This is a genomic window from Sphingobium nicotianae (genome assembly GCF_018603885.1).
Classification (GTDB): domain Bacteria; phylum Pseudomonadota; class Alphaproteobacteria; order Sphingomonadales; family Sphingomonadaceae; genus Sphingobium; species Sphingobium nicotianae.
The window spans coordinates 167,250-280,138 of the sequence record NZ_JAHGAW010000003.1 but is presented as its reverse complement, the minus strand read 5'-3'; the positions used below and the strand labels follow the sequence as shown (position 1 = coordinate 280,138).

The window sequence follows — 112,889 nt, the reverse complement described above, 5'->3', positions numbered from 1 at the left end:
GGCCCAGCCGAGTCGCAATCTTGCCGTCCCCTTTCATTGCCGGGCGTGATAGGGCCAGACCCCATGAAGCGCAAAACGAAGATCGTCACGCTGTGCGCCGCGCTTGCGTTGCTCGGCGCCGGTGCCCTGCTTGCGGTCCCCGGCGCCTCGCAGGACATTCCGGCGAGCCGCTATGCAGTGCTCAAGGATAGCGACGGCGTCTCCGCCCTCGCCCTGCGCGAGGCGATCGATCCCTTTTTCGACGAGGCGGATGGCCCCGGGTCCGGCGAGACGCGCGCGCTCGTCGTGATGCGCGGCGGCCGGATCATCGCCGAGCGTTATGCGCCGGGCTACGGGCCGCAGAGCCGCTTCCTCTCCTGGTCGATCGCCAAGACGGTGACCGGACTGCTGGTCGGCATCATGGTTTCCGATGGCCGGCTCGGGCTGGACGATCCCGCGCCCATTCCGGCCTGGCATCAGCCGGGCGATCCGCGCTCGGCGATCACCCTGCGCGAGTTGCTCCAGATGCGCTCGGGTCTGCAAAACAGCGAGCTATGGCAACCCGGCGGCCATAGCGACGCGCTGGACATGGTCGTGGGCGAGGGCGCGCGCGATCAGGCCGCATTCGCCGCCGCCAAGCCGTTGGTCGATCCGCCCGGCACGCGCTTCGTCTATAGCAGCGCGACCAGCATGATCCTCGCCGGCATCGTCACCGATCAGCTGGCGCCCGGCGCCGGCCCGCAGCAGCGGCGCGATGCCATGGCGCGCTTCCTCGCCGCCCGCTTCTCCGGCCCGCTCGGCCTCACCGGCCTCGCTCCCGAATATGACGAGGCCGGCACGCTGCAGGGCGCGGCCTTCCTCCACATGACCGCACGCGATTATGCCCGGCTTGGCGAGCTGATCCGCCATCGCGGCCGCGCCAACGGGCGCCAGCTGGTCTCGGACAAATGGTTCGACGTGATGTTCGCGCCCTCGCCGGCCAATCCCGCCTATGGCGCGCAACTCTGGCTCAACCGGCCGAGCGAAGAGAGCGAGCTTTTCCCCGGCCATGCCAGCCCGCAGGTCATGGCGGCGATCGGCCATCGCGGCCAGTTCGTGCTCATCTCACCGGCGCAGCAGCTGGTGATCGTCCGCCTCGGCAACAGCCGCGACGAGGAGATCGCGCCGCTGCGCGATGCTCTGGCGAGTCTGGTGCGGCGGTTTCCGGAGTAGGCACAGAGCGGCCAAACGCTCCCACCTCCGTTCGTCCTGAGTAGCCATTGAGCTTGTCGAAATGGCGTATCGAAGGACCGAGGACTGACCCTTCGATACGGAGCCTTCGACAAGCTCAGTCTCCTACTCAGGACGAACGTGAAAATTATAGGAGGTACCCCCCCTCGATCACCGTCCTGCATTGCCCGGTCAGCACCGCCCGATCGCCCGCCAGCTGGCACCCGACATAGCCGCCCCGCCTGCTCGCCTGATAGGCGGTGAAGCGCTCGCGCCCGAGCCGCGCTGCCCAATAGGGCGTCAGCAGGCAGTGGGCGGATCCCGTCACCGGATCCTCGTCGATGCCCGCCCCCGGCGCGAACGCGCGGCTGACCACATCGGTCTCGCTGCCCGGCGCGGTCGCGATGATGAGCAGGTCACCGAGCTTCGCGAGCGCCGGGAAATCAGGCGACAAGGCCCGCACCGCCGCCTCGTCGGCATAGACCAGCAGTGCATAGCCGCCCTCTCGCCAGTGCATTGCCTCCGGCGCCGGCCCGCCCATCAGCGCAGCGATGTCGGCGCGGGCGGCCGGCGCCATCTCCCAGGCCGGCAGATCGAGCGCATAGCCGCTGCCCGATCGCGAGACGATGAGGTCGCCGGCCTTGCGGGTGCGGAAGCGGATGTCCGGCGCATGCCCCATCAGCACATGCCCGCTCGCCAGCGTGGCATGGCCGCAGAGCGCCACCTCGACCGCCGGCGTGAACCAGCGCAGCTCATAATCCGCGCCGGCTCCCTCAGGCAGCTTCACCGTGAAGGCCGTCTCGGCGAGATTATTCTCCTGCGCGATTCCCTGCAGCACGGCGTCGTCCAGCCAGCGCTCGAGCGGCATGACCGCCGCCGGGTTGCCGGTGAAGGGCGCATGGGCAAAGGCATCCACCTGCGTGAACGGGATGCGTGTCATTTCCGGCTGTCCTCCGCTGCCTTGAGATCCGCGATCAGATCGTGCGCGTCGCGCCCGGCGATCGGGTCCTTGATGTCGACATGGCCTTCCGGGTCCGGGTGGATCAGCACTTCGATACCGGGAAATTCGGCGAGCAGCGCCGCTTCCACCTCGTCCATCACTTCGTGGACCTTCGCCATGGTCATGGCCGGGTCGACCCACATGTGGAACTGCACGAGATCTTGCGAGCCGCTGGTCCGGGTGCGCAGGTCGTGAATGCCGGCAAGCGCGGGATGGCGTGAGGCGACCGCGAGGAACTGCTCGCGCTTGGCGACCGGCCATTCCTTGTCCATGAGCTGGTCGATCGCATGGACGGCGGTCTTCCAGGCGCCCCAGGCGAGCCAGAGGCCGATCGCCAGGCCGAACAGGGCGTCGGCGCCATGCACGTGGAGCATCGCTTCAAGTACAAGCGCGGCGATCACCGAGGCGTTGAGCGCGAGATCGCTGCGATAATGGAGATTATCCGCGCTGATCGCCACCGATCCGGTCGCGCGGATGATACGTCCCTGATACCAGACCAGGAGCACGGTCAGCGCCATCGCGAAGAGCGAGACGCCGATGCCATAGCCGATCGCGGTCGGCTCGCCCGCCCCGCCAATCCGCTCGATCGAGCGGATCATGATGCCCACCGCGGCGATGCTGATCATCGATACCTGGAAGAGCGCGGCAAGTGCTTCGGCCTTGCCGTGGCCGAAGCGATGCTCATGATCCGCCGGCTGGGCGGAGACATGCACGGCAATGAGCGTGACGATGCTGGCGATCAGGTCAAGCCCGGTGTCGGCCAGCGAGCCCAGCATCGCGATCGAGCCGGTCCGCCAGACGGCATAGATTTTGAGGGCGCTCAGGATCAGGGCAACGCTGACGCTCGCCAGCGCGGCTCCGCGATTGAGCGCGCCGCCTTCGGTCGGGGTCATGACCGCAGTCTCATCACCGGGCCATTCATGGGAACAGCAGGCCGGACCTCCAGCCACCCTTGCCATCCGGCTCATAGCGCGTGCGCTCGTGCAGGCGGTGCGGCCGGTCGAGCCAGAACTCGATGGCGAGCGGCGTCACGCGGAAGCCGGACCAGTTGGCCGGGCGCGGCACCGCGCTACCGGCAAAGCGCGCCTCGACGTCGCGGAAGCGCTGCTCGAACGTCTCGCGCCGGTCGAGCGGCCGGGACTGGTCGGACGCCCACGCGCCGAGCTGGGAATCGCGGGCGCGGCTGGCGAAATAGGCGTCGGCCGTCGCAGCATCGACCGGGCCGATCGGGCCTTCGATGCGCACCTGCCGGCGCAGCGACTTCCAGTGGAAGAGCAGGGCGACATGGGGATTGGCCGCGAGCTCGGCTGCCTTCCGACTGTTCAGATTGGTGTAGAAGAGGAAGCCGTCCGGTCCATGGCCCTTGAGCAGCACCATGCGAACGGAGGGGTGCCCGGCGGCATCGGCGGTGGCGAGCGCCATGGCGTTGGAATCCGGCTCCCCGGCGCGGGCCTCCGCATACCAGGTATTGAACAGCGCGAAGGGATCGTCGCTGGTGGTGGTCGGGGAGGTTGGGGAGGAAGGCTCGGTCATGCCGCTTTCCTAACCCTCGCGCCCGGCAGTGTCGAGCATGGCGCAGGCCCCGCAGTGGCGACAAAACGATGTCCTACGGCCTCCAAAATCAGTACGTGAGAGATGCAACGATTTGAAAAGACGGAACTTTCATTTAATTCCCATTGCGCACACGTGTGAAGTTGATGAAGTTTCCCGGCAGCTCTCTGAAAAATCCAAGGAATAGAAGGCCCTATCGGTCGATCGCATTGAGCGCCCATGTTCACCGGAGCGCAATCTTCGCATATGTAGGATGCTCCGTGGGTGGCACGATCGGGGAAGAACTATGAGTGCCATTCGATTTTCATCATCGCTGCTGCTGATCGGCGCGCTTTCCGCCGCCATGCCCGCCACCGCCCAGCCCGGCTGGGGCCGGGGCGGCTTCGGTCCCTATGGCGGCCTCGGGCGCGGTGACTGGGGCGGTTCGCGCCTCTCCCGTGCCGCGAGCAGCGCGGCCGATCCGCGCGAGGGCAAGGTCGACGCGGCGCAGTTCACCGCCGACGATGCCGGCAATGCGCTCGGCCACGGCCCGGTCGCTGTCACGATCGCCCAAGGCAGCACGACCGGCGCGGGCGATCAGCCCACTTATGAAGCGGCCGTCATCGATCAGCTCGTGAAGGCCGGCTACGACACGATCAAGCCGGATCCGAACGGCGGCCAGATCGCCGAGATCAAGATCGTGCGCGACGTGCTCGTCCCGCAGGAGCAGAAGCGCAAGCCGGTCAGCGGCGAGGTGACGGTTGGCGCCTCCAATTACGGCACCTTCACCGGCATGGCGGTCGCCGTCGATCTTTCCAAGCCGCGCAAGGCGCTGGTCTCCACGCGCCTTGAAGCGCGACTGCTGGATCGCGCGACCGGCAAGCCGCTCTGGGAAGGCCGCGCCGAGATCGCGACGCGCGAGGGCGATTCGCACTGGTCCGAGCAGGCCATCGCCACGCGTCTCGCCGCCGCCCTGTTCGACCGCTTTCCGAGCGGCCCGGGCGAGAAGGTCGCGAGCCGTTAGACCTCGCCTCTTGCGGCCACGCGCCATAATCGCCAGATGAATAGCCATGGCGCAGCGCGAACAGGTGGTTTCGAGACAAGATGGCTGATCCCTATACCCTGCTGGGTGTCTCCCGCGGCGCGGACGAGGCGGCGATCAAGTCTGCCTACCGCAAACTCGCCAAGGAGCTGCATCCGGACCGGAACAAGGACAATCCCAAGGCGGCGGAGAAATTCTCCGACGTGACGCGCGCCTACGACCTGCTCTCGGACAAGGACAAGCGCGCCAAGTTCGATCGCGGCGAGATCGATGCCGATGGCAATCCGGCGCATCCGTTTGGCTTTGGCGGCGGTGGCGGCGGCCAGACCTATACGCGCAGCGGCGGCCCGGGCGATTTCGAGTTCAACACCGGCGGCGGGGATTTCGGCGATATTTTCGAGGGCCTCTTCGGGGGGCGCGGGCGTGGCGCCGGCGGTCCCTTCGGCGGCGGCGGTTTCGGCGGGCGCGCCGCGCCGCCCCAGCGCGGCGGCAATGTCACCTACCGGCTTTCGGTGCCCTTCGTCGATGCGGCGACGCTCGCCCCGCAGCGCATCACGCTCGCGGATGGCAAGACGATCGACCTCAAGCTCTCTCCCGGCGTCGAAACGGGTACGCAGATGAAGCTTGCCGGCAAGGGCCAGCCGGGCCCGGGGGGCGCGGGCGACGCGATCGTCACGGTCGAGATCGGCACGCATCCCTTTTATACGCGCGATGGCGATCATGTCCGGCTGGACCTGCCGGTCTCGCTGGGCGAGGCGGTTCTCGGTGCGCGCGTGAAGGTGCCCACGGTCGACGGCCCGGTCATGCTCGCGGTTCCCGCCGGCGCGCGCTCGGGCCAGACCCTGCGCCTCAAGGGCAAGGGCTTCACCCGCAAGGAAGGCGGGCGCGGCGACCAGCTCGTCACGCTGATGATCGACGTGCCCGGCGATGACGCGGCGCTCAGGAGCTTCGTCGAAGGCTGGAGCGACGGGCGCGACCTCCGGGGGAACCTGGGCGTCTGAGGGCGCGCTTCCGCTCACGAGTCCTGCTTGTGCCTCGTCAGGACAGACGCGGCTTCCTCATTCATGCACCTGCATGGCTGACGGGCCTTGTGCGGCGCCCGGCGCCGACGCATGTCCCGTGTACTGAGTCCATAGTCCAGAGCCGCTGAAGCGCGGCCATTCGGGGAGAGCATCTGCATGAAGGGACAATATCTTTCGCCGCCGGTCGACGACCGGCTGATCTGGGATGCCTGGCTGGCCATGCACAATCTGCCGGCCATGCTCGCGGCGGACGAGATTTCCCTGTTCGATGCGCTGGTCGACGGTCCGCTCCCGCTCGACGCGCTGGCGGCCCGGTGCAACGTCAATCCCCGCGCGCTCGGCATCATGAACAGCCTGCTGTGCGGTCTCGGCTTCCTGGTCCGCCGCGAGGGCCGCTACGGGCTGACGCCGACCAGCCGCAATTATCTGGTCAAGAGCAGCAATTTCTATTGGGGCGTGCTGCTGAGCGGGTTCCGTCAGAGCGCCCCCAATACCGAGCTGCTGCTCGCCGCGCTGGCGCCGGACGCCGCACACGAGGGCGGTGAGAATGCCAAGGGCTGGGAAGCGGGCGAGATCCCGCTCGATCGCGCGATCGGCATCGCCGCGTTCATGCATGCGCATAGCTGCGCGCCGGCGATCGGCGTGGCCCAGCATCCCGTGTTCGCGGACGTTAAGCGCTTCCTCGATGTCGGCGCCGGCTCCGGCGTCTTCACGATCGCGGTCGCCCAGCGCTGGAAGCATCTGCGCGGCTCGGTGCTCGATCTCGGCACCATGTGCACGGCGGCGCAGAAATATATCGACGAGGGCGAGGTCGCCGACCGCGTCGACACCGTCGCGCTCGATTTCTTCCGCCAGCCCTGGCCGAGCGGCTACGACGCGCTGTTCTTCTCGAACGTGTTCCACGACTGGAGCGACGAGACCTGCCTGGACCTGGCCAGGAAGGCGTTCGATGTCTTGCCCTCCGGCGGCCGCATCATGCTGCACGAGGCCCTGATCAACGACAATTTCGATGGCCCGGCGACACCGGCGTCCTTCTCCGTGCTGATGCTCTACGGCACGCAGGGCCGCCAGTTCACCCTGCCCGAATTCGCCGCGCTGCTCGGCAAGGCGGGCTTCGTCGATTGCGAGGCGAGCGCGACCTGCGGCTATTATTCGCTGGTCATCGCCCGCAAGCCATAAGCGCCTGCCCCGGTTTCGCTTGCGCCGGGCCTGTCGAAGGGCCGCTCTTCTGCTGGACAAAGCGGGAGGAGAGTGCTTCGACAGGCTCAGCACGAACGGAACAAGGCGGTGCGCTGTGGGTTTGTTGCCATATGAAGCGCGCGCGCAACGCGGTCTGAGCTAGATGCTCGGCCTCTCCCCCCAATCCCCCGAGGAACGGCGCAAGCGGCATGTCCGTCTGCGGGATGAGATCGAGAAGAGCCGGCTCGGCTCGCGCTCCCTCATCGTCCTGCGGCGCGTGGCGGTCGGCGTCTATTCGGATGGCTTCATCCACGCCGGCAATCTCGCCTATCTGACCCTGGTCGCGCTCTTCCCCTTCTTCATCCTCGCGGCGGCGACGGCGCAACTGCTGGGTCGCACCCAGGCGGGCCTCGAGACGGTCAACGGCTTTCTCCTCACCGTGCCGAGCGGCGTCGCCAATGTGTTGCGCCCGGCGATCGTCGACGTGTTGACGGCGCGCACCGGCAATCTGCTCTGGATCGGCGCGCTCGTCGGCCTGTGGACGGTCGGCAGCCTCATCGAGACGATCCGCGACATCCTGCGCCGCGCGTATGGCACGCGCTCGACGGCGCCCTTCTGGCATTATCGGCTGCGTGCCATGGGGCTCATCATCGCGAGCGTGCTGGGCGCCCTCATCGCTTTGTCGCTGCAGGTGCTGCTGTCGGCGGCGGAGGCCGTGCTCGAGGGGCTGTTTCCGTTCGCCGACTATGCCGTCAACATCATCACCGCGACCCGGCTGGTGCCGACCGCCGTTCTGTTCCTTGCGCTCTATGGCCTGTTTTACGCGCTGACGCCCAGCCGATATCGCGAAGGCCCCTTCCCCAAATGGCCCGGCGCGCTGCTCACCACCTTGTGGTGGTATGTGACGACATGGCTGCTGCCGGTGTTCCTCGCGAATCTCTCCAACTACAACCTCACTTATGGCGGTCTGGCCGGCGCGATGATCGCGCTCATTTTTTTCTTCATCATCGGGCTTGGCGTGGTAATTGGCGCCGAACTCAATGCGGCGCTGGCGGATTTTCCCGAAGAGGATGAACCAGCGGAAGAGACGGAGACACAGCCAGCATGACCGGCCTCATGGCAGGAAAACGGGGACTCATCATGGGCCTCGCCAACGATAAATCGCTCGCCTGGGGTATTGCCAAGGCGCTGCACGCGCAGGGTGCGCAGATGGCCTTCTCCTACCAGGGCGAGGCACTGGAGAAGCGCGTGCGCCCGCTTGCCGAACAGCTCGGTTCGGACTTCCTGATCGATTGCGACGTGTCGGACATGGCGGCGCTGGACGACGCGTTCGAGACGCTGACGAGCCGCTGGCCCACGATCGATTTCGTCGTTCACGCCATCGGCTTTTCCGACAAGAGCCAGCTGCGGGGAAAGTTCTACGACACCACGCTCGACAATTTTCTGATGACCATGAACATCTCGGCCTACAGTCTGGTCGCGGTGGCGCAGCGCGCGCGCGCGATGATGCCGAATGGCGGCTCGATCATCACCCTGACCTATTATGGCGCCGAGAAGGTGATCCCGCACTATAACGTCATGGGTGTCGCCAAGGCGGCGCTGGAGACCTCGGTCAAATATCTCGCGGTCGACATGGGCCCCGAGAATATCCGGGTGAACGGCGTCTCGGCGGGGCCGATCCAGACGCTGGCGGCACGCGGCATCGGCGATTTCAACTATATCCTCAAGTGGAACGAGCTGAACTCGCCGCTGCGCCGCAATGTCACCATCGAGGACGTCGGTGGTGCCGGCCTCTATCTGCTGTCGGACCTGTCCGCCGGCGTGACCGGCGAAATCCATCATGTCGATGGCGGCTACAACGTCATCGGCATGAAGGCCGAGGACGCGCCGGACATCGCGCTCGAAAAATGACGCGGGGATGAGCTTCAACACCTTCGGTCGGGTTTTCCGGTTCACCACCTGGGGCGAGAGCCATGGCCCGGCCATCGGCGCGGTGGTCGACGGCTGCCCGCCGGGCATCGTAATCAGCGAGGCGGATATCCAGCCTTGGCTCGACAAGCGCAGGCCGGGCACCTCGCGCTTCACGACGCAGCGCCAGGAGCCCGACCAGGTCCGCATTCTCTCGGGCGTATTCGAGGGCAAGACGACCGGGACGCCGATCAGCCTGATGATCGAGAATGTCGACCAGCGCTCGAAGGATTATTCCGAGGTCGCGCAAGCTTATCGCCCCGGCCATGCCGATTACGCCTATGACGCCAAATATGGCTTTCGCGATTATCGCGGCGGCGGGCGCAGCTCGGCCCGCGAGACGGCCTCACGCGTGGCGGCGGGCGCGGTGGCGCGGCTGGTCATCCCGCGTGTCGAGATCACCGGCTATGTGAGCGAAATTGGCGGCGATGCGATCGATCCGGCCAATTTCGACAGGGCGCAGATCGGCGAAAATCCCTTCTTCTGCCCGGACGCCAAGGCAGCGGCCCGCTGGGAAGCGCTGGTCGATGCCGCGCGCAAGGACGGCTCCTCGCTCGGCGCGATCGTCGAGTGCGTCGCGACCGGCGTTCCGGCCGGCTGGGGCGCGCCGCTCTATGCCAAGCTCGACAGCGAGCTTGCCGCCGCAGCCATGAGCATCAACGCGGTCAAAGGCGTCGAGATTGGCGACGGCTTCGCGGCGGCGCGGCTGCGCGGCGAGCAGAATGCCGATCCGATGCGGCCGGGCAATGAGGGCCTGCCGATCTTCCTCGCCAATCATGCCGGCGGGATTGCTGGCGGCATCGCGACCGGCCAGCCGATCAAACTGCGCGTCGCGTTCAAGCCGACCAGCTCGATCCTGATCCCGGTCGAGACGATCACCCGGCCGGATGACGCTGGTGTCTCCGAGGCAAGCGAGATCCGCACCAGGGGCCGCCACGATCCCTGCGTCGGCATTCGTGGCGTGCCGGTGGTCGAGGCGATGGTCGCGCTCGTGCTGGCCGACGCGATGATGATGCATCGCGCCCAGTGCGGCTGACGGCGCGGCGTGGCTGAATTTCGCCAGGCGACGGGGCTGCTTTCCGTTCCCACGCCGGGCCGGGCTCTTGTCGAGATCACCCGCGAGGTGATGAGCTGGGTCGGCGATCAGGTGATGGACGAAGGCCTGCTCACCCTGTTCTGCCGCCACACATCCGCCTCGCTTGCCATCCAGGAGAATGCCGCGCCGGCGGTGAAGCATGATCTCGTCGACTGGCTCGACCGGATCGCGCCGGAGGACCATCGCTACGCCCATGATGATGAAGGGCCGGACGACATGCCGGCGCACATCAAGGCGATGCTGACCGGCGTCTCGCTCGCCATTCCCCTGATGGGCGGCCGGCTCGCGCTCGGCACATGGCAGGGCATCTATCTGATCGAGCATCGCCGCGCGCCGCATGAGCGGCAGGTCGCGCTTCACCTCCTGGGAGCCTGACCGGGCAAGAGGCGGCCCTCTTTCCCATTGCACATCGGCCTGTTAGGCAGGGCGACTGAAGAAACGGGGACGACATGGGCAACAGGCTGACCATCTATATCGCGATCGGCATGATTGTCGGCCTGATCGTCGGCGTCACCCTTAACCTCAGCCTGGCTGGCAGCCCGGATACCGCCAAGCAGGTTGCGGGTTATTTCCATCTGCTCGCCGATGTCTTCCTCCATCTCATCAAGATGATCATTGCCCCCCTGGTGTTCGGCACCCTGGTCGCGGGCATCGCGCATATGCATGACAGCGCGACCCTGGGGCGGATCGGCGGGCGGGCGCTCGCCTGGTTCATTCTCGCCGCGCTCATCTCACTGACCATCGGCATGGTCTTCGCCAATGTGCTGCACCCGGGCGAGGGCGTCGGCCTTGTCGCGAGCGGCGCGGATTCCGGCGTGGATACGACGGCGCTCAATCTGCGCGATTTCGTGCTCCACGTCTTCCCGACCTCGATGGTCGACGCGATGGCGCAGAACAGCGTGCTGCAGATCGTGGTCTTCTCGCTGTTCATCGGCGTCGGCCTCACCGCGATCGGCGAGAAAGGCCAACCGATCGTCACTCTCGTCGAATCCCTTGTCGAGCTGATGCTGCAGGTGACGGCCTATGTGATGCGGTTCGCGCCGTTCGCGGTGTTCGGCGCCATCGCCTCGGTGATCACCGAGCGTGGCCTTGGCGTGCTGCTCGATTTCGGCAAGCTGCTCGGTTCTTTCTATCTGGCGCTGTTCACCCTCTGGGTGATGCTGGCGCTGGCTGGCTTCACCTTCCTCGGCAAGCGCATGTGGTCGCTGATGAAGCATATTCGCAGCCCCATGCTGATCGCTTTCTCCACCGCTTCGTCCGAGGCCTGCTATCCCAAGCTGCTGGAGCAACTCGACCGGTTCGGCGTGCCGCGCCGCATCTCCGGCTTCGTGCTTCCGCTCGGCTACAGTTTCAATCTCGACGGCTCGATGATGTATTCGGCCTTCGCGACGCTCTTCATCGCGCAGGCCTACGGCATCCCGCTGTCGATCGGCACGCAGATCACCATCCTCCTCGTGTTGATGGTCACCAGCAAGGGCATCGCCGCCGTGCCGCGCGCCAGCCTGGTCGTCGTCGCCGCCACGCTCTCGCAATTCAAGCTGCCGGTCGAAGGCGTCGCCTTCATCCTCGCGGTCGATCACTTCATGGACATGGGCCGCACCATGACCAATGTGATCGGCAATGCCATCGCCACCAGCGTCGTCACCAAATGGGAAGGCATGCTGGAGGTCGAGGAGCCGGAAGACGTGCCCTATCCTCATGCGCCGTCGCACACGGCCGGTGGTGGCAAGGCTGGCCTCCATCTCGCGCCGGATATGCTGAACGACGGGGGCAGGGGATGACGATGCGGGACCGCTCTTTCATGTCGTTCGTATCGAGCGAAGTCACGACCCGCTAGAACTGCGCTCGGCGTATCTCCCCTGCGCTCGACATGAACGGGGATGCTGTGCTGATGCCGCCTGACCTTCAATCCATCGTCGATGAGATCGTCGCCGCCATGGCGACCGAGGAGGCGCGCGGCAAAGTCGCGACCTACATTCCCGGCCTCGCCACTGTCTCGCCCGCCCATTTCGGCATGGCGGTGGTGAGCGCGGACGGGTCCGTCGCACTCGGGGGCGATGCCGAGTTGCCTTTCTCGACCCAATCCGTCTCGAAGGTCTTCGCGCTTACCATGGCGCTCGGCAAGGTCGGCGATCAGCTTTGGGCGCGTGTCGGGCGCGAGCCGTCGGGCAATGCCTTCAACTCGATCGTCCAGCTCGAGGCCGAGCAGGGCATCCCGCGCAATCCCTTCATCAATGCGGGCGCGATCGTCGTCGCCGACGTCAATCTGGCCGGCCACCAGCCGCGCGAGGCGATCGGCGAGCTGCTGCGCTTCATCCGCTTCCTTGCCGACGACGAGGACATCCATGTCGACGAGGTGATCGCGCGGAGCGAGACAGAGACCGGCTTCCGCAACATCGCGCTCGCCAACTATATGCGCGCCTTCGGCAATATCCATCATCCGGTCGAGCGCGTGACGGGTGTTTATTTCCATCAATGCGCCATTGCGATGAGTTGCCTGCAGCTCGCGCGGGCGGGGCGCTACCTGATGCTGGATGGCCTCCTGCCGGATGCCGGCCGGGTCATCTCCGCCCGTCGCGCCCGCCGCATCAACGCGCTGATGCTCACCTGCGGCCATTATGACGCGAGCGGCGACTTCGCCTTCCGCATCGGCATGCCGGGCAAGTCGGGTGTTGGCGGCGGCATCCTCGCGGTGGTGCCCGGCAAGGCGAGCATCGCGGTTTGGTCGCCGGGCCTCAACGCCAGCGGCAATTCCCAGCTCGGCACCAAGGCGCTGGAGCATTTCGCCCGGCTGACCGGCTGGAGCGTCTTCAGCTCGCGGGACTGAGCGGCCGATCGGAACGGTTTGCGACGAACGGAGTTCCCGTGAAGGAGACAAGACGGGAGATCGCGATGACCGGACCTCACCCCCCACAGTCCATGGATCTGCAGGAGGTGACCGACGAGATCGTCCGCCTCCGTTCGCCGATGGCGCGCCGTCATGCCCTTGGCTGGCTCGCCGGCGCGGGCACCATGGCGCTGTTGACCGGCTGCGGTTCGGATTCGGGCGGGTCCCCGACAACGATTCCGGTGACGCCGACGCCCACGCCGGTCCCGGCGCCTTCGCCATCCCCCACGCCGCTGCCGACCCCGACGCCCTCGCCCAAGACCTGCACCCAGACGCCCAGCGAGACCACCGCGCCCTACCCGGCGGACGGCACCGGCGCGACCAGTGGCAGCGTCAACAATGTGCTCAACCAGAGCGGCATCGTACGCAACGACATCCGCGCGAGCTTCGTCGGCTCGAGCGCGATCGCGCCGGGCGTGCGCCTCACCCTCAACATCACGCTGCAGAATTCGGGATCGAACTGCGCCGCGGTCACCGGTTACGCCATCTATGTCTGGCATGCCGACGCGCAAGGCCGCTTCTCGCTCTACACCATTCCCGCCGAGACCTATCTGCGCGGCGTCCAGGTGACCGACGGCACCGGCAAGGTCAGCTTCACGACGATCATCCCCGGTGTCCTCTCGGGCCGCTATCCGCACATCCATGTCGCGATCTTCCCGACGCTCGCCAGCGCGACGGTCGGCGCCAACGCCGTGTTCGCGACGCAGCTCATCCTGCCAGTCGATCTGTGCACCGCCGTTTATGCCGACACGACCACCTATGCCGGCGCGCAGACGCGGTTCGGCGCGATCACCCTCGCCAGCGATCCGGTGTTCGGCGACAATTCGACCGAGCAGAACGCCAGCCGTACCCTGACCGCGACCGGCACCGTCGCGGCGGGCTACACGGCAGACGTGACGCTCTCGCCGAACCTCGGCGTCGCGATTTAGGTTGATTGAGTCAACAGCCGCTCTTGGCAAGCGGCCCCCGCGCGCCTAGTTGGTTGCAAATGGCAATCGAGCAGCAAGACGCGGAGACCAAGAGCCCATCCGGCTGGGCGACGCTGTCGCGTTTCCTGCCCTATCTCTGGCCGGCGGGTGAACCAAAGCTCAAGGTCCGGGTGGTCATCGCCATGCTGCTGGTGCTGGCGGGCAAGGCGGTCACGCTGGTCATGCCCTTCGCTTACAAGGGCATCATCGATGCGATGGGCCCCGGCATGCAGCCCGGCGTCGCGGTGGCGCTCGCGCTGGTGCTCGCTTACACCGCCTCGCGCTTCGGCGGCGTCGTGTCGGACAATCTGCGCGGCGTCGCCTTCGAGCGGGTCAGCCGCAACGCCCAGCGCATGATGTCCGAGGCGGTGCTGCGGCACCTCCACAATCTCTCGCTGCGCTTCCATCTCAATCGTAAGACCGGCGGCGTCACCCGCATCGTCGAGCGCGGCACGCAGAGCATCGAGATGATGCTGAACTTCCTCCTGTTCAACATCGCGCCGACCGTGATCGAGCTGGCCGCCGTCTGCATCATCTTCCAGGCGAAGTTCGGCTTCGGCCTGGTCGCTGCGACCATCGTCATGGTCGTCGCCTATATCTGGTTCACGCAGAAGATCACCGAGTGGCGCAATGCCCTGCGCCGCGAGATGGTCGATCTCGATACCGGTGCTGTCGCCCATGCCGTCGACAGCCTGCTCAACTTCGAGACGGTCAAATATTTCAGCGCCGAGGAGCGCGAGGCGGCCCGCTACAGCCGGGCGCAGATCAAATATATGAACGCGGCGACCAAGAGCAACAACAGCCTCGCCATGCTCAATATCGGCCAGGGCTTCATCACCAATCTGATGATGGGCTGCGCGATGGGCTACACTGTCTGGGGCTGGAGCAAGGGGCTGTTCACGCCCGGCGATGTCGTGCTGGTCAACGCGCTGCTCATGCAGATGTTCCGCCCGCTCGACATGCTCGGCACGGTCTATCGCACCATCCGCCAGGGCCTCATCGACATGGAGGCGATGTTCAAGCTGATCGACACCGAGACCGAGGTGAAGGACAAGGCCGGCGCCCGGCCGCTCTCGGTCGTCGCGGGCGAGGTGCGCTTCGAGAATGTCGTGTTCGGCTATGATCCGGAGCGCACGATCCTCAAGGGTGTGAGCTTCACCGTGCCGGCCGGCCACACGCTCGCCATCGTCGGCCATTCCGGCGCCGGCAAGTCGACCATCGCCCGCCTGCTCTATCGCTTCTACGATATTCAGGGCGGCCGCATCCTGATCGACGGGCAGGACATATCCGACGTGCAGCAGGCCTCGCTGCGCGCCAATATTGGCATCGTCCCGCAGGACATGGTCCTCTTCAACGACACGATCGGCTATAATATCGGCTATGGCCGCGAGGGCGCCAGCCAGGCCGAGATCGAGGCGGCGGCCAAGGGCGCGGCGATCGACAGCTTCATCGCGGCGCAGCATCTGGGTTACGAGACGCGCGTCGGCGAGCGCGGGCTCAAGCTCTCCGGCGGCGAGAAGCAGCGCGTCGCCATCGCGCGCACCTTGGTCAAGGATCCGCCAATCCTGATCCTCGACGAGGCGACCAGCGCGCTCGACAGCCGCACCGAGGCGGCGATCCAGGGCGTGCTCAACAACATCGCCGCGCGCCGCACCACACTCATCGTCGCGCACCGCCTCTCGACCATCGTCCATGCCGAGAAGATCATCGTGATGGAGGATGGCCGCGTCGTCGAGCAGGGCACCCATGCCGAGCTGCTTGCCTTGGGCGAGCACTATGCCCAGATGTGGGCGCGCCAGCAGGCCGAGCGGATGAACCCGGAAGCGAGCGAGCCGGGCGACGAACCGCCGCTGGAGGATGCGGCGGAGTAGGGTAAACCCATCCCCGTTCGTTTCGAGCGGCCGTCGAGCCCTTCGACCGCCTGCCTGCAGCAGGCGCTCAGGATAAACTTCAGTCCCTTTGGGACTGAAGTCGAGACGGTTGTCGAGAACGCCAGCGCAGCGCTGCATTTCTCGACTCCGGTTCTCGACTTCGCTCGAACCTCAGCTCGAAACGAACGGAGGGAAATTACTGAATCCGCATCATCATGCCCGGCCGCAACATCCCCAGCACCGCCCGCATGCTCTCCGGCGCTACTGCGACGCAGCCTTCGGTCGGCCTGGGCGCGCCATCCTCCCCGATCACCCATTGATGAAAGAAGATCGCGCTGCCCATCCCCGGCACCGGTGGCGCATCATTATGCCCCAGCACGACAATGACGTCATAAGCCTGATCCTCGTGCGCCAATCGCTCGTGGCTGGTCGGGCGGGGGAGCTGGACCGGGCGATTATAGGCCGGATCGGCGGGGTCGTCGCACCAGCCGTCATTCTCCCGGATCCAGCGCCACGGCAAGTCCGGCGCATGCCCGCGCCCAATCCGCCCCGGCCGCAGCAGCACGCCCTTGATGGCCCAGTCGCCGATCGGCGTCGCGCCGTCGCCCTCGCGCTTGTCGGCGGGGGCGATGAGGCCGCCCTTGCCGATTACGCAGGGGCAGAACCAGTCGCCCAGCGTCAGCGTCCCCGCCGCGCCGTCGACCACAATCGGTCCTGGGGTCACAGATCGTGCCCGGTGCGGTCCCGCTTGGTGGCGAGGTAGCGCTCGTTGAAGGGATTGCTCGGCAGTGCCAGCGGCAGCCGCTCGGCCACCGTGACGCCCGCCGCTTCCAGCCCGGCAACCTTGGCGGGATTGTTGGTGAGCAGCCGCACCTGGCCGATGCCGAGCAGGTCCAGCATCCGCGCCGCCACGCCGAAATCGCGCGCATCGATCGCGAAGCCCAGCCGCGTGTTGGCGTCTACCGTGTCGAAGCCCTGATCCTGCAGCTGATAGGCGCGCAGCTTGTTGATGAGGCCGATGCCGCGCCCTTCCTGACGCAGATAGAGCAGCACGCCCCAGCGCGCCTCGGCGATCTCGTGCAGCGCCGCATGGAGCTGCGGCCCGCAATCGCATTTGAGGCTGCCGAGCACGTCACCGGTCAGGCACTCGCTGTGCAGCCGCACGACCGGCGGCGTCCCGTCGCGCTCGCCCAGGATCAGGGCGACATGCTCCTGCGGGTCCTGTGTCGAGCGGAAGGCGATGATCTCGGAGTCGACCTTGGCGTCGATCGGCAGGCGGGCGCGAGCGGCGATCATGAGGCTCGACGCATCGCTGAACGCGGCAATGTCGCCCACCGTGCAGCGCGCCTCCACCGGCGCATCGGCTTCGCCGACGAAATAGGCCGGGAGCAATCCTGCCAGCCGCGCCAGCTCCAGGGCCGCGATCGCCGCGTCGCCATGGACAAGCGGCAGCGCCCGGAACGGCCCCTTGAACGGCGTCGCGAGGTCGCTCACCGGGTCGGCGATCGCCATGGCGGCGGCCGGCCCGTCGATCCAGCGATCGCGTGCGATCAGCACCGGCGCGGCCGTATCCGCCGCGGCCAGCTGGTTGACGAGCTTGAGCGTCACGGCGCGCGATGCGGAGATCAGCAATGGCGCGCGCGCGTCGGGGTCGAAGGCCGCGAGGCTCGCCGGCGTCGCTCCTTCGATCGGCAGCAGGGTCAGCGCACCCTCCGCACCGGCGAGGCCGATCGGCCAGCCGCGGCGCAGCGCGTCGATCGCCCGAGCGGCCTGTCTGCTGTCGGCCGCGCGGGCGTCCATCAGAACGCGAACTCGGTGATCAGCGGCGCATGGTCGGAAGGGCGCGTCCAGCTGCGGGCGCTCTCGACCACTTCGTGCGACACGGCCTTCTCGGCGATGGCGGGGCTCGCCCACATATGGTCGAGCCGCCTTCCGCGATCCGCCTTCTGCCAGTCGATCGCGCGATAGCTCCACCAGGTGAAGAGCCGCTCGGGCGCAGGATAGAATTTGCGGCCGATGTCGACCCAGTCATGCGCCTTTTGCAGCCGGTCCATGAGTTCGCATTCCACGGCGGTATGGCTGACGACATTGATCAACTGCTTGTGGCTCCACACATCGCATTCGAGCGGTGCGACGTTGAAGTCGCCCACCAGCAAGGTCGGCACGTCGAGCTTGGCGGACCAGTCGATCATCCGCTCGAAGAAATCGAGCTTCTGACCGAACTTGGGGTTGATCGTGCGGTCCGGCTCCTCGCCGCCGGCGGGAATATAGACATTCTCGATGCGCAGCCCATTCTCGAGGCGCACGCCGACATGGCGCGCCTCGCCGTTCGCCTGCCAGTCGAGGCGGTCGTCGTCGCGTATCGGCACCTTGCTGACGATCGCCACGCCGTGGTGCATTTTCTGGCCGTGCAGCACCTGATGATTATAACCGAGGCGCCGGAACATCCCTTCCGGGAAAGTCCCGTCGATCACCTTGGTTTCCTGCAGGCAGAGAATGTCCGGCTGGTGCTCGGTCAGGAAGCGCTCGACGATCTCGAGCCGGGCGCGGACGCTGTTGATATTCCAGGAAGCGACCTTGAGCGTCTCTGTTTTGGTTCTTGTCGACATGGAGCGAGTCACTAGCGGCCCTTTTGCGCGAACCCAAGCCCGGCGCGACATTTTTTGCTGGCAGCAAAAACCCCCGCTCCGGGGGGCATGGAGCGGGGGTCTCTAGAGCGCTTGTTCGACGCTGCATGTGGACCGGAACGAGCCGAGCAACAGGGGGGAATCCCGGCTGCGTTCCAGCGCCACGAGGATTGGATAACGCGGCTCAGATGAGCGCCGGATGAATGAAAAATGTCAGAAACAAGTTCATCGGCCATGCCTCTCGGTTCATCGCGCAATCAGCGCGGGCCGACGCCGCGATTGGGTCGCGGATCGCGCCACTTGAACGCCGAATCGGCGATCGCGCTGCCATAGCTCAGGTTGGTCAGGCGGATGCTGGTGCGGTTGCCCTGCGCGTCCTTGGCGACCCAGCCGTACAGCTCCAGGCCGGCTGGAGCACCGGGCTTGCGCATGAAGATCAGGCTGATCACGCCATATTCGGGATGGCCCGGATCGCGCACCTCCACCGAGACGACGCGCGGATCGCCGGTTGGCGCGAGCTTGCCATATTTGGCGAGATCGCGCGTCGGATCGAGCAGGGCACCGAGCGGCGAATTACGGATCGGCCAGCGCTGCACCTGGCCCACCTGATAGTCGACCATGTAGAGCGATTTGCCATCCGCCACGATCAGCAGGTCGCCCGCGCCATAATCGAAGCGGATCTGCCCTGGCTGCTTGAGCAGCAGCTTGCCCGACTGGACCTGGCCCCTGGCATCCGTCTGGGTGAAATTGCCCGAGAGCGTGGAGAGCGCCCGGATGGCGCGATTGACTGCGGAAAGGTCGTCCGTCGTCTGCGCCTGGGCAGACGCGACGGGGGCGATGCCGGCGATCGGAAGAGCAAGGGTCGCGCCGAGGATGAGCGCGCGAGTGAAGCGTTGATGTCGTCTCGTCATGGCGCCGAGATAAGGCAGCGGCGTTGAATGTCCACTGAATGCGGCAAGGGCTCAGCCGCGCGGGGGCAATGTCTCGATCGCGTCGCCGCGCCGCACGATGACCTGGCCATCGCGCAGCGGCACGTGCGCGATGCCGTTCGCCCGCGCGAAGGCGACGCCGTTCTCGGCGCCTTCCGCCTCGGCATGGTCCGATCGATAATGCGGGATGATCGTGAACGGCACGAGGCCGAGGCCCCTGTCGATCGGGTCGTCCGTCGCATAGCCCGGCGCGCGCTCCTCCGGCGCGTCCATTAGCGCGATCGCGCGCATATCCTCGCTCATCACGCAGGCGCCCGCGCTGACGCCGCCACAGACGATGCCATCCGCCAGCATGTCGGGCAGAAGCGCGTCGAAACCGCTGTCGCGCATCGCCCGGCGCAGCAGGAAGCTGTTGCCGCCGACGGCCCAGACGAGCCGCATCGGCGCCATCACCCGGGCGAGATCGGCAGGCCGGCCGAAGAAACGGCGCAGATCGACGAGCGACGGATCGAAGCCGAGGTCGATCATCTCCATCAGGAAATCGGGCTTGATCTTCCAATAGGCCTGCTGCGCCTCGATCGGGAAGGCGTCGAGCGCATTGGTGATGATCGCCATCCGCGCGCCCGGCTTGTCCACCATGTCGACGAGCAACTGATCATGGCCGCCCAGGCCATAAGAGGTCAGGAAGAGCTTCATGTCGGGGCCGGCGACATCCGCCTATTTCGGATTGCCCATTTCGTCGCGCAGCACGTCGCGACGGCCGACATGGTTGGGCGGGCCCACGAGTCCCTCCTCCTCCATCTTCTCGATGAGGCGCGCGGCGCTGTTGTAGCCGATGCGCATCTGGCGCTGCAGCCAGCTGGTCGAGGCTTTCTGATTCTCGAAGACGAGCTGGCAGGCCTTGCGGAACAGCTTGGCGTCGGCGCTGTCGTCGCCCAGGTCGACGCCATCGAGCGCGAAGCTGCCTTCCTCCGGCTCCTCGGTGACCGAGGAGATATAGTCGGGCTGGCCCTTGCTGCGCCAATGGTCGGCGACCAGCCGCACCTCGTCGTCGCTGACGAAGGGACCGTGGACGCGCACGAGGCCCTTGCCGCTCGCCATGAACAGCATGTCGCCCTTGCCGAGCAGCTGCTCGGCGCCCTGCTCGCCCAGGATGGTGCGGCTGTCGATCTTGGAGGTGACGAAGAAGCTGATGCGGGTCGGCAGGTTGGCCTTGATGACGCCGGTGATGACGTCGACCGAGGGGCGCTGCGTGGCGAGGATGAGGTGGATGCCCGCCGCGCGCGCCTTCTGCGCCAGCCGCTGGATCAGGAATTCGACTTCCTTGCCCGCCGTCATCATCAGGTCGGCCAGCTCGTCGACCACCACCACGATCTGCGGCAGCGGCTGGTAATCCAGCTCCTCATCCTCGTAGATGGGCTGGCGCGTCGTCTCGTCGAAGCCGATCTGGACGCGGCGGCCGAGGCCCTTGCCCTTGGCGAGCGCGGCGCGCACCTTCTCGTTATAGTTGGCGAGGTTGCGCACGCCGATCGCCGCCATCATGCGGTAGCGATCCTCCATCTGCTCCACGGCCCATTTGAGCGCGCGGATCGCCTTGGCCGGCTCGGTGACGACCGGCGAGAGCAGGTGCGGGATATTGTCGTAGATGCTGAGCTCCAGCATCTTCGGGTCGATCATGATCAGGCGCAGCTCGTCGGGGGTGAGCCGGTAGAGCAGCGACAGGATCATGGCATTGAGGCCGACCGACTTGCCCGATCCGGTGGTGCCGGCGACGAGCAGATGCGGCATGCCGGCGAGATCGGCGATGATCGGCTCGCCAAAGATGTTCTTGCCCAGGATGATCGGCAGCGCGGCCTTGGCCTCGGCGAACGCCGTGCTGGTGATGAGCTGGTGCAGTACGACCGATTCGCGGTCGGCGTTGGGCAGCTCGATGCCGATGACGGTGCGGCCCGGAATAGTCGCGACGCGCGCCGAGAGTGCCGACATGTTGCGGGCGATGTCGTCGGCAAGCTGGATCACGCGGCTCGCCTTGATGCCGGGCGCTGGCTCCAGCTCGTACATGGTGACGACTGGCCCCGGGCGCACCTCGGTGATCGCGCCCTTCACATGGAAGTCGTCGAGCACACTCTCGAGCAGGCGGGCGTTGCGCTCCAGTCCTTGCCGGTCGATCTTGGCCCCGGCCTTGTCGGGTGCCGGCGTCAGTAGTTCGGGCGAGGGCAGGGCATTGTTGCCGAACAGGTCGGTCTGGCCGGAGACCGGGCCGAACGCCTTGGTGACGGCATTGGTGTTGGGCGACTGGATGCTGATCGGCGGGCGGGGCGCCGCGTCGACCGCCTTGCGCGGCTCGGCCTCCCGGGAGGGCGCGCGTTCGCGCTGGTCGAGCAGTGCGTCGGCCCGCTCGGAACGACGCAGGAAGGGCAGGCGCAGCACGGCGAAGTTCGGCATGGCCGGACGCGCGAGATGCCAGAGCGGCTTTTCGAGCGCGAGGCTGCGCACCCAGAGCCACATGCCCCCGGCGAAGCTTGCCAGCAGGATTGCCCATTGCAGGATCGAATTGGCCGGCTGGCCGAGCTTGGCGGTCAGGATCGAAAGGCCGTGGGCGGGCAAATAGCCGAGCACGCCGCCCCAGCGCGCGGGCAGGCCGACCAGCGGCTCGGGCTGGAGCAGCCAGAGCGCCATGTCGACGAGCGCGATGCCGGCGAGGCATTTGCCGATCTGCCCCTGCCAGCCGGCCATGTCCTGATCGGCCCACAGGCGGCGGGCGCAGACGAGGATGAGCGGCAGCACCAGCAGCGAGGGCACGCCCGCGATCGTATAGAAGATGTCCGCCGCCCAGGCGCCGGCCGCGCCCATGAGGTTGCCGACCGCAGGGCCGGCCGCGGTGTTCAGCGATCCGTCGCTCACCTTGTAGCTCAGCAGCGCGAGCAGCAGGAACAGCGCCAGCGCATAGAGGCCGATCGAGCCCGAGAAGGTGCCGATGCGGATCAGGCTGCGGCGCAGCATCGCCTGCCATTCGGGAGTCCGGTTGACCGTTGCCCGGCTTGCCATTGCCTCTTGTCTCCGTGTCGTCGGGCGGCCGCCGCAGCCATGCTGTGCCCGAAATGTTCCAGTATCGGACAATCCTCTTTCGCGGAGTCGCCGTCAAGAGTCCTGTTTTTCTGCCGGAATCGTCCGTTGCGTGATGTGACGTCCCTATCTAGTTTGCCGCCGAAAATGCCGTGCCTGCGCGGCGTCAGGAAGAGGAGCGCCTGCCCAATGAGCCGTCATCTTGTCGACCCCGAGCTTACAGCGATGCTCGATGTCTTCCCCGGCATCACGCTCAGCACCGAAACGATCGTGGCGATGCGCGCGCAGATGGGCACGATGGCGATGCCGCGCGACACTTATGCCCGGCCCCATGTGACGATCGAGGATCGCACGGTGCCGGGGCCGGACGGCGCCCCCGACGTCCCGGTGACGCTTTATCGGCCGACCGACGCCACGGGCAAAGTGCCGGTGCTGCTCTATCTCCATGGTGGCGGCTATGTGATGGGAACGGCCGAGAGCAGCGGCGCCGGCGCGGTGCGCACCGCCGATGAGGTCAAATGCCTCGTCGTGTCGGTCGATTATCGCCTCGCTCCGGAAACGAAGGCGCCCGGCGCGGCCGAGGATGCCCATGCCGTGCTCGCCTGGCTGAACAAGGAAGCGGCCGCCCTCGGCATCGATACCGACCGGATCGCTATCGGCGGCGATAGCGCTGGCGGCGGTCTCGCCGCTGCGACCGCGCTCCTCGCGCGCGACAAGGGGCTCTACAAGCTCTGCTTCCAGCTCCTCGTCTATCCGATGCTGGATGACCGCACCGCTGCCAACGGCGCGCAGAACCCGCATGTCGGCGATTTCATCTGGCAGCATGATCATAATGTCTTCGCCTGGACCGCCTATCTCGGCGCCGCGCCGGGCGGCGACGATGTCTCGCCTTATGCGGCGGCCGCCCGCGCGAAGGATCTCGCCGGCCTGCCGCCCGCCTATATCTCGGTCGGCGCACTCGATCTCTTCCTGGAGGAAGACATGGCCTATGCGGCCCGGCTCGCGGCGGCGGGGGTACCCACCGAGCTGCATGTCTATCCGGGCGCCTATCACGCCTTCGAGTTCAATGCCGAGTCGGACGTCTCGATCCGCGCCGAGGCCGACAAGCGGCGTGCGCTCAAACGAGCGTTCGCCGCCTAGACTGCCCGGTTTGGATCGGACACGCATGCGTTCTGCGAAAGCAAGAACCAAAGGTCCAATCGGCGGATCGGGGACGTCGTGACATTTTAGCGGTTTCTGCGGAGATTTCCGGTTCAGCGCCGGGCTTTTGAAGACCCGTGTGGAAGGCGACGGTCTTCGGGATGATCAACGGGAGCGGTTGCGCGAGTCTGTTACGGGCGAACGCGCGGCGACCAATCGCTGTTTGGCGAGCGCGATTTAGGCGTTGACGACCCCCGAGCCGAAACATACTTATCATGTTATCTATTAATGGGGATTCCAGGCATCCGCCCTGGGACGAGGAGAGAGAATGAAGGGCCTGGGAGAGCGTATCCTGACGACGCATGTCGGGAGCCTGTGTCGACCGGCGCCATTGCTGGAAATGGTGATCGATCAAGTCGCCGGCAATCCCGTCGACGAGGCCGCCTTCGAGGCGGAAGTCGCCAGGAGCGTCAAATATGTCGTGGATAAGCAGGCCGAGGTCGGGGTCGACATTCCGAGCGACGGCGAGTTCTCCAAGCCCGATTTCGGCAGCTACATCACCAGGCGGCTCGGCGGTATCGAACAGGTGAAGACCGCACCATCGGACGGCATCTATTATCCCCAGCTCTCCGAGCAATTCCCCAATTTCATGAAGCAATATGCGGCCATGTATCGCGAGATGTGGATCCCGCCCGAAATCCCACGCGAGAAGGTCCATGCCGCGATGAACGCGCCGCGATCGCGCAACGTCCTCAAGGCGCCGCTGTATTATGCCGGCTATGAGGAACTCAATCGCGATCTCACCAATTTCGGCACCGCGCTGGCGGGGCACGACTTCGCCGACGCTTTCGTGCCGGCCGCAACGCCCTCCCGCTCGGACGCGATGGCGGGCGAGATCTATGCGACGGGCAAGGATTATCTCTACGCGCTCGCCGACGCGATGCATGAGGAATACAAGGCGATCGTCGATGCGGGCTACATGGTCCAGCTCGATCTCGGCCTGCCCTCGCGCAATCAGGTGCTTTACGGCAAAACCAATCCGACGGATAAAGAACTACGCGACGCCTCGCTGGAGCAGGTCGAGGCCTATAACCACGCGCTGCGCGGCATCCCGCCCGAGCGTGTGCGCTACCATATGTGCTGGGGAAGCATGAACACGCCGCACACGACCGACGTGCCGCTCAAGGAAATCTACGACATCATCCTCAAGATCAACGCCGGCTTCTACTCGATCGAGGGCGCCAATCCGCGCCACGAGCATGAGTGGATGGTCTGGAAGGACGTCAAGTTGCCTGACGACAAGGTGCTGATCCCCGGCATCGTCAGCCACCAGACCAATGTCGTGGAGCATCCCGAACTCGTTTCCTGGCGCATCCAGAATTACGCCAGCGTCGTCGGGCGCGAGCGGGTCATCGCCGGCACCGACTGCGGCTTCTCGCAAGGCTGGAGCATGCAGCGCGTCCATGAGGAAGTGCAGTGGGCCAAGCTCAAGGTGCTGGCCGAGGGTGCGGCGCTCGCCACCAAGGCACTGTGGAACTGATCGGGAAGGGCCGGACCAATGCCAGTCGAAATCCTGCATGAGAGCATGCTGCGCATCGCGCCCGCCGATCGCGACGAGGAGCATCTGGGCGACGGCTATGGCGGCATGCATGGCCCGGCCGAGGGGCCGGTGTGGATCAGGGAAAAGGGCTATCTGCTCTTCAGCGACATCCATGCCAGCAAGCGCTACCGCTACACGCCCGGCCAGGGCATCACGCTCGACAAGGACGGGACCGCCAATGGCAACGGCATGACGCGCGACCTTCAGGGCCGCCTCATCACGTGCCATCACTTCTCGCGCTGCGTCGACGCCGAGGATCTGGAGACCGGCGAGATCACCGTCATCGCGGACAGCTACAAGGGCTACAAGCTCAACCGGCCGAACGATGTCGTCGTCAAGTCGGACGGCGCCGTCTATTTCACCGATCCGCCGCCCAAGATCCCGCTCACCCCGGCGGATCATTATCCCGAACAGGACTGCGCGGGCGTCTATCGCGTCTCCCCGGACGGCAAGCGGATCAATCGCATCGTCCACGATTTCATAAATCCGAACGGGCTCTGCTTCTCGCCGGACGAGAAGACGCTGTATATCAACGACAGCAGCGCCGGGCGGAAACTGATCCGCGCCTTCGCCGTCGAGACCAACGGCATGATTGATCTCGGCAGCGACCGGCTGTTCTGCGACATGAAGACGGACAACCGGCGCGGCTTCCCGGACGGGATGAAGTGCGACATCGAAGGGAATCTCTATTGCACCGGCCCGGCGGGCATCTGGGTGATCAATCCCGATGGCGGGCACATCGGCACGATCCTGAGCGATCACATCCCGATCAACCTCAACTGGGGCGATGAGGACTGGTCGACGCTCTATTTCGCGGGATGGGGCAGCCTCAATCGGATCAGGCTCGGCATTCCCGGCGTGCCCGTCCCACGCGGCGCGCTCGCCTAGCCGGCAGCCGCGTCGAGCCGGGCGCGGTAGAGCCGCGCATAGGGCTTCATCGCCTTCCAGAGCAGATACAGCGCCGGCGGCACGACCAGCAGGTTGAGCGCGACGAGCACGTAGCGCAGGTCGCCTTCGGACGGCGCGACATAGTCGGTGAGCAGGCCGACCAGCATCGGCCCCGCCGTCCCGCCGATCGTGTTCATGCCCGCCGCGTAGAGCATGGCGATTTGCCCACGCATCTCGTTGGGCGTGGTGAGCTGGATCGCCGCATAATAAGCCGGTCCGCCCATCACGCCGACGATGCCGGCGACCGCATTGATGCTGATCGCGGCCCAGGGATTCGGCATCAGCGGCGCGATGACGTGCAACGGCAATGCGAGCCCCTGGGCGATGAGCAGCACGCGCAGATTGGCATCGTCATTGCGCTTGCCGAACAGCTCGGCGAGCCGCGCCCCGGCGAACAGGCCGATCAGCGAACAGACCAGCGAGACGATGCCCATGATCGGGCCCGCGACCTCCGGCCCCCAGCCATAAGTGCGCTGATAGAAAGCCGGCGTCCAGGCGCCAAGGCCGACCGTCATGATCGAGAAGAGGATCATGGCCGTCGCCAGACGCAGGTGCATCCCGCGCTCCGCGACGAGAAAGCCGAAAACCTCTCGAATGGGATAGCCGCCGGGCCTTGTGCCGCCCTTGCGCCTCGGCTCCGGCACCGTGATCATCATCAGCGCGGCGACCAGCAGGCCCGGCAGGCCGAGGATCAGGAAGACGAGCTGCCAGTTGTGAATCCTGCCGATGCCGGCCAGGTCGATCGGCTTGAAATGGGCGAAAAGGCCGAACAGCAGTCCGCCCAGCAGCAAGGAGAGCGAGCTGCCGACCATCACGCCGACCGACTGGATCGCGAAGGCGCGCGGCAGGCGACTGCGCTTGACCGCATCGGTGATGACCGAGAGCGAAGCGGACGTGTTCACGGACTCGCTCGCCCCGGTGAGCGCGCGGCAGGCGAACAATGTCCAGAAATTCTGGGCGACGCCGCAGATCGCCGTCGCAAAGCTCCAGACCGCGAGGCACGCCGCGATCAGCGAGCGGCGGACGCCCGTATCGATAAGCCGCGACATGGGAATACCGACCACGATCGCCGGGACGCTGAAGGCGAGGCCGAGCAACATGCTCACCTGCGTATCCGACAGGCCGAAATCCTGTTTCAGTGGCTGAACGAACAGCGAGAGCACGCCGCGATCGAGATAGGAGAGCATCGCGACGACCGAGAGGATGCCGACCGTGTACCAGCCGCGCGGCCCCGTCTCGTCCGGCGCGGCGGCAGGGGGCGTGGGGGCGATGCCCATGGTGCTTGACGTCATTCTACTCCCTCGCCCTCGGTCCAATGGGTGTGGACCCTAGCGGGGATCGCCGCCGGACTCGTCACTGAAGCGGTAAAAAAAGGAACCCCACAACGCAGTCAAACCGGGTTTGACTGCGTTGTGGGCTTCAGGAGAGAGACTTTGAATCAGAAGGTCTTCTTGACCGAGAGCGACCAGGTCCGTGGTTCGCCGACACGGGTCTGCGCATTGATCGTGCCGCGCAGCACCTGATAATGATAATAGTGGTTCGCCAGGTTCGTGACCGTGAACCGTGCGCTCCACGAGCGGTCAGGCGCCTCATAGGCGAGCTGGCCGTTGAACAGCGAGTAAGGGTGGATCACGAAGATCTCTTCCGGCTGGTGGCCAAGCGGGAAGGCGGCCGTCGGCGAATTGACCGACGGATCATATTGCTGCCAGCCCTGCCAGGCCCAGTCGACGCTCGGCGTGAACGTGCCGGCGCTTGTCTCGAGGTCATATGAGACGTTGCCGTGCTGGTTCCACACCCAGTGGTTGGTGCCCGGATAAAGATAGCCGGTCTGGCCCGGCGTCTTGATGCCCGAGATATATTTGTTGGTGCCGATCGAATATTCGAGTTTCAGACCATGGAAGGGAAGCGCCGTGACTTCCCATTCCGCACCGCGGACCGTCGCCGGAACCGACCCGCCGATAATATAGGTGATCGGGCTGGGCGCGCCGGGGAACTGGCTGCAGATCGTGATCGCTTCCGGCGTACCCTGCTGCACATCGAAGAAGGTCGCGGTCGTACCCGGCTGGTTGCGGCACTCCGTACCGGTTCGGCCGGCCGAGACCTTCTTATAGTCGGTGTAGAAGACCGCCATGTTCGAGCGCAGCTTCTTGTCGAACCAGTCCGACTTGAGGCCCGCTTCATAGGCGATCAGTTCTTCCGACCCGGTCGGGCCATATTGGCGCGGCGTGTTGACGATCGTGAAGACGCCCGGCGGACGCGAGCCGGTGGCGGCCGACGCATAGACCATGATGTCGTCGGTAATCTTGTAGTCGGTCGAGATCAGCCAGTCGATCCGCTTCTCCTTGGCGAAGCCGAGGTCCGTAACGGTCGGAATCGCCGTCTGCGGGTTGACGGTCTGGAAATGATTGTCGGTATGGCTCCAGCGCCCGCCACCGGAAACGCGCCACCTGTCGGTGATGCTATAGTCCAGATGGAAGAAGGCCGACTGCGACTTCATCGTGCCATAAACGTCCGCAAGCTGGAACACGTTCGAGTATGACAGCGAGTTGCGCTGGGCGCCGGTGATGTCGACAGCAAACAGACCGGCAACCCACTGCAGCTTGTCGTCGAACAGCTTGCCGTCGAAACGTAGCTCGCCCGACCACTGGTGATCATAATTGCGGAAGTGCGAGATCACCAGGCCGAGCGGCGACTGGTCGCCATTCTGCGTGAACTCGTTGGAATAGTTCGTATAGCCGCCGATCGCCGTCATGTGGACCTTGTCGGAGATGTCGACCTTGAGACGAGCGGATACGAGCGTGTTGTGCGCATCCTTGCCCTGCTTGTAGCAATAGCCGAGCGGATAAGAGGCGGGGAGACCGGCAGAGCCACCCTGCGGGACGCCCGTCAGATTGTAATTGGGCCGGCAGTTGGTGGCATAAGTGTCGTAGATGCCGCCATTGCGCGCCGGCGGAACGAACCGGCTGTCCGTGATCACGCCGAAATTGGCCATCGTCATGATATAGAGGGTCTGGAGCGGGCTGCTGACGCCCTTGGCCAGACAGGTCGCGGCGGTCTGGCCGTTGAAGCCGGGCGCGCAGGATGGCTGGAAGCCGTAAGTGACTTCGGGCGTTTCCTCCATATTCTCTTCGCGATGGCGCGCCGTGATCATGAAGTCGACGCCGTCGGTCGGCTGCCAGCGCAGCTTGATCTGGCCGACCGCCATCGTGCCACCGCCGGTATGGCCGATGATGCAATCCCGGTTCTTCGAATCCGGCTGAGCATAGGGAAAGGTTCCCCGCAAAGCCGGTGTCCCGAGCTTGTCCATCTCACAGGCGAAGTCGAGGCGATTGCCGAAGCCGTCCTGCCGCTTGAAGTGGCCGGAGGCGCGGACCGACAGCGTGGGCGACAGGCCCAGGTCGAGGGCGCCGGCGAACTCCATATGCTTGCGAGAGCCGCCGGTGATTTCCAGATAGCCCGAGCCGTCGCCCTTGGGATCGACGGTGTAGAGCTTGATCGAGCCGCCGATGGAGGCGTTGCCGGACAATGTGCTCTGCGGGCCGCGATTGACTTCGAGCCGCTCGACGTCGGTGAAGTCGAGTTCCGAGCCGGCGGTCGTGCCGTGATAGATGTCGTCGGTATAGATGCCGAGCGCCGGCGGTGTCGCGAGGCTGGACGAGGCGCCCTGCACAACGCCGCGCAGGCGGATCACCGGCGTACCGGCGGACTGCGAGTCACCCGGGATCGTGCGCAGGTTTGGAATCACGCGGCCGAGTTCGCCGACATTGCTGACATTCGCCGATTCGAGCTTCGCCTGCGTCGCGGCCGTGATCGCGATCGGCGTGTCCTGGACATTTTCCGCCACGAAGCGCGCGGTGACGACGATGTCCTGAATGCCCTCATTGTCCGATGCGGCATCTCGTTGCGGCGCCGTCGTCTGTTGGGCGAGCGCCGGCTGCGACAAGGCCGCGAACGCCAGGAGGCAGCTGCCCGCAAGCAAGCGCCGCCCAACGAATGAGCTCCTTTGGATCATTACCCCTACTCCTCTCCTGTTTCCCCCTGCCTCCGGTTGTCATCTCTCGTGACACTCGGGGCGCGGCATGTGTTGCAGCCTCGCCACAAAACATAACATGATAACTATATGCGCGTTGAAACCATGTCAATGAGCAATCATTTCAAGGGAAGTGATCAAGACCGGCAACCATTTGCGGGGATTTGATTTTCTCCCTGCAAAAGGGCGTCTCGACCGCCAGCAGAATGGATGACTGCGCATCATGCAAGCCGTTGGAAACCCGCAGTTTTGCTGAGATTCTCGCGCTTTGCCTCGCGACGGGCGAGCTTTGATGATGACCGCCGCGTCACCGGGACCAATAGCCCGCACGCGGCTTCCGGCGGAAAAGATCAAGCCTTAGTGCCGTTTTGATACGCAGCCGTCCGGTATCGAAAAACTACTTAACACAGGAACGACATGGGCGTCACTCGGACGCGAAGGCACCGATTTTGCTGCGGAAATTTGTTGCGGGCCCAGCGCAGCATGTTGAAATGCACGCCGACCTGCCCAAGGCGAAAAGGGGGCGCGACCGCAAGGCCGCGCCCCCTTTTCGAGCATTGTCGTGCCGGACGTCAGAGCTTGACGCGCGCGCCAATCTTGAAGGCGCGGCCGACCGGATCGAACAGCACCTGATTGGTGCCGAGATTGCCCGACGGAATGACCGGCGGATCGCGATCGAACACATTGTTGATGGCGCCGAACAGCTCGATCTCCCGGCCCGAGGCCAGCGCGAACTTGTACGAGCCGGACAGGTCCAGATAGTAACGGCCCTGGACGCGGTTGTCGTTGACGCTGGTCGGCAGCGTGACCGAATAGCGTGGATCGTCCGGCCCGATGAAGGCGACGTTGTAGCTGCCACCGGGAATGTAGCGGCTGTGCCCGGTCAGCGTCACCGGCCCGCGCGTCCAGCTCAGCGTGCCGTCCAGCGAATAATCGGGAACGCCGAGCAACGTGCCCGAGCGCGAGCCGGTCTGGCCCGCGCGCTCGGTGGCGCCCGCGCTGTCGGTCGTGATCAGGTCCATGTAGAAGGTCGCGAGACCACGCAGCGTGACCGTGCCCAGATCGCCGAGCGGCTGGCGATAATCGAACTCGACGTCGACGCCGCGCGTCTTGAGCTGGTTGGCGTTCACCAGAATGTCATTCACCTGAATGACATTGTTGTTCACGTCGCGCGTGATCAGCGGGCAGAACTCGGTCGCGCCGTCCTTGCAGCGCTGGACCAGGGTCTGCGCGCCGAGCTGGCCGATCGCCTGCTTCACCTGGATGCTGTAATAATCGACCGACAGGCGCGTGCGCGACAGGAAGCCGCCACCGCGCGGCGCGATGACGATGCCGGCGGTGAAGCTGTCCGCCTTCTCGGGCTTCAGGTTCGGGTTGGAGCCGCGGATGACGACCGGATTGGCCTGCAGGCCGGTGACCGGATCGGTGAGGCCGATCGTCGTCTTCTGCTGCGGGCCGCGCAGCTCCGTGAGGTTCGGCGCACGAATGTCGCGCGACTGGGTGACGCGGAAGCGGATGCCCTGCACCGGCTCATAGACGCCGCCGACCTTCCAGGTCTCGACCTCGCCGCTGTCGCTATAGTCGGTGACGCGGAAGGCGCCGTTGAGCTCGAGATTCTCGACAGCCGTCATGTCGGCGAGCAGCGGCACGACGACTTCGCCATAGGCTTCCTTGACCGATTGCTTGCCCGACACGGCCTGCCCGTTGAGCACCCAGAAGCCGAGCGCGGCGGAGATGGGATCCGTCGTGCCCGAGATGGTGTTGCGACGCCACTCGGCGCCCACCGCGACCGAGACCGGCCGGCTGGTGATGCTGAACAGGTCGCCGCTGACGTTCGCCGCAACGACATGCTGGGTGTTGATCGTGCGCTGGAAGCCCGAGCCGGTCACATAGTTGCGGGCGGCCGCGCTGAACTGGCCCTGGCCGAACAGGTTGAGCGGCGCGCAGGCCGGATCGTCATTGGTGGTGATCGCGTCGGCATTGATGCGGCACACGATGTTGCCGTTGCCGTCGCGGACCGCGTCGACCGCATTCTTCATGCGGGCGTTGATCGGGTCGTTATACGTGTCCTGGCGGAAGCTGGTCTTGCCATACTGATAGTAGACGTCCCACTTCCAGCTGCCGCCCAGGTTGCCCTTGAAGCCGCCGACGAAGCGCATCGTCTCCGTCCGCGCCAGGCCGACCGGACTGCCGAGGTCGAAGCCCGAGCGGCCGAGCTGCAGCTGGGCGATGCCATTTTGCTGCATCGTCGCCAGCACCGAGGCCGGGATATAGGGATTGTCGACCTTGATGTTGCCGATGATCGAGCCGTTGAAATCCCGGAAGGTCGACGACAGGGTCTTGCCCGCCACGCGACCGTAGGAAAGGTCGGCATAAGCTTCGATCGTGTCGGTCAGCTCATAGGAAAGCGCGCCGTAGAGGCTCTGGCGCTCGACCGGCACCTTGAGCAGCAGGCTGGAGAGGAATGGATTGACGCCCTTCCCCTCGCCGCCGATCATGAAGAGCGGGCCGGCGAACTGGCCGTACTGGAACTGGCGCGGCGTGCCATTGTCCGTGAAGGTGGTGCCGCGCAGCGGGTCATTGGCCGCATTGGCATAGACCGGCTTGCCGGCCGCGTCGAGCGAGCGGTTGATGAGGCCGGTCGGCGACATGGTCGAGACATGGACGTTCGAGGTGATGATGCTGGACGGCTGACCGCCGGTGCCGGCCGGCGTATTGCCGACGATCGAGCGCTCCTGCGCACACCAGGCGCGGGCCGAGTAGCAATCGCCCAGGCCGCTATTGTCCTCATATTCGCCCGAGATGACGAAGTGACCGCGATCGCCGATCTTGAAGCCGCCGGTGAAGCTGGCGAACCAGTTGGTGTCGTCGGCGCGCTGCGAGAAGCCGGACTGGATCTCGGCCTTCAGCCCCTCGAACTTGCGATCGAGGATGAAGTTGACCACGCCCGCGACCGCGTCCGAACCGTAGACGGCCGAGGCGCCGCCGGTGACGACCTCGGTGCGCTGCACCAGGCCCGAAGGAATGAGGTTGACGTCGACCGTGCCCTCGCCCGTGCTCGGCACGAAGCGGCGGCCATCGACCAGCACCAGGGTGCGCGGCGCACCGAGCGCGCGCAGATCGAGAATGCGCGCGCCGATATTGCCACCGGCGGACTGGACGTTGCTCGGCGAGCCGGACGCGCGGAAGCTGGGGAGTTGGTTCAGGCCGTCGGCGATGTTGGTGATGCCCAGCGTCTGGGCGCGCTCGGCGCCGAACACGGTGACCGGCGTGGGCTGATCGAAGCCTGAGCGGGCGATGCGCGAGCCGGTGACCACGATGGCCTCTTCTTCGCCCTGGGCGGGCGCGGCGGCGGGCTCATCCGCGGCGGCCGGTGCGGCAGTCTCGTCTTGCGCGAGCGCCGGATGCGCGGCACCGAGCATCAGCGCGGCGGCGAGCGCCGCATGGCTCAGGCCCTGCATACGAAAACGAGATGTTGCGAAGCGAAGCATGTCTCTCTCCCAGTTGTCGGTCGACGCGGACGGGTGATTGCGGACCAAGGATGCAATAGGTAGGTACCTACCTTCTGGCCGGCGCACAGCATAGCTAGATAGCAATTTCAAGCTGAATGATGAGGGTTTGATAGCAAGCAGCCCGCGAAATGGCGGATGCCCGTTACAGATCGTGCCGAAAGGGCTCCAACTGTGGCACCTGGAGCACATCGGGCAATGGCGCGCCGTCGGACACGCGGCGGAACATGCCATATGCGGTCCAGAGCGCTCGCCCGTCGACATTGCGCGCGCCGCGCCCGGCGCGCTGATCGGACAGGCGCAGTGTCCGCGTGTCCAGCGAGATCCGGGTCAGCCCGGTGCGATTGGGCACGCCGACATGGGCATGCTGGGCGGAGAAGGCGATGACCTCGCCCGGATCGATCACGACCGGCTGACCGAGCGCCGGATCGACGGGGTCGAGCGGGCGCGGCGTCATCGGCTTGCGCGGCGCCTGCGCTGGCGCAGCGCGGTTGTGCGCCATCAGCTCGGCAAGGTCGAACTGCGCGCTGTCGTTGGGGATGACCTTCGCGAAATGGTCCGGCAGGAAAGCGAATGTGCGCCCGGCCGTGATCGGATAGATGGGCGCCCACCAGTTCACCTGCGCGTAGAGGTTGGACCCCCAGCTGTCGCGATGGAAACCGACGGTCGCGGTCGACCGGGCGTGATGCGGATCGCCGTCCGGCGGGATCGGGGGCTGAAAGCGCAGGATCAGCCGGTCTCGCGCCATGTCCCGCGGATCGAAGCCGAGTTCCTCCAGAAGGGCGCGCCACAGTCGCTTGGCTTCGGGCGCATTGGCGAAGGCGCGCTGCACATCGGACAGAGTCTGTGCGAGGGCCTGCCGGTCGAACGCCTCGTGGATGCGCACCGGATCCTGCGACCCGAGCTGATCGGCGAGGAAGGCGCGCGCATAAGCGACGATGTCGCGCATCGCCGGGAGATCGCCGAACCGCACGATCGCGCCTTCATAAAGCGCCTCATGAAGGGCGTCGGGATCAGGCGGCGGGACGCTGTACATGACGGGAAGATCGGCGGGCGGGACGGGAAATCAAGGTCCGGATTTCTCGCACACTCCCGACGGCAGGTCGATGCGTTATCCCCGCAGCTGCCGTCCCTCGATCGGGTAGGCAGGATCGACATAGCCATAGGTCGAGGCATAGCCGGGCGTCACCAGGCTGTCGGCGAAGGCCTCGTCCTCCGGGCCAAGCTGGACGGTGAGCGCTTCCAGATAGGCGTCCCACTGCGCTTCCGTGCGCGGCCCGACGATGGCCGCGCTGACGAAGCGGTTGCGCAGCACCCAGGCGATCGCGAAGGCGACCGTGCTGACGCCTTTCGCCGCGGCATGCTTGTTGACGGCCTGCGCGATGTCGACCGATTCCGGCCGCCACTCGGTCTGCTTGATGCGCACGTCGCCCCGCGCGAGACGCGAGTCAGCGGGCGGCTCGGCGCCCGGCGTATATTTCCCGCTCAGCACACCGCGCGCCAGCGGGCTGTAGGGCACGACGCCCAGGCCATAATGGCCGGCGGCGGGGAGCTGCTCCACTTCCGACAGGCGATCGACCATATTGTAGAGCGGCTGGCTGGCGACGGGGCGATCCATGTTGAGCGCATCGGCGGCGCGGCAGACGTCCGCGATCCGCCAGCCCTTGAAGTTGGATACGCCATAATAGCGCAGCTTGCCCTGCTCGATCAGGTCGTCGATCGCGCGCAGGCCTTCCTCGAAGGGCGCATTGATATCCGCCTTATGGAAATAGAGCAGGTCGATATAGTCGGCGCCGAGCTTCTTCAGGCTCGCCTCGACATCCTGCACGATCCACTTGCGCGACTGGCCGCCCTGATTGGCCCCCGGCCCCATGCGGTGGCCGAACTTGGTGGCGACGACCCAGTGATCGCGGTCATGCTTGATCGAGCGGCCGACATATTCCTCGGAGCGGCCGTCATTATAGCCATCGGCGGTGTCGATGAAGTTGAAGCCCTGCTCGCGCGCCTTGTCGATGATGCGCTTGGCGGTCGGCTCGTCGGTGGCGTCCCCGAACATCATGGCGCCCAGGCACAGCGGCGAGATGCGAAGGGCGCTGCCGCCCAGATAGCGATAGTCCATGTCGGCGGTTCCTCTCCAATCAAGCAGGCAGGTCGTGCGCTTGCTATTGATCGCGCGATCGATCGTGACAAGCCCAGACTTGATGCGCTAGAGAAATACTGAACAAGTTAAGGAGAGGAGTCGAGATGATCCGTTGGATCCTGACCGCCGCGCTCGTCGCGATGCCGGTCGCCGCAGGCGCGCAACCCAGGGCAAAGGCCCTCTCCGCCGAGCAAAGGCTCGAGCGCGCGGAAAGCGAGTTGGCGATCGATCGCGTGCTCGTCGACTATGCCTATTATCTCGATACCCGCGATTACGACCATTATGTCGGCCTGTTCACGCCCGACGCCGAATGGGTCAATCCGGCCGGCACCCACAAGGGCCAGAAGGCGATCCACGACATGCTCTCCGGCATGCTCGGCCCGGCCATGGCGGAGAATCATTCCAACTATCACATCATCACCAATCCGCGCGTCGACGTGACCGGCAACACGGCGACGGCCTGGTCTCGCTTCCTCTTCGTGATGCGCGGCGAGGGCGGCCATCCGCAGCCGGCGCTGGCCGGCATTTATCGCGACGAGTTCGTCAAGCTGAACGGCGTCTGGAAGATCAAGCGCCGCGTCGCCGAGAATGTCATGCCGACGCCCGACGAATGGAAGAAGGCGACGGCGCCGCAGGCCAAACCCTGATGCGCGCGATCGCCGCGGGCCTGGCGCTGCTGCTGATCGCGCCGGCACCGGCCCTTGCCAAGGCGTCCGTATCCAAGCCCAGCTTCGCGCAGCGTGTCCAGCGCGTCGAGGATGAGCTCGCCATCCGCCGCATCCTGATCGACTATCATCATTATCTCGATGCGCATGATGCCGAGGGCTACGCCAATCTCTTCGCCAGGGACGGCGCCTGGGTGAATGGCGGCGTGCCGCACAAGGGGCATGACGAGATCGTCAAGCTGCTCCGCGGCATCTGGGGCACGCCCAGGCCCGGCGATCCGGACCCCGGCACGATCCTCTACACGCACACGACCAACATGCGGATCGATCTGCATGGCGACCATGCCACGGCCTGGTCGCGTCATCTGATGGTGAAGCGCGGGCCGGACGGGAAGCCCTTCCCCAACCTTGCCGGCCGCTACGAGGACGCGCTGATCCGCGAGAATGGCGTTTGGAAGATCCAGCGCCGCACCGATTTCCCCGTCATGCCCACGCAGGAGGAATGGCAGAAGATCATGTCCTCCCGCATGCCGGCGCAGACCCGGCCATGATGCGGGCGCTCATCGCCGGGGTCGCCCTGCTGGCCGTCACCACCCCCGTCGTCGCCAAGGCGCCGCCGAAGCCGGACTTCGCGCAGCGCGTGCAACGCGTCGAGGACGAGCTGGCCATTCGCCGGATCCTGCTGGACTATAGCTTCACCCAGGATGCGCACGACTATGAGGGCTACACCGCCCTGTTCGCCAAAGAGGGCGAATGGGCGAACGGGCCGACGGTCAAGAAGGGCCGCGACGCCATCCACAAGATGCTGATCGACCTCTATGGCGCGACGCCGGCCGGCTACGTCAACAATGAGAGCTATCACATCACGACCAACCTGCAGGTCGACATCGACGGCGACCGGGCGACGGCGCGTTCGCGGCACCTGCTGATCATGCGCGGACCCAGCGGCCAGCCCGAGCCTGTGCTGGCCGGGCGCTACGAGGACCAGCTCATCCGCGAGGACGGCGCCTGGAAGATCCTGAAGCGCATCGACTATCCGATCATGCCGACGCCCGAGGAATGGGGCAAATATATCAGGGAACGGAGGGCGCAGCAGAAATGAGAGCCTTGACCAGTCTTGCCGCGGCCGCGGCGCTCCTCGCCGGCGCGGTGCCAGCGTCAGCGCAGCGCAACGAGGCGGCCGATCGCGCCGCCATCCATGCGCTGCTGATGGCCTATGGCGCGACGCTCGATGCGCGCGATTTCGACGGCTTCAGCAAGCTGTTCGGCGCGGACGGTGTCTATGTCGCGGGCGGCGGCCGCGAGGCCAAGGGCGCCGCCACCGGCGAGATGATGCGCGGCGTGTTCGCCAACAATCCGAGCGGCGTCGGCGAGCCGAATTTCCATCTCTTCTACAATGAGGTCGTGACCTTCGACGGGCCGGACAAGGCCCACGCAACCTCCATGTCGCTGTGGGTGGTGCCGGACAAGGAGACCAAGCGCCCGACGCCCCTGCTCTCGGCCCGCTATGAGGATGCGCTGGTGCGCAAGGGCGGCAAGTGGCTGTTCGCTCGCCGCACCGTCAAGCCGATCACCAACGGCCCGGCCGCGGCGAAATAATCCAACGGGAAGGAAGACATCATGACCCACGCAACCGAGATGGCGGATCGCGTCGCCATCCATGAGCTGCTCATCGAATATGGCGCGGCGCTCGACCGGCGCGACTTCGACGGGTTCGGCAAGCTGTTCGGCAAGGACGGCATTTACGAGGCCGGCCCGTCGACGACCAGGGGCGCGGAAGCCGGCCCGCTGATGCGCAACATTTTCGCCACTGGCCCCAACGCGACCAACACGCCCAATTTCCACCTCTTCTTCAACGAGGTGGTGACCTTCGACGGGCCGGACCGCGCCCGCGCCAGATCGACCTGCGTGTTCATGACGCCCGACAAGGAGACCAAGCGCCCGACCGTGGCCGTCTCCGCCCATTATGACGACGAGCTGGTGCGCGAGGATGGCCGCTGGGTCTTCGCGCGGCGGACGCTCAAGCCGATCACAAACGGGCCGCCTGCTCCGCTTTCGTAACGCGCTCCGGTCGCTGGCATCTGTCCCTGAGTGAGTGATCCCATCTCATCGAAACCGACTCTGGGCCGCGTGGACACATTTGATTACAGCAGCGTCGGCCATAGCTGCATGTCTGGACTCGACGGCTTTGCGGACATCATAGCCCCTCCTCTTTAGAGGAGGGGTAGGAGGTGGTGGCGATGCGCAGCATCGCTCGCGAAGCGAATGACCGCGACGTCGCAAGCACCACCCCAACCCCTCCTCTGAAGAGGAGGGGCTTATGACGGCTCCCCACGCACCCTAGGTCGTGAACCCATAAACGGCGTTCACGAAAACGTGCTTAGCCACCGGAGGAGCGAGCCAATGACTCGAGCATCTGCTCGTAATCGTTGAGGGCCTTCCGCTTCCTCGACCATCGCCAGCGGAACGTCGCTCCGATTGCCGAGCTGATCAGCCCGCCAACTATGAAGTTGATTTCGATGGTCCACAGTTCGCTCCAGCCAAGAAGGCCGCGCGAATGTGCCCATAGTAGATACGCGAACATACCAAAGACAAGGATCGCTGCGAGCCCAAACCAGAGCCAATAGGTCGCGCGTGACGGAACAAGGGGACGGAAGCCCCCAGCACCTTTGATCCGCCAATCCGATACATTGCCATCCACAAGCCAACCCTACATCGCTGGCGCATGATCGCAACAGGGCGGCGATGTTGGCTTTCACATTGCGGCGGTATCTGATTCAGGGTCGGTATGAGCCGATATGACCTGACCGACTTCGAGTGGCGTGTGGTCGAGCCGCTGCTGCCCAACAAGCCGCGAGGCGTGCCGCGCGTCGATGACCGGCGCGTGCTGAACGGCATTTTCTGGGTGCTGCGCTCCGGCGCGCCGTGGCGCGACCTGCCCGAGCGCTATGGCCCGCGCACCACCTGCTACAACCGCTTCGTGCGATGGCGAAAGGCAGGTGTGTGGGACCGGCTGATGGACGCTATCACCGCCGCCCATGACGGCGACATCCAGATGATCGACAGCACTTCCGTTCGCGCGCATCAGCAGGCCGCGACGGCAAAAAGGGGTCCAGATCATTGTCTCGGTCGCAGCCGAGGCGGGCTCACGACCAAGATCCACGTCGTCGTCGACGCGCAGGGCCTCCCGATCCGGCTCGGCCTGACCGCCGGCAGGCGCACGATGGGCAGATCGCCGACACGCTGCTCGACCATCTCGGCCCGCGCACCATCGTGCTGGCCGACGAGGCCTATGATGCCGACCGCATCCGCGGGCTGATCCAGGATCAGGGCGCCACACCCAACATCCCGCCCAAGATCAACCGACGTTGGAAGCCGTGCTTCAGCAAGCGGCTCTACCGCGAGCGCAACCTGATCGAGCGGTTCTTCTCCAAGTTGAGCACTTCCGCCGCGTCGCCACCCGCTACGACAAACTTGCCGCAAACTTCCTCGCCATGGTCCAGCTGGCCTCAATGCGGCTGTGGCTTCGCGCTTATGAGTCCCCAACCTAGTACCTCCACTCACCGCAAGCTGCAGTTCCTCGCAGAAAAGCAAATCTTCGCCGCAGGCAGATTGTCAATTCTATCGATTGAGTTAAGTTTGCGCTCGCACATCCGTGCGACTCCATTCAGGCCGCGTACGAGGAGAAACCATGTCGCAGTCATCGCCCCAACCCGCCGGGCCATCCGCCGCACCGGAGCGGATCGACCATGAAGCGGGCGCACTCGCGCTCGTTCGGCAAGCGCTGGAAAAACTCAAGTTCGGCGCTGTCCATCTGACCGTCCATGAAGGGCGGCTCGTGCAGATCGAAGTCACCGAGAAGACTCGCCTGACCGCCTGACGCACGCGCCGGGACGATTCCGGCCGACGCCTTTCAGCTGCGTTCCCGTAGCTTGATGCTGACCGGACCACCGGAGGCATCCCTTTTTCTTCCAAAAACAAGGGGTTCCTATCATGGTCCGCAGGTCCATTCTTTCGTCGAGCGCGCTGGCCGCGTCTCTGCTGTTTCCGTTTCCCGCGCTTGCCCAGGACGCGCCGCAGGACGATCCGGCCATCCCGCAGGCGCAGGCCAATACGGGTGAGATCGTCGTGACCGCCCGTCGCCGCGAGGAGCGCGCGCAGGATGTGCCGATCGCCATGTCGATCGTCACCGGGCAGGAGCTTGCCAGGACCGGCGCGTTCAATCTCAATCGCCTGCAGCAGCAGCAGCCGGCGCTGCAATTCTACTCGTCCAATCCGCGCAACAGCGCGATCAACATTCGCGGCCTCGGCGCGCCGTTCGGCCTCACCAATGACGGCCTGGAGCAGGGCGTCGGCTTCTATCTGGACGGGGTCTATGTCGGTCGCGTCGGCGCCTCGACCTTCGATTTCGTCGATGTCGAGCGCGTCGAGGTGCTGCGCGGGCCGCAGGGCACGCTCTACGGCAAGAACACGACCGCCGGCGCGGTCAACATCACCACCAAGGCGCCGAGCTTCGACTGGGGCGGCCAGGCCGAGGCGAGCTACGGCAACTACGACTTCATGCAGTTCAAGGGATCGATCTCCGGCCCGCTGGTCGCGGACAAGCTGGCCGTCCGCCTTTCGACCTCGCTCACCAGGCGCGACGGCACCATCTATGACGTCACGACCAGGACGGACGTGCACCGGCTCGACAACGTCACCTTCCGCGGCCAGCTGCTGTGGCGCGCCAGCCCGAACCTCGATCTGACCCTGGCCGGCGACTATAACGTCCAGAACCCGCTCTGCTGCGTCCAGATCTACGCGCGCACCGGCGCCACGCAGCGTCCGCTCAGCCGGCAATATGCCGCGCTTGCCGCCGCGTTCGGCTATACGCCGCCGAGCCTCAATCCGTTCGATCGCGTGACCGATCTCGATGCGGCGAGCAACAGCCGGCAGGAAATGGGCGGCGCCTCGCTGACCGCCAACTGGGATCTCGGCTTCGTGACGCTGACTTCGGTTTCGGCGTGGCGCTACTGGGACTGGAAGCCGGCCAACGACCGCGACTTCGTCGGCCTGCCGATCACGACCGTGTCGCAGAATCCCTCGCAGCAGAAGCAGTTCAGCCAGGAAGTGCGGCTCGCCTCGAACAGCGGCGGCAAGCTCGATTACACGATCGGCGCCTTCTACTTCTGGCAGAAGATCGACACGCAGGGCTCGCAGGTGCAGGGCCCGGCGGCAAGCCGCTGGTTGCTCAATCCGGGCAACCCGCCCTTCCTGGCCAACGGCTGCGCGACGCTGACGGCCAATGCCTGCAATCCCTCGGTGCTGAACGGCCTGACCTCGACCAACACCATCGGCTTCAGCAACAAGAGCTTCGCCGTGTTCGGCAAGCTCAACTGGCAGCCGATCGAGGGGCTGCACATCCAGCCGGGCCTGCGCCTCAACTATGACAGGAAGGACGGATCCTATGTCTCGGTGGTCACCACCGGGGCGGGCAGCACGACGCTGAACGCCGACCAGCGCGGCGTCCTCGCGCCGCAGAGCTACAAGCCCAGCTTCAGCGACTGGAACCTCTCGGGCGACTTCACTGTCTCCTATAATGTCACGCGCGACATCAATGCCTATGCGACCTACGCGAAGAGCTTCAAGTCGGGCGGTATCAACCTCTCCGGCCTGCCGCTCGACGCGACCAACAACCCGATCCTGAGCACCCAGACGGTGAAGCCCGAATCGGTCAATCATTATGAGATCGGCCTCAAGACCCAGTTCCTCGATCGCCGGGTGACGCTCAACATAGCGGGCTTCTGGACCGAGGTCGGCGACTATCAGGCGACCGTCACCAACGGCCAGCTCGGCGTCATCCGCGGCTATCTCGCCAATGCCGAGAAGGTGCGGGTGCGCGGCTTCGAGTTCGATGCGAGCTTCCGACCGAGCGACCGCTTCCGCAGCTACCTCAACGGCGCCTTCACCGACGCCAAATATGTGAGCTTCAAGGATGCACCCTGTCCGCCCGAGCTCTCCGGCGGCACGACCGTGACGGGCACCCAGGTGCCGAGCGCCCCGGGCACGCCGGGCGGCCTCAGCCCGGCCTTCTGCGACATTTCCGGGCAGCGCCTGCCCGGCATCTCGCGCTTTTCCTTCGCCTGGGGCGGCGAATATAATGTGCCGGTCGGCAATGGTGAGGCCTATCTGGGCTATGATGCGAGCTATCGCACCCGCTTCTCGTCCAATCCCTCGCCCTCGGCCTACACCTGGATCGGCGGCGGCTCGGTCCATAATTTCCGGCTGGGCTATCGCGTCGAGGATAATTTCAACGTCTTCGGCTGGGTCCGCAACGCCTTCGATCGCGACTATTTCGAGCTGCTCTCGGCGCAGTCCGGCAGCACCGGCCTGATCGTCGGCCAGCCCGCCGATCCGCGCACCTACGGCATCACGCTCAGCAAGACGTTCTGAGGGCGGCTCGGCGATTATTCGCCCATCCGAGGAAGGGGCCGTCGCAATGCGATGGCCCTTTTCTGTGTTTGTGAGGAAGGAGGAACGTCGGTCAGGTTGTGGGCCGCGCCGGCAGCGACCGGCGCAGCCCGTGCGACCCGTCAGCGCCGGATTCTCATGTGCGTCTTGACGTGGATTCGATAAGCCATTGAAACTGAAACATCCGAGAAGCGAGCAGCACCCTCATCAGCCACCCTGCCGGCGACGGACCGGATCTGATTCTGCGCGACGGGCTGACTCTGGTCGACCACAAAACGCCCCTCCGGCGGGTCCCGCGCCCCCTTGCGCTTAAGCTGTGAGCATTAGGCGAATTTACCATTGCCAAAGCAAGTGATTAAGAGCTTATTAGAGACATAAGCTTTGGCTTATTCAGATGGGTCGGGAGGGTTTGTGCGGCGACGGGAAGGCGATTTCACCTTGCGTCAGCTCGACACGTTCGTCTGCGCAGCGCGCAACGGCAGCTTTGCACTGGCGGCCGACCAGCTCGGCATCTCGCAACCCGCGGTCAGCGACCATATCACCACGCTCGAGCGCCATCTCGGCCATAAGCTGTTTGATCGCCGACGCGGCACGACGCCGACCCTGACACGCCAGGGGATCGACATGTTGCACCGCGCCGAGGCCCTGCTCTCGACCAGTCGTGCGATGCGCGGTCATGAAGATGTGCGACGAACGGAAGAGAAAGTGCGTATCCGCCTGTCGATCGGAAATCACTCCCGCGATACTTATCTGAAACCCCTGCTCGCCCGCATCTATACCGAACTTCCCCACGTCGAGCTGGAAATCGTCCCGACGCTGCCCGCTGCGCAGATCGCCACGGCATTCGCAAAGCGGGACATCGACCTGCTGCTCTATGCGGTTGGGGGTCCGTCACTGCGGCTGCCCAACAGCCATGGGCTGGGCGAGGTACCGATCCTGATGGTCGCAGCACCCGAGACGGCGACCCTGCTCTCGACGGGCACGCTGGCCATGGAGGATCTGCAATATATCCTGCCTGATCTCGGCGTCATTGCCGAGCAATGGCTCGAACGTCAGATGGCCCTGCACGGCATCCGGCCACGCCGCCCGGTCCGCTATCTGGAATTTGCCGACGTTATCCAGAGCATCGTCGAGGATGGGCTGGGCGTCAGCATCCTGATGGAAGAGCAGGTCGCGCCGGCGCTCGCGCAGGGGCGGCTCGCCCGCTTCGGGCCGGATCTGGAGCCGATGCGCCGCATCGTCGCGCGCTCGCCGCTCGCGCCGCGCGCAACCGAAGCGCTGGAGCGGCTGCTCATCACGGAAATCACCAAACGGCAGCGGCCAAGCCAGGCCGGCTGAACTGAGAACGAAGGAGAGACAATCATGGCCGGTTCGCTCGACGGCTGCGCGCACACCGCATGAAGGCGCTCGCCGATCCCGGCTCCGTCCTTAGCGACGGGCTCGCCCGCATCCGGGTGGAGATGCAGCTTCCCGCAAGCTTCCCGCCCGAGGTGATCGCGGCGGCCGAAGCGGCGGCCAAGCGCGCGCCGAGCGAGCATGTCGACCGCACCGACCAGCCGTTCGTCACGCTCGATCCGGCAAGCTCGACTGATCTCGATCAGGCCTTCGCCATCGAGGCGAGCGGCAACGATCTGCTGCTACATTATGCGATTGCCGATGTCGGCTGGTTCGTGCGCGATGGCGACCTGATCGATATGGAAGCCTGGGCACGGGGCACCAGCCAATATCTGCCCGATGGCAAAATCAGTCTCTATCCGGCCATCCTGAGCGAGCAGGCTGCGAGCCTGCTGCCCGATGGTCTGCGTCCGGCTGTGATCTTCACCGTCCGGCTCGATCCGCAGGGTAGTGCCCAGCTCGACGGTGCCGAGCGCGCGATTATCAAGAGCCGCGCCAAGCTCGCCTATGAGACAGCACGCGAGGCCGATCTGCCGCCGCTTCTGCCCGAATTCGCGCGACGGGCATGTATCGCGGAAGATAAGCGCGGCGCCGCGCGCGTCGACGTGCCGCAGCAGGAGGTCGTCCGGGGCGCCGACGGGTATTTCCATCTGCGCTTCCGGCCGCGCGCCATCGCCGAGGATCGCAACGCGATGCTGTCGCTTTCGACCAATATCGCCATCGGACAAGTGCTGCTCGCGCATCATACCGGCCTCTTCCGCACGATGGACGCGCCGGACGAGCGCGTCGTCAAGAGGCTGCGGAATACCGCCCGCGCCTATGGCCTGAGTTGGCCGGCGCAGGCGAGCCTCGCGCAGTTCCAGCGCACACTCGACCCGAACAAGCCGCGCGAGGCCGCTTTCGGCGCCGCGGTGCATCGCGCAGGCAATGGCGCGCGCTACGATTCCTATCAGGCGGGCGTCATCCCCTGGCATGTCGCAGTCGCCGCGACCTATGCCCATGCCACCGCGCCGCTGCGCCGCCTCGCCGACCGCTATGTCGTGGACGCGACACTGGCCATCGCCAATGGTCGACCGGTGCCTGACGAAACGGCGGCAGCCTTCGCCCGCCTGTCCAAGATCATGGCCCGCGCCGACGCGCTGGGCGGGCGGATCGACCGCGCCGCCATCGACCTGGCCGAAGTCGCCTTGCTGCAAGGCCGGGAAGGCGAGACCTTCCCGGCGATCATCACCGATATCGACGAGCGCGGCGCGCGCATCCAATTGCGCGCCATGCCGGTGGTCTCGCGCATCGACGCGCCGGGCAAGATGCCGGGCGATGCCGTCACGGTCCGGCTTGATGCGACCGATCTTGCGCATCGGACATCGCAGTTCTCGGTCGTGCATCAGGACCACTAGAAAGAAATGGGGTGCCAGACGACCAAGCCTGGCACCCCAATAGCGGCAAGGCGCGCGGTTGCATGCGCAGCAGCTTGCCTGCACCTCCGCGCTGTTGCCCGTTCCCACCACGGCAAGCACGAAGTTGCCGAGACCCCGCCGTGAATTAGTCCGGTCAATCAGGAAACGGACCTGACGGGCGGTTCGTCCAACCACCTCGCCGGCCCGTACGCGAATCCGCTGATTCGCTCCTGCGCCTTCCAACCCACCCGCGAGCTCTCTGCTCTAACCGGCGACAACACCTTGGCGGCTAATCGGTTCCCAAAAAAATGGCGCCTCTGCATTTTGGTCGCGAGGCTTGGAAATCCGCCCTATTCTGGAGCTCATGGTTGACGGAAGAACCTGTTCCGGAGGGGCGGGCGGCCGCCGACCTTATGGGACAGGGGAGGCCCAACCGCTACGGACCCAACACCGACGAGATAGATGCATCGGTCCTTAACCATCTTGCCTCTAGGACCGGCCCTATCATGATCCGGGACAAGAGGACTACACCAGGCATGACGTGCCGGACCGGCATTTGCGCACTGTCGGCGCTGACCCTGGCACTGTCCGCCTGCGGTGGCGACGGAGGTGTCAGCTCGACGCCGACCCCCACGCCAGCCCCTACGGCGACACCGACGCCACTGCCAACACCCACGCCGACACCACCGGCAAACTACGATACGGCCGAGTATCGCCGTTCGAACGGCCTGTCCTATCATCATGCGATCACAGCCTATCAGGCCGGCGCGAACGGGGAGGGCATCACCGTCGGCATCGTCGACAGCGGCCTCTCCGACCCCGCCGGCGAGCTGGCCGGGCGGATCAGCCCGCTCTCGCGCGATTTTGCCGGCAATGCCGACTATAGCGACGCCAACGGCCATGGCACGGCCGTCGCCAACGTCATCGCCGCCGCCCGCAATGACCAGCACATCATGGGCGTCGCCTGGGGATCGACCGTCCTGGCGCTCCGCACGGAGGATCGCAGCAACTGCGATCCGGACGGCTGCGTCCACCCCCTCGCTGCGATCGCCAGCGCCATCGACTATGCCTGGCAACACGGCGCGCGCGTCGTCAATGTCTCGCTGGGCGGCGGGGCTGCCTCTGCCCAGGTGCTGCAGGCTGTGAGCCGGGCGACCGCCGCCGGCACGATCATTGTCGTCGTCGCGGGCAATAATCCGGCCGGCGAGGCCCCGCTCGTCGTGCCCGACGGCTTCGCGCAATCCTTTGCCGATCCGACTTATAGCCACGGCCTCGTCATCATCGCCTCGTCGGTCAACAGCAACGACACCGTCAGCAGCTTCTCGGCCGGCGTGCAGGGCTTCGAGCATGTGAGCCTCGCGGCGCTCGGCAACGGCGTCCTGACCCTCAACCAGAATGGCGAGGAATTTCTCTACAGCGGCACCTCCTTCGCGGCGCCGCAGATTTCGGGCGCGATCGCGCTGCTGGCGCAGGCCTTCCCCAATCTCACCAGCAAGCAGATCGTCGACCTGCTGCTCTCCACCGCCCGCGACGTCGGCGCGCCGGGCGCCGATGCGCGCTATGGCATGGGCATTCTCGACATCGCCGCCGCCTTCGCGCCGAAGGGCACGCTGAGCCTTGCCGGTACCGGCGTCGCGCTCGCCCAGTCGACCACCAGCGCCCTGTCCGCGCCGATGGGCGATGCACGCGCCGCCGCACTCAGCGCCGTCGCGCTCGATCAAATGCAGCGCGCCTACCGCGTCGACCTGACGCCGGACTTTCGGCGACCCGGGCTCGTCCGATCATTGACCGGCGTGCTCGACGTCAGCCAGAGGCATGTCGATGTCGGCACGTCCACGCTCCGCCTCGCGCTCAGCATCGCGCCGGGCAATGGCGGCGTGCCCTTGGCCGGCCCGCTGGCGCTGACGACGCAGGACGCGACGCAGGCGCGTCTGCTTGGCGGCACGATCATGGCCCGGCTGTCGCCGGCCGCCAGCGTCATGCTCGGCCTGCGCACCGGTCTGGCCTCAATGGAGCATCGCTTTTCCGATCGCCCGGCACCCAGCTTCATCATGGCCCGGCACGGCTTCGATGCCGGCCAGAGCGACATGCGCGCCATCTCCGCGCTCGCTTTGTCGCAGAGCCTGGCACCGGGCCTCGATCTGACCACCGGCTTCGAGAGCGGCGACATGACCGGCTTCACGCGGCGGACAGCGACGCCCGATGGGTTGCCCAACAGGGCCGCGCCCTATCACGCCATTTCGATGACGCTGGGTCTGGAGCGTCGCGCTTTCGGCCTCACCGCCGGCCTTACCCTGCTCGATGAGCCTGCCAGCGCGCTCGGCGCCCGGTTCAGCCCGACGCTCGGCGCGCAGTCCGCGCGCAGTCTCTTCGCGCGGCTCGGTGCGACGATCGAGCCCGGCGCAGGCATCACGCTCACCGCAAACTGGCAGCGCGGCTGGACCCGCGCGGCGGCCGGCGGCGCGCTGCGCCACGGCGGATCGCTGGCCAGCCAGAGCTGGTCGGCGGACCTGGCGCGGCCCGGTGTCTTCGTGCCCGGTGATCTTGTCGGCCTGCGCATCTCGCAGCCGCTGCGCGTCACGGCCAGCCGCTTCGACCTGACGCTGCCCGATGCCTGGGACTGGGAGAGCGGGATCGCCACCGACCACATCGTCCCGCTCGACCTCACGCCCAGTGGCCGCCAGCGCGACTATGAGCTGAGCTATGGCCGCGGCATCGGCCCGGGCTGGCTCGGCGCCAACCTCTTCCTGCGCAAGCAGAGCGGCAACATCGCCGACATGCCCGACGATCTCGGCATGGCACTACGCTGGTCGATCGGCTTCTGACGTCCGCACCCTGGCCTTACGGCAAATGCCGGGCCATGCGCGCTTCGAGCAGATCGATCAGGGTCGGGTCCATGAAGCGATAGCGGTCAGGAATATCCAGGCAGATGATCCGCTTGCCGTCGATCGCTTCGCGGAAGCGTTGCCGCAGCTTGCCGCGATGCATGGCCTCCATGACGACGATCGTGTCGGCCCAGCGGACCAGCTCGTCCGTCAGCGGATTTTCGGCATCATTGTTCGTGCCGGCGGAGGCGACGTCAACGCCGGGCCGCCCGGCGAAAATCTGCTCGGCCGTGGGACTGCGCAGCCGGTTCTGGCTGCAGACGAAGAGAAATCGCTTCAGCCGGCCGCTCCGGTCAGACCGTGAAGCTCTCGCCGCAGCCGCAGCTGCCCTTGGCGTTAGGATTGGCGAAGGTGAAGCCGGCGGCGAAATCATCCTCGACCCAGTCCATCGTCGAGCCGATCAGATAGAGCACCGAGGCTGCATCGATGAAGAAGGTGCCGCCGGGCGTCTCGATCTTCTCGTCGAACTTCCCGGCCTCGGTCACATAATCGACCGAATAAGCGAGGCCCGAGCAGCCGCGGCGCGGGGTTGAGAGCTTGACGCCGATCGCGCCATCGGGCGCCACCGCCATCAGGTCGGCAACGCGCTTTTCCGCATTCGGCGTCAGGATGACGGCGGCGGGACGGGCGCGGGTCGTGGTCGTCGGTGCGTTCATCTCTCTTCCTCCTTCACCCCTCCTCTGAAGAGGAGGGGCTATGCTGTTACAGCATTCCCAATTCGAGCTTGGCCTCGTCGCTCATCTTCTGCGGATCCCAAGGCGGGTCCCACACCAGATTGACGTCGACGGTTCCGACGCCCGGCACCGCGCCGACCCGCATCTCGATCTCGCCCGGCATGGATTCGGCGACCGGGCAATGCGGCGTGGTCAACGTCATGGTGATGGCGACATGGCTGCCTTCGCTCACCTCGACCCCGTAGATAAGGCCGAGATCGTAAATATTCACCGGGATCTCGGGATCGTAAATGTCCTTGAGTGCGTCGATCACCGCGTCGTAGGTCGCGCCGCCCGGCTCGTCAGCCGGAGCGTCCGTAGGACGCTGCTTGAGAAAACCTTCGAGATAGTCGCGCTTGCGCTCGAACGTCTGGGCAGCCGTTTCCAGCGCACCGTCCGCATCGCTCACGCGGGCGCGCGGCGCCGGCGCGACGCTGTCGACCTGCTCGGTCTTGATCTTTGTTTCCTCGTTCATCCGAATAATGCCCTCACGCGATCGAGGCCCTTCAGAAGCGCCTCGATATCGCTCTCGTCATTGTACAATCCAAAACTCACCCGCGCGGTCGCATCGACGCCGAGCTGCGTCATCAGTGGCTGCGCACAATGATGCCCGGCGCGGATCGCCACATCGCTCTCGTCCAATATGGTGCCGATGTCGTGGGGATGCACCCCTGCCATCTCGAAGGAGACGATGCCAGCGCTGTCCTCGGGGCCGAGCAGGCGGATCGAATTGATCCCGCGCAGCGCATCGCGCGTCCGGCGCACCAGCGCATCCTCATGGGCGGCGATGCGATCCAGCCCGATCGCATCGACATAATCGAGCGCGGCGGCCAGCCCAATCGTTTCGACGATCGCCGGCGTCCCCGCTTCGAAACGGGCAGGCGGCGGCGCATAGGTTGTGCGCCTGAAAGTCACCTTGTCGATCATCGCGCCGCCGCCATGATAAGGCGGCATGTTGGCGAGGATCGCCGCGCGCGCCCAGAGCACGCCGATGCCGGTCGGCCCGTAGAGCTTGTGGCCGGAGAAGAGATAGAAATCGCAGCCGAGCGCGGCCACGTCGATCTTCATGCGCGGCGCGGCCTGGCAGCCGTCGACCAGCAGTAGCGCCCCGGCGTCGTGCGCAATATGGGCGGCGTGTTGCACGTCCAGAACGGAGCCCAGGACGTTGGAGACATGGGCGAGCGCGACAAGCTTGTGCGCGGGCGTGATCATCGCGGCCATGGCGTCGAGGTCGATGCGGCCGTCTTCGGTCAGCGGCACCACGTCGATGGCCGCGCCGGTCCGCTCGGCGATGAGCTGCCATGGCACGATATTGCTGTGATGCTCCAGCTGCGAGAGCAGGATGCGGTCGCCGGGCTTGAGGTTCGCCCCGCCCCAACTCTGCGCGATGAGATTGATCCCTTCGGTCGCGCCGCGCACGAAGACGATCTCGTCCGTCCCGCCAGCATTGATGAAGCGCGCGACCCGCACCCGCGCCGCCTCGTAAGCGAGCGTCATGTCGGCCGAGCGCGCGTAGACACCGCGATGCACGGTCGCATAATCGGCGCCCATAGCGCGGACGGTGGCGTCGATCACCGCTTGCGGCTTCTGCGCTGTGGCGGCGGTGTCGAGATAATGCCAGAGGCGACCGTCGGCGGTGACGAGGCCGGGGAAGTCGGCTCTGACATTTCGTCCCGGCAGCGGAATTCCGCCGTCCGCGTCGAACGACGTCGGCTCGGGCCGTGTCTCGACATCGCTCGACACGAACGGGACGCTTGCCTCTATCGTCATTCCAGCCGCTCCAGCTTGGCCAGCGCCGCCGCATCGAAGCGCGCGCGCTCGGCCTCATCCGCCATGTCGTCGAACAGCCCGGCGATGAAGGCCTGCAGCATCAGCGCCCGTGCGCTGGCGGGATCCAGCCCACGCGAGGCCATGTAGAAGAGCGCCGCCTTGTCCAGCTCGCCCACGCTGGCGCCGTGCGCGCATTTCACGTCGTCGGCGAAGATCTCCAGCTCAGGCTTGGCGTTGGCCGTGGCGGTGCGGCCCAGCAGCATCGCCTTGAAGCTCTGCGCCGCGTCTGTCTTCTGCGCTCCGCGCGCGACCTTGATCTGGCCGAGATAGCTGGTCGTCGCCTTGCCCGCCGCGATGGCGCGCACCGTCTGGGCGCTGGTCGCGCCCGGCTCGGCATGGCGCAGGGTCGTGACCAGCTCGATGGTCTGCTCGTCACCGCCGATCAGGGCAGCCTTGAGCTCGAAATGCGCGCCTTCGCCAAGCGTGACGTCGAACGTCACCCGCCCGAGCGCGCCGCCGATGTTGAGCAGATGAACGCTGAGCGACCCGCCCGCCTCGACCTCGATCCGATGATCGCGAATGACCGTCTCGCCCGCATCGGCGTCCTGGAGGATAGCGAGCGTCCTTGTCCCGCCCGCCGCGACTGACAACCGGACCGGTTCGTCGACCGGCCAGACACGTGCGGCGGCGGCAAGATCGCTGTAGCGCCACGCCTCGTCGCGGCGCGTCGGCAGAACGGCAAGCGCGCTCACACCCCGGTCCCCGCGCGCTGCGCCACCAGATAGTCGCGAATGCGCGCGATCAGGGTCGGCTTCGCTTTCTCGACACAGGCCTTGACATCTTTCTCGCTGTCCTTGCCCTTGCGCACGCAACGCGTCGTCGCCTTACACAGCTCTCCGTCGAGTTTGGTCAGGCCGGTCGACGCACTGAGGTCGCACTGATATTTGCCCTGCGCATTGCGCGTCACCGCGACCGAAATCTGCCGAAGCTTCGATGCGATCACGGTGATGTCCTGGACTTCATCGAAGTCGCTGTCGGGTGGCTCTGCCTCGGCCGGCGCCTGCAGCAGAAGCATGGCGGCGAGCAGCATCATGCCGCGATCACCTCCGCATAGCCCTCGCGCTCCAGTTCGAGCGCTAACTCCGGTCCGCCCGATTTCACGATGCGACCGTCAGCCAGGATATGCACGAAGTCGGGCCGTACATAATCGAGCAGGCGCTGATAATGGGTGATCAGCAGTACGGCCTTGTCAGGCGCGCGCATGATTGCGTTGATGCCCGCGCCGACGGTCTTGAGCGCATCGATATCGAGGCCGCTGTCGGTCTCGTCGAGAATCGCCAGCTTCGGATCGAGAATCCCCATCTGAACCATCTCGGCTCGCTTCTTCTCGCCGCCCGAGAAGCCGACATTCACCGGCCGCTTCATCATGTCCATGTCCATGCCGAGCAGGGCCGCTTTCTCGCGCGCCAGGCGCAGGAAATCGGCGGCCGAAAGCGGCGCTTCACCCCGCGCCTTGCGCTGGCTGTTAAGCGCCTCCCGCAGGAACTGCACGTTGGAGATGCCGGGGATCTCGACAGGATACTGGAAGCCGAGGAACAGCCCGGCCGCAGCCCGCTCGTGGGGCGCCATCTCCAGCAGGTCCGCGCCCTCGAACGTCACGCCGCCGCCCGTCGGCTCATAGCCCGGCCGGCCGCCCAGCGTGTACGCCAGTGTGGATTTGCCCGCGCCATTGGGGCCCATGATCGCGTGAATCTCTCCCGTCTTGATCGACAGGCTGAGACCCTTGAGAATGGTCTTGCCGTCGATCTGTGTCGTGAGATTGTCGATAGTCAGCACGTTGTCTTACCTGTTCTTGCTGGGGCAGCGCATGTAGCTGCGGGTCTTGCCGTGGCCGCTGAGGGTGAGCCTGTCGCCCTTGGCGGAGAGGGTGAGGATGTTGGTTTCGGGCCAGTGCTTGCCCTGCGCCTGATAATCGAGCGCCACCTCGATCGCGTTGGTGCCGCGCGGCTTGAGCGTCTGCAGATGCCCGACCGCGTCGGTGAAGCCCATGACGGTGATGTTGATCCGCATATAGCCGCGGCCTTCCCCGTTGCAGCTTTTCGGGCTCGTCGCCCATTCGCCGCGATAGAGCTCGGGAAAGCCGAAATCGGCGGCATAGGTCGTGGCGGGCGCCTGCGCACCGGCAAGGAGCAGGACGCTGCCGCAGAGCGCCTTCACCATGGGTGTCCCTCTGTCATTTCCCGGCACTGGCGAGGCTCCCATTGCAACCGATCAGATATTGCTGGCGCATCATGTCGAGGGCATTGTCGCGCATGCCGCCCAGCATTCGCGCATCGTCCAGTGCTTGCTGGCGATCGGCGAGCTGCTGGGCCTCCATGTCGAAATTCGGTGATGGTGCGGCAGCGGCGACCGCCGGAACGGGTGTCGCGCCGGGCTGAGCGGGAATGGACTGGCTGGGCTGTACGGGAGCCGGTGGCCTGTTCATCGCCTCGAACCGCCGCTGAGCCAGCGCCCGTCGCGCCTCGACCACCGCCTGCTGCTCGTTGAAGATGGCGATCATTGCCGCACGCCGTCGCTGCGGCTCGCCAGCGAAAATTTTGGTCATCGTGCCGCTGTCGCACTTGCCGACCGCGCGCTCGACCTCGGCAAGATCGGGGCCGGTGGGGATACCGATGGCCGCTTGCGTCAGGAGAAAGAAGGCGAGGCTCACCCGACGCTCCCCTCCAATGAAATCCCCAGCAGCTTCTGCGCTTCCACCGCGAACTCCATCGGCAGCTGCTGGAGCACTTCCTTGGCGAAGCCGTTAACGATGAGGCTCACCGCCCCTTCCTGATCGAGGCCGCGCTGCATCGCGTAGAAGAGCTGGTCGTCGCTGATCTTGCTGGTGGTCGCCTCATGCTCGACGATGGCGCTCGGATTCTTGACCTCGATGTAGGGCACCGTGTGGGCGCCGCACTGATCGCCGAGCAGCAGGCTGTCGCACTGGGTGAAGTTGCGCGCATTCTCGGCATTGGCGGCGATGCGCACCAATCCGCGATAGGTGCCGCTGGATCGGCCAGCGCTGATCCCCTTCGACAAGATCGTCGAGCGGGTATTTTTACCGTTATGGATCATCTTCGTGCCGGTATCCGCCTGCTGACGGTTATTGGTCACGGCCACCGAGTAGAATTCGCCGACGCTGTTCTCGCCGTTCAGCACGCAGCTAGGATATTTCCAGGTAATGGCCGAGCCGGTCTCGACCTGCGTCCAGCTCACCTTGCTGTTCCTGCCTTGGCAGAGCGCGCGCTTGGTCACGAAATTATAGATGCCGCCCAGCCCCTCGGCATTGCCGGGATACCAGTTCTGTACGGTCGAATATTTGATCTCCGCATCGTCGAGCGCGACCAGCTCGACCACGGCGGCGTGGAGCTGATTCTCGTCGCGCTGCGGCGCTGTGCAGCCCTCCAGATAGGAGACATAGGCGCCCTTGTCGGCGACGATGAGCGTACGCTCGAACTGCCCGGTATTCTCCGCGTTGATGCGGAAATAGGTGGAGAGCTCCATCGGGCAGCGTACCCCCTCGGGAATGTAAACGAAGGTCCCGTCAGAGAAGACCGCGCAATTCAAGGCCGCGAAATAATTGTCGTGCATCGGCACGACCTTGCCCAACCAGCGCTTCACCAGATCGGGAAACTCGCGGATCGCCTCGCTGATCGAGCGGAAGATGACACCGGCTTCCTCCAGCTCCTTGCGGAAGGTGGTAGCGACCGAGACGCTGTCGAACACCGCATCGACCGCGACCTTTCGGCTGCCGGCGACGTTGGCGAGTAGCTTCTGCTCCTCGATCGGGATGCCGAGTTTCTCATAAGTGCGGCGAATCTCGGGATCGACCTCGTCCAGGCTGCCGAGCTCGGCCTTCTTCTTGGGCGCTGCATAATAATAAGCGTCCTGATAGTCGATCGGCGGCACGTCGAGCTTGGCCCAGTCCGGCGCTTCCATCGTCAGCCAGTGGCGATAGGCTTTAAGGCGCCAGTCGAGCATCCAATCCGGCTCATTTTTTTTAGCCGAAATGAACCGCACCGTCTCTTCATTGAGGCCTTTGGGAGCGAATTCCTGCTCGATGTCGGAGACGAAGCCCCACTCATAGTCGCTGACCTTCTCGGCCGCGGCGAGCGCTTCGGCATTCTTGGCCGGCGCGCTCATGACAGCGCCTCCATCGCCAGCGGGCGCGGAGCGGGCGCATAAGCCGCGACGGGAATGCGATCGGGTGCCGCGATCATATGCGCTAGCGTCACCTGCGCCAACGCGCCGCGGACCAGTCCATTGACGCCGACCCAGTGCGGTCGGATCGCGCAGGGCCGCTCCAACGCGCAACAATCCGCGCCCTCCGCGTCCAGGCAGCCGGTGAGCGCGATCGGCCCGTCCACCGCCTCGATGATGTCAGCCAAAGTGATGGCAGCCGCCGGCCGGGCCAGCTTGATGCCGCCGCCGGTGCCGCGCGTCGCCTTGATCAGGCCGGCGCGGCCCAGCATGCTCGCCAACTTCTGTGCGGTCGGCACCGGAATGCCCGCCTCCATGCCGAGGCTCGCGGCATTGGCCCGCGCGCCGCCGCAATGTGTCGCGGCGGTGCGCATCATCAGCACGGCATAGTCGGCAAGACTCGAAAGGCGCATCTGCGAACGATTCTCAAATCAGAGTAAATCAGTCTGATTGGGCAGATGGGCTGCGCGGGGTGAGAAATCAAGCTGTTTCTGGCCGAGCTTACCCTGCGGCTCTTCGTCATCCCGCCAACGCGGGAATGACGGAGGACAAGGCGACAGCACCGCCTAGCTGATCCGGCTCAGCTTGGCGATCTCGTCCTTCAGGTCGGCGCGATCCATCGACAGGCGGATGACGATGCTCGCGCGCTCGCGCAGTTCGGTCGGGGTGAGGCCGGTGAAATGCTTGATCTCGCGGATGAAGTGCGACTGGTCATAGAAGGCGTCGCCGCTTACCTCCGACCAGTCAAGCTCCTCGCGCGCCAGCACCTGCGCGCAGCGCAGGGCGCGATATTTGCGGGCGAGATATTTGGGCGGGGCGCCATAGAGCCGGTTGCACCAGCGCGCCAGTTGCCGGGCCGAGAGGCCGGTCGCCTCCTGCAGTGCCTCCACGCGCGGCGACTGTTCGTCGGCAAGCCAGCGGTCGGTCTCGGCGACGAAACGGCGCTCGCTCTCCGAGACCGGATGGAGCTGGGTGCGCATGAAGGTCCAGAAGGCATCTGCGCCCTTGCCCGGATCCTCGATCGTGCGCAGCAGCAGCAGCAGGTCGCGCCAGGCTGGGCCGAACCGCACGCTGAGATCGAAGGCATCGTCTGCGGCGCTGTCTGCATCGCCGGCCCGCAAAGCCGCCCAGCCGAGTGGCAGGACAGTGACGCCGACCACCTGCATCGGGCCTGCAACGTCGAAATGCGTCGCCATGCTGGTCGGGCCGAGCAGGCAGGCCTCCGGCGTCGCCACCGTGCGGCCATCGCTGAAATGATAGGAGCCGACACCGGTGAGCATGAAGCGAATCTGTGCAAAGTCGGCGCGGGTATGATCGGAGACGTTCGGGCGGTCAGCCGTGAACAGATACATGGCGCCGAAATACTCGGCCAACTCGGCCGGCGGCACGAAATAGCTGAGCGCGACCATGTTGGCCGCATCGGCGACGGAGAATCTGTGACGCATTCAGCGACCCTGACCGCTCCACATGAGTGACGACCATCCGGATGCCCCAAACCCACAGGAAATCCGAACCTCAGGACAGACGGCAAGACCACAGATTTTGCGCTGTCCCCCCGTATATTGAACCCAGTTTTCGCACGAAATCGACCTGAATGGAACGAAAAAAGCGGTCCAGCCAGCAAAAGCCAGCCAGACCGCCTAAGTTCAAGGTCTCTAAGCCGGACGACTGAGAGCCCTTCGGGTCGCAGGGGTGAGATAGCTTGATTCGCAGCGGCTTGATTGGACGGAATCGTCATTGCCTCCGTTCACGTGATTTTTTGCGAGATGCTGTCGATTGCGCGGCGATGTCTCGTTTTTCCGCGCCTTTGACCGAGAGGATATGCGCTGGCATAGGCCGTTCCCATGTATCGGCTGCTGCGTCCCCTGCTCTTCGCGTTCGATGTCGAGCGCGCCCATGGTCTCGCGCTCTCGGCGTTGCGGCTGCCCTTGCCGCGCGCGGCGGCGCCGGACCCGATGCTGGCGCAGACGCTGTTCGGCCTCGATTTTGCCAGCCCGGTGGGACTCGCGGCGGGTTTTGACAAGGACGGCGTGGTGGCGCGCCGAGTCGGCGTATTGGGCTTCGGCTTTGCCGAGCTTGGCACGCTGACGCCGTTGCCCCAGACCGGTAATCCGCGCCCGCGCCTGTTCCGCCTGGTCGAGGACGAGGCCGTGATCAACCGGATGGGCTTCAACAATGGCGGGCAAGCCGCCGCGATCGAGCGGCTGGCACTTCGTGGCGTGAGCGGAGGTCTGGTTCTTGGAATCAACATCGGCGCGAACAAGGACGCGGCCGACCGGATCGCCGATTATGAGACGGGGGTGCGGGCGATGAGCCCGTTTGCGGACTATCTGACGATCAACATTTCCTCGCCCAACACGCCGGGCCTGCGGGCGCTCCAGGACCGCGGCGCGCTGAACGAGCTGCTCGCCCGCGTCATGGCTGCGCGCCCGGCGGGCGGACCGCCGATCCTGCTGAAGGTCGCGCCGGATCTCGAACCGATCGATATCGATGACATCGCCGAGTTGAGCCTCGCGCACGGCATCGACGCGCTGATTGTCAGCAACACGACCATCAGCCGGCCGCCGCTGCGGTCCCCGCAGGCCAAAGAGGCCGGCGGCCTCTCCGGCGCGCCCCTGCACGACCTCGCCCTGGAGAGGCTACGCGATTTCCGCCAGCGGCTGGGCACTCGATTGCCGCTGATCGGCGCCGGCGGTATCGCGAACGCGGCGCAGGCCTATGCGCGCATCCGCGCCGGTGCCAGCCTCGTCCAGCTCTACTCGGCGCTGGTCTATAAAGGCCCCTATCTGCCGGCTCGGATCAACACTGGACTGGCGTCCCTGCTGCGGCGGGACGGCTTCACGCGCATAAGCGACGCGGTGGGTGTCGATGTCGATTGACGAATCAGCACGCTATCAGCCGCTCACCGCGCTCGAAGCCGCCGTGCGCCACGCCATGGCCGGCCATGGTGACGAAACTGCCGTGCTGACCGAGCTCCTGGCTTCGGACATCTGTGTGCCATCGGCAAGCGAGGTCCAGGCGAGCGGTGCGGGATTGACGCCGCTGCTGGTGACCAGCACGCGCTTCAGCAGCCGGATGGTTCTCCTCTTCGACGATATAAGCCGGATCGGCCCGGAATTGAGCGCGAAGGCGCCCTATTGCCTGCAAGTCGCAGGCGACTGGCTGATCCGCAGCATCGCGCCCGATCTGGGCATTACCCTGTTCGTGGGGCCGGGGATCGGTTGTGAGCTCTCTCCCGCCCTGCTCACAGAGGCGCGCCTCCGCTAGGCGGCGTGGACAAGTTCGAACGACGGCGATCCGGCATTTTCCCCGGAATTGGGCAGTCAGGACACGACAAATCGGACATTGAGATTGCCGTCACCCCGGACTTGATCCGGGGTCTCGCTTCCGCTGAGCGACGTCGAAGGCATGCCCGCGAATGTGCGGAAAGAGCAGTTGGGCTCCGGGTTAAGCCCGGGGCGACGTCGGCGGCAGAGGCAGCGTCCCATCGACTTTCAGCCATCCGGCGGGGATTGTCAGCGCGTAAGACCGGACCATCATTGAAACGGGAATTTGTCCACCCGGCCTACGCGGATCGGCCCGGGCCGTCATATTCCACTGTGACATCCTGCTTGGTGCCGCACAGGCGCACGACCTTGCGGCCCTCCATCACCGGAATGGCGGAGAGGCGCATCCAGCGCAGATCGCCATCGGGGCGGCGGATCTGCGCATCGAGCGTGAAGCCACGCCGGTGGCGGATGGCGTAAGCGCGCAGCTCCTCCATGGCGCTGCGCGACTCCTGCACATAAAGCGAGACCGCAAGCGCGCGATGCACTTCCATGCCCACGGGAATGCCGAACAGATTATAGACGGCTGGGGTCCAGTTGAGGCGATTGGTTTGCAAATCGCATTGCCAGATGCCGATGCCCTGGGCAGCGAAGGGGTCTTCCGCGAGCGGCGGCGCATCGGGTTCATCGACTTCGGCCAGGAGGTGCCCGAGCGGCAGGCGCAGGGTGGCCTCATAGATTGGCCAGCTATGCGTGAGCGGCAGGGAAGCGATGGCAGTCACGGCGAACCTCTTTTTCCCCTTTCTATCTTCCGTGGGTTAACCGGGTGTTAGAGAGCGTCGACCATGGCGCAGGATCGCGTCAGGCGCTAGCGCGTTGCGACAAAATGCCTATGGTGCCGTCAACCCTCATCCGCCGCCGATCAGGCCAAGAAATACAGGAACGACCCGATGTCCACATATGAAGACCGTCTGAAAGCCCTGCGCGCGCAATTGAAGCGCCAGTCGCTGGACGGTTTCGTCGTGCCGCTCACCGATGAGCATCTTTCCGAATATGTCGGCGGCTATGCGCAGCGCCTCGCCTGGCTGACCGGCTTCCTCGGTTCGGCGGGCAGCGCAGTCGTCATGCCCGAGGAAGCCGCTATCTTCATCGACGGGCGCTACACGCTGCAGGTGCGCGATCAGGTCGACGGCACCCATTGGGACTATCAGAGCGTGCCGCAGACCAGCGTCGCCGCTTGGCTCGGCGAACACGCGCCGGACGGTGCGCGGATCGGCTATGATCCCTGGCTGCACACGCGCCGCTGGGTGGAGGACGCCACCAAGGCGCTCGGCAAGAAAGATGCGACCCTCGTTGCCGTCGAGACTAACCCGGTCGACGCGGTGTGGGACGACCGGCCGGAGCCGAGCAAGGCCAAGCTGGTGCCGCACCAGGAGCGCTATGCCGGCAAGACCAGCGCGACCAAGCGCAGTGAGATCGGCGACTGGATGAAGGCGGAAGGCATCGACGCGACGGTGCTGACCGCGCTGGATTCGATCGCCTGGACCTTCAACATTCGCGGCGCCGATGTCTCGCGTACGCCCGTCGCACTGGCCTACGCGCTGCTGCATGCCGACGGGAAAGCCGAGCTGTTCGTTGAGCCCGAGAAGATCGACGCAGATGTGCGCGCGCATCTCGGCAATGCGGTCACGATTCGCGATCGCGCCGAATTCACGAGCGCGCTGAGCGACCTTGGCGGCAAGGCCGTGGCGGTCGACCCGGAGCGGGCGGTGGCGGCGATCTTCGAAACGCTGGACAAGGCGAAAGCGACGATCCGCTCCGTGCGCGACCCGGCCGTGCTGCCCAAGGCGATCAAGAACGCCACGGAGATTGCCGGGCACAAGAGCGCGCAGGCGCGCGACGGCGCGGCGCTCTCGCGCTTTCTCCACTGGCTCTCGGTCGAAGGGCCGAAGGGCGGGCAGACCGAGCTCACCGTCGCCGACAAGCTGCAGGGCTTCCGCGAGGCGACTGGCGCACTGATGGACCTGAGCTTCGACACGATCGCCGGATCGGGGCCGAACGGCGCGATCGTCCACTACAAGGCCAGCGAAAGCACCAGCCGGCCAGTGGAGGCGGGCACGCTGCTGCTGGTCGACAGCGGCGGGCAATATCGCGACGGCACGACCGACATCACCCGCACCATGGCGATCGGCGCGCCGAGCGCGGAGATGAAGACCCATTTCACGCTGGTGCTCAAGGGCCATGTCGCGTTGGCGCAAGCGGTCTTCCCGACCGGCACGCGCGGCAGCCAGCTCGACGTGCTGGCGCGGCAATATCTCTGGGCGCAAGGCCTCGATTATGCGCACGGCACCGGCCATGGCGTCGGTAGCTTCCTCTCGGTGCATGAAGGACCGCAGCGCATCGCGACCTTCGGCGGCGGCGACGAGCCGCTGCAGTCGGGCATGATCCTCTCCAACGAGCCGGGCTACTACAAGACCGGCGCCTACGGCATCCGCATCGAGAATCTGGTGCTGGTGGTGGAGCGGGAGATTGCCGGGGCGGAAAAGCCCTTCTTGGCCTTCGAGACGCAGAGCCACGCGCCGATCGACCGCGCCCTCATCGACGTCTCGCTGCTGAGCGACAGCGAGCGGGCGTGGGTCGATGCCTATCACGCCAGGACGCTGGAGATTGTCGGCCCGCAGCTCGACGGCGCTGACGCATCAGAGACCCGGGCCTGGCTCGAGGCGGCCTGCGCGCCGCTCTGACGCGAGGATGACCGCGACGATCCTCCCGGCGCGCTCCGCGCAGGATCTGCGCGACGTCGCGGCGCTCTTCGTCGACTATGCGGCCTGGCTGCCGATCGACCTTGGCTACCAGGGGTTCGAGGCCGAGCTGGCGGGGCTGCCGGGCAACTATGCGCCGCCCGGTGGGGAACTGCTGCTGGCGCGCGGCGGGGACGGCGCGCCGCTCGGCTGCGTCGGCGTGCGACCGCTGGCGGACGAGGGCTGCTGCGAGATGAAGCGGCTGTTCCTGACGCCGGTGGCGCGGGGGCTGGGCCTCGGGCGGTCGCTGGCCGAGGCGATCGTCGCGGTGGCGCGCGGCGCGGGCTATCGCGAGATGCGGCTCGACACGCTGGCATCGATGACCGGGCCGATCGCTCTCTACGAGCGCATGGGCTTCGTGCGCATCCCGGCTTATTATGCGCCGACGCCGGAGGGCACCGTGTTCATGGGGTTACGCTTCTGACGCCATTGCGGCGGCTTCCACCGGGGCCTTCGCCTTCCTCGACCGTCCCAGCATCCGGTCCAGCCACACCATCGCCAGCCCTGTCAGCAGGAAGGCCATCGTGATGATCGCGGCGGTGGTCAGCACGTGCGCCCAGCCGAGCTGGGCGACATTGATGAACGGATAAGGATATTTGCCGTCCAGATGCGCACGCACCAGCGCATAAGGGAAATAAGCCAGCGGCAGCAGCGCCCAGTTGAGCGGATCGATCCGCGTCAGGCCGCCCTTCGGCACGAGGAGCAGCCAGAACGGGGCGATCGCCGCCGGCATGGCATAATGCATGAGGTAATTGGCGATCTGGGCATGGCCAACCAGATGCTCGGTGTTGCGTAGCAGCGTCGCATAGACGACGCCGATCAGCCCCATGATGAGCGTGACGCCGCCCAGCACGGCGGGCCGGCTCGGCCAGCGCAGCCCGAGCGCGGCGCCGAGCAGCACCAGCGCCGTCACGCCGTTGCCGATGATCGTGAAGAAGCGCAGCATCGACCAGAGCGCGGCGGGGACGGCGCCGGTCTTCTCCAGCGAGACGGTGACCTGAATGGCGAGTCCCGCGACGGCGATGAGAGCCACCAGAAAGGCCGCGATGCGCGCTACCGGTGACAGGGTCATCGCTTGGTCCTCCCTATTTCTGACAGCTCGGACAGTAGAATGTCGAGCGGCCGGAATCGATCCGCCGGCGCACCGTGCCGCCGCAGGGGCATGGCTCGCCCTCGCGGCCATAGACGCGCCAGTCCTTCGCGAAATAGCCGAGCTCGCCGTCCGGCCGGGCATAATCACGCAGGGTTGAGCCGCCAGCGAGGATCGCGGCGCGCAACACTGACCGGATGGCGTCGACCAGCTTGCGCAGGCCAGGCTTGCTGACCTTGCCCGCTTCGCGCGTCGGCGAAATGCCGGCGATGTTGAGCGCCTCGCAGACATAGATGTTGCCGAGGCCGGCGACGATGCGCTGATCGAGCAGCATCGCCTTGATCGGCGCGACGCGGCCTTTCAGCGCCTGCGCCAGATACTCGGCGGTGAGGCCGTCCCCCAGCGGTTCCGGCCCGAGTGCGGCGAAGGCGGGATAGGCGTCGATGGCCGCGCTCTCGACCAGATGGACGAAGCCGAAGCGGCGCGGATCGTGGAGAGCGAGGCGGTGGCGCGGCGTCTCCACGATCAGATGGTCATGCTTGCCGATCTCGGACGGATCGATCCGCCAGCGGCCGGACATGCCGAGGTGGAAGATCATCGTGTCGCCGCGATCGGTCTCGATCAGCCCATATTTGGCGCGGCGACCGAGGCCGGTGACGGTGGCGCCGGTGAGCCGCTGGCGCAGATCGGCCGGGAAGGGAAAGCGCATGTCGGCGCGGCGCGGCTCGACCAGCGTGAGCGGCGCATCCTCCAGCACGGCGCGCAGGCCGGCCACGGTGGTCTCGACTTCGGGAAGCTCGGGCATCGACCCTGTCTAGGCGGTGCGGGAGCGTCCGCCAACCGGCATCAGATCCACAATTGCCAGGGAAGCAGCAGCGGCGCCGCCGCGATCAGCGCGAGGCCGATCATCAGGCGGCGCTTGCCGCCGATCGCGATCTCGTCCGGCACCAGGCCGGTCGGCCGCGCCCAGAGGAAGGGGCAGGCCAGCATGGCGAGGAACCCGCAGCCCTTGGCGACCTCGCGCGCACCCACGAATCCGCCCCCGACCCACAGGCTGAGGCCGGTGAGCGCGAAGGCGATCGTCAGGAGCCACATGATGAGGCGCATTCCTTATAGGACGGATCACCGCGGCCGCTCTTTAGGCCGCAAGCCCCTATGCAGGCGCGCGGCTCTCCGGCATGAGGCGGCATGAGCCAAGCCGATGACATCGCCCTCGCCCACGCCCTGGCCGACGCTGCGGGCGCCGCGATCCGCCCCTTCTTCCGCGCCCGCTACGACATCGAGACCAAGACGGACGCCTCGCCCGTGACCGAGGCCGACCGCGCGGCGGAACTGGCGATCCGCAGGCTGATCGAGGCGGAGCGACCGCGCGACGGCATCATCGGCGAGGAATTTGGCGCGGTGCGCGAGGAGGCCGGACGGCAATGGGTGGTCGATCCGATCGACGGCACGCGCAGCTTCATCGCCGGGCGGCCGATCTTCGGCACCCTGATCGCGCTGATGCAGGACGGCTGGCCGGTGCTCGGTATCATCGACCAGCCGATCAGCGGCGAACGCTGGGTGGGCGCGATGGGGCTGCCGACCACGCTAAACGGCAAGTCGATGACGACGCGCGCCTGCCGCGATCTCGACCAGGCGATCCTCGCGACGACCGGGCCGCAATATTTCCCGGGCCACAGCGCCGAGCATTTCTCGATCCTCGCCGGCCAGTGCCGCGACACGGTGTGGGGCGGAGACTGCTATAATTACGCGCTGCTCGCGAGCGGACATGTCGACATCGTGGTCGAGGCCGGGCTTAAGCTCTACGACATCGCCGCGCTGGTGCCGGTCGTCGAGGGCGCGGGCGGGCGCATGTGCGACTGGGCGGGCGATCCGTTGACCGACGCCAGCGACGGCAATGTCATCGCGATCGGCGACCCCGCCCGGCTCGACGACGTCATCGAAGCGCTCGCGCATCATCATTGAGGTCCGGTCCGCGCGATTATGGGGCTGTCCACGCCGCCTAGTCTCCGACGACCGTGCCCACCACCGCGCCGGTCGCGCCGCCGACGGCCGCGCCCTTGCCGGCGTCATGACCGGTCACGGCGGCGACCCCTGCACCGGCGGCGGCGCCGATGCCCGCGCCCTTCAATGTTGCGCAGCCGGACACCGCCAGGGCACCGGCCATCGCCAGCGGGATCAGTATCGATTTCATCGCTCGGTCCTTCCTTGAAATTCCCGCGCTGAAACGCCCGAAACGGCATGGATGTTCCCTCGGGATCAACGGACAACCGCCTCTCCAGGCTGAAACGTGGTGTCGGATCGGCGGGTCATTCACCGACTTGCAAACGCCGCGGATTCGGGGTAGTTATGTTATACTATAACAATGCGGGAGAGCGACCAATGACGGACCGGTTCCTCGATGCACGCCCCATCTCCGATCTCAACACGACGCCGTTAATCGACGTGCTGCTCGTGCTCCTCGTCATGTTCATCCTCACCATCCCGCTGCAGACCCACAAGGTCGGCATCGACCTGCCGGCATCGGCGCCGACGCGCCTCCAGCCCGATACGGTGCGCAACCGGATCACGATCGACGGCGCCAGCGTCATCCGCTGGAACGGCGCGGCGGTCAGCGAAGCGCAGCTGCGCACCTTGCTGCGGCAGAGCATGACGCTCGCCGTCGAGCCGGCGCTCGACCTGCAGCCGGAAGCGAACGCGCGCTATGTGGTGGTCGATGCGGTGATGGCGGACATCAAGCGCGCCGGCGTCACCAAGCTCGGCCTGCCGGGCAACGAGGCTTATGGCGCGTTCTGACGCGCGTCAGCGCCGGGCGCTGTTGGCCGGCTCGGCGACGGCCGCTACATTGTCAGCCGCGTCGAGCTGGTCGGCATGTCTGGAGAGACGGACGGGCGCGCTCGGCACATCACCGGCCGACCGGCCCGACCAGGGATTCATCGCCGTGCAGAAGCCGCTGCGATTGCCGCACTGGCGGACCTCGCCGGTCTGGCGGTCGACCAGCACGATGATCTGGCCATCGTCGGCCAGCTTCGCGGCGGCGGCGTCCTTCTCCTCCGGCGCGCCCTGCACTTCGTTCCAGAGCCGATCGGCGGGATAGATGCCGACGCCGGCATAGCGGCCATTGCCATCGCCCATGCCGCCGGCCTCGTTCGACGCGGTCATCTGATTGCAGCCGGCGAGCGCCAGCAGGAAGAGTGCGAGAAGCTGCGCGTGGATCTTCATCATGCCCCTTTCAAACCGACGAAGTAGAAATAGAGGATGCGGGCCGGGCTGGCAAGCGATGCTCAGGCCGGGGCGCGCTCCAGATCGGCCTCTTCATTGCCGACTTCGTTGGGCTGCCCTAGCTGGGCAGCCCCCTTTTTCGACCATGTCACGTGCGAAGTTCGGCTGCCGAATGACCGCTGACGACGCCCTGTTGCCATCGCTCGCCCTGCGTCATTTCTGTGCGACAAGAGGCTGAAAGGCGACGAAAGAGGCACTGTGTCCCCGCCACTTTCCGTTTTCTGGAGGCGCCGGCAGACGGGCGCAAGGGCTATCCGCAGCGGCATGATCTGCACCCTGCAGGACAGCGAATAGATTAGACTGGCTTCCGGTGACATAGCGGACATTTTAGCGCCGCCCCTCAGGGGAGGGGCTAATGGCTGGTATCCACGGTGGCGGACATTCAACATGGTCGGGAAACGACCGCTTTTCGGTCAATTGCCCATCATCGCTTTCTGACGGCGGCGCTGCACGGACGAGCCGAGGCCGATCGCCTCGCGATATTTGGCGACGGTGCGCCGGGCAATGTCGAAGCCCTTTTTCCGCAGCAGGTCGACGAGCGTGTCGTCGCTGAGGATCGCGTCGGGCTTCTCCTCGGCGATCAGCGCGCGGATATGGCTCTTGACCGCTTCAGCCGATGCCGCCTCGCCGCCATCGGCCGACTGGATCGCCGAGGTGAAGAAATATTTGAGCTCGAAGGTGCCGCGCGGGCAGGCGAGATATTTGTTGCTGGTGACGCGGCTGATCGTCGACTCGTGCAGGTCCACCTCCTCCGCGATCGCCTTGAGCGTCAGCGGCCGCAAATGGGTGACGCCATGCTGGAAGAAGCCTTCCTGCCGGCGGACGATCTCCTCGGTCACGCGCAGGATGGTGCGCTGCCGCTGGTCGAGGGCCTTGATCAGCCAGTTGGCGCTGGCGAGGCTGTCCGACAGCCAGGTCTTGGCGGTCTTGTCGCGCGCGCCGGCCGCGAGCTGGGCATGATAGCGGCGGTTGATCAGCAGCCGCGGCAAGGTCGCACTATTGATCTCGATCGCCCAGCCCTTGCCTTGCGGCGTCACGAACACGTCCGGCTGGACAGCCGCCGGCCGATCGCCGCCATATTGCAGGCCGGGCTTGGGATCATAGCCGCGCAACTCGCGGATCATGTCCGCCATATCTTCCTCGTCGACTCCGCAGATGCGCCGCAGATGCGCGATCTGGCCCCGCGCGAGCAGATCGAGATTGTCGATCAGCGTCGCCATCGCCGGATCGTAGCGATCCGCCTCGCGCGCCTGGATGGCGATGCATTCCGAGAGGCTGCGCGCACCGACACCGGAGGGGTCGAAGGTCTGGACGATGGCCAGCACCTTTTCGACTTCGGCCAGCGGCACACCCAATCGATAGGCGGTTTCGAGCAGGTTGGCCTCAAGATAGCCGGCATCGTCGATCTGGCCGATGAGTTGGCCCGCAATCATGTGGTCGGTGCCGGAAAAAACGGCGCCGGCCTGTTGCAGCAGATGCTCGTAAAGCCCGATCTCGGGCGCGGCGAAGCTGTCGAAGTCGGGCCCGTCCTCCGAGCCGCCGCTCGACTGCACCCCCGCGTTCATCAGATCGCTGCCCGAACCGCGCTGGCCCTGGCCCGCATCGGCCGGGCTGTCGTCGATGAAGGTCTCGGCCGAATAATCGACATCGAGCGGCGCGTCCGCCGCCCCCGCGCCGCGCTCGATCAAGGTGTCCGCACCGGCATCCGGCCCCCGGCTCGGCTCGGCGCCTTCGATGGGTTCCGGCTGTTCCGGCGTCGCCCGCGCGACGAGATCGCCGGCTTCGAGCAACGGATTGCGCTCGAGCTCGCTGCCGATGAAGGCTTCAAGCTCCAGGTTCGAGAGCGCCAGCAGCTTGATCGCCTGCTGGAGCTGCGGCGTCATCACTAGCGACTGGCTCTGCCGCAGGTCGAGGCGAGGCGCGAGCGCCATGGCCGATGGCCTCCTTCAGCCCGCCGTCGTCACAGCGAGAAACTCTCGCCGAGATAGAGCCGCCGTACCTCGGCATTGGCGACCAGTTCGTCCGGATTGCCGGCGAACAGCACCTTGCCGTCATAGATGATGCACGCGCGATCGACGATCTCCAGCGTCTCGCGGACGTTATGGTCGGTGATGAGCACGCCGATGCCGCGATTCTTGAGATCCTTCACCAGATCGCGAATGTCGGCGATGGAGAGCGGATCGATGCCGGCAAAGGGCTCGTCGAGCAGCACGATGGAGGGATTGGCCGCCAGGGCGCGGGCGATCTCGGCGCGGCGGCGCTCGCCGCCCGAGAGCGCCATGGCCGAGCTGGCGCGCAGCCGGGCAAGGCCGAAATCGGCGAGCAGGGTCTCCAGCTTCTCGGCGCGCGCGGCCTTGTCCGGCTCGGCCAGCTCCAGCACGGAAAGGATGTTCTGCTCGACGGTCATGCCCCGGAAAATGGAGGTTTCCTGTGGCAGGTAGCCGAGGCCCAGGATCGCGCGGCGATACATGGGAAGACCGGTAATATCGAGGCCTTCGAGCAGGATGCGGCCGGAGTCGGGCTTTACCAACCCCATGATCGAATAGAAGCAGGTCGTTTTGCCCGCGCCGTTGGGGCCGAGCAGGCCGACAACCTCGCCATGACCGACCTCCAGGCTGACATCGGCCAGCACGGTGCGCTTGTCATAACTTTTGGCGATCGAGATGACCTGGAGCCGATGCTCACCCGCTTCCGGACCAGAGCCATTCGGGCGGGCTGCCACTGCAAGATCATTCATGTACGCGTCCTCATCGCCATGCTTGCGCCATATGCCCCAAAATGCGTTGCTGGCACGTTACGAAGCGCGCTGCAATCTCGGTCTGGCAGGAAATTTGCATGGCGAGCCGCATTGCACTGTCGGAAAAAAGTTTCGGGCGGGCGCCCCCGCCGTCGTCGTCAGTTGGGACGCTGGCGGACCTTGAACGTGCCCGAGACGCGGCCATTGGACGACGTGCTGGTGCCTGATGGTCCGCTGGCGGCAGACCCGTCTACGGTCGAGCGTCCAGTGGCAAGATCGATGACAAGGCGCGAGCCGGCAAGCCGGTTGGCGCCCTGGCTCAACTGCACGCCACCGAGCAGAGTGATAAGCCTGCGGTTGAGATCGTAAATCGCGACCGAGCCGCTCGCCCGCTCGTCGCCGCGCGTCACCACCACGCCGCCCGAAGCGTCGAGCCGGTCGATCTCGATGCCCTTGGCATCATGATAGGCGACGGTCAGTCGTTGCGCCGTCAGGGTGAGGCCAGCCTGGGTGACCTGTACATTGCCGGAGACGACGACGCGATCGGCGCGATCCTGCACTTCGATGCGGTCGGCCGAAAAATCGACCGGCGCGCTGGTATTGTGCCCCTTGAGCACCTGCGCGTTCGCGGTGCCCAGCAGGACGAGGCCGGCGCCGGCGGCGAGAAGGGGCAGCGATCTGCGCAGCATCACGGCCCTTTGCGTCCAAATTGTTCGATGCGCAAGCGGGCGTTGCCCTCCAGCGTGACCGTGCGCCCTTCCAGATCGGCATTCAGATGGTCGGCGCGGAACGTGCCGGTCGGCATGCGCCCTTCGACGCTGCCCCGGCTATGCAGCTTGCGCTGCTCGAGCTGAATGTCGACGTCGCGCGTGGTCAGTCGATAGCCGTCAGCGCTCTGAAACTGAATCGGGCCGACGATACCCACGGTTTCCTTATCGAGATTGTAGTTGCCCCGCTGGGCCGTGACGACGGCGCCGCCATTTTCCATCTGCAGACGCGCTTCGAGCTCGTTCAGTTCCACGATTGGATCGCGCGAGCTGCGCTGGAGCGCCGAGCCGGCGCGCAGCGAAAATGGGCGGCCGCGCGAATCCTCGCCGCGGTAGAGCGCTTCCACGACTTTCAGCCGCTCGCTCGCCATATCGACCTTGTTCTTGTCGAGTACGAAGCTGACTTCGGTCTCATGTGTGAAGGGCGCTGCCAACAGCAGCACGCCAAGGGCGAGCGCCACCACCGGCAGACTGCGTTTGAGCAGGGTGACGAGACGATCATGGCCGCCGCCCGGCGCGGCCCAGTGCTGCCGCTTGCTGCGCTGAGCCGTCGCTTGCGCGGAGAGCTGCAGCTCGTCACCGGTCAGGATATTTCCGCTAGGCATGGGCGAAGATGTCGATCTCCGGCCAGCCGGCAAGATCGAGCAGAGCACGATGCGGCAGAAAATCGAAACAGGCCTGAGCGAGCGCCATGCGCCCTTCGCGCTCCAGCCGCACGTCGAGTTCGGCCTTGAGCGCGTGCAGATAGCGTACGTCGGATGCGGCATAATCGCGCTGGGCATCGCTCAACACCGGGCCGCCCCAGTCCGAACTCTGCTGCTGCTTGCTGATGTCGAAGCCGAGCAGCTCGCGCACGATCTCCTTGAGGCCGTGCCGGTCCGTATAGGTGCGGACCAGGCGTGACGCGATCTTGGTGCAATAGACCGGCGCGGCCAGCACCCCCAGATAATGCTGGAGGGCGGCGATATCGAAGCGGCCGAAATGAAAGAGCTTGATCCGGTTCGGATCGGCGACGATCGCGCGCAGGTTGGGCGCGGCGTAGCTGCTGCCCGGCTGGAAGCGGACGAGATGCTCGTCGCCCTTGCCATCGCTGATCTGCACAAGGCAGAGACGATCGCGCGGTGTGATCAGACCCATGGTTTCGGTATCGATTGCGACCGGGCCATCGGCGAGCACGCCAGCGGGCAGGTCTTCTTCATGAAGATATACGCTCATGCCCGCTTCCTTAGACAGTTGTTGCCCACAGGGAAACCTTCCTGACAAAGACACCAAACGTCCGAATCGCGTGAAGAGATCTTCCCTGAATCGCGGAATTTCGAGACTTGCGACAATGAAACGCTGACGCACGGTGAGTCGCACCAAAATCATTCGCGCTTGTGGATAAATAGCGTTATAGCGAAACTTGGCTGAGTTTGGCTCCGGCCGAGTCCCTGTGCAGGTCGTCCAGCATAGGCGAGGATCATTGGTGGACGAGCGAAAGTGACTAACAGGGCATGAGTTTCGACAGAGGACGCCGCGGGCGCGGCAAGGACAAGCGGGACGGCTTCGGGGAACCGAGTTTTGACGGCGGATATGGTAGCGATCGTGGCGGCTTCGGCGGCGGTGATCGTTTCGGCGGTGGCGGTGGCTATGGTGGTGACCGCGGCGGCTTTGGCGGCGGCGGTTTTGGTGATCGCGGCGGCGGTGGCGGCGGCGGTTTCCGCAGCGGCGGTGGCGGCGGTGGTTTCCGCGGCGGCGGCGGCGGCGGCGGTGGTGGTGGCGGTGCCCGTGGCGGCATGCCGGCCCAGGTCGTCGGCGAAGGGTCTGGTGTCGTCAAATTCTTCAATGGCCAGAAGGGCTTCGGCTTCATCGTCCGTGACGATGGCGGCGAGGACGTGTTCGTGCACATCAGCGCTGTCGAGCAGGCGGGCCTGACCGGTCTGGCCGAGGGTCAGCAGCTCAAGTTCACGCTCGTCGATCGCGGCGGCAAGATCTCGGCGACCGAGCTGCAGATCGAGGGTGAGCCCCTGCCGGTTCCGGAGCGCGAAGATCGCGGTGATCGTGGCGGCCCGGGCGGCGGTGGTGATCGTGGCCCGCAACGTCAGCTCACCGGCGAGCGCGCAAGCGGCACGGTCAAGTTCTTCAACGCCATGAAGGGCTTCGGCTTCATCCAGCGCGACGATGGTCAGCCCGATGCCTTCGTGCACATCAGCGCCGTCGAGCGCGCGGGCATGAGCTCGCTGCAGGAAGGCGACCGGCTGGACTTCGAGCTCGAGGTCGATCGTCGCGGCAAATATGCCGCCGTCAATCTGAACAGCAAGGCCGACTGATTCGGTCGATTCGATTGGATCGTCCCAAGAAAAACGGGCCGGGAGCGATGCTTCCGGCCCGTTTTTCGTTTCCGTCTGATCGCCTTACGCCCCGCGGCCAGCCTCGAACAGGAACCAGGCGCGCCGCTCGGCAGCATCCGTCCAGTCGTCGATCAGGCTGTCAGTGGCATTGTCGCCCGCCGCGCCGGCCACTTCTTTGGCGGCGCGCAGCGCCTGGACAAAAGCGAGGTTGTCTGCGCGCAATTCCGCCAGCATGTCGGCCGGCGTCACGAAATCCTGGTCATTATCCTTGACGCTCTGCCGCTTGGCGATGTCGCCGATGGAACGCAGGGTGGTATTGCCCGTCTTGCGCACGCGCTCGGCGATGAGGTCGGTCGTCGCAAAGATCTCCGCCGCCTGCTCGTCGAACATCAGATGATAGTCGCGGAAATGTGGACCTGATACGTGCCAGTGGAAATTCTTGGTCTTGAGGTAGAGCGCGAAGCTGTCGGCAAGCAGGCCATTGAGCGCGTCCGCCACGGCCGCGACGGCATTCGCCTTGAGATCTGTCGGTGTCTTGAGCGCATTGTTGGTCATCATCGCCTCCGTCTGGATGCCGAGTTCGGCTGGTTTTACGCAATACGCGCAATATGCCATGCTGGATCCGGCCCGACGAACCAATCCCTTCGCATAGATTGATCGACTGCGCCGATCGTCCGGTCAGACCAGTCCCAGCGCACCCAGGGCGCAGCCGAGACCTGCCAGCAACAGCAGGCCGCCGAGCAACGGGCGGATGACACACAGCGGCAGCGCCTTCTCGTAAGCGTGCCCGGCGAGCAGGAGCGGCAGCAGTGCGGCGAGGCCGCCAAGCGATCCACCGAGCGCCGTCGCCCAGCCATTGCCGGTGAGCGCCACGATGCCGACGAGCAGGAAGGAGGAGCCATTGCCGAGCCGATGGGCCAGGAGCTGGATGATGAGGGACGTTCTGCCGGCCGGCGCCGATGCCTTGGCCGGGCTCGGAGGCAGCAGCAGGCCGGAGGCACCGAGCCCGAGCGCGATGGCGAAGAACAGGAGGCCTGCCGGTCCCTTCAGGAAGGATGCGATGCTAAGGCCGAGCAGGACCGCGATGACGGCGCTTGCAACGATCACCAGCGTGACTGGGACCAGTTGGCGGGGACCGAGTTCGCGTGCGAGGCGCTGCGAGCGATCACCCTGATCGAGCGCGAGCCCGAGCAGCAGGGCGAGCAGCAGGGCGTCCATGACGCGCCGCGTTCAGCGGCAGCCGCGCAGCGCCGCGGCAGCGAGGAACACGCGTGCCGAATCGGGCGTCGCGTCGCCCTGTGCGGCTTCGAGCATTAGCGAGAAATAGGTGAGCGCCACTTGGCGATGGCCGTTATAGGCGACGACGGACTCAAGGAGGCTCGCAAGCCCTTCCACTGCCTCGAAGCCGTTGTGCCGCGCGAAGCCGCGCAGATCGTCGAGCTGGTCACACAGGCTGGCGAGCGAGAGGGTGGCGCAACTGCCCTGCAGTGCCTCGATTCGGCTTAGTAGCTGGCTCTGGATTACCAATGCCGCATCATGTCGCATGCATCCCTCCCCCCAAAGCGATGGCCAACCCTCTGGCCTTGTTCCGTGGCAGCCGTATGTGGCTTCCCCATGACGCTTCGCATCCTGCACGATCAGGGTTAACACCCCGTTGCCCTTGGCGAGCGCATCCGACCCATCCCGTTGCAAGACGGAGCGGAACGGCCGCAAGCTTGACAAAGCCTTGCGATTCCCGCATTGGCCGCCGCCGAACCGGACGTTGCGCGCAAGGCGGCGTCCATATTTCGATGAGCTTCAGCGTCTTCCCCTGTCTCGCGCAGGCTGGCGCGCTTTTTGTTGAGGAACCGGGCCATGGCGAAGCCAGCCACAGTGAAGATCAAGCTGGTCAGCTCGGCTGACACGGGTTTTTTCTACGTGACGAAGAAGAATCCGCGCAACACGACCGAGAAGATGAGCTTCCGGAAGTATGATCCCGTCGCGCGCAAGCACGTCGAGTTCAAGGAAGCCAAGATCAAGTAAGCCGCTGTGCCGGGCGTCCGATCGGCCGCCCGAGCAATCTGCGACTCGACGGGAAGGGCCTGGGTCGAAAGATCCGGGCCTTGGTTCGTTTGCGCTCGGCCGTTTTCAAGCGGGCTGACTGATCAGCCCGTTCACGACATCCATGAAGCGCAGCACCGAGATCGGCTTGGAGACATAGGCGCTGGCGCCCGCCGCGCGGATGCGCTCCTCATCGCCCAGACCCGCATAGGCCGTCACCGCCATGATGGGGACAGTGGCGAGAACCGGGTCGGCGCGGAACGAGGCGATGAGATCGAGCCCGGTCACGTGCGGCAGCTGGATATCGGTGATGATGAGATCGGGAAGGAACTCGTTGGCGCGACCGAACGCATCGCGCCCGTCGCGTACCGCGGCCGTCTCATGGCCATGGGCACGGAGCAGGTCGCAAAAGAGCTTCAGGTTGAGCTCATTATCCTCGACAACCAGGACGCGTTTTGACACGAATTCTCCCACACCAACGGACGTGCCGTTCATTGGCAATGATGCCGAAAGCAAACCAGCCAGATGCGCCACCCCTATCCGAACAGCGATGCCGACGAAAGCATGGCACTGCTCCTTATCGGATGGATCGTGGCGGATCTCGCACGTGCGGAACGAATGCTGGCGCTCACCGGTCTCACGCCAGACGATCTGCGCGCGGGCCTGGGCAATCGCGTGACCCTGTGTGCGCTTATGGACTTCGTGATCAACCATGAGCCAGATCTGATCGCCTGCGCGGAGGCGCTGGAGGTGAGGCCCGCAGACATCATCGCGGTGCGCGGGCGGATAGGCCGGTGACCCGCCCGCTCATCATCAGCGATTGCGACGAAGTGCTGATGCACATGGTCGTGCCGTTTCGCGGCTGGCTCGAAGAGTTGCACGGCATCCATTTCGACTTCACGCAAGGCTTCGAGCGGGCGCTGCAACACAAGGACAGCGGTGATCCGGTCGAACGCGCGCAGATCTGGGCTCTGCTGTCGGCCTTCTTCGAAACCGAGATGCACCGCCAGACGCCGATCGCGGGGGCGGTCGAGGCGACGGCGCGGCTGGCGAAGCGCGCTGACATCGTGATCGTCACCAACATCGCCGAGACGCTCGGCCAGGCGCGGGCGGACCAGATCCACGCCCACGGCCTGCCCTACCAGGTGATCGGCAATGGCCGGGGTAGCGCGAAGGGGCCGACCGTCGCCCGACTGATCGCGGAAAGACGGCCATCGCTTGCCTTCTTCCTGGACGATCTCGCCAGCAACCACGTGTCCGTCGCCAGGGATGCGCCGCAGGTGTGGCGGCTGCATATGGTCGGCGAGCCGGAAATGGCGCCGCACGTCGAGACCGCGAGGGACGCCCATGCCCGGATCGACGACTGGGCGCGCACGGAGGCGTGGATCACCGCGCGGCTGGATGAGCATGACGAGGTGATTGCCGCAATTTAGCGCGAACCAGCGCGGGATTGAGGCAGGGTTGTCAGCATCGCGAGGGCATGAGCGGGTCGGCGAGACCGGCTCCCGACAGGAGGGGTGCGGTGGCAGGGCGCACGCCGGCCTGTTTGCCGGCTTGCGGATCGGCGCGCCTCGGCCTTGGCAAGATATCGGACCGGATGGCAGGCTCGGCACACGCCCCTGCGGCCCCGCGCCTTTGCCGTCCGGCCGCGACGCCGCTTGACCTTCCTTGCGGCTCATGCTGTGGCTCGCGGCATGAGCCGGATCGAACTTCATCTCGCCGCCGAGGGCATTGCCCTGCCCGCGCCCGCTGCCCCCGTGGCGGCCTATGTGCCGACCGTGCTGGCGGGCAATCTGCTCCATATCTCCGGGCAGTTGCCGTTCGGGCCTGACGGCGTCCTCATGACCGGCAAGATCGGCAGCGATCATGATCTCGCCTGGGGCCAGGCGGCGGCGGAGCGCTGCGCGCTGATGCTGGTCGCGCAGATGAAGGGCGCGCTGGGCGACCTCGACCGGGTCGAGCGAATCGTCAAGCTTGGTGCCTTCATTGCCAGCACCGCCGATTTCACGGACCAGCCCAAGGTCGCCAATGGTGCCTCCGAGATGATGGTGCGCATCTTCGGCGAGGCCGGGCGTCACGCCCGCAGTGCTGTGAGTGTGCCGGTGTTGCCGCTCGATGCGTCGGTCGAGATCGACGCGATCGTCCTCGTCCGCCCCTGATCATGCGGGCGTCCGCGCCGCGCGATTTCCTGACAGACCGGCCCTTCGCGCATCGCGGCCTGCACAAGGGGGGCGTGCCGGAGAACAGCCTCGCCGCCGTGCGCGATGCGATCGCGGCGGGCTATGGTGTCGAATGCGATGTGCGCCTGAGCCGCGATGGCATCGCCTATGTGTTTCACGACCGGCGGACCGACCGGCTGACTGGGCGTCGCGGGCGATTCGCCGGGCTGGCGGCTGACATGCGCCAGGCCCTGCGTCTGATGGGAAGCGAGGAAGCGGTGCCAAGCCTCTCAGCGTTGCTGGCGCTGACCGGCACGCAGACGCCCCTGCTTATCGAACTCAAGTCGGACGACGGCCCGCACGGTTGCGCGCGGCTCTGCGCCGCCGTGGCACGGGACTTGAGCGCTCATCGCGGCGCGCTGGCCGCCGTGATGAGCTTCGACCCTCTGATGTGCCACTGGTTCGCCCGGCACCGGCCCGATGTCGCGCGCGGCCTCGTCATCGGTCGGCGGCATCGCACCGGGATCACCGCGCGGCGTGATCTTGCTCTGGCAATCGCGCGCGCCATGCCCCATTTCATCGCCTGTGACGTGCGCGACCTTCCCAAAGCCCGTGCGATTCCCCGGCGGCGCCGCCTGCCGTTGCTGTGCTGGACCGTGCGTAGCGCGCGGGACCGGTTGCGGGCGCATGACGCCGACCAGATCATCTTCGAGATGGCTTCCTGAATGAGCGAGGCGATGACGGTCCGGTTGTGCGATTCGGTCGCCGCGCTCGACAGGGCAGAGTGGGACGCCTGCGCGGGGTCGGACAATCCCTTCGTCTGTCATGACTTTCTCGCCATCCTGGAAGAATCGGGCAGCGTTGGCCCCGGCACCGGCTGGTCGCCCGCGCCGATCACGGTCACGGACGCATCCGGCACGATGCTGGCGGCGGCGCCCGGCTATCTCAAGAGCCACAGCCAGGGCGAATATGTCTTCGATCATGGCTGGGCCGATGCCTGGGAACGAGCGGGCGGCGATTATTATCCGAAGCTGCAGATCGCTTCACCCTTCTCGCCGGTACCGGGGCCGCGACTGCTGCTGCGCGATCCTGCCGCCGGGCCGACGCTGATCGCGGGCATCGAGGCGGTGACGGATCAGAATAATCTGTCCTCTGCCCACGCGACCTTCATCACGCCCGAGCAGTGCGAGACTTTTCGCGCGGCCGACTGGCTGATTCGCCAGGGTAACCAGTTTCACTGGGCCAATGAGGGCTATGGCAGCTTCGACGATTTCCTCGGCGTCATGTCGAGCCGGCATCGCAAGGATGTCCGCAAGGAGCGCGCCAGGGCACAGGCGGGGCTGGAGATCGTCCATCTGACCGGCAGCGACCTCACCGATGCGCATTGGAATGCTTTCTGGCATTTCTATCAGGATACGGGCAGCCGCAAATGGGGCCGGCCTTATCTCACGCGGCGCTTCTTCTCCCTGCTGTCCGAGCACATGGCCGACAAGGTGCTGCTGATGCTGGCGCTGCGAGATGGGCGGCCGATCGCAGGCGCGCTCAATCTGATCGGCGGTGACGCGCTTTACGGGCGTTATTGGGGTTGCATCGAGGAGGTGCCGTTCCTCCATTTCGAGCTGTGCTATTATCAGGCGATCGATGCCGCTATCACGCGCGGGCTGGCGCGGGTCGAGGCCGGGGCGCAGGGAGAACACAAGCTCTCGCGGGGTTATCGTCCGGTGGCGACCTACTCGGCGCATTACATCCCCAACCCGAGCTTCCGCCGCGCGGTCGCCGACTATGTCGAGCGCGAGGCACTGGCGCTGGCCAGCGACCGCGAATGGCTCGACGAGCGCACACCATTCCGCAGGAGCGAATGAAGGCGGGATTTCTGCCCCAAAATGGAACAAATGTCCGGTTTCGCTCCGGTTCCGCTCGGTTCAGCCAGCGGTGCTCTTTCTGCCGCGCCGGAATGCGCTATGCTCCTCCACGGTCAAAAACGCCTTCATAATGGAGACGGTCATGAGCGTGGGGAAAATCACGGCGCTTGCCGTGTGCGTGAGCTTTTGTGCTATGTCGCAGGGGGCTCATGCCGCCGTCATCATCGAAACGCTGGCGGCGCCCTCGCCGACATTGAGCGCAGTTTATACAGGCATCACCGGCAATACGCATCGGGCCGGCGAAACCCGGCTGTTCATGACGCGCAAGAATGGGCTGATCACGGCCTATGACATCGACACCAGCACTTATTCGACTTTCCAGAATCTGAGTGCGCGGATCGTCGGCAACTCCTCCAACGAACTGGGGCTGCTCGGCCTCGCCTTCGATCCCGGCTATGCCAGCAACGGCCAATATTATGTTTATCTGACCGGCCGAACGAGCCCAAGCGACCCGGTTCAAGCACAGGTAATTCGCTTTACCGATCCGCTGATCGCCTCGGCGCCGGAGCAGACGGTCTGGACGATGGATCTGGACGGCGCGACCCATCATGTCGGTGGCTGGATCGACTTTGACGCGACGGGCAGGCTGCTGATCTCCATCGGCGACGGCGGCAATGGCGTGACGCCGGACAGCCGAGGCACCGGGCAGAATCCGGTGGACTGGTTCGGCTCGATCCTGCGCATCGATCCGCACGGCGATGACTTTGCCGATCCGACCGAGAATTACGCGATTCCGGCAGATAATCCCGCCATCGCCGGTGGGGCCGCCGAAGTTTTCGCTTATGGTCTGCGCAATCCCTTTCGCAATTCGGTCGCGCCCGACGGAAACCTCATCGTCGCCGATGTCGGTGAGAATATGCGCGAGGAACTGACGATTGTCGAAACGGGCAGCGCTGCCCGCAATCTCGGCTGGGCACTGCGCGAGGGGGATATTCCCGGTCCGGCCCCTGCGGGCGGCGTGGCGCCAGTGGATTATCAGGCGCCGGACCTCGTCTATGATCATAGCGAGGGCGCGGCGATCATCGGCGGATTCGTCTATCGTGGCAGCGCGGTGCCGGAACTGTTCGGCAAATATGTGTTCGGGGATCAGGTCTCGGGCAATATCTGGGCGATTGGCTATGCCAACGGCGCCTTCGTCGGCAGCAAGTCGCTGCTCGGCAACCTGCCTTCCCTGGTCGGCTTCGGAGAGACGGTGGACGGCGAGATCGTCGCGACGCGCTATAGCTTTGGAAGCACGGCGCTTTACCGGCTCGGTTCCGATGGGGTCCGCCCCGCCGTGCCGGAGCCGGCAAGCTGGGCGCTGCTGATCGCGGGATTTGCCATGGCCGGCGGCATGTTGCGCCGGCGGCCGGTGTATCAGGCGGCGCGACGGCTCGTCTGAACGATCCAGGCGCGGGCCTGGCGCTGGGCCTCGGCGATTTCGCGGGCGGTCATCTCTTCGGCGATTTCCGCGCGGCAGTGCTGGCCTTCCTCGCTGCCGGCCTGCGCCGCCAGATTGAACCACATATGCGCCTCGATGAGGTCGACTTCGACGCCACCCGTGCCGCAACTGAACGCCACACCCAGATCGAAACGCGCCTGCGCGTCGCCCAGAGCCGCGTCATGCTTGCGGCTCTCGATCAGAAAACGGGCACTTGCCATGCTATTCGCCACTACCAACCCCCAGCGGTTAAGTTCGTGAATGGGGGGAAATTTCCATGGCCGCCTTGAGAAATGGTTAACGCCCTTAAGAGTTTACATGGCGTGATGATCGCGCGACCCCGCGCAGGCGGCAATATTCAAGGGTTAACGGCGATATTGTCGATGAGCCGGGTGCTGCCGAGGCGGGCGGCGACAAGCAGCCGGGCGGGCCGATCGAGGCTGGCGAGCGGCGCCAGCGTGCCCACGTCGCACAGGGCGAGATAGTCGACCGAATCGAATCCGCACTCGATGAGATGTTCGGTGGCCTCGGCGATGATGTCCGCGACCGGGTTGCCGGCCATGATTGCCTCGCCGGCCATCACCAGCGTCTCGGGCAGCGCTGCCGCGATCGCGCGGGCATTGTCGCTGAGATAGGCATTGCGCGAGGAGAGGGCGAGGCCGTCATCGTCGCGCTGCGTCTCGACGCCGACGATCTCGACGTCGAGATCGAGATCACGCACCATCTGGCGGATCACGGCGAGCTGCTGGAAGTCCTTTTCGCCGAAGCAGGCGATATCGGGCCGCACCTGCCCGAACAGCTTGGCGACGACGGTCGCGACGCCGTCGAAATGGCCGGGGCGCCAGTCGCCGTCGAGCCCTTCAGAGACGCCGGCGACATGGATGCTGCTGGAGAAGCCCTGCGGATACATGACCTCGACGCTCGGCGCCCAGAGCGCGGCGACGCGGCCCGCTTCCAGCATCTGCGCATCCTGCGCCTCGCGGCGGGGATAGGCAGCGAGATCCTCCCTGGGGCCGAACTGGGTCGGATTGACGAAGATCGAAACGACCACATGCTCCGCGAGCGCCCGTGCGCGCGCGACCAGCGCCATGTGTCCGGCATGCAATGCGCCCATGGTCGGTACCATGGCGATACGGCCACCATCGGCGCGCAAGGCCGCGATGCCGGCCCGCAGCGAACGAACGTCACGGAAGATTTGCACGCCGATCACGCCTCCGATAAGGGCCGTCGCAAGGGTTCGGGCGCTGGCTTCGCCTGTCCGGGCCGAGCGGTCAAGGGGCCGCATCCAGCACAACGAGTTTCGATCGATCCATGTCCAGCGCCGCTCCGCACCTTATTGTTTTCGCCAATGAAAAGGGCGGCACTGGCAAGTCTACGACGTGCGTCCATACCGCCGTGGCCCTCGCCGCGCAGGATATCTCCGTCGCGCTGATCGATCTCGACCATCGCCAGCGGACCAGCGCGCGCTATCTCGAGAATCGCGCGGAAACGGCGCGGCGCCGCGAGATCGACCTGCCGACTCCGGCGCACCATGTCTATGCGGGCGACAGCACGCAGGGCCTCAACGAGATGATCGCGCAGGCGGCGATGAGCGCGCAGGTCGTGATCCTCGACACGCCCGGCCGCGACGATCCGATCGCCCGCTATGCCGCCGCCGCCGCCAACACGCTGGTCACGCCGATGAACGACAGCTTCGTCGACTTCGACCTGATCGGCCAGGTCGATCCGGAGAATTTCAAGGTGAAGCGCCTGAGCTTCTATTCCGAGCTGATGTGGGAGACGCGCAAGACCCGCGCCAAGGCGGACGGCACCGCGATCGACTGGGTCGTGCTACGCAACCGCCTGCATCACATGGAAGCGCGCAACCAGCGCCGGGTCGGCGAGGCGTTGACCGAACTCTCCAAGCGAGTCGGCTTCCGGGTCATTCCGGGTCTGTCGGAGCGCGTCATCTTCCGCGAGCTCTTCCCGTCGGGCCTCACCTTGCTCGACCGCGGCCAGCTCGGCGAGCTCGGCGTCAGCCACCTCGCCGCGCGACAGGAACTGCGCGAGATGATCGCGGGCCTGGCCCTGCCGATGCTGGCTGGACAGCGCGCCGCGCAGCAGAGCGCCGCCTGATCCGATGCTGCTGATCGCCGTCCTGGCCGCGATCGGCCTGTGGCTCTGGCTCGGCAAGGATCTCAAGCGTCTGCGGAAGCTTCCCGCCGCCTGGATCGGCATCGGCGGCACGCTGATCGGCACGGTGATGATGGCCAAGGGCATGCCGGTGGTGGGCGCGCTGATCGCGGCAGGATCGGGCCTGTGGCTGCGCTATGGCAGTCAGCTCATACCCGGCGCAGGAAAGCCAGCGACGCCGCGGCCCCCCATCGCGCTCAGCCGCGCGGAGGCGGCCGATGTGCTCGGCGTGGCGCCCGACGCGGATCGCGAGACCGTCCTTGCCGCCTATCGCCGCCTGATGGCGCGCAATCATCCCGATGCCGGGGGATCGGTTGGGCTCGCCGCGCGTATCAACGCCGCGCGTGATCTGCTGCTGAAATCACAAGAGTGAAGCGCCGGGAATCGCATCCAGTTTCGCACGACTTGCACGATCTTGTCCGAGGGAGCCGACATGACTCATCAATTCCACCCGACCAGCCTGCGCGAATATGACATCAGAGGGATCATCGGCGAGACGCTGGGCGAGGCGGATGCCTATGCGATCGGGCGGGGCTTCGGCACGCGGGTCGCGCGGCTGGGCGGCAGCAGGGTCGTGGTCGGCTATGACGGGCGGCTCTCCTCGCCCATTCTCGAGGCGGCGCTGGTCAAGGGGCTGAACGACAGTGGCATCCATGCCGTGCGGGTCGGCGAGGGGCCGACGCCGATGCTATATTATGCCGAGGCCGTGCTGGATGTGGATGGCGGCATCCAGATAACCGGCAGCCATAATCCCGCCAATTATAATGGCTTCAAGCTGGTCCTGCAGCATGGACCGTTTTTTGGCGCGGACATCGCCTCGCTCGGCGCCATGGCGGAGAGCGGAGACTGGGTCGAGGGATCGGCCGGCAGCGAACAAGTCGACATCATGGACCGCTACACGCGGCGGCTGGTCGAGGGGTTCGACGGCAAGGCCTTCCGCGTCGGCTGGGATGCCGGCAATGGCGCGGCCGGCCCGGCGGTCGAGAAGCTGGTCAAGCTGCTCCCCGGTGAGCATTACACGCTCTTCACCGATGTCGACGGCAATTTCCCAAATCATCATCCCGACCCTACCGAAGAGAAGAATCTGGCCGATCTGCGCAGGCTCGTCGCGGAGAAGAAGCTCGATTTCGGCGTGGCGTTCGATGGCGATGGCGACCGGATCGGCGCGATCGATGGCGAGGGGCGGATCATCTGGGGCGATCAGCTGCTCGCCATCTTTGCCGAGCCGGTGCTGAAGGACGTGCCCGGCGCCACGATTATCGCCGATGTGAAGGCCAGCCAGGCTTTGTTCGACCGCGTCGCGGCGCTCGGCGGGAAGCCGTTGATGTGGAAGACCGGCCACAGCCTCATCAAGTCCAAAATGAAGGAAACTGGCAGCCCGCTCGCTGGCGAGATGAGCGGCCATATCTTTTTCAAGCACCAATATTATGGGTATGACGATGCGCTTTATGCTGCAGTGCGGCTCATTCGTGCCGCCAGCGACCTCGGCAAGAGCGTGACGCAGCTGCGCAGCGAGATGCCGGCGATGGTCAATACGCCCGAACTGCGCTTCCAGGTCGACGAGAGTCGCAAGTTCGCCGTGATCGAGGAAGTGCTGGCGCGTCTGGCCGATTCGGGCGCGACGGTCGACGCGACCGACGGCGCGCGCGTCAACACGCCCGATGGCTGGTGGCTGCTGCGTGCCTCGAACACGCAGGATGTGCTGGTTGCCCGCGCCGAGGCCAAGGATCAGGCGGGGCTGGACCGGCTGATGGCACAAATCGACGAACAATTGGCGCTTTCCGGTCTCGAGCGAGGGCCGCAAGCGGGGCACTGAAGCCAAGCAGTTGCGTTGACAAAAGCTTAAGATGCAGAAGTTGCAATCAATTCGTCTCATTTCGCAATTGCAGAATATTAGTATGTAAGACATACAGACTGAGCCTTTCAGGCATCCTCTCCTAAAACTTCCGGGCCGTCCTTCGGGGCGGCCTTTTTTTTGGTCCGCGCGGCTGCCACATAGGGGAAATGGCGGATCTGCCTTCTCCCATCACGAACTGGTTCGCGCGCCGGGGCTGGGCGCCGCGCCGGCACCAGCTTGAGATGCTCGCGGCCGCGAAGCGGGGTGATCATGCGTTGCTGGTGGCACCGACCGGCGCGGGAAAGACGCTGGCGGGTTTCCTGCCGAACCTCGTCGATCTCATCGAAACGCCGCGCGAAGGGCTGCACAGCCTCTACATCTCGCCGCTCAAAGCCCTCGCCGTCGACGTCCAGCGCAACCTGCTGACGCCGATCGAGGAGATGGGCCTCGACATCCGCGTCGAGACACGCACCGGCGATACGCCCTCGGACCGCAAGGCACGCCAGCGCATCCGCCCGCCGCAGATGCTGCTGACCACGCCCGAATCGCTCTCGCTGCTGCTGTCCTATCCCGACGCCGAATATCTGTTCGCAGATCTCGATACGGTGATCATCGACGAGATCCATGCCTTCGCGGCCGAGAAGCGCGGCGACTTGCTCAGCCTGTCTCTGTCACGCCTGCAATCCATCCGGCCGGGGCTGCGCCGCGTCGGCCTGTCGGCTACCGTGGCCGAGCCGAATCTCTACCGGCAATGGCTCGCGCCGGCGGGGCAGGCGGACAAGGTCGCGCTGGTCGAGGGCGATCCCGGCGCGCCGCCCGACCTCTCCATCCTGATCCCCGAAGACCGTGTGCCCTGGTCGGGCCATAGCGGCGTCTATGCCGCCAAGCAGGTGATCGAGATCATCGCGGCGCACAAGATGACGCTCGTCTTCTGCAATACGCGCAGCCTCGCCGAGCTGACCTTCCAGGAGCTGTGGAGCGAGAATGACGACAATCTGCCGATCGGCATCCACCATGGCAGCCTCAGCCGCGAGGCGCGGCGCAAGGTGGAGGCGGCGATGGCGGACGGACGGCTGCGGGGCCTCGTCGCCACCGCCAGCCTCGATCTCGGCATCGACTGGGGCGACATCGACTGCGTCGTCCAGATGGGGGCACCCAAGGGCTCGTCGCGCCTGCTCCAGCGCATCGGCCGCGCCAATCACCGCATGGACGAGCCGAGCAAGGCGATCCTGATCCCGGGCAATCGCTTCGAATATCTCGAGGCGCAGGCCGCTTATGACGCGGTGATGGCCGGCGCGCGCGATGCCGAGACCTTCCGGCCCGGCGCGCGCGACGTCCTCGCCCAGCATATCATGGCGCTGGCCTGTGCGGGGCCGATCGACCCCGAGCAGTTCCTCGCCGAAGTGACCAGCGCGACGCCCTATGCCTGGCTGGACCGCGTCCAGCTCGACGACATGTTCCGGTTCGTCTCGACCGGCGGCTATGCCCTGCGAGCCTATGACCGGTTCCAGCGGCTGGTGCAGGAGCGGGATGGCCACTGGCGCCTCGCCCATCCGCGCTTCGCCCAGCAGCACCGCATCAACGCCGGCATCATCGTCGATCAGCCGGCAGTCGACATCCGTTTCCTGAACGGCCGCAAGCTCGGCACGGTCGAGGAAGCGTTCGCCGCGACGCTCTCGCCCGGCGATCGGTTCTTCTTCTCCGGCATGTCGCTGGAGCTGCTCCGCCAGACCGAGGCCGAGATCATCGTCAAGGCCAGCACCAGGTCGGCGCAGATCCCGAGCTGGGGCGGCACGCGCATGGCCATGTCGACGCATCTCGCCGGCCGCGTGCGCCAGTTCCTGGCCGATCCCTCGCAATGGCATCGCTTTCCTCACGACGTGCACGAATGGCTGGCGATGCAGCAGCTCCGCTCGGTGCTGCCGCGGCCGGATCAGCTCCTGATCGAGACCTTCCCGCACGAGGGGCTGCATTATATGGTCGCCTACAGCTTTGAGGGCTGGAATGCGCACCAGTCGCTCGGCATGCTGCTGACGCGGCGCATGGAGGAGCGCGGCCTCAAGCCGATCGGCTTCGTCTCCAACGACTATGCACTCGCCGTCTATAGCCTGGAGCCGGTGCGCGATCCGGCGGCGCTCTTCTCAGCCGACATTCTCGATCACGAGTTCATCGCCTGGGTCGAGGAATCGAGCTTGCTGAAGCGCGCCTTTCGCGATGTCGCCGTCATCTCCGGCCTGATCGAGCGGCAGCGGCCCGGCACCCGCAAGACCGGGCGCCAGGTGAGCTTCTCGACCGATCTCATCTATGACGTGCTGCGCCGCTACGAGCCGGATCATCTGCTGCTCAAGGCGGCCTGGGCGGATGCCCGCGCGCGCATGACCGATGTCGGCCGGCTGGGCGAGCTTCTCGATCGCGCGGCAGAGACAATGCTTCACGTGCCTTTGCAGCGGGTCAGCCCGCTGGCGGTGCCGGTGCTGATCATGATCGGGCGCGAACAGGTCGCCAGGCAGGAGACGGACGATGCCCTGCTGATCGAGGCGGAGGCGCTGGCCCGGCTGGCCATGACGCCCGATTGAGGCTTTTGCATGCACGCCGGGACGTGATATTATCACGGCCTATGGAGAGGTAGGCATATGCTGCTCAAGAACCGTCTCATGATGACCGCGCTCGCCGCAATGGCGCTGGCCGGCCCGGCATTCGCCCAGGAAAATCGTGCGACAGACGCGCCCGGCGCGCCGGATGGCAAATTCGTCATCACGCCGAACCTGCCTAACGAGACGCCCGATCCCGCGCGGTTCCAGCTCACCGATCAGTTCGTCCCGATCAGCAAGGATCAGGCGGATCGCATGACCATGCCGGTGCGGATCGGCACCAGTGGCACCTATGATTTCGTGATCGACACCGGATCGCAGCGCACGATCGTCGCCAAGGAGATTGCCCAGCGGCTCGCCCTGCCTGTGCTTTCGCCGGTCGAGATCGTGAGCATGGCCGGACGCGTCACGGTCGACACGGTGAAGCTGGACGGTCTGACCTTCGGCGATCATGCCGTCGATAATCTCGACGCGCTCAGCATCGCGCATAATGATCTCGGGGGTGCCGGCATAATCGGGCTGGACAGCCTCAAGGGCAAACGTCTCACCATGGACTTCCAGCGGCGCAAGATGGACGTCGGCAGGAGCAGACGGGGGAGCGACCGCAACGATGCCAACACCATCGTCGTGGAGGCGCGCAGCAAGTTCGGCCAGCTCATCCTCGTCGATTCGAAGATCGACGGGCGAAGGGTCAATGTCATTCTCGACACCGGCGCTGAACTCAGCGTCGGCAATATGGCCCTGTTCAACAATCTCAAGCTCAAGAAGCTGGTGATTCCGCCGCAGCCCACGACGCTGACCAGCGTCACCGGCATCACCGTGCCGGCCCAGTTCACCGTCGTGCGGCGCATCACCATCGGCGCGGTGACGCTCGACAATGTGCCGATGGTATTCCTGGACGCGGCGCCCTTCGACGAGCTGGGCCTGGGCGACAAGCCGGCGATGCTGCTTGGCATGCGTATGCTGCGCCTGTTCGATCAGGTCGCGATCGATTTTGGCAACCGCCGGGTCGACTTCCACATGAAGGATGCAGCGCAGGCGGCCGGGGCGTCACGCTTCGCCAGCCTCGACGCAGGGGCCGCAACCTTCCGCTGAGGCCGCGACCGGCTGGCCGCAGCGCGGGCAGAGCGAGGCCGCGCCGGTCCGTTCGCCATGGGTGATGGCGATCCGCTCGTCGAACAGGAAGCATTCGCCCTGCCAGAGGCTGTCGCGCTCCTCGATCTGCGCCAGATAGGCGAGGATGCCGCCGTCGAGATGATAGACCTCTTCGAAGCCGCGCGCGCGGGCCAGGGCGGTCGACTTCTCGCAGCGTATGCCGCCGGTGCAATACATGGCGAGGCGCGGTGTGCGCCCCTCGGCGCGCCATTGTTCGACCTGGGCATCGAACCAGGCGGGGAAATCGCCGAAGCTCGCGGTCTGCGGATCGATCGCGCCCGCGAACGCGCCGATCGCCACTTCATAGTCGTTGCGCGCATCGATCAGGATCGTGTCGGGATCACTGATCAGCGCATTCCACTCTTCGGGCGGGACATGGATCCCGGCGGCGCTCGCATCGATGTCGGCAACGCCCATCGTCACGATCTCGGGCTTTACCTTTACCTTCCAGCGCGCAAACGGAAGGCGCTCGGCGTCGTGACACCGCGCCGAAAGGGTCGCGAAACCGGGCACGGCACGCAGACGAGCCAGCGCGGCGTCCATCGCCTCGGGCGCGCCGGCAATCGTTCCGTTCATGCCCTCGGTGGCGAGGATGATCGAGCCGACGAGGCCGTGCCCGGCGCCGAACGCGCGTAACTCCAGCGCGAGGGCCGCAGGATCGGGAATCGGTGCGAAGGTGTAGAAGGCGGCAACGCGGACAGCGGGCGGAAGCAAGGGCATGATCGGCATCTAAGCCTTCCGCTCTCAAAATAGAACCGCCCGGACTTTGTTTTGAAGAGGAACGAGTTCTCTCTTTGTTCGAGTTTCCGATTGAAAGGCGCTCGCCCCCGGCGCATAGCTAAGACCATGCGGTCCCCGCCCTCCTTCCCCTTTGCCGGCCAGAGCTGGTACGCGCTGCCGCAAGGGGCGCTGGTCTGGCGCGAGCGGGCGGCGTTGATCGTGGCCGACCTGCATTTCGAGAAGGCCAGTGCCTATGCCCGGCGCGGGCAGATGCTGCCGCCCTATGACAGCCAGGTCACGCTCGACGGGCTGGAAGCGCTGGTCGATCTCCTCGCCCCGCGTGAGATCTGGTGCCTGGGCGACAGTTTCCACGACGGTCACGCCGCCGATCGTATGGACGCGGTCACGCGCGCGCGCCTCGCTCGCCTCACCGCCCGCTGCCGCTGGACCTGGATCACCGGCAATCACGATCCCGCGCCGGCACCCGGCCTGGGTGGCGAAACGATCGACGAAGCGCATATCGACGGCGTCATCCTGCGCCACGAAGCACGCGCTGGTGAAATCCAGCCCGAAATCTCCGGCCATTTTCATCCCAAATGGCGGCTCAGCTTGCGTGGCCGATCGGTCTCGCGGCGCTGCTTCGTGATGGGCGAGCGCAAGCTCATCATCCCCGCCTTCGGGGCGCTGACCGGCGGGCTTGACGCTGCGGCAGCGCCGATCCGTGCGCTGATCGGCCATGGTGGCGAAGCGCTCGTCCCTCTTTCCGATCGCCTCCTGCGCTTCGCCGTGCCTGCCTGACGACGAGTCGAATATGGTGTAACAAGGATGCAACAGGCAGCCGGCCGGCGTATGAAAGGGGATTTCCAGCCGGATTTAGCCTCGCTTATACTGAGGGCAGTTGCGGCGTTACATCGCCCAAAAGATATATCACAATCGAGAGGAGACACCCGATGCGCAGGCCCTCCATTTTCGCTTCGGCCAGCCTTGCGGCCCTGCTGTGCGCGCTGACCGCGCCGGCCCTGGCCCAGGACGCGCCAGCGGCCGCTGATGCCGTTACCGACACTGGCGAGAATGCGGGCGACATCATCGTCACCGCGACCCGCCGCGCCAGCCCGCTTTCCGACGTGCCGATCGCCGTCTCGGCGGTCACGTCGGCCTCCATGCAGAACAGCGGTGCCAACGACATCCGTCAGCTCAATCAACTCGCGCCGTCGCTGCTCGTTTCCTCGACCGGATCGGAAGCCAATGGCACCGCGCGCATCCGCGGCATCGGCACCGTCGGCGACAATCCGGGTCTGGAAAGCTCGGTCTCGGTGTTCATCGATGGCGTCTATCGCTCGCGCACCGGCGCCGGCCTTACCGACCTGGGCGAGATCGAGCGCGTCGAGGTCTTGCGCGGACCGCAGGGCACGTTGTTCGGCCGCAACAGCTCGGCCGGCCTCCTCAACATCGTCAGCAAGTCGCCGAGCTTCACTTTGGGTGGCAGCGGCGAGATCAGCTACGGCAATTATGATTACTGGCGCGCCGCCGCCCGCATCACCGGCCCGATCAGCAAGACGATCGCGGCGAGCATTGAGGGCGTCTATTCCAAGCGTGACGGCTTCCTCAAGATCGTCGACGCCAGCGGCAACCAGACCGGCGACACCAATGATCGCAATCGCTACTTCATCCGAGGACAGCTGCTGTTCGAGCCGACCAGCGAGCTGTCGGTCCGCATCATCGGCGACTATACCAACCGCGACGAGAGCTGCTGCGGCGCGGTGTATATCGACACGGGCGAAGAGACCGGCACCAGCCCCACCAACTATACCCAGAGCGCCACGAACCGCATCGTCACGATCCTCTCCGCGCTCGGCACGAAATTCCCCAACGGCGCGACGCCCTACACGCAGGACCCCTATAATCGCGCGATCAGCATCACGCCGGGCCGCAACTATGTCAGCGATCTCAAGGACTGGGGCCTGTCCGGCGAGATCAATTATGACATGGGCGGCGCCAAGCTGACCAGCATCACCGCCTATCGCGACTACAAGTCGGCCGACTATGGCGATTATGATTATTCGACCGCGGACCTGCTCTATCGCGATCCCAACACCTATCGCCAGTTCAAGACCTTCACCCAGGAGCTGCGGCTGCAGGGCTCGGCCTTTGCCGACAAGCTCGACTGGCTGATCGGCGGCTATTATGCGCACGAGGATCTGACCCTGCGCGACAATATCCGCTTTGGCGCCGATTATGGCCGGTTCGCGGCTTGCCGCCTGATGGCGGGTGCCGGCAATACCAGCAATCTGCCGGCCGCCAATCTGGCGTTGTGCGCGGCGCCGATCGACGCCAATCCCCTGACGCCCGATATCGGCAATCTGATCGCGGGCACACAGGCCAATCTCAATGCCGGCCTGACCCAGGCCTTCCTCAATGCCGGTCTGCCGCTGGCAACGGCGCAGGCACAGGCGGGTGCGATTTCGGGTGGGCTCGGTGGCGGTCTGCGAGCGCTCACCAACATTCCCTCGGGCTCTGGAGACACCGACTCGCGCTATTTCCAGAAGAGCGAGAATTGGGCGCTCTTTACGCACAACATCGTGCATCTGACCGACAAGATCGATCTGACCATCGGTCTGCGCTACACGCATGAGCGCAAGCGGTTCTCGGCGGCGCTCAACAACAACAATGCGACCTGCGCCGCGCTCCAGCCGCAGCTCGCCGGCATCGCCACCAACGCCCAGCTCGGTAGCGCCGCGCAGCTTGCCCAAGGCATCCTGACGCTCGCCTGCCTCGGCAATGCCAGCACCAGCCTCAACAGCCTCAATCTGCAGAACACCTATAGCGACGGCAAATTGTCCGGCACCGGTGTCCTCTCCTACAAACCGGTCCCGAGCCTGATGGTCTATGGCAGCTACTCGCGCGGCTACAAGGCGGGCGGCTATAATCTCGACCGGTTCGAGCTCGGCAATACCGGCATCGGCACGGCGATCTCGCCGATCACCTATTTCTCGCCGCGCACCAATGCGGACGCGGCCTCGCTGCTGTTCGGCCCCGAAACGGTCAATGCCTTTGAAGTGGGCCTCAAGGTCAACAAGCGACAATGGGGCGTTAATATCGCGGCCTTCCTGCAGGAGTTCAGCAACTTCCAGCTCAACACCTTCAACGGCACCAGCTTCGTCGTGCAGAATATCCAGGGCTGCAAGACGACGCTCGCCGCCAACGGCACCTGCTCGGACACCAAGGCGGGTCTCACCAGCAAGGGTGTCGAGCTCGAGGCCTATATCGCGCCGACGCGCTATTTCCACGCCACGGCCGGTGTCACCTATGCCAAGACCCGCTTCGCCGGGACGTTGGTAGGCAGCGCCGACGGGCAGACGCCGCTCGATCCCGCCCTGTTCCTGCTGCCGGGCAGCGACAACAGCAATGCGCCGCGCTGGGTCGCCACCGCGAGCGTGACCTGGACGCCGCCGCTCAACAGCGCCGGCTGGACCGGCCTCGTCTATGTCGATAACCGCATCACCGACGACTACAACACCGGCTCGGATCTCTATCCGGAGAAGCGCCAGGACGGCTACGTCGTCACCAATGCCCGCATCGGCATTCGCGGCCCTGACCAGAAGTGGGGCATCGAGCTGTGGGGGCAGAATATCTTCAACAGCAACTACACGCAGGTCGCCTTCAACAGCCCGCTGCAGAGCAGCAGCCCGAACAACCAGTCGACCGCGCAGCTCGGCCGGTTCGGGACGATGTCGAACCAGCTCTTCTCGGCCTATCTCGCCGAGCCGCGGACTTACGGCATCACGGTGCGCGGGAAGTTCTGATCGCTAGAATATAGCCCCTCCTCTTTAGAGGAGGGGTTGGGGTGGTGCTTCGAGCTTGCCTGCTTGCGCATGGAGGAAGCGTCGTACCCCACCCCAACCCCTCCCCTGAAGGGGAGGGGCTTATTGATGTAGCCTCAAATGCGCGGACAGTTCGGCGTAGCTGTCGAACACGCCTTCGACGCCCTCCGCTCGCAGTGCGGCGGTCAGGCTCGGGCGGGCATGGCTGCCGGCCGCCAGACCGAAGACACGCGCACCCGCTGCCAGCGCGGCCCGGGCGCCGATCGGCGAATCCTCGATGACCACGCATCGGGCCGGGGCCACGCCGAGCGCCGCGGCGGCATGCAAATAAAGATCGGGAAAGGGCTTGCCGCGCGTCACATGCTCGCGGCCCGAATAGATATGGTCGCCAAAATGATGGGCGAGCGCGAAGGCGTCGAGATGATGGCGAATGAAGGCGCTGGCATTGGATGACGCGATGCCGCGCGGAAGATGGGCGCTGCGCGCGAGAAAGGCGTCCAGCCCGGCGACCGGTGGGATCGGTGCGAGAAAATGGACGTGCGTCTCCGCTTCGATCCGCTCCGCGATGTCGGCAGGCACGAGAGCGCCCCATTGGGCATGGATCGAGGCGAGCGAATCCGCGCGATTGCGGCCAAGGTAGCGCTCATGCGCTTCTTCCGGGCTGGTTGGCAGGCCCATGCCGGTCAGCGCCCGGCTGAAAAGCGCGCAGGAGACCATCTCGCTATCCGCGATCACGCCGTCGAAATCGAAGATGATCGCGTCCGGGCTCATTCCATCGCGCGCGGGCGCGCTCCGAACAGCGCCGTGCCGACGCGGACATGGGTCGCGCCCAGCATGATCGCCGTCTCATAGTCACCGGACATGCCCATCGATCGTCCGGGCAGGCCATGATCGCGCGCCAGCTTGTCGAGCAGGGCGAAATAGGGTGCGGGTTCGACATCAGCGGGTGGCACGCACATCAGGCCGACGACCGGCAGACCCGCATCGCGCGCCTGCGCCAGCAACGCCGGCAGATCGGCGATCGCGCAGCCGCCCTTCTGGTCTTCCGCGCCGATATTGACCTGGATGAAGCAGTCGGGCCGGCGGCCGATCTTGGCCATCGCCTTCGCCAGCGCTTCGACGAGCGAGGAGCGGTCGAGCGAATGGATCGCGTCGAACAAAGCGACGGCATCCTCGGCCTTGTTGGACTGGAGCTGGCCGACCAGATGCAGCGCGATGCCGGGATGCGCGGCCCTGAGCGCCGGCCATTTCGCCTGCGCCTCCTGCACGCGATTCTCGCCGAAGACGCGCTGGCCGGCGGCGATCAGCGGCGCGATCGCCTCGGCGTCGTGCGTCTTGCTGATCGCGATCAACTCCACGGATCCGGCCGGGCGGCGCGCGACCTGCTCGGCCCGCGCAATGCCGTCCCGCACGGCTGTCAGGCGCTCGGCCGCCGCCATCTCGTCGCTATCCCCGTTCATCGGCGCCGCTATAAGAGGCGCCATGCACCAAGGCCAAGGCAAATTGCGACGGCGCGTCCCGACCGTCTGGCTGATGACCGATGCGCGCATCCCGGACGCGGACCTGCTGCACGCAGCGCGCCGCCTGCCGCGCGGCGCGGCGATCGTCGTGCGCCACTACCGGCGGGATGTGGCGGGGCGACGAGCCTTGTTCGACGGGCTGCGTGCCGTCGTCGGGCGCCGATGCCGCCTGTTGCTGGCCGGATCGCCGGAGCAGGCGCGCGCATGGGGCGCCGACGGGCATCATGGTCCGATACCGGCGCGCCGGGCCGGGCCGTGGCTTCACAGCGCGTCTGTGCATGACCATCATGAACTTCTCGCCGCCTTCCGCGCCGGCGCCGATGCCATACTAATCTCGCCCCTGTTCGCCACGCGCTCGCATCCCGGAGGGCGACCGCTTGGCCCCGTCCGCTTTGCTGCCCTGGCACGCCGGTCGTCCGTACCGGTGATCGCCCTGGGCGGCGTGTGCCCGCGTCATGCCGGTCTGGTGCGGCGGCTCGGCGCGACAGGGTTCGCAGCGATCGACGGGCTTGTGACGCGGTGAAGCCGGCACTCTTCCACTTCAGCGAGGATGGCAAGATCGCGCGTTTCACGCCGCGCGGCGTGGCCGTGCCGACAAAGCGCGCGCCGGGCATGGCGTGGCTCAACGGGCCACTGGTCTGGGCGATCGACGACTGGCATCAGCCCTTGTATCTCTTCCCGCGCGAGTGTCCGCGCATTCTCGCCTGGCCGACCGATGCGACGGATGGGGATGCGCGCGCACGATTCTGGCCGGATGCGGACCGGCGCATGATCGCCTGGGTAGAGGCGGGCTGGATGGCGCGAATCGCGCGCGCCACGATCCATCGTTATGCCTTGCCGGCCGTGACGTTTGAAGCGCTCGACGATGCCGGCATGTGGGTCTCGCGTGCGCTGGCCGTGCCGGACCGGGTCGATGCGCTGGACGACCTGCCGGCGCGGCTGGCCGCCTGCGATGTCGATCTACGCCCGGTCGCCGACCTGCGCGCACTGGCGCCCCTGTGGGGCTCGGGCCTGCATGTCAGCGGCCTCCGGCTGCGCAATGCCCCCCATGGTTGGCCATGACCCGACTCATTTGCTTCATGCGGAACCTTAACGAGCCGTAGGTCGTTTTTGCGACAGGACTCACCCGAGTCTCAACGATCCTGCAAGCTCTCAGGGAGAGAAGCGATGTCGCTGCTCAATATCGTCATCATCCTCATCGTCGTCGGCGTGCTGCTCTGGCTGGTGAACAATTATATTCCGATGGACGGCAAGATTCGCAGCATCCTGAACGCGGTTGTCGTGATCGTCGTGGTTCTCTGGCTGCTGCAGGCGTTCGGGCTGCTGGGGTCGCTCGGCGGCGTCCACGTCGGTTAGCGGCGAGGCGTTTTCCGGAAGAGATTGCGTGCCCTCGTGAAAACGCGGGCACGCATCACTTTGCGCGCTCAATGCGCCCTATCAGCCGATGATCGGCTCAAATCAGAATTTGAAGGTGGTGCCGACGTAAACTGCCTGGCTATCCCGCGTCTGATCGGTCAGCGCCGGGGCAAGGCGATTGCCGGGCCCCTTGTACCGCACGCCCGCCTGGACGTTCAGGTTACGGGTCAGCGAATAGCTGCTCGACAGATCCACGCCATAGCGCTGCTCTGCGCCGAGCGTCTGCGGCGAGGCTTCCGTCGGCGAAGCGGCGGTCGCTTCCTCGCGCTGAAGCTGGAGATTGGCCGAGAAGCGATCCTTCTTCGGGTGCAGCGTATAGCTCGGCACCGGCTCGACGATCTTGCCCTCGATCGGCGGATCGGGCTGCATCGCTTCGGCGCGCGCACCGGTCGAGAACTGCGCAAGACCCTTGGTCACGCCCAGACGATAACCGACCGGCGCTACGCCGAGATTGGGCAGCACGCGCTCATTCGCGCCATTGGCAGCGGGCAGGCCCGGCGCACGGACCAGAATGGTCAGCGAGCGGCCGTTGATCGAGCCGCTGGTCGGCGTGAAGCGGAAGCCCCGGCTCTGCGATTCGCGCGCTGCCTTGGCATAGGCCTTGGCGAGGCGATCGTCACTGGTGACGGGCGTGAAGGAGCCGATCGAACCCAGCATGTCGAGAGAAACCGGCGAAGCGACGTGCTTGGGCGAGATCGCTCCGAGAACGGCCGCGAGGGACGGCGAGAGCGCAAGCGAACCCGTGGCGGCCACCGCCGCCAGCATCGCAATCTTGCTCTTCGTCACACGCACTTCAACGACTCCCGAGTCCGACTCTTCGAGTGGAACATCCTATATCATGAGGAAAACAACGAATGCCAGCGCAGCCAACAAATTGCCCCGAGGCGTGACCATTTATCCACAGTCGCGACCAGACTCGACAGGCGTCGATCCCCTCCGGGGCGGCTCTTGCGATGTTGCTCATGGGGAATCAACCCCCGGAGCGACGGATCGTTGCGAAATTACGGATGGGCAAAAACGGATGCCTCTGTCGACAACTTCCCGAGAAGGTCGCGCCAGAAACCGCCACTTGTGCGCGGGACATCGTCCACTATAGAGGCTGATCGACAGGGAGCCCGGCTGCAGACCGGAAGCACAGGAACGGAACGACATGCTTCTCGACGGACGACTGACACTCAAGCGCGGCCTCGCGAGCGGATTGACGCTGGCGCTTTGCTGCGGCCTGCTCGCGTCCTGCGCCAGCCAGAAGAAGCGGCCGCGGGCTGACCTCGCCGCATCGAAAGTGACGAACATCGGTGTGAACGGCTATCTCTGGCGGGCGAGCCTCGACACGGTGTCGTTCATGCCGCTGCTCCAGACCGATTCGAACGGCGGGATCATCATCACCGACTGGTACATCAATCCGAGCGCGCAGAACGAGCGGATGAAGCTTACCGTCACGATCCTCGACCAGGATCTGCGCGCTGATGCGCTTCGCGTCGCGGCCAGCCGCCAGACGCTGCAGAATGGCCAATGGATCGACGCCCCCGTGCAGGCGGCGACGACCCAGAAGCTGGAAGAGATCATCCTGACCCGGGCCCGTGATCTGCGCCGACGCGCGATCAACGGCGGCTGAGCGGTCGCGCCCGGCATGCGACCGGGCAGAAGACATAGAGGCAAGACGTGAGCGACAGACGCTTCAATCCCGCATCGGCAGACGCCCGCTGGCAGGCCGTGTGGGACGACCGCCAGAGCTTCAAGGCGGGCTCCCGTCCCGGCGCGAAGAAGAGCTATGTGTTGGAGATGTTCCCCTATCCCTCGGGGCGGCTCCACATGGGCCATGTTCGCAACTACACGATGGGCGACGTGTTCGCCCGCTTCCGCCGCATGCAGGGCGACGACGTGCTGCACCCGATGGGCTGGGACAGCTTCGGCATGCCCGCCGAGAATGCGGCGATGGAGAAGGGCGTGCATCCCGGCGAGTGGACGCGCGCCAATATCCGCTCGATGAAGGCGCAGTTCGCCAAGCTCGGCCTCGCGCTTGACTGGAGCCGCGAAGTCTCGACCTGCGAGCCGGACTATTACGGCCACGAGCAGGCGCTGTTCATCGATCTCTACGAGGCCGGCCTCGTCTATCGCAAGGAAAGCGCGGTCAACTGGGATCCGGTCGACATGACCGTGCTCGCCAACGAGCAGGTGGTCGACGGGCGCGGCTGGCGCTCGGGTGCGCTGGTCGAGAAGCGCAAGCTCTCGCAATGGTTCCTCAAGATCACCGACTTCGCCGACGATCTGCTGGACGGGCTGGGCACGCTCGACCAGTGGCCGGACAAGGTGCGGCTGATGCAGGAGAACTGGATCGGCAAGTCGCAGGGCCTGCAGTTCAGCTTCGCGCTGTCGCAGGCGGTCGAGGACATTGACCGCCTCGACGTCTTCTCGACCCGGCCGGACACCATCTTCGGCGCGAGCTTCGCGGCGATCGCGGCGGACCATCCGATCGCGCTGGCGCTGGCGCAGGACAATCCGCAGCTCGCCGCCTTCGCCGAGGAATGCCGGCGCACCGGCACCGCCGCGGCGGAAGTCGAGACGCAGGAAAAGAAGGGCTACGACACCGGCCTGTCGGTGGTCCATCCCTTCGATCCGGACTGGAAGCTGCCCCTGTTCGTCGCGAACTTCGTGCTGATGGACTACGGCACCGGCGCGGTCATGGGCGTGCCGGGGCACGATCAGCGCGACCTCGATTTCGCGCGCAAATATATGCTCCCCGTGGAGCGCGTGGTCGCGGCCGGCGGCGACGAGGCCAAGCCGATCCATGACGAGGCCTATGTCGGCCCCGGTAAACTGGTCAATTCGCGCTTCCTCGACGGCATGACCGTGGACGCCGCCAAGGCCGAGGTGATCGCGCGCGCCGAGGCGGGCAAGTGGGGCAAGGGCACCACCGTCTGGCGCCTGCGCGACTGGGGCGTCTCGCGCCAGCGCTACTGGGGCACGCCGATCCCGTTCATCCATTGCGCCACCGACGGCGTCGTGCCGGTGCCCAAGGAGCAGCTTCCCGTCGTGCTGCCCGACGATGTCAGCTTCGACATTCCCGGCAATCCGCTCGATCGACACCCGACATGGAAGCATGTCGATTGCCCGAAATGCGGCAGGCCGGCGGTGCGCGAGACCGACACGCTCGACACGTTCGTCGATTCGAGCTGGTATTTCATCCGCTTCGCTAGCCAGCCCGGGGACAAGCCGTTCGATCGCGAGGAAGCCGAGAGCTGGCTGCCGGTCGGCCAATATATCGGCGGCGTCGAGCATGCGATCCTGCACCTGCTCTATGCCCGCTTCTGGACGCGCGCCCTCAACCGCATCCAGAAGATCGGCGTGACCGAGCCGTTCGAAAGCCTGTTCACGCAGGGCATGGTGACGCACGAGACCTATCAGGCGCCGGACGGCCGCTGGTTGTCGCCCGAAGAGGTGGTGCGGCGCGAGGACGCCTATTTCGTCGACGGCACCGGCGAGCCGGTCAGCCTCGGCCGCGTCGTCAAGATGTCCAAGTCCAAGAAGAATGTCGTGGACCCGGATGAGATCATCGCGCGTTATGGCGCCGATGCCGTGCGCTGGTTCATGCTGTCCGACAGCCCGCCCGAACGCGACCTGCCCTGGAGTGAGGCCGGTATCGAGGGCGCGTGGCGCTTCGTCAATCGCCTGTATCGCATGTTCGGCCAGGTCAGCGAGCGCGGCGACGGCGGATCGGACATCGCGCTGGAGCGCAAGCTGCACCAGACCGTGGCCGGGATCGCCAAGGACGTCGAGGCGCTTGCCTTCAACAAGGCGGTGGCCAAGATCTACGAGCTGGCCAATGCCATCGAGAAGGCACAGCCCAGCGCCAGCAAGGCCAACGCGATCCGCGCCATGGCGCTGCTGGTCGCGCCGATGACGCCGCATCTGGCCGAGGAAGCCTGGGCCGAGATGGGCGAAACCGGCCTGATCGCCGACGCCATGTGGCCGCCCGTCGATCCGGCCTTGCTCGTCGAGGATGAAGTGACCATTGCCGTGCAGGTGCAAGGCAAACTGCGCGACACGCTGACCGTGCCCAAGGGCACCGACAAGGCCACGCTGGAGAGCCTCGCGCTCGCCGCCCCCAATGTCGCGCGCACGCTGGACGGGGCAATGCCGAAGAAGATCATCGTCGTGCCCGATCGCCTGGTCAATCTGGTCATCTGATGCGCCGCGCCGCCTTGCCCGCCTTGTCCCTCGCGCTGCTCGCCAGCCTGTCCGGCTGTGGCCTCCAGCCGCTCTATGGCGGCGGGCGCAACGGCGCGGCGGCGAAGGCGCTGGCCGGCATCAAGGTCGCCCCGATCACCGGCAAGCAGGGCTGGCTGATGCGCAATGCGCTCAACGACCGGCTCGCCAGCATGGGCCAGGGCACGCCGCGCTACACGCTCAAGGTTCAGCTCGACGACAAGATCGAGGGGCTGGGCGTGCGCGCCGACGACACTGTCACGCGCGAGCGACGGACGCTGCGCGCACGCTACCAGCTGATCGACAGCACGGACGGCGCCACCCTGCTCGACGAGACGACCGGCTGGGATGCGGGCATCGACGTCACGTCCAGCGAATATGCAACGGTCGCGGCCGAGGACACCGCACTCGAGCGCCTGACCGAGATCATCGCCGACCGCATCCTGGCGCGCGTGGCGCTCGGCGCGCAGAATTGAGCGGGCGGTGAGCCTGCGGGCGGACAATGCCGCGGCGCTCAAGGCGATCGACGCACCCGCCGCCAATATCCGTCTCTACCTGCTCTACGGTCCGGACGAAGCCGGCAGCGAGGCGCTGGCCGCGCGTTTCGGTAAGGCCATCGGCGCTGGCGCCGAACGGATCGATCTCGATGGACCCACCTTGCGCTCGGATCCGGCGCGCCTCTCCGATGAGGCGGCGTCCATCTCGATGTTCGGCGACAAGCGCTGGATCCGGGTGAGCCCGGCTGGCGAGGAGAGCCTGCCGGCGGTCGAGGCGCTGATGGAGGCGTCGGCGACCGGCGACCCGGTCGTGCTGATCGGGGGCAATCTGCGCAAGACCAGCAAGCTCCTGACCTATGTCGAGAGCCAGAAGGCGGCGATCGCGATCGTCAGCTATGCGCCCGAGGGCCGCAATGCCGAGGCGCTGGCGGTGACGATGGCGCGCGAGCTGGGCCTGGAGCTGCCCGGCGATCTGGCGCGCCGGCTCGTGGCGCTGACCGGCGGCGAGCGCGGCCTGCTGGCCGGCGAGATCGAGAAGATCGCGCTCTATCTTGACGCCAGCTCCGAAGAGCCAAAGGCAGCAACGCAGGAGGCGCTCGATGCGCTGGGCGCGGAAGGCGGCGAGCAGCAATTGTTCAAGGCGGCGATGGTCGTCCTGTCCGGCAATATCGCGGGTGCCGAGCATGAGATCGCGCATCTCAAGCAGAGCGGCGGATCGCTCTCCGGGCTGCTGCGCATCACGCTGCAGCGCGCAGTCGGCCTCAGCCAGTCGCAGAACGGCCAGGGCCAGCGCTTCGGCGGGCGGGGCGATGACGGTGTGGCGAGCCTGCGTGGCGATGATCTCGACAAGGCGATCGTCCGCATGGCCGAGGCCGAGCGCACCAGCCGCCTCTCGCATCAGATCGGCGAGGCCGTGCTGGCGCAGGAACTGATCAACGTGGCGCGGCTGGCGGCGCGGGGGCGGTAGCAGGTCTGCGTTGAAACCGGTTTTTGTTTGGGTCCGCACACCCTAGTTCGAGCGCGTCGGGTCAGTCATCGGATCGGCGAGTTCGCGGGCGCCCAGCGTCCGGCCGAAGAAGGGCAGCGCGCTGGTCTGGCGCTCGAGGAGACGACGCACGACCGGCTCGCTTTCCTCCGCGCGCAGGCTGCGCAGATCGTCGCTGTTGGGTGCATCGGCGAAGGTGCGGCGCTGGTTGTGGCGGATATAATCGAGCCAGGTCGGCACGTCGTAGCGCTCCACCCACAGCTCCGGGTCGGCCAGGTCGCGCATCAGGGTCCAGCCGCGCGCGCCGTCGCGGCGACGGATCCGGCGGCGCTCCTCCATGGCGGTCAGGAAGGCCGGGATGTTCGCTTGCGGCACGCGATGGTCGATGGTGATGACGACCGGCCCGCTGCGCGGACTGACCGGCACGGCCATATCCGGCTCCTGCCAGAGATTCTGCGGATCGAGGTTCATGTCGTCCACCGACTCCAGCGGCAGCAGGATGCTGACAGCAAGTCCGGCAATCAGGATGGCCGCAGCGACATGCAGCGCGAGCACCGCGCCATGATCCTGGGCGATGATGCCGAACATCCAGCTTCCGCCCGCCATCGCGCCGAAGACAGCCATCTGATAGATGGCGAGCGAGCGTGCCACGACCCAGCGCGGCGAAGACATTTGCACGTTCACGTTGAAGGTCGAGAGCGCGACCACCCAGCCCGCCCCGGCCAGCGCGAGTGCGGCGAGCGTGATCGGCAGATAAGGGCTGATGCCGGTGGTCGCAGCACCGGCGGCCAGCGCCGCCGACGCAAGGCGTACGAGCGATTCGCTCGACAGGCGCTGGCGCAGCCAGCCGCTGCCAAGCGCGCCGCCGACCGCGCCCAGGCCGAAGAAGCCAAGTAGTACGCCATAGGTAAAGGCGCCGCCCTGCACGATGTCACGCGCGACGAGCGGCATCATCGCCGGCACCGCGCTCGCTGCCAGGCCGAACAACGCCGAGCGAACCATGATGCGCAGGATCGGCGGTGACATGGCGACGTAGCGCAGCCCCGCGCCCATCGCGACGCCGAGCTTCTCGCGCGGCAGCAGCCGTGGCGGCACGTCCGGCGCCCAGCGGGCGAGGACGCCCATCAGGCCGACATAGCTCAGCGCGTTGATCATGAATGCGGCCGCTGCGCCGCCCGCCGCGACGATGAGGCCGCCAAGCGCCGGGCCGACGCTGCGCGCGATGTTGAAGCCCATGCTGTTGAGGGCGACCGCGTTTGGCAGCGCCGCGCGCGGCACCATGTCCCCGACCGAGGCCTGCCAGGCCGGCGAGTTGAGCGCCGTGCCGCAGCCGATGAGGAAGGTGAGCGAGAGCAGCAGCCAGGGTGTCATGATCCCGAGCCAAGCCGCAGCGGCGAGCGCCAGCGACACCAGCAGCATGAAGGTCTGTGCGACCAGCATCACCTTGCGCCGGTCGAGATTGTCCGCCATCGCGCCGGCCCACATCGAGAGCAGCATGATCGGCAGGCTGGTCGAAGTCTGCACCAGCGCGATCATCTCGGCCGAGCCGCCAAGCGAGGTCATCATCCACGAGGCGCCGACCGACTGGATCAGGCCGCCGAAATTGGAGGCCATGCTCGCCACCCAGACGGCGCGGAAGATCGGCACGGAGAGCGGCGAGACGGGCGCGGGGGCGGCCGAGGGCGGCGAGGAAGCGGGGGCGTCGGCGCTCATGGAAGCGCTTATGCACATCGCGCGCGAAAGTTTCGCCCCTTTTTCATCCTGCCTGCGCCATTGACGCTGCGTCGGCCGCACCCGATATTCGCGCCATGGAAAAACTGGATCTCACCGACGCCGAGTGGCGCGAGAAGCTCACGCCCCAGCAATATCATGTGCTGCGCGAGCATGGCACCGAGCGGGCCTTTACCGGCGAATATGAAGCCAACAAGGCAGCGGGCATCTATCATTGCGCGGGCTGCGGCCTGCCGCTCTTCGACAGCGGCCATAAATATGACAGCGGCTCGGGATGGCCGAGCTTCACCGCGCCGATGGAGCAGGACGTCGTCGACGTGGTTGCCGACAACAGCCTCGGCATGCGCCGCGTCGAGGTGCGCTGCGCCCGCTGCGAAGGGCATCTGGGCCATGTCTTTCCCGATGGCCCCGGCCCCAATGGTCTGCGCTACTGCATGAACAGCGCGTCGCTCGACTTCGAGCCCAAGGACGACTAACGCTCGCTTTCCGCTGCGCGTCATTCAGCCCTTGTAAAGCCGGGGGACGCTTGTAGTGTCGTATGCGAGCAATACAGGGCGAGGCATGGCCAAGGCAGAATCGGTAAGCCGCGTGCGATTGTGGTTTTTCCGTATCCTCAAGACAGGGATCGCGCTTGCCGTCGGCGGCTTGATCGCGCTGACGATCGCCGTCGTCATCGCCATGCAGTCGTTGCCGAGCTTCGACGCGCTGAAAAGCTCGCCCAACGGGCAGATGATCCGCGTCCATGCCGCCGACGGCACGGTGATCGTCTCCTTGGGGCCGAGCTATGGCCGCTGGCTGAGCTATGACCAGATCCCCGAGGTGATGACGCGCGCGCTCGTCTCGGTGGAGGACAAGCGCTTCTACATGCATCCGGGCGTCGACCCGGTCGGCATGACCCGCGCAGTGTGGATGGGCTATATCCGGCGGGGCGAAGGCCGGCGCCTGCAGGGCGCCTCGACCATCACCCAGCAGCTCGCCCGCAACATCTTCCTCAACAACAGCTATTCCGCCGGCCGCAAGCTGCGCGAGATGATCCTGGCGCTGGCCCTCGAGCGCAAGTTCAGCAAGCGGCAGATCCTCGAGCTCTATCTCAACAAGGTCTATTTCGGCGGCGGCGCCTATGGCGTCGACGCGGCCAGCCGGAAATTCTTCGATCATTCCGCGACCCGGCTGAACCTCGCCGAAGCCGCGATCATCGCGGGCCTCGTCAAGGCGCCTTCGGCTTACGCGCCGACCGCCGACGCTGAGGCGGCAGCAGGCCGGGCGGGTGTGGTGCTCGACGTGATGCAGGCCAATGGCGACATCTCCAGCGCCGAGCGTGCCGCGGTCGACCTCAAGGACGTCAAGATGGCGCCCGAAAAGGCGCAGGATTCGGTGCGTTACTTCACCGACTGGGCGCTGCCGCAGCTCGACAATCTGATCGAGGATAAGGAACAGCCGCTCGACGTCTATACGACGATCGACCTGCGCCTGCAGCGCGCGGCCGTCGCGGCGATCCAGGCCAATGCGCCGGGCGGCGCCCAGGGTGCGCTCGTCAGCCTCGATCGAGACGGGGCGGTGCGCGCGATGGTCGGCGGGCTCGACTATATCAGCTCCAACTATAATCGCGCGACGACGGCCGAGCGCCAACCCGGCTCCTCCTTCAAACTGTTCGTCTATCTGACCGCGCTCGAGAGCGGCTATACGCCCGAGACGCACGTCAATGACAGCCCGGTCACGATCAACGGCTGGAGCCCGCGCAATGACAACCGCAAGAATGTCGGCGAGATCGACGTGCGCACCGCCTTCGCCTATTCGATCAACACCATTGCGGCCAAGCTCGGCATGGAAGTGGGCTTCGCCTCGGTCGCCGACATGGCGCGCCGCTTCGGCATCACGACGACGATCAACACGCATCCCTCGATGGTGCTCGGCACCTCGGAAGTGCATGTGATCGACATGACCCAAGCCTTCGCCAGCGTCGCGCGCAAGGGCGTGGCGGTGAAGCCCTACGGCATCCTCAAGGTGACCACTGCCGATGGCGAAGTGCTTTACGAGCATAAGGACGACACCAGCCGTGTGCTGGTGGCGCCCTGGGTCGCGGCGGGGATGACCGACCTCATGCAGACCGCCGTCAACACCGGCACCGGCCGCGCCGCGCAGATCGGCCGTCCGGTCGCGGGCAAGACCGGCACGACGACCAGCAACAAGGATGGCTGGTTCATCGGCTTTTCCAGCGGACTCACCACCGGCGTCTGGATGGGCCGCGACGACAATCGCGCCATCCCCGGCCTTGCCGGCGGCCGCGCGCCGGCCCGGGCCTTCGCCGCCTATATGAAGGTTGCGACCGCCAACCGTCCCATCGAGAATTTCGACACGGCCGTCACCTTGCCCGAATGGCAGCTGGAGCCGGACGACGAGGCCTATGGCCAGCCCGACAATGGCATGATGGTCGACGAGGACGGCATGCCCAAGGAGCAGCCAGCCGATCAGGGCGATGACCCGGGCGCAAGCAGCAGTCCCACCCCGGACCAGACCGGCGAGACCGGCGCACCGCAGAAGATCGACCAGCGTTGGATCGACGACGTGCTCGGCCGCAGCCAGCGCCAGCCGGCCCCCACGCAGCGTCCGGCTGCGACTCCGACGCCCCGGCCGACGCCGTCACCGACGCGGCCCTGACCCCCCAAGCACCTGGTCTCCAGAGGAAAAGGTTGGGGGCTCCGTGGTGAGTTGGCGCTGCTCGCGCAGCGAGAGATCGTAGGGTCTAAGCCCCCACCCACTTCGCCAACCAGTCGGCCAGCGCCTGGGGAGTCATGTTGCGCGCGTCGGCCAGCGCGAACAGCGCCGCGCCATTGATCAGCTTGTTCGTCTTCGGATCGACGATCATCAATGCCGGCACGCCTTTGAGGGAGGTGATGCCATAGGGGCGGGCGACCTGCGCATTCTTGTCGAACCGGCCGACGTCGACCATCACCACCACATAATGCTTGTGCACGAATGCCTTGACCTCGGGCAGCTCCAGGACACCGGCGAGGATGCGACAATCCGCGCACCAGTTGCCGCCCAGGTCGATGATCAGCTTCTTGCCCTGCGCCTTCGCCTGCTTCCTGGCGGCCGCGACCGCCGCATCGGCATTGGCGCCCTCGTCATAGGGGTAGGGCAGTGGCTGACGCAGGTCATTGATGCTCGCGACAGCCACCCGTGGCGCGCGGGCGGCGGGTGCCTGCGCGCCGGCGGTCAGGAGCACTGCGGCGGCACAGGGCAATCAGGAGAGGCCGAAATTTCATCATGGACTCCAGATCAAGAAGCTCCTGTTCCGTACCGGGCGCCGCACCGCCCGAACACGGAAACATTCTTTAGCGCACCGTAGCCGGCTTTGCCCCGTCCCGAAGCCCGCCGCCTCAATGCGCGGCGATGAAGTCGCGTACGGCCGCTGCAAACGCCGCCGGCTGGTCGAGCATCACGAAGTGGCCGCTCTGGGCAACCGGCACGAACCGGATTTTGGGCACCGCCTTATATGCCGCCTCATAGGCCGCGCGCGTCGGCGCGTCCGTGGCGCCAGACCAGGGAAAGACGATGGTGAGCGGTGCTGAAATGGTCGCAAGACCGGAACGCTCATCCGTTGTCAGATCCTCGTAGGTTGCCATTGCCACTGTGCGCAGATCGGCAGCGGCGGTCCATTGGGTGATCTTGGCCTTGCCATCCTGGCTCGCGGCGAGATCTGTCGCGGGCGGCAGCTTCCCTCCGGCCGCCGCCATGGCGAGCATCCGGTCGCGCATCATCGCCGCTTGTGGCGCGGCCGCCTCGACGGTCGCAGCAGGGCCCATGAAGAGGGTGCCGATGAAGGGCATTGCATCGACGATCATGACACCATCGATATTGGCGGGATGCAGCCGGGCGAGCCGAAGCGCAGCCAAGCCGCCCAGCGAATGGCCGACTAGCCGCACGTGGCTGAGCTTGTGGGAGGCGATATAGTCGGCGAGCCCATTGGTCAGGCCGGCGATGGCGCCGCCCTGCGCATTTGGCCCGGGGTCGCCTGCCGCGAAGCCGCGCAGCTGGACCAGATGCAGCCGCGCCGTGCCCCTGAGCGCATCTGCGAGACCGGCGTAAACCTCACGCGGCGTGGCGAGACCGGGGATCAGGATGACGTCCGGCCCTGAATCGCCGATCCGCTCGACCGTGAAACGGTCATGTTGTTCAGAGATCGCTCCGGATACTGCGATTTCAGCGCCGTACGCCGGCGTGCCGAGTATGTGCGGGATGGTGGCCGTCGCCAGCATGGCGAAGGCAAGCCGTTGGATCATGGTCATGGAAAGCTCCTTGGACGTGGGCGGGGCCTAGTCCCGCGAGAAGATTTGCTCGATTGTCATTTCGAAGAGATCCGCGATCCGGAACGCCAGCGGCAACGAGGGATCATATTTGCCGGTCTCGATGGCGTTGACGCTCTGCCGGCTGACCTCCAGCCGTTCGGCCAGATCCTGCTGGCTCCAGTCGCGCTCGGCGCGAAGCACCTTGAGGCGGTTCTTCATGCCTTGTCGCCGCGAAAGATGAGGTTCGAGACGCCCAGGCCGAGCGCGAACACCGGCACCACCGCCCAGGCCGGGACATGCGGCACCAGCTCGAATTGCTCGAGAAAGCCCCAGACCGTGCCGATCGCAAGCAGTCCGCCCAGGCCGAACAAAGCCTGCCGCACGATTCGGGAGCGAAGATATTCGTCGCTCTCCTCAATGACCAGCCGCGCCATCGCCCAGACCATGCCGAGGACCGGCGCCGCCGTGGCAATCGCCGCGGCCCAGAGCAATGGTCCCGCAAGGTGCCAATGCTTGAAAGCGAAGATCGAGAGGAAGAGGATCGCCATGTAGAGCATGGAGGCGACCATCATGCGATTATTGTAGCGGATCATCGCCGGACTGGCGCAGCCTGTCGCCTTGGCCCGGGCCTGTGCCGCGCGGACCAGCGCCACCGTCATAATCATGGCCAGTACGAGATAGCCGACCAGGCCGATCCAGCCGAGGTGCAGCGCCTTGAGCGCTACCCCGCCTCCGATCAGGACGATGGGAAAGGCGATGATGACGGCGCTCAGCCGACGCGTGCGGGCCGGGTAGGCTTCGGGCATATCTGCGGTCGAGTTCGTCATGGCAATGTCCTGATTGGGGATTGGGTCGGGGATGCGTGGCCCGCGTCGCTGGATTTGCGTTCACCTGCGGTGCGAGGTTGCAGGTTGAGAGGTTTGGATGGTTTCCTTGTCATATAGATAAGCAAACTTTACAAACGCCGATATATTTAGTCAAGCGTCATTTACATTGAGGCGACGACGCTGATCATGCGCTCCCGGGCTAGCGCGATTCCTCGCACACACGATCCCGGAGATGACAGCTTAACCTTCGGCTGCTATGAAGCCGCCCATGCCGAGGCCGATCGCCATCACCACGACGACAATAACCACCCGGACCACTCCGGGGGGTCTCGGCACGCGCGCCACGATCTGACGCAAGCAGCCAGAGGCCCACCCCGGCGAGGGAATGGGCCGAACGGCGATCCCATCCCTTTCCAGCCTCTTTTCAATCGGGCCGGGCTTGCCTAGGGGCAGGTCCGCAGACAGGGACGAAACCGATGACGGAACTACTGAAGATCACGCTCCCCGATGGCTCGCAGCGCGAAGTCGCGCGCGGGACCACCCCGGCGCAGATCGCGGCCGACATCGGCCCGGGACTCGCCAAGGCGGCGCTGGCCGCCAAGGTCGACGGCGCGCTTTACGACATCATGCGGCCGCTGGAGGCCGACGCCCAGCTCGCCCTCGTCACGGCGAAGGACGAGAAGGATGCGCTGGAGCTCGTCCGCCACGATTTTGCGCATGTCCTGGCCGAGGCGGTGCAAAGTCTCTTCCCCGGCACGCAGATCACGTTCGGCCCATCGACGGACGACGGCTTCTATTATGACGTGGCTGCGCCCAAGGATCGCGGCCCGTTCACCGAGGAGGACCTGCCGGCGATCGAGGCGAAGATGCGCGAGATCATCGCTGCCGACAAGCCGCTGCGCCGCGAGGTCTGGAGCCGCGAGGCGCTGATCGAGCGCTGGGCGAGCCAGGGCGAGAGCTTCAAGGCGGAATGGGCGGCCGAGCTGCCCGGCGACGAGGATCTGACGGTCTATTGGTCCGGCGGTGACTGGCTCGACATGTGCCGTGGCCCGCATCTCGCCTCGACCGGCAAGCTGGATCCGCAGGCCTTCAAGCTGACGCGCGTCTCGGGCGCCTACTGGCGCGGCGACCAGCGCAACGCCATGCTCTCACGCATCTACGGCACGGGCTGGCTCAACAAGAAGCAGCTCGATTCGCATCTGCTGCGCCTGGAGGAAGCCGCCAAGCGCGACCATCGCAAGATCGGCCAGGAGATGGACCTGTTCCACCTCCAGCAGGAAGCGCATGGCTCGGTCTTCTGGCATCCCAAGGGCTACATCGTCTGGCGCGCGCTGGAGGCCTATATGCGCCGCCGGCTCGACAAGGCAGGCTATCACGAAGTGAAGACGCCGCAGATCATGGACGCGCGCCAATGGGAGCAGTCCGGCCACTGGGGCAAATATCGCGAGAATATGTTCGTCATTCCCGATGAGGTGCCGAACACGCAGGATGAGGGCCCTGTCGTCTCCGACGCCGCCGAGTGGATGGCGCTCAAGCCGATGAACTGTCCCGCGCACATCCTCATCTTCAAGCAGGGAATCAAATCCTATCGCGACCTGCCGCTGCGCATGGCCGAGTTTGGCTGCTGCCACCGCAACGAGGCGCATGGCGCGCTGCACGGAATCATGCGGGTGCGCCAGTTCACGCAGGACGACGCCCATATCTTCGTGCGCGAGGATCAGCTGGTCGAGGAAGTCGCGGCCTTCTGCGATCTGCTCGACAGCGTCTACAAGCATCTCGGCTTCGAGAGCTATGCGATCAAGCTCGCCCTGCGGCCGGAGCAGCGCTTCGGCAGCGATGAGATGTGGGACTGGTCCGAGCAGAGCCTGCGTAACGCCGTCGCCGCCACGGGCCGCGCCACCGAGGCCTATGGCTGGGAGGAGCTGCCGGGCGAAGGCGCCTTTTATGCGCCTAAGCTCGAATTCCACCTGACCGACGCGATCGGCCGGACGTGGCAGTGCGGCACGATCCAGACCGACACGGTGCTGCCCGAGCGGCTCGACGCGAGCTATGTCGGCGAGGATGGCGAACGCCATCGCCCGATCATGCTCCACCGTGCGATCCTGGGGACGTTCGAGCGATTCATTGGCATCCTGATCGAACATCATGCCGGCAAGTTTCCGATGTGGCTCGCACCGGTGCAGGCCGTCGTCGCAACGATCGTCTCGGATGCCGACGACTATGCCCATGAGGTCGCGGAGAAGATGCGCGCCGCCGGGCTGCGCGTCGACACCGACGTGCGCAACGAGAAGATCAACTACAAGGTGCGCGAACATAGCCTCGCCAAGGTGCCGAACCTGCTGGTCGTCGGCCGGCGCGAGGCGGAGGAAGGCACCGTCGCCCTGCGCCGCCTCGGCTCGGACGAGCATCAGAAGGTGATGAAGATCGACGATCTGATCGCCCAGCTCGTTACCGAGGCGACGCCCCCGGATCTGCGCTGATTGCCCATCCTTCCAGTGGATTGCGCGCCGGCCACTCTATGGCACCGGGATCGTCCGGCTGCGCCTTAGTGCCCCGCCGCATTCGAAGGACGTTAACCGGATTGTGGCATAGGCGCCGCAGCCGCGTGTTCTTTCAGCCGCGCCTCTTTAAGTTGCGCTCAAAAACCGTTAAGTTAAGAGACCGACAGAACCACCCTAAGGAGAACTGGTTATCCCTCCCCCGATGATGCGCCGCCCGATGGCGCCACCCCAGCCGATGAACGGCCCGCGCTACAATGAATTCATCAATGTGCCCAAGGTGCGCGTCATTGATGAAGAAGGCGAAAATCTTGGCGTGATGTTCACGCGCGAAGCGATCGAGCAGGCTGCCGAAATCGGTCTCGATCTCGTCGAGGTCTCGCCCAATGCCGATCCGCCGGTCTGCAAGTTCCTCGATATTGGCAAGTTCAAGTACGAGGCGCAGAAAAAGGCCAATATTGCCCGCAAGACCCAGCGCACGCAGGAGATCAAAGAGATCAAGATGCGGCCGAACATCGACGATCATGACTATGATACGAAGATGAAGAAGGTCTTCGACTTCATCGAGGAAGGCGACAAGGTCAAGGTCACCCTGCGCTTCCGCGGCCGCGAGATGGCGCACCAGCAACTCGGCATGCAGCTGCTCCAGCGCGTCGCCGAGAATACCTCCGAAGTTGCCAAGGTCGAGAGCTATCCGCGACTCGAAGGCCGCCAGATGCTGATGGTGCTCTCACCGAAAAGCTGAACGCAGCTCGGCAATTATGCCGTCTGCATAAAATCCGTTCGCGCTGGGCCCGTCTAAGGTTCCTCTTCTTAGAAGGGAGAGACTTCGACGAGCCGAGCCCGAACGGATTTTAGCTATTGGCAAAAAAGTCCCCGCCGCTCACATGAGCACGCCATGACCGAGCCCATCCCCCTGCGCCTGTTCAACAGCCTGACCCGCGCGGTCGAGCCGTTCACGCCCGTCCACCCCGGCGAGGCGCGCGTCTACAGCTGCGGTCCGACGGTCTATAATTACCAGCATATCGGCAACATGCGTGCCTATGTGTTCGCCGACACGCTCGGCCGCACGCTCGCCTTCAAGGGCTATGCCCTGCGCCATGTCATCAACATCACCGATGTCGGCCATCTGACATCGGACGCCGACGAAGGCGATGACAAGATGGAGAGGGCCGCCGCGAACCTGGGCAAGACCGCGTGGGACATCGCCGCCTTCTACACCGGTGAATTCAAGCGCGATCTCAAATGGTTGAACGTACGCGATCCCTATCGCTGGACGGTCGCGACCGACTATGTCCCACAGATGATCGAGGCGGCCAGAGCCATCGCCGCCGACCATTGCTACGAGCTCGACTCCGGCCTCTACTTCGATGTCTCGACCGTCGCCGACTATGGCCGTCTTGCCCGCGCGACCACGGACGAAGGAGAAGGCCGCATCGAGGAGGTGGAGGGCAAGCGCCACGCCGCCGATTTCGCCATCTGGCGCAAGACGCCGGCCGGCGAGACGCGCCAGATGGAGTGGGATTCGCCCTGGGGTCGCGGCGCGCCGGGCTGGCATCTCGAATGTTCGGTGATGAGCAAGGCGAAGCTCGGCCTTCCCTTCGACATCCACACCGGCGGCATTGATCATCGCGAGATTCACCACCCCAACGAGATCGCCCAGAACCAGGCGATCCAGGGCTTCGATCATGATCATGGAACGCTCGATTGCGCGCAGAACAGCGGCGCGCGCATCTGGATGCACAATAATTTCCTGATCGATCGCGGCGGCAAAATGTCCAAGTCGGCGGGCGAGTTCCTGCGCCTGCAACTGCTCGTCGATCGCGGCTATCACCCGCTCGCCTATCGCCTGATGTGCCTGCAGGCGCATTACCGCTCGGAGCTGGAGTTTAGCTGGGACAATCTCGGCGCGGCGCTGACGCGGCTGAAGCGCATGGTGATGGCGGTTGCGCCGCTCAGGGACATCGCGACGGCTGACGCTGTCACGCACCCCAAGCTGGCGTCGCTGCTCGCGAGCTTCGACGCTGCTGTCAGTGACGATCTCAACACCGCCGTCGCCCTCACCGTGCTCGACGAGGCCGTGGCGATGAAGAAAGTGTCTGTTGAGGAGAAGCGTGCGCTGATCGAGCGTATGGACGCCGTCCTGGGGTTCGGCCTGCTCGCACTTTCGCGCACAGACCTGCGCCTCCGTCCCATCACCGCCACCATCGCGGAGACCGAGATCGAGACCGCTCTCGCCCAGCGCAGGGAAGCGCGCGCCGCCAGGGATTTTGCTGAGTCGGACGCCATCCGCGATTCGCTGAACGCCTCGGGCATCGAGGTGATGGACGGCGATCCGCTGGGCTGGGAATGGAAGCTGGACTGATGGCGCACAAACCCCTCATCGTCTTCCCGGAGCAGTTCCGCGTCCAGTTCGAGGCGATGCTGCCGGACAGCGTCGCGGTGAAGGGCTTCTCAAGCCTTGAGGAATGTCTGGAACTCGCCCCGCAGGCCGAGATCGGCTGGTTCGACGACTGGGCGAGCGGCGCCTTCTTCGCAGGTCCCAAGGCCGCGATCAACGCGACATGGATCAACACGGTCGGTGTCGGCCTCGACGCCTTCCCGACCAAGGAAATCCGCGAGCGCGGCCAGATCCTCACCACGGGGGCCGGCATGATGCCGGACATCGTCGCGGAATATGCGGTGATGGGCGCGCTTGTTCTCGCCAAACGCCTCGACGTGGTGGTGCGCGCCCACGACCGCGCCGACTGGCTGAACGGGCCGCCGGTGCGCTTCGAGATGATGAACAGCAGCGCGCTCATCCTTGGCTATGGCGCGATCGGCCGGGAGATCGGCGCACGGCTGCGGGCCTTTGGCGTCAAGGTGACCGGCGTGCGCCGCAGCCCCGACCCGGACCCGAACGTGCTCGGCCCGGATGAATGGCGCCCGCTGCTGGGCGAGTATGATTTCGTCATCATCGCCGCGCCCAACACTGGCGAGACGAGGGAAAGCATCGGCGCGGCCGAGCTGGCCGCGATGAAACCGGGCGCCCGTATCGTCAACATCGCGCGCGGCGACCTCGTCGATCAGACCGCGCTCATCGCCGCGCTGGACTCCGGCCAGATCGGCGGCGCCTTCCTCGACGTCACCACGCCTGAGCCTCTGCCTGCCGACCATCCGCTGTGGAAGGCGCCCAACACGCTCATCACCATGCATCTCTCGGGGCAAAGCCAGACCACCGCCTTCCAGCGCGGGGCCCAGCGCTTCCTCAAGAATCTGCAGCATTATCTCGCCGGCGAGCCGCTGGAGCATGTCGTCGATTTCAGCCGGGGCTATTGAGCGCGCCTCACGCCGCTCAGTGCAGTGTCTCTTCCTCGGCTGCTTTTCCTGCCCGCGCGGCCGCGATCGCCTCGCCCATGTCGGCATAGAAACGGGCATGCGGGGGCTTCACGCCATGGGCGAACAGCACATGCCGCACGGACGCCCGCGCACCGCTGATATAAAGCTTGGCCTGACGCCGGCCGATCTTGCGCACAAAGCTTTCGATCGTTGCAGCACCGGTCGAATCCAGCATCGG

At 65.7% G+C, this 112,889-nt stretch carries 112 protein-coding genes and 3 pseudogenes (2 of these 115 cut by a window edge); 61 read left to right on the top strand and 54 right to left on the bottom strand.

Annotation, left to right across the window (positions count from 1 at the left end):
- On the bottom strand, positions 1-37 hold the beginning of the coding sequence (locus KK488_RS05870; RefSeq protein ID WP_214622204.1) for a hypothetical protein. It extends 299 nt beyond the left edge of the window; 37 of the gene's 336 nt are visible here — the first part of the coding sequence; its start codon is at positions 35-37; the stop codon falls past the left edge of the window.
- 26 nt (positions 38-63) lie between these two features.
- Here KK488_RS05870 and KK488_RS05865 point away from each other — a divergent pair, with 26 nt between their 5' ends.
- Positions 64-1,191 carry a serine hydrolase domain-containing protein gene (locus KK488_RS05865; RefSeq protein ID WP_214622203.1) on the top strand — a complete coding sequence of 376 codons (1,128 nt, stop codon included), beginning with the start codon at positions 64-66 and terminating at the stop codon, positions 1,189-1,191.
- A 145-nt stretch (positions 1,192-1,336) separates the two neighbouring features.
- Here the strand turns inward: KK488_RS05865 and KK488_RS05860 are convergent, their stop codons facing one another.
- The 3 genes from KK488_RS05860 to pdxH are packed head-to-tail and all read right to left on the bottom strand — an operon-like array spanning position 1,337 to position 3,721.
- On the bottom strand, positions 1,337-2,128 hold the full coding sequence (locus KK488_RS05860; RefSeq protein WP_214622202.1) for a PhzF family phenazine biosynthesis protein: 792 nt from the start codon (positions 2,126-2,128) through the stop codon (positions 1,337-1,339).
- On the bottom strand, positions 2,125-3,081 hold the full coding sequence (locus KK488_RS05855; protein ID WP_250890110.1) for a cation diffusion facilitator family transporter: 957 nt from the start codon (positions 3,079-3,081) through the stop codon (positions 2,125-2,127). The genes KK488_RS05860 and KK488_RS05855 overlap by 4 nt, the downstream gene beginning before the upstream one ends.
- Before the next feature lie 25 nt (positions 3,082-3,106).
- Positions 3,107-3,721, bottom strand: a complete 615-nt coding sequence (gene pdxH, locus KK488_RS05850) for a pyridoxamine 5'-phosphate oxidase (RefSeq protein WP_214622201.1) — start codon at positions 3,719-3,721, stop codon at positions 3,107-3,109.
- Between the two features lie 304 nt (positions 3,722-4,025).
- On the opposite strand from pdxH, the gene KK488_RS05845 reads away from it, so the two are divergent.
- The 11 genes from KK488_RS05845 to KK488_RS05795 all read left to right on the top strand — a co-directional run bounded on the left by KK488_RS05845 (position 4,026) and on the right by KK488_RS05795 (position 15,751).
- The gene (locus KK488_RS05845) at positions 4,026-4,742 is read left to right on the top strand and encodes a DUF4136 domain-containing protein (RefSeq protein ID WP_214622200.1); all 717 of its coding nucleotides are present in this window, start codon (positions 4,026-4,028) and stop codon (positions 4,740-4,742) included.
- An 80-nt stretch (positions 4,743-4,822) separates the two neighbouring features.
- A complete protein-coding gene (locus tag KK488_RS05840) occupies positions 4,823-5,761 on the top strand; it encodes a DnaJ C-terminal domain-containing protein (RefSeq protein WP_214622199.1) in 939 nt (312 codons plus the stop codon).
- Between the two features lie 177 nt (positions 5,762-5,938).
- Positions 5,939-6,961 carry a methyltransferase gene (locus KK488_RS05835; RefSeq protein WP_214622198.1) on the top strand — a complete coding sequence of 341 codons (1,023 nt, stop codon included), beginning with the start codon at positions 5,939-5,941 and terminating at the stop codon, positions 6,959-6,961.
- Between the two features lie 163 nt (positions 6,962-7,124).
- On the top strand, positions 7,125-8,069 hold the full coding sequence (locus KK488_RS05830) for a YihY/virulence factor BrkB family protein (RefSeq protein ID WP_214622197.1): 945 nt from the start codon (positions 7,125-7,127) through the stop codon (positions 8,067-8,069).
- Positions 8,066-8,872, top strand: coding sequence for an enoyl-ACP reductase FabI (gene fabI, locus KK488_RS05825; RefSeq protein ID WP_214622196.1), 807 nt, complete (start codon positions 8,066-8,068; stop codon positions 8,870-8,872). The genes KK488_RS05830 and fabI overlap by 4 nt, the downstream gene beginning before the upstream one ends.
- A gap of 7 nt (positions 8,873-8,879) precedes the next feature.
- Positions 8,880-9,965, top strand: coding sequence for a chorismate synthase (gene aroC / locus KK488_RS05820; protein WP_214622195.1), 1,086 nt, complete (start codon positions 8,880-8,882; stop codon positions 9,963-9,965).
- Positions 9,966-9,974: 9 nt separating this feature from the next.
- Complete coding sequence (locus tag KK488_RS05815) at positions 9,975-10,400, top strand: secondary thiamine-phosphate synthase enzyme YjbQ (RefSeq protein WP_214622194.1); 426 nt, start codon at positions 9,975-9,977, stop codon at positions 10,398-10,400.
- 74 nt (positions 10,401-10,474) lie between these two features.
- On the top strand, positions 10,475-11,806 hold the full coding sequence (locus KK488_RS05810; RefSeq protein WP_214622193.1) for a dicarboxylate/amino acid:cation symporter: 1,332 nt from the start codon (positions 10,475-10,477) through the stop codon (positions 11,804-11,806).
- An 89-nt stretch (positions 11,807-11,895) separates the two neighbouring features.
- Positions 11,896-12,852 carry a glutaminase gene (locus KK488_RS05805; protein ID WP_250890109.1) on the top strand — a complete coding sequence of 319 codons (957 nt, stop codon included), beginning with the start codon at positions 11,896-11,898 and terminating at the stop codon, positions 12,850-12,852.
- Between the two features lie 65 nt (positions 12,853-12,917).
- Complete coding sequence (locus KK488_RS05800) at positions 12,918-13,841, top strand: peptidase associated/transthyretin-like domain-containing protein (RefSeq protein WP_250890108.1); 924 nt, start codon at positions 12,918-12,920, stop codon at positions 13,839-13,841.
- A gap of 59 nt (positions 13,842-13,900) precedes the next feature.
- Positions 13,901-15,751: an ABCB family ABC transporter ATP-binding protein/permease gene (locus KK488_RS05795; RefSeq protein ID WP_214622192.1), complete on the top strand. Its 1,851-nt coding sequence runs from the start codon at positions 13,901-13,903 to the stop codon at positions 15,749-15,751.
- 196 nt (positions 15,752-15,947) lie between these two features.
- Here KK488_RS05795 and KK488_RS05790 read toward each other — a convergent pair whose 3' ends face one another.
- From KK488_RS05790 to KK488_RS05765, 6 genes are all read right to left on the bottom strand, one after another.
- Positions 15,948-16,475, bottom strand: coding sequence for a L,D-transpeptidase family protein (locus tag KK488_RS05790; RefSeq protein WP_432653837.1), 528 nt, complete (start codon positions 16,473-16,475; stop codon positions 15,948-15,950).
- Positions 16,472-17,551 carry a GTP cyclohydrolase II gene (gene ribA, locus KK488_RS05785; RefSeq protein WP_214622191.1) on the bottom strand — a complete coding sequence of 360 codons (1,080 nt, stop codon included), beginning with the start codon at positions 17,549-17,551 and terminating at the stop codon, positions 16,472-16,474. The genes KK488_RS05790 and ribA overlap by 4 nt, the downstream gene beginning before the upstream one ends.
- Entirely contained in the window at positions 17,551-18,360 is an 810-nt protein-coding gene (gene xth, locus KK488_RS05780; RefSeq protein WP_214622190.1) for an exodeoxyribonuclease III, read from the bottom strand. The genes ribA and xth overlap by 1 nt, the downstream gene beginning before the upstream one ends.
- Positions 18,361-18,635: 275 nt before the next feature.
- Entirely contained in the window at positions 18,636-19,289 is a 654-nt protein-coding gene (locus KK488_RS05775) for a LolA family protein (protein ID WP_214622189.1), read from the bottom strand.
- 51 nt (positions 19,290-19,340) lie between these two features.
- Positions 19,341-20,003 carry a Type 1 glutamine amidotransferase-like domain-containing protein gene (locus KK488_RS05770; protein ID WP_214622188.1) on the bottom strand — a complete coding sequence of 221 codons (663 nt, stop codon included), beginning with the start codon at positions 20,001-20,003 and terminating at the stop codon, positions 19,341-19,343.
- Positions 20,004-20,024: 21 nt separating this feature from the next.
- Positions 20,025-22,355 (bottom strand): FtsK/SpoIIIE family DNA translocase, encoded by a 2,331-nt coding sequence (locus KK488_RS05765; protein WP_214622187.1) that lies wholly within the window; start codon positions 22,353-22,355, stop codon positions 20,025-20,027.
- 207 nt (positions 22,356-22,562) lie between these two features.
- Between KK488_RS05765 and KK488_RS05760 the strand changes: the two genes are divergently transcribed.
- The 3 genes from KK488_RS05760 to KK488_RS05750 all read left to right on the top strand — a co-directional run bounded on the left by KK488_RS05760 (position 22,563) and on the right by KK488_RS05750 (position 26,001).
- On the top strand, positions 22,563-23,513 hold the full coding sequence (locus KK488_RS05760) for an alpha/beta hydrolase (RefSeq protein ID WP_214622186.1): 951 nt from the start codon (positions 22,563-22,565) through the stop codon (positions 23,511-23,513).
- Positions 23,514-23,841: 328 nt separating this feature from the next.
- Complete coding sequence (locus tag KK488_RS05755; RefSeq protein WP_214622185.1) at positions 23,842-25,053, top strand: uroporphyrinogen decarboxylase/cobalamine-independent methonine synthase family protein; 1,212 nt, start codon at positions 23,842-23,844, stop codon at positions 25,051-25,053.
- Positions 25,054-25,071: 18 nt separating this feature from the next.
- The gene (locus tag KK488_RS05750) at positions 25,072-26,001 is read left to right on the top strand and encodes an SMP-30/gluconolactonase/LRE family protein (protein WP_214622184.1); all 930 of its coding nucleotides are present in this window, start codon (positions 25,072-25,074) and stop codon (positions 25,999-26,001) included.
- On the opposite strand, the gene KK488_RS05745 is transcribed toward KK488_RS05750, so the two are convergent.
- The 5 genes from KK488_RS05745 to KK488_RS05725 form a co-directional block, all read right to left on the bottom strand.
- Entirely contained in the window at positions 25,998-27,353 is a 1,356-nt protein-coding gene (locus tag KK488_RS05745) for an MFS transporter (protein ID WP_214622183.1), read from the bottom strand. The two genes, KK488_RS05750 and KK488_RS05745, sit on opposite strands and share 4 nt — an antisense overlap.
- A 146-nt stretch (positions 27,354-27,499) precedes the next feature.
- Positions 27,500-30,073, bottom strand: a complete 2,574-nt coding sequence (locus KK488_RS05740; protein ID WP_214622182.1) for a TonB-dependent receptor — start codon at positions 30,071-30,073, stop codon at positions 27,500-27,502.
- Between the two features lie 590 nt (positions 30,074-30,663).
- Complete coding sequence (locus KK488_RS05735; RefSeq protein WP_214622181.1) at positions 30,664-33,582, bottom strand: TonB-dependent receptor plug domain-containing protein; 2,919 nt, start codon at positions 33,580-33,582, stop codon at positions 30,664-30,666.
- Positions 33,583-33,745: 163 nt separating this feature from the next.
- Positions 33,746-34,636 carry a hypothetical protein gene (locus KK488_RS05730; protein ID WP_214622180.1) on the bottom strand — a complete coding sequence of 297 codons (891 nt, stop codon included), beginning with the start codon at positions 34,634-34,636 and terminating at the stop codon, positions 33,746-33,748.
- Positions 34,637-34,711: 75 nt separating this feature from the next.
- Positions 34,712-35,719, bottom strand: coding sequence for an aldo/keto reductase (locus KK488_RS05725; protein WP_214622179.1), 1,008 nt, complete (start codon positions 35,717-35,719; stop codon positions 34,712-34,714).
- Positions 35,720-35,844: 125 nt separating this feature from the next.
- Between KK488_RS05725 and KK488_RS05720 the strand changes: the two genes are divergently transcribed.
- The 11 genes and pseudogenes from KK488_RS05720 to KK488_RS05670 all read left to right on the top strand — a co-directional run bounded on the left by KK488_RS05720 (position 35,845) and on the right by KK488_RS05670 (position 48,472).
- Entirely contained in the window at positions 35,845-36,387 is a 543-nt protein-coding gene (locus tag KK488_RS05720) for a nuclear transport factor 2 family protein (protein ID WP_214622178.1), read from the top strand.
- Positions 36,387-36,956 carry a nuclear transport factor 2 family protein gene (locus KK488_RS05715; protein ID WP_214622177.1) on the top strand — a complete coding sequence of 190 codons (570 nt, stop codon included), beginning with the start codon at positions 36,387-36,389 and terminating at the stop codon, positions 36,954-36,956. Before KK488_RS05720 ends, KK488_RS05715 begins: the two co-directional genes overlap by 1 nt.
- Positions 36,908-37,507, top strand: a complete 600-nt coding sequence (locus KK488_RS05710) for a nuclear transport factor 2 family protein (RefSeq protein ID WP_214622176.1) — start codon at positions 36,908-36,910, stop codon at positions 37,505-37,507. Before KK488_RS05715 ends, KK488_RS05710 begins: the two co-directional genes overlap by 49 nt.
- A 5-nt stretch (positions 37,508-37,512) precedes the next feature.
- A complete protein-coding gene (locus KK488_RS05705) occupies positions 37,513-38,004 on the top strand; it encodes a nuclear transport factor 2 family protein (protein ID WP_214622175.1) in 492 nt (163 codons plus the stop codon).
- 21 nt (positions 38,005-38,025) lie between these two features.
- Positions 38,026-38,466, top strand: a complete 441-nt coding sequence (locus KK488_RS05700; RefSeq protein WP_214622174.1) for a nuclear transport factor 2 family protein — start codon at positions 38,026-38,028, stop codon at positions 38,464-38,466.
- Positions 38,467-39,193: 727 nt separating this feature from the next.
- A pseudogene (locus tag KK488_RS05695) lies at positions 39,194-39,956 on the top strand (IS5 family transposase).
- Positions 39,957-40,096: 140 nt separating this feature from the next.
- Positions 40,097-40,285 carry a YezD family protein gene (locus KK488_RS05690; protein ID WP_214622173.1) on the top strand — a complete coding sequence of 63 codons (189 nt, stop codon included), beginning with the start codon at positions 40,097-40,099 and terminating at the stop codon, positions 40,283-40,285.
- 113 nt (positions 40,286-40,398) lie between these two features.
- Positions 40,399-42,837 carry a TonB-dependent receptor gene (locus tag KK488_RS05685; RefSeq protein WP_214622172.1) on the top strand — a complete coding sequence of 813 codons (2,439 nt, stop codon included), beginning with the start codon at positions 40,399-40,401 and terminating at the stop codon, positions 42,835-42,837.
- Positions 42,838-43,266: 429 nt separating this feature from the next.
- Entirely contained in the window at positions 43,267-44,193 is a 927-nt protein-coding gene (locus tag KK488_RS05680; protein ID WP_214622171.1) for a LysR family transcriptional regulator, read from the top strand.
- 59 nt (positions 44,194-44,252) lie between these two features.
- On the top strand, positions 44,253-45,647 hold the full coding sequence (locus KK488_RS05675) for an RNB domain-containing ribonuclease (RefSeq protein ID WP_214622170.1): 1,395 nt from the start codon (positions 44,253-44,255) through the stop codon (positions 45,645-45,647).
- A 536-nt stretch (positions 45,648-46,183) separates the two neighbouring features.
- Complete coding sequence (locus tag KK488_RS05670) at positions 46,184-48,472, top strand: S8 family peptidase (protein WP_214622169.1); 2,289 nt, start codon at positions 46,184-46,186, stop codon at positions 48,470-48,472.
- Positions 48,473-48,488: 16 nt separating this feature from the next.
- Here KK488_RS05670 and KK488_RS05665 read toward each other — a convergent pair whose 3' ends face one another.
- From KK488_RS05665 to KK488_RS05610, 12 genes are all read right to left on the bottom strand, one after another.
- Complete coding sequence (locus KK488_RS05665) at positions 48,489-48,905, bottom strand: low molecular weight protein tyrosine phosphatase family protein (RefSeq protein ID WP_349356854.1); 417 nt, start codon at positions 48,903-48,905, stop codon at positions 48,489-48,491.
- Positions 48,826-49,188 carry a HesB/IscA family protein gene (locus tag KK488_RS05660; protein WP_214622168.1) on the bottom strand — a complete coding sequence of 121 codons (363 nt, stop codon included), beginning with the start codon at positions 49,186-49,188 and terminating at the stop codon, positions 48,826-48,828. The genes KK488_RS05665 and KK488_RS05660 overlap by 80 nt, the downstream gene beginning before the upstream one ends.
- Before the next feature lie 46 nt (positions 49,189-49,234).
- The gene (locus KK488_RS05655) at positions 49,235-49,720 is read right to left on the bottom strand and encodes an SUF system Fe-S cluster assembly protein (protein WP_214622167.1); all 486 of its coding nucleotides are present in this window, start codon (positions 49,718-49,720) and stop codon (positions 49,235-49,237) included.
- Positions 49,717-51,015, bottom strand: coding sequence for a cysteine desulfurase (locus KK488_RS05650; RefSeq protein WP_214622166.1), 1,299 nt, complete (start codon positions 51,013-51,015; stop codon positions 49,717-49,719). Before KK488_RS05650 ends, KK488_RS05655 begins: the two co-directional genes overlap by 4 nt.
- A complete protein-coding gene (locus tag KK488_RS05645) occupies positions 51,012-51,767 on the bottom strand; it encodes a SufD family Fe-S cluster assembly protein (protein WP_214622165.1) in 756 nt (251 codons plus the stop codon). The genes KK488_RS05650 and KK488_RS05645 overlap by 4 nt, the downstream gene beginning before the upstream one ends.
- Positions 51,764-52,108, bottom strand: coding sequence for a hypothetical protein (locus tag KK488_RS05640; RefSeq protein ID WP_214622164.1), 345 nt, complete (start codon positions 52,106-52,108; stop codon positions 51,764-51,766). The genes KK488_RS05645 and KK488_RS05640 overlap by 4 nt, the downstream gene beginning before the upstream one ends.
- Complete coding sequence (gene sufC, locus KK488_RS05635; protein WP_214622163.1) at positions 52,105-52,851, bottom strand: Fe-S cluster assembly ATPase SufC; 747 nt, start codon at positions 52,849-52,851, stop codon at positions 52,105-52,107. The genes KK488_RS05640 and sufC overlap by 4 nt, the downstream gene beginning before the upstream one ends.
- Before the next feature lie 6 nt (positions 52,852-52,857).
- The gene (locus KK488_RS05630; protein ID WP_214622162.1) at positions 52,858-53,235 is read right to left on the bottom strand and encodes a hypothetical protein; all 378 of its coding nucleotides are present in this window, start codon (positions 53,233-53,235) and stop codon (positions 52,858-52,860) included.
- Between the two features lie 13 nt (positions 53,236-53,248).
- On the bottom strand, positions 53,249-53,725 hold the full coding sequence (locus KK488_RS05625; protein WP_214622161.1) for a hypothetical protein: 477 nt from the start codon (positions 53,723-53,725) through the stop codon (positions 53,249-53,251).
- The gene (gene sufB, locus KK488_RS05620) at positions 53,722-55,197 is read right to left on the bottom strand and encodes a Fe-S cluster assembly protein SufB (protein WP_214622160.1); all 1,476 of its coding nucleotides are present in this window, start codon (positions 55,195-55,197) and stop codon (positions 53,722-53,724) included. Before sufB ends, KK488_RS05625 begins: the two co-directional genes overlap by 4 nt.
- A complete protein-coding gene (locus tag KK488_RS05615) occupies positions 55,194-55,667 on the bottom strand; it encodes an RrF2 family transcriptional regulator (RefSeq protein WP_214622159.1) in 474 nt (157 codons plus the stop codon). Before KK488_RS05615 ends, sufB begins: the two co-directional genes overlap by 4 nt.
- A 153-nt stretch (positions 55,668-55,820) precedes the next feature.
- Positions 55,821-56,699, bottom strand: a complete 879-nt coding sequence (locus KK488_RS05610) for a helix-turn-helix domain-containing protein (RefSeq protein ID WP_250890107.1) — start codon at positions 56,697-56,699, stop codon at positions 55,821-55,823.
- A 399-nt stretch (positions 56,700-57,098) separates the two neighbouring features.
- On the opposite strand from KK488_RS05610, the gene KK488_RS05605 reads away from it, so the two are divergent.
- Together KK488_RS05605 and KK488_RS05600 are read left to right on the top strand one after the other, a co-directional pair.
- Positions 57,099-58,133: a quinone-dependent dihydroorotate dehydrogenase gene (locus tag KK488_RS05605; protein ID WP_214622158.1), complete on the top strand. Its 1,035-nt coding sequence runs from the start codon at positions 57,099-57,101 to the stop codon at positions 58,131-58,133.
- On the top strand, positions 58,123-58,521 hold the full coding sequence (locus tag KK488_RS05600) for an SseB family protein (protein ID WP_214622157.1): 399 nt from the start codon (positions 58,123-58,125) through the stop codon (positions 58,519-58,521). Before KK488_RS05605 ends, KK488_RS05600 begins: the two co-directional genes overlap by 11 nt.
- 298 nt (positions 58,522-58,819) lie before the next feature.
- Here the strand turns inward: KK488_RS05600 and KK488_RS05595 are convergent, their stop codons facing one another.
- A complete protein-coding gene (locus KK488_RS05595) occupies positions 58,820-59,302 on the bottom strand; it encodes a PAS domain-containing protein (protein WP_214622156.1) in 483 nt (160 codons plus the stop codon).
- A 168-nt stretch (positions 59,303-59,470) separates the two neighbouring features.
- Here KK488_RS05595 and KK488_RS05590 point away from each other — a divergent pair, with 168 nt between their 5' ends.
- Positions 59,471-61,264 (top strand): aminopeptidase P family protein, encoded by a 1,794-nt coding sequence (locus KK488_RS05590; RefSeq protein ID WP_214622155.1) that lies wholly within the window; start codon positions 59,471-59,473, stop codon positions 61,262-61,264.
- Between the two features lie 7 nt (positions 61,265-61,271).
- Entirely contained in the window at positions 61,272-61,745 is a 474-nt protein-coding gene (locus tag KK488_RS05585) for a GNAT family N-acetyltransferase (RefSeq protein ID WP_214622154.1), read from the top strand.
- On the opposite strand, the gene KK488_RS05580 is transcribed toward KK488_RS05585, so the two are convergent.
- Genes KK488_RS05580 through KK488_RS05570 form a run of 3 tightly spaced genes read right to left on the bottom strand, consistent with a single transcriptional unit; the run spans position 61,734 to position 63,506 of the window.
- Positions 61,734-62,393, bottom strand: coding sequence for a Pr6Pr family membrane protein (locus tag KK488_RS05580; protein WP_214622153.1), 660 nt, complete (start codon positions 62,391-62,393; stop codon positions 61,734-61,736). The two genes, KK488_RS05585 and KK488_RS05580, sit on opposite strands and share 12 nt — an antisense overlap.
- Before the next feature lie 13 nt (positions 62,394-62,406).
- Positions 62,407-63,216, bottom strand: coding sequence for a bifunctional DNA-formamidopyrimidine glycosylase/DNA-(apurinic or apyrimidinic site) lyase (gene mutM / locus KK488_RS05575; RefSeq protein ID WP_214622152.1), 810 nt, complete (start codon positions 63,214-63,216; stop codon positions 62,407-62,409).
- A gap of 41 nt (positions 63,217-63,257) precedes the next feature.
- On the bottom strand, positions 63,258-63,506 hold the full coding sequence (locus KK488_RS05570; RefSeq protein WP_214622151.1) for a hypothetical protein: 249 nt from the start codon (positions 63,504-63,506) through the stop codon (positions 63,258-63,260).
- 93 nt (positions 63,507-63,599) lie between these two features.
- On the opposite strand from KK488_RS05570, the gene hisN reads away from it, so the two are divergent.
- Positions 63,600-64,376, top strand: coding sequence for a histidinol-phosphatase (hisN, locus tag KK488_RS05565; RefSeq protein ID WP_214622150.1), 777 nt, complete (start codon positions 63,600-63,602; stop codon positions 64,374-64,376).
- A gap of 37 nt (positions 64,377-64,413) precedes the next feature.
- Here the strand turns inward: hisN and KK488_RS05560 are convergent, their stop codons facing one another.
- Positions 64,414-64,605, bottom strand: a complete 192-nt coding sequence (locus KK488_RS05560; protein WP_214622149.1) for a YMGG-like glycine zipper-containing protein — start codon at positions 64,603-64,605, stop codon at positions 64,414-64,416.
- A 188-nt stretch (positions 64,606-64,793) separates the two neighbouring features.
- Between KK488_RS05560 and KK488_RS05555 the strand changes: the two genes are divergently transcribed.
- Complete coding sequence (locus KK488_RS05555; RefSeq protein WP_214622148.1) at positions 64,794-65,207, top strand: ExbD/TolR family protein; 414 nt, start codon at positions 64,794-64,796, stop codon at positions 65,205-65,207.
- 6 nt (positions 65,208-65,213) lie between these two features.
- On the opposite strand, the gene KK488_RS05550 is transcribed toward KK488_RS05555, so the two are convergent.
- The 6 genes from KK488_RS05550 to KK488_RS05525 form a co-directional block, all read right to left on the bottom strand.
- Positions 65,214-65,636 carry a hypothetical protein gene (locus tag KK488_RS05550; RefSeq protein WP_214622147.1) on the bottom strand — a complete coding sequence of 141 codons (423 nt, stop codon included), beginning with the start codon at positions 65,634-65,636 and terminating at the stop codon, positions 65,214-65,216.
- A gap of 470 nt (positions 65,637-66,106) precedes the next feature.
- Complete coding sequence (gene rpoN, locus KK488_RS05545; RefSeq protein ID WP_214622146.1) at positions 66,107-67,624, bottom strand: RNA polymerase factor sigma-54; 1,518 nt, start codon at positions 67,622-67,624, stop codon at positions 66,107-66,109.
- Positions 67,625-67,653: 29 nt separating this feature from the next.
- Positions 67,654-68,430, bottom strand: a complete 777-nt coding sequence (gene lptB, locus KK488_RS05540) for an LPS export ABC transporter ATP-binding protein (RefSeq protein WP_214622145.1) — start codon at positions 68,428-68,430, stop codon at positions 67,654-67,656.
- Positions 68,431-68,588: 158 nt separating this feature from the next.
- Positions 68,589-69,116 carry an LptA/OstA family protein gene (locus tag KK488_RS05535; protein WP_214622305.1) on the bottom strand — a complete coding sequence of 176 codons (528 nt, stop codon included), beginning with the start codon at positions 69,114-69,116 and terminating at the stop codon, positions 68,589-68,591.
- A gap of 2 nt (positions 69,117-69,118) precedes the next feature.
- Entirely contained in the window at positions 69,119-69,802 is a 684-nt protein-coding gene (gene lptC, locus KK488_RS05530) for an LPS export ABC transporter periplasmic protein LptC (RefSeq protein WP_214622144.1), read from the bottom strand.
- Positions 69,795-70,412, bottom strand: coding sequence for a ribonuclease D (locus tag KK488_RS05525; RefSeq protein ID WP_214622143.1), 618 nt, complete (start codon positions 70,410-70,412; stop codon positions 69,795-69,797). Before KK488_RS05525 ends, lptC begins: the two co-directional genes overlap by 8 nt.
- A 278-nt stretch (positions 70,413-70,690) precedes the next feature.
- Here KK488_RS05525 and KK488_RS21565 point away from each other — a divergent pair, with 278 nt between their 5' ends.
- A complete protein-coding gene (locus tag KK488_RS21565; RefSeq protein WP_214622142.1) occupies positions 70,691-71,506 on the top strand; it encodes a cold-shock protein in 816 nt (271 codons plus the stop codon).
- 84 nt (positions 71,507-71,590) lie between these two features.
- Here KK488_RS21565 and KK488_RS05515 read toward each other — a convergent pair whose 3' ends face one another.
- From KK488_RS05515 to KK488_RS05505, 3 genes are all read right to left on the bottom strand, one after another.
- A complete protein-coding gene (locus KK488_RS05515) occupies positions 71,591-72,082 on the bottom strand; it encodes a Dps family protein (RefSeq protein WP_214622304.1) in 492 nt (163 codons plus the stop codon).
- A 123-nt stretch (positions 72,083-72,205) separates the two neighbouring features.
- The gene (locus tag KK488_RS05510; RefSeq protein ID WP_214622141.1) at positions 72,206-72,745 is read right to left on the bottom strand and encodes a hypothetical protein; all 540 of its coding nucleotides are present in this window, start codon (positions 72,743-72,745) and stop codon (positions 72,206-72,208) included.
- 12 nt (positions 72,746-72,757) lie between these two features.
- A complete protein-coding gene (locus tag KK488_RS05505; protein ID WP_214622140.1) occupies positions 72,758-73,072 on the bottom strand; it encodes a hypothetical protein in 315 nt (104 codons plus the stop codon).
- Positions 73,073-73,381: 309 nt separating this feature from the next.
- On the opposite strand from KK488_RS05505, the gene rpmG reads away from it, so the two are divergent.
- Positions 73,382-73,549 carry a 50S ribosomal protein L33 gene (gene rpmG / locus KK488_RS05500; protein WP_214622139.1) on the top strand — a complete coding sequence of 56 codons (168 nt, stop codon included), beginning with the start codon at positions 73,382-73,384 and terminating at the stop codon, positions 73,547-73,549.
- A 105-nt stretch (positions 73,550-73,654) separates the two neighbouring features.
- Here the strand turns inward: rpmG and KK488_RS05495 are convergent, their stop codons facing one another.
- On the bottom strand, positions 73,655-74,029 hold the full coding sequence (locus KK488_RS05495) for a response regulator (protein ID WP_214622138.1): 375 nt from the start codon (positions 74,027-74,029) through the stop codon (positions 73,655-73,657).
- Positions 74,030-74,092: 63 nt separating this feature from the next.
- Between KK488_RS05495 and KK488_RS05490 the strand changes: the two genes are divergently transcribed.
- The 7 genes and pseudogenes from KK488_RS05490 to KK488_RS21775 form a co-directional block, all read left to right on the top strand.
- Positions 74,093-74,365: a DUF3572 family protein gene (locus tag KK488_RS05490; RefSeq protein ID WP_214622137.1), complete on the top strand. Its 273-nt coding sequence runs from the start codon at positions 74,093-74,095 to the stop codon at positions 74,363-74,365.
- Positions 74,362-75,000: an HAD family hydrolase gene (locus KK488_RS05485; protein WP_214622136.1), complete on the top strand. Its 639-nt coding sequence runs from the start codon at positions 74,362-74,364 to the stop codon at positions 74,998-75,000. The genes KK488_RS05490 and KK488_RS05485 overlap by 4 nt, the downstream gene beginning before the upstream one ends.
- Positions 75,001-75,261: 261 nt before the next feature.
- The gene (locus KK488_RS05480; RefSeq protein ID WP_214622135.1) at positions 75,262-75,726 is read left to right on the top strand and encodes a RidA family protein; all 465 of its coding nucleotides are present in this window, start codon (positions 75,262-75,264) and stop codon (positions 75,724-75,726) included.
- A 2-nt stretch (positions 75,727-75,728) separates the two neighbouring features.
- A complete protein-coding gene (locus tag KK488_RS05475) occupies positions 75,729-76,451 on the top strand; it encodes a glycerophosphodiester phosphodiesterase family protein (protein WP_214622134.1) in 723 nt (240 codons plus the stop codon).
- The gene (locus KK488_RS05470; RefSeq protein ID WP_214622133.1) at positions 76,452-77,588 is read left to right on the top strand and encodes a GNAT family N-acetyltransferase; all 1,137 of its coding nucleotides are present in this window, start codon (positions 76,452-76,454) and stop codon (positions 77,586-77,588) included.
- Positions 77,509-78,792, top strand: a pseudogene (locus KK488_RS21275) (PQQ-dependent sugar dehydrogenase); the annotation flags it as partial. The gene KK488_RS05470 and the pseudogene KK488_RS21275, both read left to right, overlap by 80 nt.
- A gap of 114 nt (positions 78,793-78,906) precedes the next feature.
- Positions 78,907-79,029 (top strand): annotated as a pseudogene (locus tag KK488_RS21775) (PEPxxWA-CTERM sorting domain-containing protein); the annotation flags it as partial.
- Here the strand turns inward: KK488_RS21775 and KK488_RS05460 are convergent.
- Positions 79,005-79,301, bottom strand: coding sequence for an SEL1-like repeat protein (locus KK488_RS05460; RefSeq protein ID WP_214622132.1), 297 nt, complete (start codon positions 79,299-79,301; stop codon positions 79,005-79,007). The pseudogene KK488_RS21775 and the gene KK488_RS05460 overlap by 25 nt on opposite strands.
- A gap of 125 nt (positions 79,302-79,426) precedes the next feature.
- Complete coding sequence (gene panC, locus KK488_RS05455; protein ID WP_214622131.1) at positions 79,427-80,269, bottom strand: pantoate--beta-alanine ligase; 843 nt, start codon at positions 80,267-80,269, stop codon at positions 79,427-79,429.
- A 110-nt stretch (positions 80,270-80,379) separates the two neighbouring features.
- Here panC and KK488_RS05450 point away from each other — a divergent pair, with 110 nt between their 5' ends.
- The 5 genes from KK488_RS05450 (at position 80,380) to KK488_RS05430 (ending at position 86,763) form a co-directional block, all read left to right on the top strand.
- On the top strand, positions 80,380-81,183 hold the full coding sequence (locus KK488_RS05450; RefSeq protein WP_214622130.1) for a division plane positioning ATPase MipZ: 804 nt from the start codon (positions 80,380-80,382) through the stop codon (positions 81,181-81,183).
- A gap of 4 nt (positions 81,184-81,187) precedes the next feature.
- Positions 81,188-81,613 (top strand): J domain-containing protein, encoded by a 426-nt coding sequence (locus KK488_RS05445; protein ID WP_250890102.1) that lies wholly within the window; start codon positions 81,188-81,190, stop codon positions 81,611-81,613.
- 60 nt (positions 81,614-81,673) lie between these two features.
- Positions 81,674-83,056 (top strand): phosphoglucomutase/phosphomannomutase PgmG, encoded by a 1,383-nt coding sequence (pgmG, locus tag KK488_RS05440; protein ID WP_214622129.1) that lies wholly within the window; start codon positions 81,674-81,676, stop codon positions 83,054-83,056.
- A gap of 188 nt (positions 83,057-83,244) precedes the next feature.
- The gene (locus KK488_RS05435; RefSeq protein WP_214622128.1) at positions 83,245-85,653 is read left to right on the top strand and encodes a ligase-associated DNA damage response DEXH box helicase; all 2,409 of its coding nucleotides are present in this window, start codon (positions 83,245-83,247) and stop codon (positions 85,651-85,653) included.
- A 57-nt stretch (positions 85,654-85,710) separates the two neighbouring features.
- Positions 85,711-86,763 (top strand): retroviral-like aspartic protease family protein, encoded by a 1,053-nt coding sequence (locus tag KK488_RS05430; protein WP_214622127.1) that lies wholly within the window; start codon positions 85,711-85,713, stop codon positions 86,761-86,763.
- Here KK488_RS05430 and trhO read toward each other — a convergent pair.
- On the bottom strand, positions 86,719-87,552 hold the full coding sequence (gene trhO, locus KK488_RS05425) for an oxygen-dependent tRNA uridine(34) hydroxylase TrhO (RefSeq protein WP_250890101.1): 834 nt from the start codon (positions 87,550-87,552) through the stop codon (positions 86,719-86,721). The genes KK488_RS05430 and trhO overlap by 45 nt on opposite strands.
- A gap of 117 nt (positions 87,553-87,669) precedes the next feature.
- Here trhO and pdeM point away from each other — a divergent pair, with 117 nt between their 5' ends.
- On the top strand, positions 87,670-88,341 hold the full coding sequence (gene pdeM, locus KK488_RS05420; protein ID WP_214622126.1) for a ligase-associated DNA damage response endonuclease PdeM: 672 nt from the start codon (positions 87,670-87,672) through the stop codon (positions 88,339-88,341).
- Positions 88,342-88,493: 152 nt separating this feature from the next.
- Positions 88,494-91,346 (top strand): TonB-dependent receptor, encoded by a 2,853-nt coding sequence (locus tag KK488_RS05415; RefSeq protein WP_214622125.1) that lies wholly within the window; start codon positions 88,494-88,496, stop codon positions 91,344-91,346.
- Between the two features lie 120 nt (positions 91,347-91,466).
- Here the strand turns inward: KK488_RS05415 and KK488_RS05410 are convergent, their stop codons facing one another.
- Together KK488_RS05410 and KK488_RS05405 are read right to left on the bottom strand one after the other, a co-directional pair.
- Positions 91,467-92,135: an HAD family hydrolase gene (locus tag KK488_RS05410; protein ID WP_214622124.1), complete on the bottom strand. Its 669-nt coding sequence runs from the start codon at positions 92,133-92,135 to the stop codon at positions 91,467-91,469.
- On the bottom strand, positions 92,132-92,824 hold the full coding sequence (locus tag KK488_RS05405; protein WP_214622123.1) for a YggS family pyridoxal phosphate-dependent enzyme: 693 nt from the start codon (positions 92,822-92,824) through the stop codon (positions 92,132-92,134). The genes KK488_RS05410 and KK488_RS05405 overlap by 4 nt, the downstream gene beginning before the upstream one ends.
- A gap of 22 nt (positions 92,825-92,846) precedes the next feature.
- Here KK488_RS05405 and KK488_RS05400 point away from each other — a divergent pair, with 22 nt between their 5' ends.
- The 3 genes from KK488_RS05400 (at position 92,847) to KK488_RS05390 (ending at position 94,240) form a co-directional block, all read left to right on the top strand.
- On the top strand, positions 92,847-93,407 hold the full coding sequence (locus KK488_RS05400; protein ID WP_214622122.1) for a thiamine phosphate synthase: 561 nt from the start codon (positions 92,847-92,849) through the stop codon (positions 93,405-93,407).
- Positions 93,404-93,946: a DUF6886 family protein gene (locus tag KK488_RS05395; protein ID WP_214622121.1), complete on the top strand. Its 543-nt coding sequence runs from the start codon at positions 93,404-93,406 to the stop codon at positions 93,944-93,946. Before KK488_RS05400 ends, KK488_RS05395 begins: the two co-directional genes overlap by 4 nt.
- A 105-nt stretch (positions 93,947-94,051) precedes the next feature.
- Complete coding sequence (locus KK488_RS05390; protein WP_214622120.1) at positions 94,052-94,240, top strand: Thivi_2564 family membrane protein; 189 nt, start codon at positions 94,052-94,054, stop codon at positions 94,238-94,240.
- A 102-nt stretch (positions 94,241-94,342) separates the two neighbouring features.
- Here the strand turns inward: KK488_RS05390 and KK488_RS05385 are convergent, their stop codons facing one another.
- Positions 94,343-95,092 carry a hypothetical protein gene (locus KK488_RS05385; protein WP_214622119.1) on the bottom strand — a complete coding sequence of 250 codons (750 nt, stop codon included), beginning with the start codon at positions 95,090-95,092 and terminating at the stop codon, positions 94,343-94,345.
- A 358-nt stretch (positions 95,093-95,450) separates the two neighbouring features.
- Between KK488_RS05385 and KK488_RS05380 the strand changes: the two genes are divergently transcribed.
- From KK488_RS05380 to KK488_RS05365, 4 genes are read left to right on the top strand one after another with little or no spacing between them, the layout of a single operon-like run.
- Positions 95,451-95,915 carry a DUF3576 domain-containing protein gene (locus KK488_RS05380; protein ID WP_214622118.1) on the top strand — a complete coding sequence of 155 codons (465 nt, stop codon included), beginning with the start codon at positions 95,451-95,453 and terminating at the stop codon, positions 95,913-95,915.
- Between the two features lie 47 nt (positions 95,916-95,962).
- Complete coding sequence (leuS, locus tag KK488_RS05375) at positions 95,963-98,488, top strand: leucine--tRNA ligase (RefSeq protein ID WP_214622117.1); 2,526 nt, start codon at positions 95,963-95,965, stop codon at positions 98,486-98,488.
- The gene (gene lptE / locus KK488_RS05370; RefSeq protein WP_214622116.1) at positions 98,488-98,982 is read left to right on the top strand and encodes an LPS assembly lipoprotein LptE; all 495 of its coding nucleotides are present in this window, start codon (positions 98,488-98,490) and stop codon (positions 98,980-98,982) included. The genes leuS and lptE overlap by 1 nt, the downstream gene beginning before the upstream one ends.
- 7 nt (positions 98,983-98,989) lie before the next feature.
- Positions 98,990-99,970 (top strand): DNA polymerase III subunit delta, encoded by a 981-nt coding sequence (locus KK488_RS05365; RefSeq protein ID WP_214622115.1) that lies wholly within the window; start codon positions 98,990-98,992, stop codon positions 99,968-99,970.
- 42 nt (positions 99,971-100,012) lie between these two features.
- Here the strand turns inward: KK488_RS05365 and KK488_RS05360 are convergent, their stop codons facing one another.
- Positions 100,013-101,701: an MFS transporter gene (locus KK488_RS05360; protein ID WP_214622114.1), complete on the bottom strand. Its 1,689-nt coding sequence runs from the start codon at positions 101,699-101,701 to the stop codon at positions 100,013-100,015.
- Positions 101,702-101,796: 95 nt separating this feature from the next.
- Between KK488_RS05360 and msrB the strand changes: the two genes are divergently transcribed.
- Positions 101,797-102,195 carry a peptide-methionine (R)-S-oxide reductase MsrB gene (gene msrB / locus KK488_RS05355; RefSeq protein ID WP_214622113.1) on the top strand — a complete coding sequence of 133 codons (399 nt, stop codon included), beginning with the start codon at positions 101,797-101,799 and terminating at the stop codon, positions 102,193-102,195.
- Between the two features lie 85 nt (positions 102,196-102,280).
- On the top strand, positions 102,281-104,377 hold the full coding sequence (locus tag KK488_RS05350; RefSeq protein ID WP_214622112.1) for a transglycosylase domain-containing protein: 2,097 nt from the start codon (positions 102,281-102,283) through the stop codon (positions 104,375-104,377).
- 85 nt (positions 104,378-104,462) lie between these two features.
- Here KK488_RS05350 and KK488_RS05345 read toward each other — a convergent pair whose 3' ends face one another.
- From KK488_RS05345 to KK488_RS05330, 4 genes are all read right to left on the bottom strand, one after another.
- Entirely contained in the window at positions 104,463-104,945 is a 483-nt protein-coding gene (locus tag KK488_RS05345) for a thioredoxin family protein (protein ID WP_349356853.1), read from the bottom strand.
- 154 nt (positions 104,946-105,099) lie between these two features.
- Positions 105,100-106,008, bottom strand: coding sequence for an alpha/beta fold hydrolase (locus tag KK488_RS05340; RefSeq protein ID WP_214622110.1), 909 nt, complete (start codon positions 106,006-106,008; stop codon positions 105,100-105,102).
- 27 nt (positions 106,009-106,035) lie between these two features.
- Positions 106,036-106,227, bottom strand: a complete 192-nt coding sequence (locus KK488_RS05335; RefSeq protein ID WP_214622109.1) for a helix-turn-helix transcriptional regulator — start codon at positions 106,225-106,227, stop codon at positions 106,036-106,038.
- The gene (locus tag KK488_RS05330; protein WP_214622108.1) at positions 106,224-106,814 is read right to left on the bottom strand and encodes a hypothetical protein; all 591 of its coding nucleotides are present in this window, start codon (positions 106,812-106,814) and stop codon (positions 106,224-106,226) included. Before KK488_RS05330 ends, KK488_RS05335 begins: the two co-directional genes overlap by 4 nt.
- 497 nt (positions 106,815-107,311) lie before the next feature.
- Between KK488_RS05330 and thrS the strand changes: the two genes are divergently transcribed.
- The 4 genes from thrS to KK488_RS05310 all read left to right on the top strand — a co-directional run bounded on the left by thrS (position 107,312) and on the right by KK488_RS05310 (position 112,651).
- Entirely contained in the window at positions 107,312-109,315 is a 2,004-nt protein-coding gene (gene thrS, locus KK488_RS05325; protein ID WP_214622107.1) for a threonine--tRNA ligase, read from the top strand.
- Positions 109,316-109,538: 223 nt separating this feature from the next.
- Positions 109,539-110,078 (top strand): translation initiation factor IF-3, encoded by a 540-nt coding sequence (gene infC / locus KK488_RS05320; RefSeq protein ID WP_214622106.1) that lies wholly within the window; start codon positions 109,539-109,541, stop codon positions 110,076-110,078.
- Positions 110,079-110,231: 153 nt separating this feature from the next.
- Entirely contained in the window at positions 110,232-111,698 is a 1,467-nt protein-coding gene (gene cysS, locus KK488_RS05315; protein ID WP_214622105.1) for a cysteine--tRNA ligase, read from the top strand.
- The gene (locus KK488_RS05310; protein WP_214622104.1) at positions 111,698-112,651 is read left to right on the top strand and encodes a D-2-hydroxyacid dehydrogenase; all 954 of its coding nucleotides are present in this window, start codon (positions 111,698-111,700) and stop codon (positions 112,649-112,651) included. Before cysS ends, KK488_RS05310 begins: the two co-directional genes overlap by 1 nt.
- A gap of 16 nt (positions 112,652-112,667) precedes the next feature.
- Here the strand turns inward: KK488_RS05310 and KK488_RS05305 are convergent, their stop codons facing one another.
- On the bottom strand, positions 112,668-112,889 hold the 3' portion of the coding sequence (locus tag KK488_RS05305; protein ID WP_214622103.1) for a SulP family inorganic anion transporter. 1,491 nt of this gene lie beyond the right edge of the window; only the last 222 of its 1,713 coding nucleotides appear in the window; the start codon falls outside the window, past its right edge; the stop codon is at positions 112,668-112,670.

Bases quoted from the DNA above. Each gene is read 5' to 3' on its own strand.
- KK488_RS05865 (WP_214622203.1), top strand. From the start codon at position 64: ATGAAGCGCAAAACGAAGATCGTCACGCTGTGCGCCGCGCTTGCGTTG.
- KK488_RS05860 (WP_214622202.1), bottom strand. From the start codon at position 2,128: ATGACACGCATCCCGTTCACGCAGGTGGATGCCTTTGCCCATGCGCCC.
- KK488_RS05855 (WP_250890110.1), bottom strand. From the start codon at position 3,081: ATGACCCCGACCGAAGGCGGCGCGCTCAATCGCGGAGCCGCGCTGGCG.
- pdxH (WP_214622201.1), bottom strand. From the start codon at position 3,721: ATGACCGAGCCTTCCTCCCCAACCTCCCCGACCACCACCAGCGACGAT.
- KK488_RS05845 (WP_214622200.1), top strand. From the start codon at position 4,026: ATGAGTGCCATTCGATTTTCATCATCGCTGCTGCTGATCGGCGCGCTT.
- KK488_RS05840 (WP_214622199.1), top strand. From the start codon at position 4,823: ATGGCTGATCCCTATACCCTGCTGGGTGTCTCCCGCGGCGCGGACGAG.
- KK488_RS05835 (WP_214622198.1), top strand. From the start codon at position 5,939: ATGAAGGGACAATATCTTTCGCCGCCGGTCGACGACCGGCTGATCTGG.
- KK488_RS05830 (WP_214622197.1), top strand. From the start codon at position 7,125: ATGCTCGGCCTCTCCCCCCAATCCCCCGAGGAACGGCGCAAGCGGCAT.
- fabI (WP_214622196.1), top strand. From the start codon at position 8,066: ATGACCGGCCTCATGGCAGGAAAACGGGGACTCATCATGGGCCTCGCC.
- aroC (WP_214622195.1), top strand. From the start codon at position 8,880: ATGAGCTTCAACACCTTCGGTCGGGTTTTCCGGTTCACCACCTGGGGC.
- KK488_RS05810 (WP_214622193.1), top strand. From the start codon at position 10,475: ATGGGCAACAGGCTGACCATCTATATCGCGATCGGCATGATTGTCGGC.
- KK488_RS05805 (WP_250890109.1), top strand. From the start codon at position 11,896: ATGAACGGGGATGCTGTGCTGATGCCGCCTGACCTTCAATCCATCGTC.
- KK488_RS05800 (WP_250890108.1), top strand. From the start codon at position 12,918: ATGACCGGACCTCACCCCCCACAGTCCATGGATCTGCAGGAGGTGACC.
- KK488_RS05795 (WP_214622192.1), top strand. From the start codon at position 13,901: ATGGCAATCGAGCAGCAAGACGCGGAGACCAAGAGCCCATCCGGCTGG.
- ribA (WP_214622191.1), bottom strand. From the start codon at position 17,551: ATGGACGCCCGCGCGGCCGACAGCAGACAGGCCGCTCGGGCGATCGAC.
- xth (WP_214622190.1), bottom strand. From the start codon at position 18,360: ATGTCGACAAGAACCAAAACAGAGACGCTCAAGGTCGCTTCCTGGAAT.
- KK488_RS05775 (WP_214622189.1), bottom strand. From the start codon at position 19,289: ATGACGAGACGACATCAACGCTTCACTCGCGCGCTCATCCTCGGCGCG.
- KK488_RS05770 (WP_214622188.1), bottom strand. From the start codon at position 20,003: ATGAAGCTCTTCCTGACCTCTTATGGCCTGGGCGGCCATGATCAGTTG.
- KK488_RS05765 (WP_214622187.1), bottom strand. From the start codon at position 22,355: ATGGCAAGCCGGGCAACGGTCAACCGGACTCCCGAATGGCAGGCGATG.
- KK488_RS05760 (WP_214622186.1), top strand. From the start codon at position 22,563: ATGAGCCGTCATCTTGTCGACCCCGAGCTTACAGCGATGCTCGATGTC.
- KK488_RS05755 (WP_214622185.1), top strand. From the start codon at position 23,842: ATGAAGGGCCTGGGAGAGCGTATCCTGACGACGCATGTCGGGAGCCTG.
- KK488_RS05750 (WP_214622184.1), top strand. From the start codon at position 25,072: ATGCCAGTCGAAATCCTGCATGAGAGCATGCTGCGCATCGCGCCCGCC.
- KK488_RS05745 (WP_214622183.1), bottom strand. From the start codon at position 27,353: ATGACGTCAAGCACCATGGGCATCGCCCCCACGCCCCCTGCCGCCGCG.
- KK488_RS05740 (WP_214622182.1), bottom strand. From the start codon at position 30,073: ATGATCCAAAGGAGCTCATTCGTTGGGCGGCGCTTGCTTGCGGGCAGC.
- KK488_RS05735 (WP_214622181.1), bottom strand. From the start codon at position 33,582: ATGCTTCGCTTCGCAACATCTCGTTTTCGTATGCAGGGCCTGAGCCAT.
- KK488_RS05730 (WP_214622180.1), bottom strand. From the start codon at position 34,636: ATGTACAGCGTCCCGCCGCCTGATCCCGACGCCCTTCATGAGGCGCTT.
- KK488_RS05725 (WP_214622179.1), bottom strand. From the start codon at position 35,719: ATGGACTATCGCTATCTGGGCGGCAGCGCCCTTCGCATCTCGCCGCTG.
- KK488_RS05720 (WP_214622178.1), top strand. From the start codon at position 35,845: ATGATCCGTTGGATCCTGACCGCCGCGCTCGTCGCGATGCCGGTCGCC.
- KK488_RS05715 (WP_214622177.1), top strand. From the start codon at position 36,387: ATGCGCGCGATCGCCGCGGGCCTGGCGCTGCTGCTGATCGCGCCGGCA.
- KK488_RS05710 (WP_214622176.1), top strand. From the start codon at position 36,908: ATGGCAGAAGATCATGTCCTCCCGCATGCCGGCGCAGACCCGGCCATG.
- KK488_RS05700 (WP_214622174.1), top strand. From the start codon at position 38,026: ATGACCCACGCAACCGAGATGGCGGATCGCGTCGCCATCCATGAGCTG.
- KK488_RS05690 (WP_214622173.1), top strand. From the start codon at position 40,097: ATGTCGCAGTCATCGCCCCAACCCGCCGGGCCATCCGCCGCACCGGAG.
- KK488_RS05685 (WP_214622172.1), top strand. From the start codon at position 40,399: ATGGTCCGCAGGTCCATTCTTTCGTCGAGCGCGCTGGCCGCGTCTCTG.
- KK488_RS05675 (WP_214622170.1), top strand. From the start codon at position 44,253: ATGAAGGCGCTCGCCGATCCCGGCTCCGTCCTTAGCGACGGGCTCGCC.
- KK488_RS05670 (WP_214622169.1), top strand. From the start codon at position 46,184: ATGACGTGCCGGACCGGCATTTGCGCACTGTCGGCGCTGACCCTGGCA.
- KK488_RS05665 (WP_349356854.1), bottom strand. From the start codon at position 48,905: ATGATTTCGCCGCCGGCTTCACCTTCGCCAATCCTAACGCCAAGGGCA.
- KK488_RS05660 (WP_214622168.1), bottom strand. From the start codon at position 49,188: ATGAACGCACCGACGACCACGACCCGCGCCCGTCCCGCCGCCGTCATC.
- KK488_RS05655 (WP_214622167.1), bottom strand. From the start codon at position 49,720: ATGAACGAGGAAACAAAGATCAAGACCGAGCAGGTCGACAGCGTCGCG.
- KK488_RS05650 (WP_214622166.1), bottom strand. From the start codon at position 51,015: ATGACGATAGAGGCAAGCGTCCCGTTCGTGTCGAGCGATGTCGAGACA.
- KK488_RS05640 (WP_214622164.1), bottom strand. From the start codon at position 52,108: ATGATGCTGCTCGCCGCCATGCTTCTGCTGCAGGCGCCGGCCGAGGCA.
- KK488_RS05630 (WP_214622162.1), bottom strand. From the start codon at position 53,235: ATGGTGAAGGCGCTCTGCGGCAGCGTCCTGCTCCTTGCCGGTGCGCAG.
- sufB (WP_214622160.1), bottom strand. From the start codon at position 55,197: ATGAGCGCGCCGGCCAAGAATGCCGAAGCGCTCGCCGCGGCCGAGAAG.
- KK488_RS05615 (WP_214622159.1), bottom strand. From the start codon at position 55,667: ATGCGCCTTTCGAGTCTTGCCGACTATGCCGTGCTGATGATGCGCACC.
- KK488_RS05610 (WP_250890107.1), bottom strand. From the start codon at position 56,699: ATGCGTCACAGATTCTCCGTCGCCGATGCGGCCAACATGGTCGCGCTC.
- KK488_RS05605 (WP_214622158.1), top strand. From the start codon at position 57,099: ATGTATCGGCTGCTGCGTCCCCTGCTCTTCGCGTTCGATGTCGAGCGC.
- KK488_RS05600 (WP_214622157.1), top strand. From the start codon at position 58,123: ATGTCGATTGACGAATCAGCACGCTATCAGCCGCTCACCGCGCTCGAA.
- KK488_RS05590 (WP_214622155.1), top strand. From the start codon at position 59,471: ATGTCCACATATGAAGACCGTCTGAAAGCCCTGCGCGCGCAATTGAAG.
- KK488_RS05585 (WP_214622154.1), top strand. From the start codon at position 61,272: ATGACCGCGACGATCCTCCCGGCGCGCTCCGCGCAGGATCTGCGCGAC.
- KK488_RS05580 (WP_214622153.1), bottom strand. From the start codon at position 62,393: ATGACCCTGTCACCGGTAGCGCGCATCGCGGCCTTTCTGGTGGCTCTC.
- mutM (WP_214622152.1), bottom strand. From the start codon at position 63,216: ATGCCCGAGCTTCCCGAAGTCGAGACCACCGTGGCCGGCCTGCGCGCC.
- KK488_RS05570 (WP_214622151.1), bottom strand. From the start codon at position 63,506: ATGTGGCTCCTGACGATCGCCTTCGCGCTCACCGGCCTCAGCCTGTGG.
- hisN (WP_214622150.1), top strand. From the start codon at position 63,600: ATGAGCCAAGCCGATGACATCGCCCTCGCCCACGCCCTGGCCGACGCT.
- KK488_RS05560 (WP_214622149.1), bottom strand. From the start codon at position 64,605: ATGAAATCGATACTGATCCCGCTGGCGATGGCCGGTGCCCTGGCGGTG.
- KK488_RS05555 (WP_214622148.1), top strand. From the start codon at position 64,794: ATGACGGACCGGTTCCTCGATGCACGCCCCATCTCCGATCTCAACACG.
- KK488_RS05550 (WP_214622147.1), bottom strand. From the start codon at position 65,636: ATGATGAAGATCCACGCGCAGCTTCTCGCACTCTTCCTGCTGGCGCTC.
- rpoN (WP_214622146.1), bottom strand. From the start codon at position 67,624: ATGGCGCTCGCGCCTCGCCTCGACCTGCGGCAGAGCCAGTCGCTAGTG.
- lptB (WP_214622145.1), bottom strand. From the start codon at position 68,430: ATGAATGATCTTGCAGTGGCAGCCCGCCCGAATGGCTCTGGTCCGGAA.
- lptC (WP_214622144.1), bottom strand. From the start codon at position 69,802: ATGCCTAGCGGAAATATCCTGACCGGTGACGAGCTGCAGCTCTCCGCG.
- KK488_RS05525 (WP_214622143.1), bottom strand. From the start codon at position 70,412: ATGAGCGTATATCTTCATGAAGAAGACCTGCCCGCTGGCGTGCTCGCC.
- KK488_RS21565 (WP_214622142.1), top strand. From the start codon at position 70,691: ATGAGTTTCGACAGAGGACGCCGCGGGCGCGGCAAGGACAAGCGGGAC.
- KK488_RS05515 (WP_214622304.1), bottom strand. From the start codon at position 72,082: ATGACCAACAATGCGCTCAAGACACCGACAGATCTCAAGGCGAATGCC.
- KK488_RS05510 (WP_214622141.1), bottom strand. From the start codon at position 72,745: ATGGACGCCCTGCTGCTCGCCCTGCTGCTCGGGCTCGCGCTCGATCAG.
- KK488_RS05505 (WP_214622140.1), bottom strand. From the start codon at position 73,072: ATGCGACATGATGCGGCATTGGTAATCCAGAGCCAGCTACTAAGCCGA.
- rpmG (WP_214622139.1), top strand. From the start codon at position 73,382: ATGGCGAAGCCAGCCACAGTGAAGATCAAGCTGGTCAGCTCGGCTGAC.
- KK488_RS05490 (WP_214622137.1), top strand. From the start codon at position 74,093: ATGCGCCACCCCTATCCGAACAGCGATGCCGACGAAAGCATGGCACTG.
- KK488_RS05480 (WP_214622135.1), top strand. From the start codon at position 75,262: ATGAGCCGGATCGAACTTCATCTCGCCGCCGAGGGCATTGCCCTGCCC.
- KK488_RS05475 (WP_214622134.1), top strand. From the start codon at position 75,729: ATGCGGGCGTCCGCGCCGCGCGATTTCCTGACAGACCGGCCCTTCGCG.
- KK488_RS05470 (WP_214622133.1), top strand. From the start codon at position 76,452: ATGAGCGAGGCGATGACGGTCCGGTTGTGCGATTCGGTCGCCGCGCTC.
- KK488_RS05450 (WP_214622130.1), top strand. From the start codon at position 80,380: ATGTCCAGCGCCGCTCCGCACCTTATTGTTTTCGCCAATGAAAAGGGC.
- KK488_RS05445 (WP_250890102.1), top strand. From the start codon at position 81,188: ATGCTGCTGATCGCCGTCCTGGCCGCGATCGGCCTGTGGCTCTGGCTC.
- pgmG (WP_214622129.1), top strand. From the start codon at position 81,674: ATGACTCATCAATTCCACCCGACCAGCCTGCGCGAATATGACATCAGA.
- KK488_RS05435 (WP_214622128.1), top strand. From the start codon at position 83,245: ATGGCGGATCTGCCTTCTCCCATCACGAACTGGTTCGCGCGCCGGGGC.
- KK488_RS05430 (WP_214622127.1), top strand. From the start codon at position 85,711: ATGCTGCTCAAGAACCGTCTCATGATGACCGCGCTCGCCGCAATGGCG.
- trhO (WP_250890101.1), bottom strand. From the start codon at position 87,552: ATGCCGATCATGCCCTTGCTTCCGCCCGCTGTCCGCGTTGCCGCCTTC.
- pdeM (WP_214622126.1), top strand. From the start codon at position 87,670: ATGCGGTCCCCGCCCTCCTTCCCCTTTGCCGGCCAGAGCTGGTACGCG.
- KK488_RS05415 (WP_214622125.1), top strand. From the start codon at position 88,494: ATGCGCAGGCCCTCCATTTTCGCTTCGGCCAGCCTTGCGGCCCTGCTG.
- KK488_RS05410 (WP_214622124.1), bottom strand. From the start codon at position 92,135: ATGAGCCCGGACGCGATCATCTTCGATTTCGACGGCGTGATCGCGGAT.
- KK488_RS05405 (WP_214622123.1), bottom strand. From the start codon at position 92,824: ATGAACGGGGATAGCGACGAGATGGCGGCGGCCGAGCGCCTGACAGCC.
- KK488_RS05400 (WP_214622122.1), top strand. From the start codon at position 92,847: ATGCACCAAGGCCAAGGCAAATTGCGACGGCGCGTCCCGACCGTCTGG.
- KK488_RS05390 (WP_214622120.1), top strand. From the start codon at position 94,052: ATGTCGCTGCTCAATATCGTCATCATCCTCATCGTCGTCGGCGTGCTG.
- KK488_RS05380 (WP_214622118.1), top strand. From the start codon at position 95,451: ATGCTTCTCGACGGACGACTGACACTCAAGCGCGGCCTCGCGAGCGGA.
- lptE (WP_214622116.1), top strand. From the start codon at position 98,488: ATGCGCCGCGCCGCCTTGCCCGCCTTGTCCCTCGCGCTGCTCGCCAGC.
- KK488_RS05360 (WP_214622114.1), bottom strand. From the start codon at position 101,701: ATGAGCGCCGACGCCCCCGCTTCCTCGCCGCCCTCGGCCGCCCCCGCG.
- msrB (WP_214622113.1), top strand. From the start codon at position 101,797: ATGGAAAAACTGGATCTCACCGACGCCGAGTGGCGCGAGAAGCTCACG.
- KK488_RS05350 (WP_214622112.1), top strand. From the start codon at position 102,281: ATGGCCAAGGCAGAATCGGTAAGCCGCGTGCGATTGTGGTTTTTCCGT.
- KK488_RS05340 (WP_214622110.1), bottom strand. From the start codon at position 106,008: ATGACCATGATCCAACGGCTTGCCTTCGCCATGCTGGCGACGGCCACC.
- KK488_RS05335 (WP_214622109.1), bottom strand. From the start codon at position 106,227: ATGAAGAACCGCCTCAAGGTGCTTCGCGCCGAGCGCGACTGGAGCCAG.
- KK488_RS05330 (WP_214622108.1), bottom strand. From the start codon at position 106,814: ATGCCCGAAGCCTACCCGGCCCGCACGCGTCGGCTGAGCGCCGTCATC.
- thrS (WP_214622107.1), top strand. From the start codon at position 107,312: ATGACGGAACTACTGAAGATCACGCTCCCCGATGGCTCGCAGCGCGAA.
- infC (WP_214622106.1), top strand. From the start codon at position 109,539: ATGATGCGCCGCCCGATGGCGCCACCCCAGCCGATGAACGGCCCGCGC.
- cysS (WP_214622105.1), top strand. From the start codon at position 110,232: ATGACCGAGCCCATCCCCCTGCGCCTGTTCAACAGCCTGACCCGCGCG.
- KK488_RS05310 (WP_214622104.1), top strand. From the start codon at position 111,698: ATGGCGCACAAACCCCTCATCGTCTTCCCGGAGCAGTTCCGCGTCCAG.